Origin of the sequence: Streptomyces sp. NPDC052109 (assembly GCF_040680195.1) — a bacterium.
Classification (GTDB): Bacteria; Actinomycetota; Actinomycetes; order Streptomycetales; family Streptomycetaceae; genus Streptomyces.
In genome coordinates, this window is sequence record NZ_JBFAWF010000003.1 from 188,892 (window position 1) to 302,219 (window position 113,328).

At 73.4% G+C, this 113,328-nt stretch carries 93 protein-coding genes and 6 pseudogenes (1 of these 99 cut by a window edge); 47 read left to right on the top strand and 52 right to left on the bottom strand.

The window, feature by feature from the left end; all coding sequences use genetic code 11:
* Positions 1-431 precede the first annotated feature (431 nt).
* A pseudogene (locus AB0L59_RS09570) lies at positions 432-1,535 on the top strand (GTP-binding protein); the annotation flags it as partial.
* 82 nt (positions 1,536-1,617) lie between these two features.
* Complete coding sequence (locus AB0L59_RS09575; RefSeq protein ID WP_365581230.1) at positions 1,618-3,489, top strand: cellulase family glycosylhydrolase; 1,872 nt, start codon at positions 1,618-1,620, stop codon at positions 3,487-3,489.
* A 74-nt stretch (positions 3,490-3,563) separates the two neighbouring features.
* Here the strand turns inward: AB0L59_RS09575 and AB0L59_RS09580 are convergent, their stop codons facing one another.
* The gene (locus AB0L59_RS09580) at positions 3,564-4,817 is read right to left on the bottom strand and encodes a YncE family protein (RefSeq protein WP_365581232.1); all 1,254 of its coding nucleotides are present in this window, start codon (positions 4,815-4,817) and stop codon (positions 3,564-3,566) included.
* 150 nt (positions 4,818-4,967) lie between these two features.
* Between AB0L59_RS09580 and AB0L59_RS09585 the strand changes: the two genes are divergently transcribed.
* Positions 4,968-5,630, top strand: coding sequence for a TetR/AcrR family transcriptional regulator (locus tag AB0L59_RS09585; RefSeq protein WP_365581234.1), 663 nt, complete (start codon positions 4,968-4,970; stop codon positions 5,628-5,630).
* 151 nt (positions 5,631-5,781) lie between these two features.
* Positions 5,782-6,807 (top strand): alcohol dehydrogenase, encoded by a 1,026-nt coding sequence (locus tag AB0L59_RS09590; RefSeq protein ID WP_365581236.1) that lies wholly within the window; start codon positions 5,782-5,784, stop codon positions 6,805-6,807.
* Between the two features lie 29 nt (positions 6,808-6,836).
* On the opposite strand, the gene AB0L59_RS09595 is transcribed toward AB0L59_RS09590, so the two are convergent.
* The 3 genes and pseudogenes from AB0L59_RS09595 to AB0L59_RS09605 all read right to left on the bottom strand — a co-directional run bounded on the left by AB0L59_RS09595 (position 6,837) and on the right by AB0L59_RS09605 (position 9,127).
* Positions 6,837-8,066, bottom strand: a complete 1,230-nt coding sequence (locus tag AB0L59_RS09595; RefSeq protein WP_365581613.1) for a glycosyltransferase — start codon at positions 8,064-8,066, stop codon at positions 6,837-6,839.
* 77 nt (positions 8,067-8,143) lie between these two features.
* Positions 8,144-8,706, bottom strand: a pseudogene (locus AB0L59_RS09600) (bifunctional 5,10-methylenetetrahydrofolate dehydrogenase/5,10-methenyltetrahydrofolate cyclohydrolase); the annotation flags it as partial.
* A 55-nt stretch (positions 8,707-8,761) separates the two neighbouring features.
* A complete protein-coding gene (locus AB0L59_RS09605) occupies positions 8,762-9,127 on the bottom strand; it encodes a nuclear transport factor 2 family protein (protein ID WP_365581237.1) in 366 nt (121 codons plus the stop codon).
* Between the two features lie 175 nt (positions 9,128-9,302).
* Between AB0L59_RS09605 and AB0L59_RS09610 the strand changes: the two genes are divergently transcribed.
* On the top strand, positions 9,303-9,608 hold the full coding sequence (locus AB0L59_RS09610) for a hypothetical protein (RefSeq protein WP_365581239.1): 306 nt from the start codon (positions 9,303-9,305) through the stop codon (positions 9,606-9,608).
* A 90-nt stretch (positions 9,609-9,698) separates the two neighbouring features.
* Here AB0L59_RS09610 and AB0L59_RS09615 read toward each other — a convergent pair whose 3' ends face one another.
* Positions 9,699-10,490: an acyltransferase domain-containing protein gene (locus AB0L59_RS09615; RefSeq protein WP_365581241.1), complete on the bottom strand. Its 792-nt coding sequence runs from the start codon at positions 10,488-10,490 to the stop codon at positions 9,699-9,701.
* A gap of 279 nt (positions 10,491-10,769) precedes the next feature.
* On the opposite strand from AB0L59_RS09615, the gene AB0L59_RS09620 reads away from it, so the two are divergent.
* From AB0L59_RS09620 to AB0L59_RS09635, 4 genes are all read left to right on the top strand, one after another.
* The gene (locus tag AB0L59_RS09620) at positions 10,770-11,858 is read left to right on the top strand and encodes an S-(hydroxymethyl)mycothiol dehydrogenase (protein WP_365581243.1); all 1,089 of its coding nucleotides are present in this window, start codon (positions 10,770-10,772) and stop codon (positions 11,856-11,858) included.
* The gene (locus AB0L59_RS09625; RefSeq protein ID WP_365581244.1) at positions 11,858-12,487 is read left to right on the top strand and encodes an MBL fold metallo-hydrolase; all 630 of its coding nucleotides are present in this window, start codon (positions 11,858-11,860) and stop codon (positions 12,485-12,487) included. Before AB0L59_RS09620 ends, AB0L59_RS09625 begins: the two co-directional genes overlap by 1 nt.
* A gap of 86 nt (positions 12,488-12,573) precedes the next feature.
* Positions 12,574-13,488, top strand: coding sequence for an SDR family oxidoreductase (locus AB0L59_RS09630; RefSeq protein WP_365581245.1), 915 nt, complete (start codon positions 12,574-12,576; stop codon positions 13,486-13,488).
* Between the two features lie 31 nt (positions 13,489-13,519).
* On the top strand, positions 13,520-14,308 hold the full coding sequence (locus tag AB0L59_RS09635) for an SDR family NAD(P)-dependent oxidoreductase (protein WP_365581247.1): 789 nt from the start codon (positions 13,520-13,522) through the stop codon (positions 14,306-14,308).
* A gap of 4 nt (positions 14,309-14,312) precedes the next feature.
* Here the strand turns inward: AB0L59_RS09635 and AB0L59_RS09640 are convergent, their stop codons facing one another.
* Positions 14,313-15,701: a pyridoxal-dependent decarboxylase gene (locus tag AB0L59_RS09640; protein WP_365581249.1), complete on the bottom strand. Its 1,389-nt coding sequence runs from the start codon at positions 15,699-15,701 to the stop codon at positions 14,313-14,315.
* Between the two features lie 155 nt (positions 15,702-15,856).
* Here AB0L59_RS09640 and AB0L59_RS09645 point away from each other — a divergent pair.
* Positions 15,857-16,177, top strand: a pseudogene (locus AB0L59_RS09645) (hypothetical protein); the annotation flags it as partial.
* 113 nt (positions 16,178-16,290) lie between these two features.
* Entirely contained in the window at positions 16,291-16,986 is a 696-nt protein-coding gene (locus AB0L59_RS09650; RefSeq protein WP_365581250.1) for a L,D-transpeptidase family protein, read from the top strand.
* 18 nt (positions 16,987-17,004) lie between these two features.
* Here AB0L59_RS09650 and AB0L59_RS09655 read toward each other — a convergent pair whose 3' ends face one another.
* Positions 17,005-18,207, bottom strand: a complete 1,203-nt coding sequence (locus AB0L59_RS09655; RefSeq protein WP_365581251.1) for a Gfo/Idh/MocA family oxidoreductase — start codon at positions 18,205-18,207, stop codon at positions 17,005-17,007.
* A gap of 127 nt (positions 18,208-18,334) precedes the next feature.
* On the opposite strand from AB0L59_RS09655, the gene AB0L59_RS09660 reads away from it, so the two are divergent.
* The gene (locus tag AB0L59_RS09660; RefSeq protein ID WP_365581253.1) at positions 18,335-19,483 is read left to right on the top strand and encodes an ROK family transcriptional regulator; all 1,149 of its coding nucleotides are present in this window, start codon (positions 18,335-18,337) and stop codon (positions 19,481-19,483) included.
* Between the two features lie 99 nt (positions 19,484-19,582).
* Positions 19,583-19,768, top strand: a complete 186-nt coding sequence (locus AB0L59_RS09665; protein ID WP_365581255.1) for a hypothetical protein — start codon at positions 19,583-19,585, stop codon at positions 19,766-19,768.
* A gap of 103 nt (positions 19,769-19,871) precedes the next feature.
* On the opposite strand, the gene AB0L59_RS09670 is transcribed toward AB0L59_RS09665, so the two are convergent.
* Positions 19,872-21,257, bottom strand: coding sequence for a S1 family peptidase (locus tag AB0L59_RS09670; protein ID WP_365581256.1), 1,386 nt, complete (start codon positions 21,255-21,257; stop codon positions 19,872-19,874).
* Positions 21,258-21,436: 179 nt separating this feature from the next.
* A complete protein-coding gene (locus AB0L59_RS09675; RefSeq protein WP_365581258.1) occupies positions 21,437-22,267 on the bottom strand; it encodes an SAM-dependent methyltransferase in 831 nt (276 codons plus the stop codon).
* Positions 22,268-22,415: 148 nt separating this feature from the next.
* On the opposite strand from AB0L59_RS09675, the gene AB0L59_RS09680 reads away from it, so the two are divergent.
* The gene (locus tag AB0L59_RS09680) at positions 22,416-23,594 is read left to right on the top strand and encodes an aminotransferase class I/II-fold pyridoxal phosphate-dependent enzyme (protein WP_365581259.1); all 1,179 of its coding nucleotides are present in this window, start codon (positions 22,416-22,418) and stop codon (positions 23,592-23,594) included.
* 43 nt (positions 23,595-23,637) lie between these two features.
* On the top strand, positions 23,638-24,024 hold the full coding sequence (locus AB0L59_RS09685) for a PPOX class F420-dependent oxidoreductase (RefSeq protein WP_365581260.1): 387 nt from the start codon (positions 23,638-23,640) through the stop codon (positions 24,022-24,024).
* A 21-nt stretch (positions 24,025-24,045) separates the two neighbouring features.
* Here the strand turns inward: AB0L59_RS09685 and AB0L59_RS09690 are convergent, their stop codons facing one another.
* The 4 genes and pseudogenes from AB0L59_RS09690 to AB0L59_RS09705 all read right to left on the bottom strand — a co-directional run.
* A complete protein-coding gene (locus AB0L59_RS09690) occupies positions 24,046-26,808 on the bottom strand; it encodes a hypothetical protein (RefSeq protein ID WP_365581262.1) in 2,763 nt (920 codons plus the stop codon).
* Between the two features lie 752 nt (positions 26,809-27,560).
* The gene (locus AB0L59_RS09695) at positions 27,561-27,980 is read right to left on the bottom strand and encodes a zinc ribbon domain-containing protein (RefSeq protein ID WP_365581263.1); all 420 of its coding nucleotides are present in this window, start codon (positions 27,978-27,980) and stop codon (positions 27,561-27,563) included.
* 160 nt (positions 27,981-28,140) lie between these two features.
* Positions 28,141-28,887, bottom strand: a complete 747-nt coding sequence (locus AB0L59_RS09700) for a TetR family transcriptional regulator (protein WP_365581265.1) — start codon at positions 28,885-28,887, stop codon at positions 28,141-28,143.
* Between the two features lie 192 nt (positions 28,888-29,079).
* Positions 29,080-29,259 (bottom strand): annotated as a pseudogene (locus AB0L59_RS09705) (glutamine synthetase); the annotation flags it as partial.
* Here AB0L59_RS09705 and AB0L59_RS09710 point away from each other — a divergent pair.
* A pseudogene (locus tag AB0L59_RS09710) lies at positions 29,254-29,647 on the top strand (gamma-glutamyl-gamma-aminobutyrate hydrolase family protein); the annotation flags it as partial. The pseudogenes AB0L59_RS09705 and AB0L59_RS09710 sit on opposite strands and share 6 nt — an antisense overlap.
* A gap of 7 nt (positions 29,648-29,654) precedes the next feature.
* On the opposite strand, the pseudogene AB0L59_RS09715 reads toward AB0L59_RS09710, so the two are convergent.
* Positions 29,655-30,223: pseudogene (locus tag AB0L59_RS09715) on the bottom strand (MarR family transcriptional regulator).
* A 216-nt stretch (positions 30,224-30,439) separates the two neighbouring features.
* Between AB0L59_RS09715 and AB0L59_RS09720 the strand changes: the two are divergent.
* Positions 30,440-31,288 carry a hypothetical protein gene (locus tag AB0L59_RS09720; RefSeq protein ID WP_365581266.1) on the top strand — a complete coding sequence of 283 codons (849 nt, stop codon included), beginning with the start codon at positions 30,440-30,442 and terminating at the stop codon, positions 31,286-31,288.
* Here AB0L59_RS09720 and AB0L59_RS09725 read toward each other — a convergent pair.
* Positions 31,269-33,686 (bottom strand): polysaccharide lyase 8 family protein, encoded by a 2,418-nt coding sequence (locus tag AB0L59_RS09725; protein ID WP_365581267.1) that lies wholly within the window; start codon positions 33,684-33,686, stop codon positions 31,269-31,271. The genes AB0L59_RS09720 and AB0L59_RS09725 overlap by 20 nt on opposite strands.
* A 192-nt stretch (positions 33,687-33,878) precedes the next feature.
* Between AB0L59_RS09725 and AB0L59_RS09730 the strand changes: the two genes are divergently transcribed.
* Both AB0L59_RS09730 and AB0L59_RS09735 read left to right on the top strand, forming a co-directional pair.
* Positions 33,879-34,538, top strand: a complete 660-nt coding sequence (locus AB0L59_RS09730; protein WP_365581269.1) for a peptidoglycan-binding domain-containing protein — start codon at positions 33,879-33,881, stop codon at positions 34,536-34,538.
* A 147-nt stretch (positions 34,539-34,685) separates the two neighbouring features.
* Complete coding sequence (locus AB0L59_RS09735; RefSeq protein WP_365581614.1) at positions 34,686-35,159, top strand: flavin reductase family protein; 474 nt, start codon at positions 34,686-34,688, stop codon at positions 35,157-35,159.
* 240 nt (positions 35,160-35,399) lie between these two features.
* Here AB0L59_RS09735 and AB0L59_RS09740 read toward each other — a convergent pair whose 3' ends face one another.
* From AB0L59_RS09740 to AB0L59_RS09760, 5 genes are all read right to left on the bottom strand, one after another.
* Positions 35,400-37,802, bottom strand: coding sequence for a SpoIIE family protein phosphatase (locus AB0L59_RS09740; RefSeq protein WP_365581270.1), 2,403 nt, complete (start codon positions 37,800-37,802; stop codon positions 35,400-35,402).
* A 172-nt stretch (positions 37,803-37,974) separates the two neighbouring features.
* Positions 37,975-38,355 carry a hypothetical protein gene (locus AB0L59_RS09745; RefSeq protein ID WP_365581271.1) on the bottom strand — a complete coding sequence of 127 codons (381 nt, stop codon included), beginning with the start codon at positions 38,353-38,355 and terminating at the stop codon, positions 37,975-37,977.
* 442 nt (positions 38,356-38,797) lie between these two features.
* Positions 38,798-39,715, bottom strand: coding sequence for a MurR/RpiR family transcriptional regulator (locus AB0L59_RS09750; RefSeq protein WP_362125635.1), 918 nt, complete (start codon positions 39,713-39,715; stop codon positions 38,798-38,800).
* A gap of 78 nt (positions 39,716-39,793) precedes the next feature.
* Positions 39,794-41,815 carry a phospholipid carrier-dependent glycosyltransferase gene (locus AB0L59_RS09755; protein WP_365581273.1) on the bottom strand — a complete coding sequence of 674 codons (2,022 nt, stop codon included), beginning with the start codon at positions 41,813-41,815 and terminating at the stop codon, positions 39,794-39,796.
* A gap of 92 nt (positions 41,816-41,907) precedes the next feature.
* On the bottom strand, positions 41,908-42,237 hold the full coding sequence (locus AB0L59_RS09760) for a hypothetical protein (RefSeq protein WP_365581274.1): 330 nt from the start codon (positions 42,235-42,237) through the stop codon (positions 41,908-41,910).
* 478 nt (positions 42,238-42,715) lie between these two features.
* On the opposite strand from AB0L59_RS09760, the gene AB0L59_RS09765 reads away from it, so the two are divergent.
* Positions 42,716-44,545 carry a hypothetical protein gene (locus AB0L59_RS09765; protein WP_365581275.1) on the top strand — a complete coding sequence of 610 codons (1,830 nt, stop codon included), beginning with the start codon at positions 42,716-42,718 and terminating at the stop codon, positions 44,543-44,545.
* 6 nt (positions 44,546-44,551) lie between these two features.
* Here AB0L59_RS09765 and AB0L59_RS09770 read toward each other — a convergent pair whose 3' ends face one another.
* On the bottom strand, positions 44,552-45,214 hold the full coding sequence (locus AB0L59_RS09770; protein ID WP_365581277.1) for a nucleoside/nucleotide kinase family protein: 663 nt from the start codon (positions 45,212-45,214) through the stop codon (positions 44,552-44,554).
* An 84-nt stretch (positions 45,215-45,298) separates the two neighbouring features.
* Between AB0L59_RS09770 and AB0L59_RS09775 the strand changes: the two genes are divergently transcribed.
* Entirely contained in the window at positions 45,299-46,039 is a 741-nt protein-coding gene (locus tag AB0L59_RS09775; protein ID WP_365581279.1) for a beta-phosphoglucomutase family hydrolase, read from the top strand.
* On the top strand, positions 46,036-48,390 hold the full coding sequence (locus AB0L59_RS09780) for a glycosyl hydrolase family 65 protein (protein ID WP_365581280.1): 2,355 nt from the start codon (positions 46,036-46,038) through the stop codon (positions 48,388-48,390). Before AB0L59_RS09775 ends, AB0L59_RS09780 begins: the two co-directional genes overlap by 4 nt.
* Positions 48,391-48,507: 117 nt before the next feature.
* On the opposite strand, the gene AB0L59_RS09785 is transcribed toward AB0L59_RS09780, so the two are convergent.
* Together AB0L59_RS09785 and AB0L59_RS09790 are read right to left on the bottom strand one after the other, a co-directional pair.
* Positions 48,508-49,401 (bottom strand): M48 family metalloprotease, encoded by an 894-nt coding sequence (locus tag AB0L59_RS09785; RefSeq protein ID WP_365581282.1) that lies wholly within the window; start codon positions 49,399-49,401, stop codon positions 48,508-48,510.
* Positions 49,398-49,781, bottom strand: a complete 384-nt coding sequence (locus tag AB0L59_RS09790) for a BlaI/MecI/CopY family transcriptional regulator (RefSeq protein WP_365581284.1) — start codon at positions 49,779-49,781, stop codon at positions 49,398-49,400. The genes AB0L59_RS09785 and AB0L59_RS09790 overlap by 4 nt, the downstream gene beginning before the upstream one ends.
* 167 nt (positions 49,782-49,948) lie before the next feature.
* Here AB0L59_RS09790 and AB0L59_RS09795 point away from each other — a divergent pair, with 167 nt between their 5' ends.
* From AB0L59_RS09795 to prcB, 3 genes are all read left to right on the top strand, one after another.
* Positions 49,949-51,433, top strand: coding sequence for a hypothetical protein (locus AB0L59_RS09795; RefSeq protein ID WP_365581616.1), 1,485 nt, complete (start codon positions 49,949-49,951; stop codon positions 51,431-51,433).
* On the top strand, positions 51,430-52,377 hold the full coding sequence (locus AB0L59_RS09800; protein ID WP_365581285.1) for a lysylphosphatidylglycerol synthase domain-containing protein: 948 nt from the start codon (positions 51,430-51,432) through the stop codon (positions 52,375-52,377). The genes AB0L59_RS09795 and AB0L59_RS09800 overlap by 4 nt, the downstream gene beginning before the upstream one ends.
* A gap of 74 nt (positions 52,378-52,451) precedes the next feature.
* Positions 52,452-53,306 carry a proteasome subunit beta gene (gene prcB / locus AB0L59_RS09805; RefSeq protein WP_365581286.1) on the top strand — a complete coding sequence of 285 codons (855 nt, stop codon included), beginning with the start codon at positions 52,452-52,454 and terminating at the stop codon, positions 53,304-53,306.
* A 211-nt stretch (positions 53,307-53,517) separates the two neighbouring features.
* Here prcB and AB0L59_RS09810 read toward each other — a convergent pair whose 3' ends face one another.
* The 5 genes from AB0L59_RS09810 to AB0L59_RS09830 all read right to left on the bottom strand — a co-directional run bounded on the left by AB0L59_RS09810 (position 53,518) and on the right by AB0L59_RS09830 (position 57,634).
* A complete protein-coding gene (locus AB0L59_RS09810) occupies positions 53,518-54,861 on the bottom strand; it encodes a HAMP domain-containing sensor histidine kinase (RefSeq protein WP_365581618.1) in 1,344 nt (447 codons plus the stop codon).
* Between the two features lie 131 nt (positions 54,862-54,992).
* On the bottom strand, positions 54,993-55,658 hold the full coding sequence (locus AB0L59_RS09815) for a response regulator transcription factor (RefSeq protein ID WP_365581287.1): 666 nt from the start codon (positions 55,656-55,658) through the stop codon (positions 54,993-54,995).
* The gene (locus AB0L59_RS09820) at positions 55,612-56,367 is read right to left on the bottom strand and encodes a phosphatase PAP2 family protein (protein WP_365581289.1); all 756 of its coding nucleotides are present in this window, start codon (positions 56,365-56,367) and stop codon (positions 55,612-55,614) included. Before AB0L59_RS09820 ends, AB0L59_RS09815 begins: the two co-directional genes overlap by 47 nt.
* The gene (locus tag AB0L59_RS09825; protein ID WP_365581291.1) at positions 56,364-56,975 is read right to left on the bottom strand and encodes a phosphatase PAP2 family protein; all 612 of its coding nucleotides are present in this window, start codon (positions 56,973-56,975) and stop codon (positions 56,364-56,366) included. Before AB0L59_RS09825 ends, AB0L59_RS09820 begins: the two co-directional genes overlap by 4 nt.
* Positions 56,972-57,634 (bottom strand): DedA family protein, encoded by a 663-nt coding sequence (locus AB0L59_RS09830; RefSeq protein ID WP_365581292.1) that lies wholly within the window; start codon positions 57,632-57,634, stop codon positions 56,972-56,974. Before AB0L59_RS09830 ends, AB0L59_RS09825 begins: the two co-directional genes overlap by 4 nt.
* A 212-nt stretch (positions 57,635-57,846) precedes the next feature.
* Between AB0L59_RS09830 and efeU the strand changes: the two genes are divergently transcribed.
* The 4 genes from efeU to AB0L59_RS09850 all read left to right on the top strand — a co-directional run bounded on the left by efeU (position 57,847) and on the right by AB0L59_RS09850 (position 63,059).
* Positions 57,847-59,877, top strand: coding sequence for an iron uptake transporter permease EfeU (gene efeU / locus AB0L59_RS09835; RefSeq protein WP_365581294.1), 2,031 nt, complete (start codon positions 57,847-57,849; stop codon positions 59,875-59,877).
* 38 nt (positions 59,878-59,915) lie between these two features.
* Positions 59,916-61,187, top strand: coding sequence for an iron uptake transporter deferrochelatase/peroxidase subunit (efeB, locus tag AB0L59_RS09840; RefSeq protein WP_365581295.1), 1,272 nt, complete (start codon positions 59,916-59,918; stop codon positions 61,185-61,187).
* A gap of 168 nt (positions 61,188-61,355) precedes the next feature.
* The gene (locus AB0L59_RS09845; protein WP_365581297.1) at positions 61,356-62,513 is read left to right on the top strand and encodes a HoxN/HupN/NixA family nickel/cobalt transporter; all 1,158 of its coding nucleotides are present in this window, start codon (positions 61,356-61,358) and stop codon (positions 62,511-62,513) included.
* 69 nt (positions 62,514-62,582) lie between these two features.
* Positions 62,583-63,059: a DUF5709 domain-containing protein gene (locus AB0L59_RS09850; RefSeq protein WP_365581298.1), complete on the top strand. Its 477-nt coding sequence runs from the start codon at positions 62,583-62,585 to the stop codon at positions 63,057-63,059.
* A gap of 110 nt (positions 63,060-63,169) precedes the next feature.
* Here AB0L59_RS09850 and sthA read toward each other — a convergent pair whose 3' ends face one another.
* Together sthA and AB0L59_RS09860 are read right to left on the bottom strand one after the other, a co-directional pair.
* A complete protein-coding gene (gene sthA, locus AB0L59_RS09855; RefSeq protein ID WP_365581300.1) occupies positions 63,170-64,576 on the bottom strand; it encodes a Si-specific NAD(P)(+) transhydrogenase in 1,407 nt (468 codons plus the stop codon).
* Positions 64,577-65,035: 459 nt separating this feature from the next.
* Positions 65,036-65,242: a hypothetical protein gene (locus tag AB0L59_RS09860; protein ID WP_365581301.1), complete on the bottom strand. Its 207-nt coding sequence runs from the start codon at positions 65,240-65,242 to the stop codon at positions 65,036-65,038.
* Positions 65,243-65,394: 152 nt separating this feature from the next.
* Between AB0L59_RS09860 and AB0L59_RS09865 the strand changes: the two genes are divergently transcribed.
* Positions 65,395-67,242 (top strand): glycoside hydrolase family 15 protein, encoded by a 1,848-nt coding sequence (locus tag AB0L59_RS09865; RefSeq protein WP_365581303.1) that lies wholly within the window; start codon positions 65,395-65,397, stop codon positions 67,240-67,242.
* A 91-nt stretch (positions 67,243-67,333) separates the two neighbouring features.
* Positions 67,334-67,567 carry a hypothetical protein gene (locus AB0L59_RS09870; RefSeq protein WP_362125572.1) on the top strand — a complete coding sequence of 78 codons (234 nt, stop codon included), beginning with the start codon at positions 67,334-67,336 and terminating at the stop codon, positions 67,565-67,567.
* Between the two features lie 195 nt (positions 67,568-67,762).
* On the opposite strand, the gene AB0L59_RS09875 is transcribed toward AB0L59_RS09870, so the two are convergent.
* The 6 genes from AB0L59_RS09875 to AB0L59_RS09900 all read right to left on the bottom strand — a co-directional run bounded on the left by AB0L59_RS09875 (position 67,763) and on the right by AB0L59_RS09900 (position 78,012).
* Positions 67,763-70,438 carry a SpoIIE family protein phosphatase gene (locus AB0L59_RS09875; RefSeq protein ID WP_365581620.1) on the bottom strand — a complete coding sequence of 892 codons (2,676 nt, stop codon included), beginning with the start codon at positions 70,436-70,438 and terminating at the stop codon, positions 67,763-67,765.
* Positions 70,439-70,635: 197 nt separating this feature from the next.
* Entirely contained in the window at positions 70,636-73,149 is a 2,514-nt protein-coding gene (locus AB0L59_RS09880; RefSeq protein ID WP_365581306.1) for a SpoIIE family protein phosphatase, read from the bottom strand.
* A 410-nt stretch (positions 73,150-73,559) separates the two neighbouring features.
* Entirely contained in the window at positions 73,560-74,273 is a 714-nt protein-coding gene (locus AB0L59_RS09885; RefSeq protein WP_365581307.1) for a 2-phosphosulfolactate phosphatase, read from the bottom strand.
* Positions 74,274-74,302: 29 nt separating this feature from the next.
* Positions 74,303-74,587 carry a DUF1232 domain-containing protein gene (locus AB0L59_RS09890; RefSeq protein ID WP_365581309.1) on the bottom strand — a complete coding sequence of 95 codons (285 nt, stop codon included), beginning with the start codon at positions 74,585-74,587 and terminating at the stop codon, positions 74,303-74,305.
* Positions 74,588-74,617: 30 nt separating this feature from the next.
* Positions 74,618-75,853 (bottom strand): hypothetical protein, encoded by a 1,236-nt coding sequence (locus tag AB0L59_RS09895; protein ID WP_365581311.1) that lies wholly within the window; start codon positions 75,851-75,853, stop codon positions 74,618-74,620.
* A gap of 794 nt (positions 75,854-76,647) precedes the next feature.
* Positions 76,648-78,012 carry an FAD-dependent oxidoreductase gene (locus AB0L59_RS09900; protein ID WP_365581313.1) on the bottom strand — a complete coding sequence of 455 codons (1,365 nt, stop codon included), beginning with the start codon at positions 78,010-78,012 and terminating at the stop codon, positions 76,648-76,650.
* 202 nt (positions 78,013-78,214) lie between these two features.
* Here AB0L59_RS09900 and AB0L59_RS09905 point away from each other — a divergent pair, with 202 nt between their 5' ends.
* Positions 78,215-79,339 carry an NAD-dependent epimerase/dehydratase family protein gene (locus AB0L59_RS09905; RefSeq protein WP_365581315.1) on the top strand — a complete coding sequence of 375 codons (1,125 nt, stop codon included), beginning with the start codon at positions 78,215-78,217 and terminating at the stop codon, positions 79,337-79,339.
* On the opposite strand, the gene AB0L59_RS09910 is transcribed toward AB0L59_RS09905, so the two are convergent.
* Positions 79,291-81,171, bottom strand: coding sequence for an NlpC/P60 family protein (locus AB0L59_RS09910; RefSeq protein WP_365581316.1), 1,881 nt, complete (start codon positions 81,169-81,171; stop codon positions 79,291-79,293). The genes AB0L59_RS09905 and AB0L59_RS09910 overlap by 49 nt on opposite strands.
* 362 nt (positions 81,172-81,533) lie before the next feature.
* Here AB0L59_RS09910 and AB0L59_RS09915 point away from each other — a divergent pair, with 362 nt between their 5' ends.
* On the top strand, positions 81,534-83,510 hold the full coding sequence (locus AB0L59_RS09915) for a DUF1996 domain-containing protein (protein WP_365581622.1): 1,977 nt from the start codon (positions 81,534-81,536) through the stop codon (positions 83,508-83,510).
* A gap of 126 nt (positions 83,511-83,636) precedes the next feature.
* Here AB0L59_RS09915 and AB0L59_RS09920 read toward each other — a convergent pair whose 3' ends face one another.
* Together AB0L59_RS09920 and AB0L59_RS09925 are read right to left on the bottom strand one after the other, a co-directional pair.
* Positions 83,637-84,335 (bottom strand): lipoprotein, encoded by a 699-nt coding sequence (locus AB0L59_RS09920; protein ID WP_365581318.1) that lies wholly within the window; start codon positions 84,333-84,335, stop codon positions 83,637-83,639.
* A gap of 84 nt (positions 84,336-84,419) precedes the next feature.
* Complete coding sequence (locus tag AB0L59_RS09925; RefSeq protein ID WP_365581320.1) at positions 84,420-85,364, bottom strand: GNAT family N-acetyltransferase; 945 nt, start codon at positions 85,362-85,364, stop codon at positions 84,420-84,422.
* A gap of 104 nt (positions 85,365-85,468) precedes the next feature.
* Here AB0L59_RS09925 and AB0L59_RS09930 point away from each other — a divergent pair, with 104 nt between their 5' ends.
* The 3 genes from AB0L59_RS09930 (at position 85,469) to AB0L59_RS09940 (ending at position 88,783) form a co-directional block, all read left to right on the top strand.
* Entirely contained in the window at positions 85,469-85,927 is a 459-nt protein-coding gene (locus AB0L59_RS09930) for an NAD(P)H-dependent oxidoreductase (protein ID WP_365581321.1), read from the top strand.
* Positions 85,928-86,321: 394 nt separating this feature from the next.
* Positions 86,322-88,490, top strand: coding sequence for an acetoacetate decarboxylase family protein (locus AB0L59_RS09935; RefSeq protein WP_365581323.1), 2,169 nt, complete (start codon positions 86,322-86,324; stop codon positions 88,488-88,490).
* A 29-nt stretch (positions 88,491-88,519) separates the two neighbouring features.
* On the top strand, positions 88,520-88,783 hold the full coding sequence (locus AB0L59_RS09940; protein ID WP_365581324.1) for a hypothetical protein: 264 nt from the start codon (positions 88,520-88,522) through the stop codon (positions 88,781-88,783).
* Positions 88,784-89,506: 723 nt separating this feature from the next.
* Here AB0L59_RS09940 and AB0L59_RS09945 read toward each other — a convergent pair.
* The 3 genes from AB0L59_RS09945 to AB0L59_RS09955 form a co-directional block, all read right to left on the bottom strand.
* On the bottom strand, positions 89,507-90,304 hold the full coding sequence (locus tag AB0L59_RS09945) for an SAM-dependent methyltransferase (RefSeq protein WP_365581326.1): 798 nt from the start codon (positions 90,302-90,304) through the stop codon (positions 89,507-89,509).
* A 40-nt stretch (positions 90,305-90,344) separates the two neighbouring features.
* Positions 90,345-90,995 (bottom strand): GNAT family N-acetyltransferase, encoded by a 651-nt coding sequence (locus tag AB0L59_RS09950; protein WP_365581327.1) that lies wholly within the window; start codon positions 90,993-90,995, stop codon positions 90,345-90,347.
* 446 nt (positions 90,996-91,441) lie between these two features.
* Positions 91,442-92,026: an ATP-binding protein gene (locus tag AB0L59_RS09955; protein WP_365581329.1), complete on the bottom strand. Its 585-nt coding sequence runs from the start codon at positions 92,024-92,026 to the stop codon at positions 91,442-91,444.
* Between the two features lie 789 nt (positions 92,027-92,815).
* Here AB0L59_RS09955 and AB0L59_RS09960 point away from each other — a divergent pair.
* From AB0L59_RS09960 to AB0L59_RS09975, 4 genes are all read left to right on the top strand, one after another.
* Entirely contained in the window at positions 92,816-93,691 is an 876-nt protein-coding gene (locus tag AB0L59_RS09960; RefSeq protein WP_365581331.1) for a helix-turn-helix transcriptional regulator, read from the top strand.
* A 53-nt stretch (positions 93,692-93,744) separates the two neighbouring features.
* Complete coding sequence (locus AB0L59_RS09965) at positions 93,745-94,560, top strand: SAM-dependent methyltransferase (RefSeq protein WP_365581332.1); 816 nt, start codon at positions 93,745-93,747, stop codon at positions 94,558-94,560.
* 122 nt (positions 94,561-94,682) lie between these two features.
* Entirely contained in the window at positions 94,683-95,171 is a 489-nt protein-coding gene (locus AB0L59_RS09970; RefSeq protein WP_365581334.1) for an SRPBCC domain-containing protein, read from the top strand.
* A gap of 178 nt (positions 95,172-95,349) precedes the next feature.
* Positions 95,350-95,850 (top strand): hypothetical protein, encoded by a 501-nt coding sequence (locus AB0L59_RS09975; protein WP_365581336.1) that lies wholly within the window; start codon positions 95,350-95,352, stop codon positions 95,848-95,850.
* Positions 95,851-96,003: 153 nt separating this feature from the next.
* Here AB0L59_RS09975 and AB0L59_RS09980 read toward each other — a convergent pair whose 3' ends face one another.
* Positions 96,004-97,155 (bottom strand): PP2C family protein-serine/threonine phosphatase, encoded by a 1,152-nt coding sequence (locus AB0L59_RS09980; RefSeq protein ID WP_365581337.1) that lies wholly within the window; start codon positions 97,153-97,155, stop codon positions 96,004-96,006.
* Between the two features lie 247 nt (positions 97,156-97,402).
* Here AB0L59_RS09980 and AB0L59_RS09985 point away from each other — a divergent pair, with 247 nt between their 5' ends.
* The 4 genes from AB0L59_RS09985 to AB0L59_RS10000 all read left to right on the top strand — a co-directional run bounded on the left by AB0L59_RS09985 (position 97,403) and on the right by AB0L59_RS10000 (position 99,578).
* Positions 97,403-98,089, top strand: coding sequence for a hypothetical protein (locus AB0L59_RS09985; RefSeq protein ID WP_365581339.1), 687 nt, complete (start codon positions 97,403-97,405; stop codon positions 98,087-98,089).
* On the top strand, positions 98,086-98,358 hold the full coding sequence (locus AB0L59_RS09990; RefSeq protein ID WP_365581341.1) for a BON domain-containing protein: 273 nt from the start codon (positions 98,086-98,088) through the stop codon (positions 98,356-98,358). Before AB0L59_RS09985 ends, AB0L59_RS09990 begins: the two co-directional genes overlap by 4 nt.
* A complete protein-coding gene (locus AB0L59_RS09995) occupies positions 98,355-99,098 on the top strand; it encodes a metallophosphoesterase (RefSeq protein WP_365581343.1) in 744 nt (247 codons plus the stop codon). Before AB0L59_RS09990 ends, AB0L59_RS09995 begins: the two co-directional genes overlap by 4 nt.
* A gap of 123 nt (positions 99,099-99,221) precedes the next feature.
* Positions 99,222-99,578, top strand: coding sequence for a DUF6343 family protein (locus tag AB0L59_RS10000; protein WP_365581344.1), 357 nt, complete (start codon positions 99,222-99,224; stop codon positions 99,576-99,578).
* 4 nt (positions 99,579-99,582) lie between these two features.
* Here the strand turns inward: AB0L59_RS10000 and AB0L59_RS10005 are convergent, their stop codons facing one another.
* The 5 genes from AB0L59_RS10005 to fae all read right to left on the bottom strand — a co-directional run bounded on the left by AB0L59_RS10005 (position 99,583) and on the right by fae (position 104,981).
* A complete protein-coding gene (locus AB0L59_RS10005) occupies positions 99,583-100,779 on the bottom strand; it encodes an iron-containing alcohol dehydrogenase (RefSeq protein ID WP_365581345.1) in 1,197 nt (398 codons plus the stop codon).
* Between the two features lie 32 nt (positions 100,780-100,811).
* Positions 100,812-101,747 (bottom strand): NAD(P)-dependent oxidoreductase, encoded by a 936-nt coding sequence (locus AB0L59_RS10010; RefSeq protein ID WP_365581347.1) that lies wholly within the window; start codon positions 101,745-101,747, stop codon positions 100,812-100,814.
* Between the two features lie 62 nt (positions 101,748-101,809).
* The gene (locus AB0L59_RS10015) at positions 101,810-103,330 is read right to left on the bottom strand and encodes an aldehyde dehydrogenase (RefSeq protein ID WP_365581349.1); all 1,521 of its coding nucleotides are present in this window, start codon (positions 103,328-103,330) and stop codon (positions 101,810-101,812) included.
* Positions 103,327-104,439 (bottom strand): mandelate racemase/muconate lactonizing enzyme family protein, encoded by a 1,113-nt coding sequence (locus tag AB0L59_RS10020; RefSeq protein WP_365581350.1) that lies wholly within the window; start codon positions 104,437-104,439, stop codon positions 103,327-103,329. The genes AB0L59_RS10015 and AB0L59_RS10020 overlap by 4 nt, the downstream gene beginning before the upstream one ends.
* The gene (fae, locus tag AB0L59_RS10025; protein WP_365581351.1) at positions 104,436-104,981 is read right to left on the bottom strand and encodes a formaldehyde-activating enzyme; all 546 of its coding nucleotides are present in this window, start codon (positions 104,979-104,981) and stop codon (positions 104,436-104,438) included. The genes AB0L59_RS10020 and fae overlap by 4 nt, the downstream gene beginning before the upstream one ends.
* A gap of 237 nt (positions 104,982-105,218) precedes the next feature.
* On the opposite strand from fae, the gene AB0L59_RS10030 reads away from it, so the two are divergent.
* The 3 genes from AB0L59_RS10030 (at position 105,219) to AB0L59_RS10040 (ending at position 109,032) form a co-directional block, all read left to right on the top strand.
* Positions 105,219-106,004, top strand: coding sequence for an IclR family transcriptional regulator (locus AB0L59_RS10030; protein ID WP_365581352.1), 786 nt, complete (start codon positions 105,219-105,221; stop codon positions 106,002-106,004).
* Positions 106,005-106,133: 129 nt separating this feature from the next.
* Positions 106,134-107,612 (top strand): NAD-dependent succinate-semialdehyde dehydrogenase, encoded by a 1,479-nt coding sequence (locus AB0L59_RS10035; protein WP_365581354.1) that lies wholly within the window; start codon positions 106,134-106,136, stop codon positions 107,610-107,612.
* A 49-nt stretch (positions 107,613-107,661) separates the two neighbouring features.
* Complete coding sequence (locus tag AB0L59_RS10040) at positions 107,662-109,032, top strand: MFS transporter (protein WP_365581356.1); 1,371 nt, start codon at positions 107,662-107,664, stop codon at positions 109,030-109,032.
* 282 nt (positions 109,033-109,314) lie between these two features.
* Here the strand turns inward: AB0L59_RS10040 and AB0L59_RS10045 are convergent, their stop codons facing one another.
* From AB0L59_RS10045 to AB0L59_RS10060, 4 genes are all read right to left on the bottom strand, one after another.
* Entirely contained in the window at positions 109,315-110,304 is a 990-nt protein-coding gene (locus tag AB0L59_RS10045; RefSeq protein ID WP_365581358.1) for an aldo/keto reductase, read from the bottom strand.
* 191 nt (positions 110,305-110,495) lie between these two features.
* Entirely contained in the window at positions 110,496-111,722 is a 1,227-nt protein-coding gene (locus AB0L59_RS10050) for a cytochrome P450 (RefSeq protein WP_365581360.1), read from the bottom strand.
* Between the two features lie 127 nt (positions 111,723-111,849).
* The gene (locus AB0L59_RS10055) at positions 111,850-113,061 is read right to left on the bottom strand and encodes a cytochrome P450 (protein WP_365581362.1); all 1,212 of its coding nucleotides are present in this window, start codon (positions 113,059-113,061) and stop codon (positions 111,850-111,852) included.
* Positions 113,058-113,328 carry the 3' portion of an ATP/GTP-binding protein gene (locus AB0L59_RS10060; protein WP_365581624.1) on the bottom strand. 323 nt of this gene lie beyond the right edge of the window, so only the last 271 of its 594 coding nucleotides appear in the window; the start codon falls outside the window, past its right edge; it ends in the stop codon at positions 113,058-113,060. Before AB0L59_RS10060 ends, AB0L59_RS10055 begins: the two co-directional genes overlap by 4 nt.

The window sequence follows — 113,328 nt, forward strand, 5'->3', positions numbered from 1 at the left end:
GCGGTCGGGCCGTCGGCGGCTGTTGGGAGGGTCTTGGCGTGGCCGGTTCGCCGGCGTCCGGTGCCGGTCGTACGGAGGAGCGGGGCGTTGGCGGCCGGGTGGAGGGCGGTGGCCTGGGCGGTCGCGTGGGGGTGCGGGGCGGGGGTGGTCGTGGGGGCGGTCGGGCCGTCGGCGGCTGTTGGGAGGGTCTTGGCGTGGCCGGTTCGCCGGCGTCCGGTGCCGGTCGTACGGAGGAGCGGGGCGTTGGCGGCCCGGTGGAGGGGGATGTCATCGGCGGTCGTACCGAGGAGCGGGGTGCCGGCGGCCCGGTGGAGGGCGACGGCCCCGGCGGTCGTGTGGGGGTGCGTGGGGCCGGTCGGGTGGGCGGCGCCCGTTCGTGGGGAATCGGCGTCGACCGCCCGTCGGCGGCCCGGGATGACCGGCGGCGGGCCGAGGGGCGCGTCACCGGGCTCAGCGTGTTCGAGAACGGCACGGACGTACGGCGCGACAGTGCCGGTGCCGGGCGGATCGTCAAGGTGTGGGGACTCGGTGGCGTCCGCATCGGCGACGCGCTCGGTCGGCCGGGCGCGGCCCACGGGCACCACTTCGCGCCGCCCACCCTGGAGACGGTCGTCGTGCCCGGTCCCGCCGCCGACCGGCGCTCGCTGCACCTCGCGCTCACCCAGCTCGCCGAACAGGACCCGCTCATCGGAGTCCGGCACGACGAACTGCGCGGCGAGACCTCCGTGTCCCTCTACGGCGAGGTGCAGAAGGAGGTGATCCAGGCGACCCTCGCCGGCGAGTACGGCCTCGACGTCACCTTTCGTGAGACGACGACCCTGTGCATCGAACGGCCGGTAGGCACCGGGCTCGCCGTGGAGTTCAACAAGAAGGACCCCAATCCGTTCCTGGCCACCGTCGGCCTGCGCGTCGAGCCCGCACCGCCCGGCGCGGGTGTGGCGTTCCGGCTGGAGGTGGAGCTCGGCTCCATGCCGTACGCCTTCTTCAAGGCCGTCGAGGACACCGTCCGCGAGACGCTCGGCCAGGGACTGCACGGCTGGCGGATCCCCGACTGCACGGTCACCATGACCCACTCCGGCTACTCGCCCCGGCAGAGCCACGCCCACCAGGGTTTCGACAAGAGCATGTCCAGCACCGGGTACGACTTCCGGGGCCTGACCCCGCTGGTGCTGACCGAGGCGCTGCGCAGGGCGGGCACCCGGGTGCACGAGCCGATGCACCGCTTCCGGCTCGAGGCTCCGGCGGACACGCTCGGCGGACTGCTTCCGGCGCTGGCCCGGCTGGGCGCCGTACCGGAGACCACCGGCGCGCTCGGCGCGGCCTGTGCGCTGGAGGGCACGGTGCCGGCCGCGCGGGTGCACGAGCTGGAGCAGCGGCTGCCCGGACTCACCCGGGGCGAGGGGGAGCTGGAGACCGCCTTCGACCACTACGCGCCGGTCACCCGCGGCACGGTCCCGGAGCGGCCGCGCACCGACCACAACCCGCTCAACCGGAAGGAGTACCTGCTCAACGTGATGCGCCGGGTGGGGGATTGAAACGACGAACTGACTGATAGTCAACTTACTGGGGAGTCAGAAGGTATTGACGCCGTCCGGGCCGGCCCGGACTGTGGTGGGCATGCCGAATGTCCGGGTGCGTCTGCTGGTTGTTCTGGTCCTCCTCAGTGGATTCCTGGCGGTCGCGGGCCTCCCGCCCGCGACCGCCGCGACCCCCGCGCTCCCCGCCGATTCCCTCTGGTTCGACGGCACCCCGCTCACCGTGCGGGACGGCCGGTTCACCGACGGCCAGGGGCGCGAGATCGTCCTGCGCGGCTACAACGTCTCGGGCGAGGCGAAGCTGGAGGAGCATGGCGGCCCGCCCTTCGCCTCGGTCGCCGACGCCGAGAAGTCGGCGAGCGCGCTGCGAGCCCTCGGTGGCGGGAACACGGTCCGCTTCCTGCTCTCCTGGGCGCACGCCGAACCCGTGCGCGGCCGGGTGGACACCGGGTATCTGGCCGCCGTCACCGAGCAGATGCGCGCCTTCCTGGACGAGGGCATCCGCGTCTTCCCGGACTTCCACCAGGACCTGTACTCCCGCTACCTGTTCGACAGCGGCAGCTGGTACACGGGCGACGGCGCCCCCGAGTGGGCCGTCGACGCGGGCGGTTATCCCGCCGAGTCGTGTGGCATCTGTCTCTTCTGGGGCCAGAACATCACCCAGAACACGGCCGTGCGGCAGGCGCAGTACGACTTCTGGCACAACGCCCACGGCCTCCAGGACGCCTTCCTCACCACCGCCCAGTCCACCATGGCCTATCTCCAACAGCACTTGAGCGGGGCCGAGTTCGCGGGCATCGCGGGCTTCGACCCGTACAACGAGCCCTACGCGGGCAGTTACGACTCCGGGCAGACCTCCCGCACCTGGGAGAGCGGCCTGCTCTGGCCGTTCTACGAGAGGTTCCGCGCCCGGATGGATGCCGCCGGCTGGCAGGACAAGCCCGCCTTCGTGGAGCCCAACCTCTTCTGGAACGCCAACATCTCCACCCAGAAGCAGGAGGGCGGCCTGCTGGACGCGGGCACACTCGGCCCCGGATACGTCTTCACCACCCACTTCTACGACCAGAAGGCCATCTCCGGCATCCTGATGTGGGGCAAGGCCGCCGACGGCCAGTACGCCTCCGACTTCGGCGCCGTACGGGACCGCGCCGCTGCGGCCGGCACCGCGGCCGTGGTCAGCGAGTTCGGCCACCCGCTGTCCGGCACGGTGTCGGACAAGGCGCCGACCGTCCTGAAGGCCATGTACCAGGCGCTCGACTCCCGTGTGCCGGGGGCCGGTTGGTGGACGAACCCGGCTGCCTCCGGGCCGGTGCTCTCCGGCACCCAGTGGCAGTGGGACCTCTACAGCGGCCGGCACCACGAACTCATGAACGGCAATCCCGACAAGGTGCTCACCTCCGGCGACGCCTGGAACGGCGAGGACCTCTCCGCCGTACGGCTGGACGACTCCGAGAACGTCACCCTGCGCCAGGACGCGCGCCTGCTGGACCGCCTCTACCCGAGCGCCACGGCCGGCACGCCCCTCGCCTTCACCTATGAGGACCGCTCCCGCGACGGCTCGACGACCCTCACCTGGAACCCGGTGCCGAGCACCCTGCCGAACGTGGCCAAGGTCGTCGGCTCCGGCCGGTACGGGCTGCTGGTGTGGCGCTCCGGCGACGGCACCGCACCCACCGAACTGCACCTGCCGGCGACCTTCCCCACCGCGTCCACCACCGTCGTCTCCGACCTGGGCACGGCCTGCGCCCCGCCCGCCTACACCGGCGCCGCCACCCCGGTCGCCGTCGCCCCCGAGCCGGGCGGCACCGGAAGCCGCCGGCTGCTGCTCAGCGACACCGACTCCGGGGCCCTGCACTTCGCCCTGGTGACCGACGGGGGGGCCACGGCACCCTCGGCCGACCTGCTGACCGCGGCCAGGTCCGAGCTGGCCGCGTGGGCGGCGGCGCACTTCTGAACCATCGGGGCAGGTCTGGCAGGAGCCGTACGGCTTCCGGGAGGAGTGGGGTCACCCCGGAGGCCGTACGGCGCTCAACTCCCCGTCGGACCGGTCCAGTCGGCCTGCACGTGCCCCAGCCGGACACGCTGCGGATGGTCGCCGACCGGCACCGACAGCACCTTCTGGCCGGTGGCGAAGTCGATGGCCGTGACCTGGTCGGCGCCGGCCTCGGAGATGACGCAGTCCTTGCCGTCGCCGCTCACGGTCGCCCAGTACGGGGTCGACGCGGTGATCAGCGGACCCACGTCGAAGGAGGCCCGGTCTACCACGGTCGCGTAGTTGTCCATCGTCCCGGCGACGCACAGCTTGGTGCCCTCGGGGTTCATCGAGATGCCGTGGTGGCGCGAGTCGAGCAGCCACGTGGTGCGGTCGGGATTGGTCGCCGGGTTCTCCGGCAGCGTCTTCACCCGGGTGATCCTGTCGGTGGCCACGTCGTACTCCAGGAAGCCGTTGAAGAACGACACCTGGAAGTACAGCTTGGACCAGTCCGGCGTGAAGGCGGCGGGCCGGACCGCGTCGGAGAAGTCCTTCAGGCCGATCGCGTCCAGCCGCTGCCGCATGTCGATGGTCCTGACCTGCTTGAACGTGGTCGCGTCGACGATCGTGATGTGACGGTCGCCCTTGGTCCAGTCCCAGGCCGGGTCGTCCAGGGACGTCGTGACCTCGCCGATGGACATGTTCCAGATGTACGTGCCGCCGTTGGTGAAGAAGTTCTCGTGCGGCTTGTCGCCGGTGTCGAACTCGCCGAGTTCCCTGCCGGTGTCGATGTCCAGTACCTGGACCTTGTTCGCGGTGGACGCCGAGACCGCGACCCGGGTGCCGTCGGGCGAGACCGCCATGTGGTCGGCACGGTAACCCGCCACCGGGAAGCGCCAGTTGACTTTGTCCGTGGCCAGGTCGATGGAGACGACGTCGGCGAAGCTCGGTCGCGAGACGACCACGGACTTCCCGTCGGGCGTGGAGTACATGTCGTCCACGTACTGGTCGTGTCCCTCGCCGACCTCGTTGCGGATGGATGTGTAGTAGATCCACTTGATCGGGTCGGCGTTGATCTCCGCCAGCCGCTGCGCCTTGTCGGGGATCACGTTGATCCGGCCGATCTTCGCGAAGTCGCCGGAGGACCTGATGACGTCGGCGGTGCCGTCCCAGTTGTTGCCGACGAACATCACCTCCCGCAGGCCGTCGGCGGTGCCGTTCGCGGCGGAGGCGGCGGTCGCCGGTCCGGCGACGGTCAGGGCGAGGGCGGCGGCCACGGAGCAAAGGTGCCTGGTTCTGGAGGCAGGCATGACTGCTCTCTTTCCTCGGGGAGCGTGCGGGGAATCTGAACACGGGCGCATTCACAGTGAACTTACTGAAAAGTAAGGAGCGAACGGCCTTCGCGACAAGATGTGTGCACGACAAGATTGGGTGAGCGGGAGGCGGACGGAGGGGGACATGTGACGGGCAGGATCAAGGCGCCGACGGGCCGCTACCGCGGCCGTTCCGCCGAGGAACGGCAGGCCGAGCGGCGCCGGCGCTTCCTGGACGCGGCCCTGGAGCTGTTCGGCGGCGCGCCCGGCTACCGGGGGACGACGGTGGCCGCGCTGAGCCAGGCCGCCGGCCTGTCCACCCGTCAGTTCTACGAGGAGTTCCGCACCCTGGAGGACGTCCTCGCCGCGCTGCACCTCGAGGTCAACGGCTGGGCCGAACAGGCGGTGCTGGACGCCCTCGCCACGGCGGACGGGCTGCCGCTGGCCGAGCGGGCCGCCGTGCTCTTCCGGGCCTACGCCCGCGACGTCACCTGCGACCCGCGCCGCATCCGCATCACCTTCGTGGAGATCGTCGGCGTCAGCCCGCGCCTGGAGGAGCAGCGGCTGGCCCGCCGGGCCCGCTGGATCGACCTCATCCGCGCCGAGGCGGACGCGGCGGCGGCGCGCGGGGAGGCGGCGCCCCGTGACTACCGCCTCGCGGCGGCGGCCTTCATCGGCAGCGTCAACGGCCTCCTGCACGACTGGAGCGCCGGCTGGGTGGACGCCACGCTGGACGAGCTGGTGGACGAGCTGGTCCGGCTGCTGCTGGGCATGCTCCGGCCGGAGGACTGGCGGCCCCGGACCAGGTGACTCGGGCGGCTGTCCGGCGTGTCTCGCCAGGTCGGCGGGCTCCGATGCGGCTCGGCGCGCGGGATCGGCCCGGAGCTGGTCTGCTGGTGCGGGGGCGTCGTACCCGTGCTCCGGATGAAGGACACACCGCCGGACAGCAGGAGAGAGTGTGATGAGTACCTATCGAGTCGCGCAGGTGACGACCGCGGGCGGCCCGTTCGAGCTGGCCGAACGGCAGGTGCCCGAGCCGGGCCGCGGGCAGGTGCGGATCGCCGTGGAGGCGTGCGGGATCTGCCACAGCGACGCGCTCTTCGTGAACGCCGAGCTGCCGGGCGTGGCTCTCCCCGTGGTCCCCGGGCACGAGATCGCCGGGCGCATCGAGGAACTGGGCGAAGGCACTCAGGACCGTGGCTGGCAGGTCGGCGACCGGGTCGCGGTCGGCTGGTTCGGCGGCAGCTGCGGGCACTGCGGGCCGTGCCGGCAGGGCGACTTCATCGTCTGCCGGAATCTGCAGGTGCCCGGATGGGCGTACGACGGAGGCTTCGGCGAGAAGGTGATCGCGCCCGTAGACGCCCTGGCCCGGATTCCCGAAGCGCTGGCGGCGAGCGACGCGGGCCCCATGGCCTGTGCGGGAGTGACCGTCTTCAACGGGCTGCGGCGCAGCTCCGCCAAGGCCGGCGACCGGGTGGCGGTGCTCGGCCTCGGCGGCCTGGGGCACCTCGCCGTGCAGTACGCGGCCGCGCTGGGTTTCGAGACCGTGGGGATCGCCCGGGGCGCGGAGAAGGCGGACTTCGCCAAGCGGCTGGGCGCCCACCACTACGTCGACAGCACCTCCGGCACCCCGGTCGCCGAGGCCCTGCAGTCCCTCGGCGGTGTGAACGTCGTGCTGGCCACCGCCGGGAACTCCGAGGCCATCGCGGCCACCGTGGACGGCCTGGCGCCCCGCGGCGAGCTGGTGGTCATCGGAGCGGACAGCGAGCCGATGGGCATCGTCCCGGCCCAGCTGCTGATGACCGGCCGGATCGTGCGCGGCCATCCCTCCGGCACGTCGCAGGACGTGGAGGACACCATGGCCTTCAGCGCCCTGCACGGCATCCGCCCCATGACCGAGACCGTGCCGCTGGACGGCGCGGCCGAGGCCTACCAGAAGATGCTCTCCGGCAAGGCCCGCTTCCGGATGGTGCTCACCAACGGCTGACCGCGGGCACCGGTGGACCGGCCGGGCGCTCAGCCGCCCAGCCGGTCGAGCGCCGCCAGGACCGGGGCGGCGCCGTCCTCCTCGCGGACACGGGCGCCCAGGGCGTGCGCCCGCCTTCGGTACTCCGGCTCACGGGTGGCCCGTACCAGGGCCGAGGCCAGCGCGTCCACGGTCAGGCCGCGCAGCGGCACGACGGCCGGGGCGACGCCCAGCGCCACCAGCCGGGCGGACCAGAACCCCGCGTCGAACTGCACCGGTACCGGCACGGCCGGCACCCCGGCGCGCAGCCCGGCCGCCGTCGTCCCCGCGCCCGCGTGGTGGACCACCGCGGCCATCCGCGGGAAGAGCAGCGCGTGCGGCAGGTCGCCGATGGTCAGCATGTCGTCGCCGGCGGCCGCGAGCCCGCCCCAGCCACGCTGGATCACCCCGCGCAGCCCGGCCCGCCGCAGCGCCGCGACCACCTGTGCGCTGAGCCGCCCGGCGTCCGGCACGGTGGCGCTGCCCAGCCCGACGAAGACCGGCGCAGGACCGGCCTCCAGGAACCGCCGTACCGGGTCCGGGAGTTGGCTCTCGGTGTAGTACGGCCACCAGTAGCCGCTCACCGTCAGCCCGGCCCGCCAGTCCCGGGGGCGGGGCACCACCAGGGGGCTGAAGCCGTGGTGCACCGGCCAGTGCCGCCGCTCGCGGGCCCGCCGTGCGGCACCGGCCCGCACCGGGGGCAGTCCGAGCCGGGCACGCACCCCGGGTACGGTGGCCGCGAAGACGTGCTCCACGGCGAGGCTCACCCCGTGCCCGGCGAGCCGGTTGGCCGTCCCGCCCCAGAGGCCGCCGCCGAGCACGGCGGGCGCGAACTCCCGTGTGGGGGCGAGGGGTTGCAGATAGACGCCCATGCTCGGCGCCCGTAGCCCCTCGGCGATCGTGTGCCCGAGCGGGGCCAGCGAGGCGGACAGCAGCAGGACCTCGGCGTCGCGGGCGGCCGTGAGCAGATCCTCGGTCATCCGCCCGACCAGCCGCCGCGCCAGATCCACCACCCGCAGCAGTTTCCCGGCGCCGCTCGCACTGCGGTGCAGGCCCCGGCCGCGCGGGGACTCCAGTTCCGCCCGGGGATCCACCGGCAGCGCGTGGAACCGTACGCCGGAGCCCGCCACCAGCGACTCGAAGCGGGCGTGGGTGACCAGGGTGACCTGGTGTCCGGCCCGGGCGAGCCGATACCCCAGCCCGGTGTAGGGGGCCACATCGCCCCGGGATCCCGCCGTCATGACCGCGATGCGCACGACGGCCAGTATGGCCGAACCGCGCCTCGCACGGGCCCGACGACCCGGCCGTGGCGACCGGTTCACACCCGGCGCGGCAGTGGCCGGCCGGCGGCCTCCACGGTCTGCTCCGGCAGGGGGCGATCGTCATGGGTCCGACGCCGCCCGGCACCGGCGTGACCAGCGAGGCGCGCTCCACGGCGGAGTCGAAGTCGACGTCGCCGAGGTTCCCCGGGGCGTAGGCCGCGTCGAACACGGCCGCGCCGGGCTTGACGTCCTGCCCGCCGATCAGCCGAGGCCGGCCCACGGCGGCGACCACGGTGTCCGCCTCCTGCACGGCTGACGACAGGTCCCGGGTGAGCGAGTGGCAGTACGTCACGGTGGCGTCCCGGGCCGGGAGCAGCGCGCCCACCGGCTTTCCGAGGATCGCGCTGCGGCCCACGACCACGGCTCGCTGCCCGGCGGGGTCGGCGTCGTACGCGTCCAGCGGCCGCGGGATGCCGTGCACGGCCGGATCGGCCGACAATGACCGCGGCACGCCCACGAGTTCGTCCGTGGTCGCGGTGGTCGGCAGGGGCACGTGCGGGGACTCGATGCCGTCCCTGCGGCAGCGGTTCCGCTTCATGCGCACGCAGGTCACGGGCGCCCGCGGCGCTCCTTCCGGCGCCTGCCGCACCGGCCCGCGCCTAGGCCCTGTCGGCCTAGTCGTCCCAGGCCTGGATGATCAACTGGTCGGCTATTTTGCCGTCACGCAACGTGACCATCGACTCGGCGAGCACCCGGGTGCCGTCCCCGTACTGGCAGAACTCGCTGAACGCGGCGTGATCGCCCTGCACGACGCACCGGTCCAGCTTGTGTGTCATGTCGCGGCTGTAGACGTCGTCCAGCAACTCGGCGATCTGCCCCCTGCCGCGCAGGACGGTGGGGTGGCTGGGCTGGTTGTCGCGGTCGACGATACGGATCTCCGCGTCGTCGGCGTAGAGCGACAGAAGGGTGTTCCCGGTCGTCCCTTCTATGCCCCGACGCAGTGTGTCGACGTCGAAGGCGGAACCTGTCGCGGTGCCCATGGGTGACCTCCTTCGGGCGCCCGTGGCCCGGCGGGGCGCGGATCGCACGGACTCCTACCCTTCGAGACTCCTCCGGCCCGGCGGTCACGGCAAGCGCACGCGGCCGGCTCCGCCTCACGGGTGAGGAAGGGCCGCCGCCCGTGTCCCGACGGGGCCCGGCACCGTTGCTGAGGGCATGATCTCAACACGACGTATCGTCGCGGCTCTCGGCCTCGCCGCCGGGGTCACCGGCCTTGTCGCACCGGTGGCGAACGCGGCAGCCACGAGCGCACCGCACACCGGGCAGGTCAACCCCATGGCCGTGCTCGACTCGCTCACCGTCAGCGACATCCCCGCCAAGCACCGGGCGGAGGTGCCGCGGGTCTCGAAGCAGATGCGCGCGCTGAACAAGGTGGGCGAGCTGAAACGGCTGAACGAGCTGCACCAGGTCACCGACCCCGTGGCCCCCGTGACGGGGCTGCTGCCGGCCGTCCAGTCCTGAGCCACCGGCGGCGCGCCGTTCCGGCCCGAGAGGCCCGGACGCCGGGGCGGTCGGCGACGTACACACCAGGGCCGTCCTGCGGGGCGGCCCTCACTGCTGTGCCGCCCCGGAGCCGGAGCCCGGCCCCGACCGCAGCAGCGGCCAGTCTCGGGACAGTGCGAAGGCCGCGGCCGTACCGCCCGGCAGGCAGGCCGGCAGACAGTCCGGGAGCATGCGGGTGAGCCGGTCGCCCGGGCCCAGTTCCAGCCAGGTGCGGACGCCGTCGCGGTGGAGCACGCCGACGGTCTCCGCGAAGCGCAGCGGCGCACGCCGTACCCAGAACTCCGGCTCTGCGGTCTCGGCGCCCACCGGGCGGGCGGTGACGTCCGAGACGAGGGGGAGGCGCGGTTCCCGCGGGTGGAGCGTGGCCAGGGTGCGGCCGTAGGCGTCGAGGACGCCGCCCGGGTGCGGGCAGTGCGGTGCCGTCTCCGCCGGGCCGCTCAGCAGCCGGGACAGGGTACCGACCGCATGGCAGGCGTCCGCCAGGGAGAAGACGCCCGCGACGTACGCTGCGGCCATCCGCCCGGCCGCCTGCCCGAACACCACGTCCGGCCGGACGCCCCAGCTGCTCAGCAACCGGTACTGGGCCACCTGGAGCGCGAAGACCGCCGGCCCTGCGAACGGCTCCCGGTCCAGCAGTGCGGCCGTACGCGAGCCGTCGTCCGCGAACATCACGCATTTCAAAGGGAGTTCCAGATAGGGATCCAGGCGCGCGCAGATGTCGTCCAGCGCGTCGGCGAACGCCGGGAATGCTTCCAGGAGTTCGCGTCCTGTGCCCGCGCGCGGCACGGCGCCGGCCGAGAAAAGAAATGCGGTGCGTCCATTGCGGCCGTCGAGAGACATGCCCCCCATTGAGGCACGCCCGGTCCTGCGCACACACCAGGCAAACTCCCGCACCCTGCAAAAAGATTGCCATCATGGAATGACGTTATTCGTTCACATTCTTACCGGACGGCGGAGTATTTCTTACGAAGGGGCGCGGTCGTTCTCGTCGGGGTGCGTCGGCGTGGCGTATTTTCCGCCGCGGCCGGAAAGATCCACGCCGACCGCCGTGGTCCGCCCCGCTACCCCTCGGTCGCGCGTAGTGTCGGCGGGGAAGGCTATCGAGGAAGGGGCCAGACCATGGCGCAGGAAGTGCGCGGCGTGATCGCACCGGGGAAGGACGAGCCCGTACGGGTCGAGACGATCGTGGTGCCGGATCCCGGGCCCGGCGAAGCCGTGGTGCGCGTCCAGGCCTGCGGCGTCTGCCACACCGACCTGCACTACAAGCAGGGCGGCATCTCGGACGACTTCCCCTTCCTGCTCGGTCACGAGGCCGCCGGTGTGGTGGAGGCGGTCGGCGAGGGCGTGACCGACGTGGCACCGGGCGACTTCGTCGTCCTCAACTGGCGCGCGGTGTGCGGCGCCTGCCGGGCCTGTCTGCGCGGCCGGCCCTGGTACTGCTTCGACACGCACAACGCCCGGCAGCGGATGACGCTCGCCGACACGGGGCAGGAGCTGTCCCCGGCCCTGGGCATCGGGGCGTTCGCCGAGAAGACGCTCGTCGCCGCCGGCCAGTGCACCAAGGTCGACCCGGCCGTCTCCCCGGCGGTCGCCGGCCTGCTGGGCTGCGGGGTGATGGCCGGGATCGGAGCCGCCATCAACACCGGTGGCGTCGGCCGGGGCGACTCCGTCGCGGTCATCGGGTGCGGCGGCGTCGGTGACGCGGCCGTCGCCGGCTCGTACCTCGCCGGCGCGGCGAAGATCATCGCCGTGGACATCGACGACCGCAAGCTGGACAAGGCCCGCACCCTGGGCGCCACCCACACCGTCAACTCCAAGGAGACCGACCCGGTCGCGGCGGTCCGCGAGCTGACCGGCGGCTTCGGCGCCGACGTCGTCATCGACGCCGTCGGCCGCCCAGAGACCTACCGGCAGGCCTTCTACGCCCGCGACCTCGCCGGCACCGTCGTCCTCGTCGGCGTCCCCACCCCCGAGATGAAGCTCGAACTGCCCCTGCTGGACGTCTTCGGCCGTGGCGGCGCCCTGAAGTCCAGCTGGTACGGCGACTGCCTGCCCTCCCGTGACTTCCCCATGCTCATCGACCTGCATCTGCAGGGCCGGCTGCCGCTCGACGCGTTCGTCACCGAGACCATCCAGCTGGACGAGGTGGAGAAGGCGTTCGAGCGGATGCACCAGGGTGACGTGCTGCGCTCGGTGGTGGTGTTCTGATGACCGTACGCATCGAACGCCTCGTCACCTCCGGGCAGTTCACCCTCGACGGCGGCACCTGGGACGTCGAGAACAACGTGTGGATCGTCGGCGACGAACGGGAGGTGATCGTCATCGACGCCGCCCACGACGCCGAGGCCATCGCCCGTGCCGTCGACGACCGGCGCCTGATCGCCATCGTGTGCACCCACGCCCACAACGACCACGTGAACGCCGCGCCGGCACTCGCCGACCTCACCGGCGCCACCGTCTGGCTGCACCCCGACGACCTGCCGCTGTGGAAGATGACCCACCCAGGCCGCGACCCCGACCGGCATCTGCTGGACGGCCAGGTCATCGAGGCGGCCGGCGCCGACCTGACCGTGCTGCACACCCCCGGCCACGCCCCCGGCGCGGTCTGCCTGCACGACCCCGCGCTGGGTGTCGTCTTCACCGGGGACACCCTCTTCCAGGGGGGCCCGGGCGCCACCGGACGCACCTACTCCCACTTCCCGACGATCATCGACTCCATCCGCGACAAGCTCCTCACCCTCCCGCCGGAGACCAAGGTCCTCACCGGCCACGGCGACTCCACCACCATCGGCGCCGAGGCACCCCACCTGGAGGAGTGGATCAGGCGCGGACACTGAGACCGCGCCGCAACACCGACAGAGGATGTCCGGCTTTCCCGTGACAGTGGACGGCGACAGCTGTCACCGCACACGGGAGGCCGGACATGTCAGGACCGCTGCAGGAGAAGGTGGCGCTGGTCGCGGGCGCGACCCGGGGCGCCGGACGCGGCATCGCCGTGGAACTCGGCGCGGCGGGCGCCACCGTCTACGTCACCGGGCGCAGCACACGCGGGCACCGCTCCGAGTACGACCGCCCGGAGACCGTCGAGGACACCGCCGACCTCGTCACCGCCGCCGGCGGGCGCGGCATCGCCGTACCGGTCGACCATCTGGACCGGACCGCCGTACGAGCCCTCGTGGAACGCGTCGACGGCGAACAGGGGCGCCTGGACGTCCTCGTCAACGACATCTGGGGCGGCGAGAAACTCTTTCAGTGGGACACGCCGGTCTGGGAGCACGACCTGGCCGCCGGGCTCAGACTCCTCCGGCTCGCCGTCGAGACACACGCGATCACCAGCCACTTCGCGCTTCCGCTCCTGCTGCGCCGGCCCGGCGGCCTGGTCGTCGAGATGACCGACGGCACCACCGAGTACAACCGTGACACCTACCGCGTGAACCTCTTCTACGACCTCGCCAAGGCCTCCGTGCTGCGCATGGCCTTCGCCCTCGGCCACGAACTGGGCCCGCGCGGGGCCACGGCCGTCGCCCTGACCCCGGGCCGGCTGCGCTCGGAACTGATGCTCGACGCGTACGGTGTCCGCGAGGACAACTGGCGCGACGCCCTCGTCCGCGAACCGCACTGCGCCATCTCCGAGACCCCTCGGTTCGCCGGTCGCGCCGTCGCCGCCCTGGCAGCCGACCCCGACGTGGCCCGCTTCAACGCGCAGTCGCTCTCCAGCGGTCGACTCGCCCGGGAGTACGGCTTCACCGACCTGGACGGCAGCCGGCCCGACGCCTGGCGTTACCTGGTCGAGGTGCAGGACGCGGGCAAGCCGGCCGACGTCACCGGATACCGGTGAAAGAACGCCCGCGGCGCCGTACGGTCACCGCATGACCGATCACACCCGCTTCGCAGGACACGGAGTTCTCGTCACGGGCGCGGCCCGCGGCATCGGCGCCGCCGTCGCCCGGAGGCTCGCCGAGGAGGGCGGGCAGGTCCTGGTCACCGACCAGGACCTGCCCGAAGCCGAGCGGACCGCCACCGCCCTGCGCCAACAGGGGCTCAGCGCCCGGGCGTTGGCGTGTGACATCGCGGACCGCGCCTGCGTGGAGGCGGCCGTGGCCCACGCCGTCGACACCTTCGGCTCCCTCGACGTGCTGGTCAACTGCGCCGCCCACTGCACCCCGGACGTGCCGCTCTTCGAGGACGACCCCGACGACGTGTGGGCGCTCGACCTCGACGTCACCCTCACCGGCGCCTACCGCTGCTGCCGTGCCGCCCTGCCCCACCTCGCCGCCTGCGGACGCGGGGCGATCGTCAGCATCGGCTCCGTCAACGGCCTGCAGGACTTCGGCAACCACGCCTACAGCGCCGCCAAGGCCGGCCTCGGTTCGCTGACCCGCACCCTCGCCGGGCACGCGGCGGCCCGGGGTGTGCGGGTGAACCTCGTGGTGCCGGGCACGGTGCGCACCTCGGCCTGGACGGGGCGCGAGGACGAACTCGACGCGATCCGCCCGCTGTACCCGCTCGGCCGGGTCGGCGAGCCCGAGGACATCGCCGCGGCGGTCGCCTTCCTCGCCTCCCGCGACGCGGCCTGGGTCACCGGCACCACCCTGGTGGTCGACGGCGGACTGACCGCGGTGAACACCGGCTTCCACGCGGCGGTACGGCAGCCCTGAGCCGTCAGCCGGAGGCAGCCGCCAGCGCGTCCAGCACCCGCCGGGTGTCGTCTCCGGTGGTGCGCCAGTTGCTGAACGCGGCCCGCAGCCCGGGCAGCCCGCCGTACACCGTCGGCGTCACATAGGCCTCCCCGGATTCGGCGACGGCCCGGGCCAGCGCCTCGACCCGCTTTTGTGTGGGGTCCTCGGCGAGCGTGAAGCAGACGACGTTGAGCCGCACCGGCGCGAGCAGGCGCAGGCCCGGCAGCGCGTCGATGCCCGCGCCGAGCCGGCGGGCCAGGGCCACGTTCCGTTCGACGATCTCCCGGTGCCCGGCACGCCCGTAGGCCACCAGCGAGAACCACGCCGGCAGCGCGCGCAGCCGCCGGGAGTTCTCCGGGGTCAGATGCAGGAAGTCGGGCTCGCCGGCCGGCAGGCCCAGATAGGGGGAGGCGTTGTGGAACACCCTCACCTGGAGGTCGCGGCGCCGGGTGAACTGCACGGCCGCGTCATAGGGCACGTTGAGCCACTTGTGCAGGTCCACGCAGACCGAGTCGGCCGCGTCGAGACCGTCGACCAGCGTGGCGTACTCGGGACAGAGCGCGGCGAAACCGCCGAACGCGGCATCGACGTGCAGCCAGAAGTCGTACCTCGCCTTCAGCGCGGCGATGGCCCGCAGATCGTCGAAGTCGACGGTGTCGACGGTGCCCGCGTTCGCCACGACGATCGCCGGCCGGCCCGCCAGCCGGACCAGCTCCGCCTCCAGCGCCGTCACGTCCACGGCCTCGCGGTTGCCGGACAGCAGCGGCACCCGCCGCAGCCGGTCCCGGCCGATGCCCAGCACCGACATCGCCTTCGGCACACTGGAGTGCGGGCTGCCGGACAGCACGTCGACCGGGCCCAGCGCGGCGGCACCCGCGCCGGAGACGTCCACCCCCAGCTGTTCGCCGAGCCACTCGCGGCCGATCGCCAGGCCGACGGTGTTGGAGACGGTCGCGCCCGTCACGAACGCCCCGCTGTGCGCCTTGCCCAGCCCGAACAACTCACGCAGCCACGCGAGTGTCTCCCGCTCCAGCTCCTGCCCCCAGGAACCGCCCGCCCCGGACAGGTTCTGGTCGAACGCGGACGTCAGCCAGTCCCCGGCGACCGACGCGGGGGTCGCGCCACCGGTGACGAAGCCCAGATAGCGGGGCCCGGCGGAACCGGAGAACCCCGGCGCCCACCGCTCGGCGAACCGCATGAGAGCGGCTTCACCGCCCAGCCCGTCCTCCGGGAGCGGGGCGAGCACGGGCGCCCGTCCGGACGCGGCGACCGGCCGCTCGGCCAGCCCGGCCGCGTTGTCGGCGGCGAAGTCACGGGCGGTCTGGAGGAGTTCGGGGAGCCGGGAGAGGTCGGCGGCGAGGGTGGGGTGCATGTGCGCCAGCGTAGGCAGGCGGCAGAGCCGTACGCCCGGTCCAATTCGGAGGTACTGGACCTGGCGGACCGGAGCCGGTCGGACCGACCGGACTACGGCTCCCCGGCGGCGCGGGGAACCGCTCGGGCAACCCGCCGTGGACCCGCAGCCGGAAGCCCCCGGTCGGCGGCCTCGCCGCCGCCCTCGGTCATGACGTCGTACACGGCCTCGACGTCACCGTCGCCCTGGGTCTGGACCGCCGGGTGCCCGGTGACCGGCTGCGGATCCCGCTCGACGCCGTCGATCCGCGCGCCTTCCGCGTCTTCGGCACCGACCTCACCGGCGTACGGCTGTGCGCGGACGATCTCGACTGGTCCTTCGGCTCGGGCGCGCCCCTGTACGGCCGGGGCCAGGACCTGCCGCTGGTCGCCTACGGCCGCAGGCTTCCCGCAGGCCGGCTGCGCGGCGCCGAAGTTCACCGTTTCGTCACAGCCTGACCGGAACCACAACCCCCGCACCCCGGCACAGGTCTAGTAGTCCGAGATCGCGGGAATCGCGCAGGGGAGCGCCCGGGGCAGGCCCTGGGCGACAAGGGGAGAAGAGGTTGCACATGGGGGACATACGCAGACGCGGCGTCGTCGCGCTGGGCGTCACGGGACTGGTCGCGCCGCTCACGCTCGCCCTCACCGCGGCACCGGCTCAGGCCGCGAGCTGCACCACGCAGGCCGGGCCGTATCAGAAGCAGGTGGAGAAGTTCCTCGGCCGGCCGGTGGACGGCAAGCAGTCCGCCGCCGACTGCAAGGCCATCAAGGCCTTCCAGGACAAGCACGGGATCACCCCGGACATCGGCTACGCCGGATCCGTCACCTGGGGCGTGATGGACCTGATGAACAAGCAGAAGGCCGTCGGGAACAACCCGAACAAGGACGGCAAGTGCCCGGTGAACAAGGGCCGCATCGCCTGCGTGAACCTCACGCTCCAGCTGAGCTGGATCCAGGACGGCAAGAAGCTCGTGCACGGGCCGGTCCCCGTGCGCACCGGCCGCAAGGGCTACGCCACACGCACCGGCCTGAAGAAGATCTACTGGCGGGACATGGACCACGTCTCGACCGTCTACAACGTGCCGATGCCCTACAGCCAGTTCTTCGACGGCGGCCAGGCCTTCCACTCGGTCAACCTGAGCATGTGGAACCCGCCGGGCTCGCACGGCTGCGTCAACATGACCACCAAGGACGCCAAGGCGTACTGGTCGCTGCTGAAGACGGGCGACGACGTCTTCGTCTACGGCCGCAAGCCGGGCACCTGAGCCGTCGCCCCCGGGCCGTCACGCCTCCGGTGCGTCCCCGAAGTCGGGGACAGCGAGCCGGACGCCGCCCTGCCGAGCCGACTCGTGCGCGATGATGCCCGGCAGGGTGTAGCGGGCGGCCACCCATGCGTTCACCGAGGGCAGCGAACGGGTGTTGACGGCGGTGACGAAGTCGTCCACGAGGAAGTGGTGGCTGCCCTCATGGCCGTTGTGCAGCCGGTCGAACTCCCTCGGCAGCCCGGACCGGTCGTGCACCGGCGCCGACCCCGAGGTGAAGGCGGCCCGCAGCTCCGGCGCGACGTGTGCCAGGGAGGGGTCGTCGGGGGCCGGCGTCGGCTTGGGCTCCAGCAGCTCGCTGATGTCCTTCACCCCGTTCTTGTCCTGCCACAGGGCCACCGTCGCCAGCTGCTCCATGCTGGCCTCGGTACCGAAGAACCGGAACCGGGACTCGCGGATGTGCGAGGGATAGCCGACCCGCCGGAACTCGTTTGTACGGAACGATCCGCCGCCCGCCACTTCGAACAGGGCGGTCGCGTTGGACACGTCGTTGTCGAACCGGCTGACCGAACGATCGAAGACGCCGTCGCCGCGATCGTCCCGCACACCGATCGCCGACACGCTCACCGCGTGGGTCCGCCAGGCCCCGAGCACGCCGCCCACCGAGTGCGTCGGGTACAGCAGCGGCGGATAGCTGGCGGTCGCCTTCCAGTTCTCGCCGCCGCTGTACCGGTAGGCCTCGTAGAAGCCGAGGTCCATGTCGTGGACGTAGTCGCCCTCGGCGTAGAAGAGCCGGCCGAAGGCGCCCCGCGCGACCTGGTTGCGGGCGTGCACGGTCGCCGGGTTGTACTGGCTGGTCTCGCCCATCATGTACGTCAGTCCGGTGGTCCGGACCGCGTCGATGATCGCGGATATCTCGTCGGTGGTGATCGCCATGGGCACGGCGGAGTAAACGTGCCTGCCCGCGGCCAGGCCCTGCAGGACCAGCGGCCCGTGCGTCCAGCGCTGGGTGAAGATCGCGACCGCGTCGACCGCCGCCGACTCCAGCATGGCCTCGTAGGACGGGAAGGTTCCGGCGAGGCCCTGTGCGGCGGCGAGCCGCTCGGCTCGCTCGGGCAGCAGATCGGTGACGAAGACGTCACGGACGCCGGGATGGGCCTGGAACAGCGTGGCGAACTGACCGGAGAACTGGCCGGCGCCGACGATGCCGAGAGAGAAAGTCATGCCGGTTACTTTTGATGCGGAAGAATCGGGCCGTCAAGAGGTGGGGGGTGCCTTCTCCCGGCCCGCCTTTCGCGCGGTAGGTTGAGCTGGTTACTTCTGATGCGGAAGAAAGCGAGGAATCGTCCCTATGACCAGCTGGCTGCCGCTGAGCCCCGCCGAGCGCTCCGTGGCGATCGAGGTGCTCGTGAACGGGCCGCTGTCCCGCACCGAGCTGGCCCGGCGCCTCGGACTCTCCCAGGGCAGCCTCACCCGGCTGACCAAGCCGCTCGTCGAGTCCGGTCTGCTGGCCGAGGTCCCCGAGACGGCCGGCGCGGCACAGGCGCGCCAGGGCCGGCCGTCACAGCCGCTCGGCGTCGTGGCCGACACGCGCTCCTTCCTCGGGTTCAAGATCACCGGCGACATGGTCTACGGCGTCGTCACCACACTGCGCAGCGAGGTCACCGGCCGGCTCGACCGGCCGCTCGCCACCAGTGATCCGGACACCGTCGCCGCGACTGTCGCCGAGATGGCCGCCGAGCTGGCCGACGGCCATCCGGCCCCGGCGGGCATCGGCATCGGCGTGGGCGGCCTGGTGTGCGAGCGGGCGGTGGTCGCCGAATCCCCCTTCCTCGGCTGGCGGGACGTGCCGCTCGCCGCGCTGGTCCAGGAGCGCGCCGGGCTGCCGGTCGTCGTGGAGAACGACGTGGCCGCCCTGGTCGAGGCGGAGACCTGGTTCGGGGCGGGCCGGGGGCTCGACCGGTTCGCCGTGCTGACCATCGGCGCCGGCATCGGCTACGGGCTGGTGCTCGGCGGCCGCCGTGTGCCGTTCGCCGAGGACGGCCGCGGCCTCGGCCGGCACTGGATCATCGACCCGCACGGCCCGCTCACCCCCACCGGAGAACGCGGCAGTGCCGTGGCGTTGCTCACCATCCCGAGCATCGAATACCAGATCCGCGCCGCCACCGGCCGCGACACCGGTTACGAGGAGATCCTCTCCGGTGCCGCCGCGGGCGAGCCCATGGCCGCCCGGGTCGTCGGCGAGGCCGCCCGCGCCCTTGGCGTCCTGGTCGCACAGATCGCCAACTTCGCGATGCCGCAGAAGATCCTCCTCGCCGGAGAGGGCGTCGGCCTGATGGATGTGGCCGGGAACACGGTCCATGAGACCGTCCGTGCCCACCGGCATCCGCATGCCGACCCGGTCGCCCTGGAGACGAAGATCTCCGACTTCCACGACTGGGCGCGTGGCGCCGCCGTGCTGGCGATCCAGGTGCTCGTACTCGGTGAGGGCCCGGTGTGAACTCCCGCCTTGCGCTTGACACATCGACGTGATGAGTACCACGTCCGGAATGCCCGTATCACGTGCACTTGCTCACAGCGCCTTCACGCCGATCGGCATATGCTTCACAGCATGTCCACCACTGTTGAAGCCGCCTCCGAGCGATCGGCCGCGGAGGTCAACGAGGAGATCAGGGCCCTGTGGCGCCGGTCGGGCGGGACACTGACCACCGAGCAGCGCGCGGAGTACCAGCGCCTCGTGATGGAGTGGGCCGCCGCGACGCCGCCGTCGCAGCGGGCGGCCTGACCGACCTCGCGCGGACCGCGCCGTATCGCCTCCGTACCGTCCAGGGCACCCGTGAGCCGCGGGTGCCCTTCTTGCCGTAGGGGCCGGGGCGCCGCTCTCCTCGTCAGCCCCAGGTCGCCGAGTAGTACCGCTGATAGGCCTTGCGGTCCTGTTCCGCCCGTATGTAGCGGGTCGCGACGAGCGCGATCAGGCTGCCCGCGATGACCAGCAGTCCGGGACCGATGTTCCGGGTGTCCGTCAGCCGGGCCAGCAGCGTCTGTCCCTGGGCCCCGGTCACCGGTGCCGAGGAACCCGGCGAGGCCGCGCTGGGTGTCACCGCGCCCTGTGCGGTCGAGGTGGACGGCGCGGGGGAGGGCGAGGCGCTCCCGGCGGCCGATCCGGCGTTCTGCGCCGACACGATGAGCTTGACGTTCAGCGCCGCCAGCGCCCGGGTCACCGGCTGGAAGAACGTCGTCCCGCCCGCCGTGCAGTCGCCGCTGCCGCCCGAGGTCACACCGAGCGCGATCCCGTCGGAGAACAGCGGACCGCCGCTGTCGCCCGGCTCGGCGCACACATCGGTCTGGATCAGCCCGGTGACCGTCCCCTCGGGGTAGTTCACGGTCGCGTTCAGCGCCGTGACGGTGCCGTCGTGCAGGCCGCTGGTGCTGCCGCTGCGGAACACCCGCTGACCCACCGCAGCATCGGCGACCCCGGTGATCCGCACCCCGTTGCCGCCACCGATCGCCACGACATCGGCGCCGTCGCCGGCCTTGCCGGAGGCGTACTGTACCAGCGAGAAGTCGTTGCCGGGGAAGGTGCTGCTCACCGTCCGGCCGAGCTGCTGGTCGCCCTGGTTGTCGGCGAACCAGGTGGATCCCGCGGGACCGCAGTGACCGGCCGTGAGAATGAAGTCGCTCTGCCCGTTGGTCACATTGAACCCGGCCGAGCAGCGGCCGCCCGTCGACAGGATGGGCTGGGCACCGTTCAGCCGCGTGGTGAACGTGCCCTTGGCGCGCTCCATCCGTACGAAGCCGCCGATCCGCGCGGCCACCCGGCTCATCCTGGACCAGTCACCGGCGGACACCGTGCTGTCCGCGCTCACCACGACCCGGTTGGTCCGGTAGTCCACCGCCCACGCGGTGCCCGCCACGCGCGGCGCCGAACGCAGCGCGGCCGTGGCCGACTTGAGCTCGTCCATGCTGTGCGGCACGAGTTTCGCCTGGGCTCCCGCGCGCCGTACCTCCCGCGCCGCAGCCTGGTCGGTGACCGCCACCACCGGCCGCCCGTCGGCGCCGATCCAGTCGCCCGCCGTCCGTGCCGTGCCGAGCCGCGCCACCAGCCGGGAACCGGTGCCCCCGGCGCCGGTCGCGGAGGCGAGCGTCCTGGTGGCGGCCGGCGGCGTCTCGCTCGCCATGGCCGCCTGGGCGACCATCGCGCCGCCCAGGAGGAGTCCGCCGACCGCCGCCAGGCGTGTCACCCGCCTGACGATCCGTCGTCGTGCGTGCCGCATGCAGGGCTCCCGAAGCCGAACCGAACACGCGCCGCCCGGACCGGCGGCGGCGCGAGGCCCTCGGGTCGTCGAGGGCCCGCATCTCCATACGCAGCCCACGGCCGCCGCGTTCAGCGACAGCGCCGATCCCCGCCGGGCGGGGGCCGACCCACCCCTTGCGGGATCCCTGCCGGCGCGGCTCAGACCTTGCGGGCCACCCCGCCGAACATCGCGACCTCCTCCGGCTCGGCCCCGTGATCGTGCTCCGGGCGCCAGCGCGAGCAGGACACGACCCCGGGCTCCAGCAACTCGAGGCCGTCGAAGAAGCGGGCCACGTCCGCGGGGGTGCGCTGGGTCAGCTTCGGCGTGCCGTGCTCGTTCCAGAACTTCACCGCCTCGTCCACGTCCGGCATAGCCGGGTGCGTGACGGTGTGCGACAGCACCAGGTGGCTTCCCGCGGGCAGCCGGTCGGTCAGGCGCCGGACGAGGGCGTACGGGTCCTCGCCGTCGTCGACGAAGATGACCACGCCGAGCAGCATCAGCGCCACCGGCTCGCTGAAGTCCAGCGTCTTCGCGGCGTGTTCGAGGATCGCGTCGACATTGCGCAGATCCTCGTCCAGATAGTCGGTACGGCCCTCGGGCGTGCTCGTCAGCAGGGCACGCGCGTGCGCCAGGACCAGCGGGTCGTTGTCCACGTACACGATCCGCGACTCGGGCGCGACGCGCTGGGCGACCTCGTGCGTGTTGTCGGCGGTGGGCAGCCCGGTGCCGATGTCCAGGAACTGCCGGATGCCCACCTCGCCGACCAGGTGGCGCACCGCACGCCCGAGGAACAGCCGGTCGGCGCGCGCGTACTCCCCGATGCCCGGGTGCAGTTGGCGTATCTGATCGCCGGCCGCGCGGTCGACCTCGTAGTTGTCCTTGCCGCCGAGCCAGTAGTTCCAGATCCGGGCGGTGTGCGGCTGGCTGGTGTTGATGCGGGCACGCAGCGACACGGCCACGTCGTCGGTGGCTGCCGGGTTGTCGGTCACGTGGGTCAGCTCCTGGATACGGGTGAATGCCTGATGAGGGTGATACACCGTTCAAGACGCAATCTAGACGCCCGAGTTGATCTCCGCCCCCTACCCAGGGCGTTCCGGCCGCCGCCGTTCCCCCCGGCGGCCTCCTATCGTGAGCCGCATGACCAGCACCCCGCACACCGCTTCCGGCGCCCCCGACCCGCTGCGCGCCCTCGGCCTGGAGCAGCTGCGCCGTCGTACGAGCATGAAATGGCGCACCTACCCCGAGGACGTTCTGCCGCTGTGGGTGGCCGAGATGGACGTGGCCCTCGCCGCACCCGTGGTCCGCGCCGTGACCGACGCGCTCGCCCTCGGCGACACCGGGTACCCGGCCGGCACCGCCTACGCCGAGGCGCTGGCCGCGTTCGCCGCCGCCCGCTGGAGCTGGGACGGGATCGCCGTCGAGCGCACCGCGATCGTTCCGGACGTGATGCTCGGGGTGGTCGAGATGCTCAAACTGGTCACAGGGCACGGCGATCCGGTGATCGTCAACCCGCCCGTGTACCCGCCGTTCTTCCAGTTCGTCACGCACATGGACCGCCGGGTCGTGGAAGCCCCGCTCGGTGCCGGCCACCGCATCGACCTGACCACCCTGGAGGAGGCGTTCCGCGAGGCGACCGCCGGCCACGGCCGCGCCGCCTATCTGCTGTGCAGCCCGCACAACCCCACCGGAACGGTCCACACCGCCGGCGAACTGGCCGCCGTCGCCGCGCTGGCCGAGCGCCACGGCGTCCGGGTCGTCGCCGACGAGATCCACGCCCCGCTCGTCGCCCCCGGCGTCACCTTCACGCCGTATCTGAGCGTGCCCGGTGCCGAGAGCGGCCTGTCGCTGATGTCGGCCTCCAAGGGCTGGAACCTGGCCGGAATCAAGGCCGCCCTCGCCCTCGCCGGACCCAGGGCCGCCGACGACCTCGACCGGCTGCCCGAGGAGGTCGGTCACGGCCCCAGCCACGTCGGCGTGATCGCCCACACCGCCGCCCTGCGCGAGACGACCGGCTGGCTGGACGCCCTGCTGGCCGGGCTGGAGGAGAACCGGAGCCTGCTCGCCGCCCTGCTGGCCGACCACCTGCCCGCCATCCGGCTGCACCCCGCCGAGGCCACGTATCTGGCCTGGCTCGACTGCCGCGCCCTCGGCCTCGGCGACGACCCCGCGCAGGTCTTCCTCGACCGCGGCCGGGTCGCCCTCAGCTCGGGCCTGCCGTTCGGCACCGGCGGCGCGGGGCACGTACGGCTGAACCTGGCGACCTCGCCGGAGATCCTCACCGAGGGCGTACGGCGCATGGCGGCGGCCCTGGGGTGACCGGGCAGGGCCTTCGGGCGGCCGGGCTCCTACACTGCCGGGCATGGACGACACGCAGCTGGACCGGTACGGCTCCGGCAAGTACCTGCTGGTCACCAGCTACCGCAAGAACGGCGCCCCGGTCGCCACCCCGGTGTGGGTGGTCCGCGACGGTGACACCCTCGGTGTCTGGACGGCCGCCGACAGCTTCAAGGTCAAGCGGATCCGGCGCCGCGCCGACGTTCTCGTCGGCCCCTGCGACCTGCGCGGCAACCCCACCGGTGAGCAGGTGACGGCCACCGCGGAGATCGCCGACGCGGCCACCACCGCCCGCTACCGGGAGCTCATCGCCCGCAAGTACGGCGTCGTCGGCCGCCTGACCCTGCTGGGCAGCCGGCTGCGACGGGGACTGGACGGCACGGTCGGGATCCGGGTGACCCTCGCCGAGTGAGGGCCACCCCTGACGGCCGTGCTACGACGCGTCCAGGACGGAACCGGACAGCACCTGTCCGTCCGGGAGCGGCTCGCCGGTGTGCATGTCGATCTGCCGGAACCGCACCGACTCAACCGGCTCCGCCACCCCGTCCTTCACCGTGGGCAGCGTGATGTCCGCACTCGTCCGCCCGGGCGGGACGTCGGTCCACAGGGAGAGGCCGCCGACCTTGGACAAGGGCCGCTCCGGATCGGGCTCGGCCCCGGCGGTGTCCCGCAGCCAGCCAGCCGGGACGTCCTTCGTGGACAGCTCGGGCGCGGGGGCCGGCACCACGGTGAACATCTCGGTCATGCCGACGTCGGCCGCCTCCGACAGGGACACCCGCCAGGTGAGCGACTGCCCCTCGGTGACCCGGCCGGCCACGGGCGTGACCGTCACCGTCGGCGCCGGATCGTCGTCGTGGACGGTGATCCCGCCCCGGTAGGAGCCGACGACCACACCGTGGACGGCCTTGACGAGGACGTCGTACGACACGTCCGCGCCGTACCGGGTGTTGCCCTTCACCTCGACCGGTACGTCGATGCCGTGACCGCCGGGGGCCACGGTCACCAGCCGGTCCGTCGCCTTCCCGGTGGCCGGGTCGAGGACGTAGATCCGTGCCTGTCCGCCGCCACGGCCGCTCACCCGGACCGGAACGTGGTAGGTGCGCACACCGGAGTCGCCCTCGTCCACGGTGGTGCGGCCGACGTCCACACGGGGCAGCGCGGCCGCTCGCGCCGCGGGCGTGCCGGGCCGCCAGCCCCATGCGTCCATCAGCCAGGCCTGCCCGGACGCCGAACGAGGCGTCAGCTCCATGGACTTGACCGAGCCGAGCGCGAGCCCGGCCCGAGCGGCCGCCGTCAGCGGCACCCGGAATTCGCGCGCCCAGTACGACGCGGTCCTCTCGCTGCCCGGCAGCCCGTCGGCACGGATGCGGCCCAGCTTCGCCGTCCGGCCGGAGGTGTCGGTGAGGGACACGTCCAGCTGGGTGCCGCGGGAGTTCGGCGGCACGAACAGTCGCAGTGCCAGTGCCCTGGCGCCGGTCAGCGACACGGGCCGCCGGACGCTCACACGTGCCGGACCACCGGCGCGCGCCCAGCGCAGCGCGATCGCGTGCCGGCCGGTCTCCCGGTCGGTCTCCCACTGCGCGAAGTGCGGCGAGGCCCCTTTCGCGCCCTGGCCCAGACAGGTCCGCGCGGGAGTGGGGTCCACCGCGTCGCACAGCCGGGCGCCGGTCACGGACACCCCGCCGTCCGGCAGGAACCCGGCACCCCGGCGGGCGCCCACCGCGTGGCTGAGGACCCGCGCCGGGTCCGCCGACGGCGCCCGCTTCCCGGAACCGTCCAGCAGCGGCCGCACCCGGTCGTCCCCGGCCAGGAACAGCCGTGCGGCGGCAGCGATGTACGTCGAACCGGCCCGGTGCTGCTGGTCGGCGGTGATCCGGGTCGCCGCGTGCCGGCCGCACACCGGGTCCGGGTGCCCCGGATCGTCGGAGAAGTCGTCCTCGGCGGGTGCCGCGGACTGGCCCGGGGTCCACTCGGAGTTGAAGAAGTTGTGGTCGGCGCCGATGACGTACACGGCACTGTGCAGCGCACTGCCCCCGCCGACCTCGCGGGTGCCGTCGACGTACACCTCGCCCTGCAGGTCGGAGACGTCACCGTCGCAGCCGGGCAGGATCGTCACCGAGGGCACGTCGGGCACCGGGTTCTGGCCGAAGACGGTCGGGCCGATGAGGACCATGCCCCGGATGGTCCAGCGGACCGGGCCGTGGTAGCCGTCCTGGTCGGCGGGCGCCGGATAGAGGCTGTCCAGGGCCGCCCGGTTGACGCCCTCACCACCCCGCGAGTGTCCGACGAGCAGCACGCGGGACAGGTCGGCGCGGGGGGACCGGCGTACGACGGACGGCGCGGTCTCGGGACGCGCCGCCCAGTCGGCCCAGTGGGCCAGGTGCAGCCGTACCAGCGAGGAGCGGGCCTGGGCGCCGCCGTCCTCGGCCGCGGAGTCCTGGCCGTTGATGCCGTTGGCGGAGACCGATACGGTCACATAGCCCTGCGAGGCCAGCAGCCGCTGGTCGCGCAGATAGCCGCGGTGGCTCGGCACGGGTTTCGCGCCGGCCTTGCAGGGCCAGTCGCCGCTGATGTCCCGCCCCTGGTAGCAGGTGTAGTGGCGGCCGTGCAGGAACAGCGCGAGGGGACGCCGGCCGGACGCGCCGACCGGGGCTACGACCACCCCGCGCATCTCCACCGGCGCCGCAAGGCCGGGCAGCCGGACCGAATTCAGGCTGTACTCGCCCGTCGTGGTGCGGTACGGACCGGGCTTGCCCGGATCGACCGCGTTCGCGGGCAGCGGGGCCGGCGGCCGGGCCGCCGAGGTGGCGCCGGTGGTGGTCCGCTCGTCCAACCGCCGCCCAGCGGACCACACGTGCAGTCCCCGCAGCTCCCCGGCCCGGTGCCCGTGCAGCGGCAGGCTGAAGGTACGTCCGTCCGTGCCCGGCCGCGGCACTCCCAGCAGGCGCCCACCGGACCGGAATTCGACCCGCGCGTCCCCCATCGGCACGGTCCGGTCCGACCGCCAGACCAGCTGCGGCGCCGACGGTCCCCCGGCGATCCGCCAGCCCGGCGGCAGCGTCCCGCCCTCCGAGGCAGCCCACTCGGCCACCCCGGGCGGTGATTCACCCTGTGTGACTGCTGCCGCTCCTGGGGATGCCCCCGCCACCGCGAGCAACGCGGCGGCGGTCACCCCTATGCGCCGGGCACGAACCACCGTTCCTCCTCCAGCCCCAGACCTCGGGCGTCCTGGCCGTCCCGGGCGCCCCTCGCCCCCGGAGGACGGAAGGCGGAGTCTGTGGGTTGCCTGTGAAGAAGAGGTGATCGTTCACAGGGCCGGATCAGACCGACGGCGGCCCGCGTCCGCGGAGTTGTGCGTCGGGCGTCCCGGTGGCGGTCCCGGTCGCGGCCGGCCGTCCGATCGCCGGGGCCGGTGTCGCGCCGGAGTGCGCGACCGCCACGTACCCCGGGCCGTCGGCCGGCAGCGGAGTGAGCAGCGGACCGCCGGTGGGCATCGGCCGCCCGGCGGCACGCGAGCCCACGGCCCGGCACGCGTCCGCTCCGGCGAAGGAGGCTCACTGGTGGGCGAGTGCCGCTTGCTGGGGCCGTGCCGCGGGGACCACCTCGCGCACCTCTAAGTCCGGCCCGGCGACGATGCCGCGGACAGGTCGGGCGGTGCGGCCGGCCGGACCGGCCGGGCCGGTGAGCCGGCACCGGGACCGGGGGTGCCCAGCGGTGCGGTCAGCGCGGTGACCCCCGTGCCGGCGGCCAGGAGGATGGGGAACGCCGGAAGGAAGCCGGCCGAGCAGCCCACACCCGTGGCCCGGTGCCGGGCGAGCCGCTGCGACACGCGAGGGTACGGCGACCGCTGGCCCAGAGCGTGGTCGGCGAGGTGCCGGCCGTGTACGTCCTGTGGCTGCCCGGCGTCAGGCACCGCGCCGGCTGGTCCCGCCGCCCCGCCACGGTCCGTCAGGTCCAGGCGCTGCGGTACGACTCGTCCAGCAGCTGGAAGACCGGCTCCCCCCGCACCGGGTCCTGGGCGGTGGACAGCCGGACGCGGTCGCCGCTGTGGATGCCCACCGGCGGGCCCATGACCCGGCCCCGTACGACGAACCCCTCGGCCATCTCGATCAGCGAGACATTGCGCGCCGCGGGCGTGTTGCGGTGCACCACGGTGGAGTGACGGACCGTCCCGACGCCCTCGCTGCGCTCGGCGCGCAGCTCGCTGCCCTGGCACACCGGACACAGCAGCCGGTGGTACATCGCGGTGCCGCACCAGGTGCAGCGCTGGAAGTGGATGGCGTCCCTGGAAGCCGCGGCAACGGGGTCGAGAACACCCGCCGCGGAACCGGCCGCCGGATGCGAGGCGATTGCTGAGTGGTGGTGCACGCTGGTCAACTCCCTGCGCTCGGCCGGAATCCCGCGTGTCCGGCGCGCACCGGACACACGAGTGCGCGGCGGCCGTGCCACCGTGCACGCCGACAGAGTATGGCACTCAGTGTCACTCGTAAAGGCACTGCGTACCCCCAACATGCGGGGCCGGGGTACGTCAGGCGCGACCGAGCACCGTCTCCAGCTCCTGCACCACCCGCCACAACGGCGCGTCCCGGCGGGAGACCAGCACCACCACGTCGTCCGGACGGTCCGCCGGCTCGCCGGCCGGCACCGGACCGATCCGGACCGGCGACGCGACCGGCTCGGCGGCGCGCCCGAACGTCTTCTGCACATACCCGAGCGCGTGGTCCACGGCCGCGCCCGCGTCGCCCCGGCCGTCCGAACGCAGCCAGGAGCGCAGGGCGTTGTTGTGCGCCGCGACGACCGCCGCCGCGACGACGTCGGCCCGCAGAGTCCCGTCGGGCCGGCCCGCGAACCGCCCGCGCAGATACTCGGCGAGCGCGCGCTCGTAGCGCCACACCACCGACAGCTCGTACGCCCGCAGGCCCGGCACCTGCTTGGTGAGGCGGTAGCGCTGCACCGAGAACGTCGGGTTCTCCGCATACATCCCCAGCACCAGCCGCGCCCCCTCGCACACCCGGCGCACCGGTTCCTGGCCCTCGTCGCTCGCGGCCAGGAAGGCGGTCATGTCGGCCAGACAGCGCTCGTGGTCGGGGAAGACCACATCCTCCTTGGACGGGAAATAGCGGAAGAACGAACGCCGGCCGACCCCGGCCAGGGCCACGATGTCGTCCACGGTGGTCTGCTCGTACCCGCGTTCCAGGAAGAGCTGGAAGGCCGCCGCGACGAGGGCCTCCCGCATCGGCGGCTTCGCGGCCGGCGCCGCGCTGCTGGAGCTCATGGAGGGGAAAGTAGCACCCGGACGAACAGCCTGACACTCAGTGCAGTACGAGTGCACCCGTGGGGGAACTGAGTGCTGTGCGGTGACTGGTCGAACGCCGGAGCGATCGAATGAAATGGAAGCGACCGATGCGGTTGCGGGCGCGGAGCAAGCGACCGGCGATCACCGTTCCAGGGGGAGCCCCCGTGCGTCCGGGGCCGGATCGCACAGGTAGTACTCCGGCTCCGGCCCGACGACCGGCCGCAGCTGCTCCCGGCAGCGCTCCAGGACCGTGCGCAGCAGGTCGCGGGGCGACTCGGGCGCCGGTGACCCGGTGGCCGGATCCACGACCTCCGCGAGACAGGAGGCGACACCCGGCTCCCACGGGAGGGCGGTCTGCCCCTGCTGGCCGTGTGCCGCGGCATGCAGGTCGTCGACGTGGTCCTCGGCGGCACCCTGGAGCAGGACATGGGCGGCCCCGAGCTCGAACACCGCCATCGCGTGCACCCGGTGCGGATCCGGCCCGGCAGCCGGCTCGCACAGGCCGCCGGCGCCGAGAAGGCGGACGTCTCCTGCTACCACCACGAGCGCGTGGAGCGCCGGGGGGCACGGGCTGACCGTCATGGCCACCGCCGACGGCACCGTGGAAGGCCGCGAACTGCCCAGCGCCAAGGGCTTGTTCACCGCCGTGCAGTGGCACCCCGAGGACACCGCGCACGAAGGCCCGGCCCAGCAGGGCCTGTTCGACGCCCTTGTGTGCGCCGCGAACTCCCGGCTCTGACGAGCGGTCAGCTCCTGGTGCGCCGTCCACTGCGCCGCGGCGCCGGCTCGGCGCCGCCGAGCAGTTCCCGGCGGCGCTCCTCGCCGTGCTTCTCCACCTGGAGGACGACCCGCCGCAGCCCCTCAGCGAGGCTGCGGCACTCGGCGTCGCTGAGGCCCGCGGTGACGAACGCCTCCTCCTCGTTGAACTCCGGGAACACCCGCCGCATCGGGTCCTCGCCCTTGTCGGTGAGGCTCACGAGCACCAGGCGGCATTCGTCCGGGTGCCCGGCCCGGCGCAGCAGCCCGCGCGACTCCGGGGTGCGCGCTACGCCGGTGAGCGTGCCCTTGGAGATGCCGGCCTCCTCGGCGACATGGCGGGTCTCCGACTCGCCCCACACCCACACCACCCACAGCACGACGAACGCCGTCCAGGGTCCGGGCCGCGCAGCACCGAGTTCTCCAGGTGCTGCCGCACCGCCGAGGCGGCCCGGTAGATGTCGGCCACGGCGGCCATCTGCTCCCGGCGGACCGGGACGCCGCCGAGCTTGGCGGAGGCTAGCCGTTCGGCTTCGGTGATGGCTCGCTGGCCGGGCACGGGCACTCCTCGGGTCGCTGAGCGGGACACCCGCGGCCGGACCCGGCCGTGGAAGTCGTTCGGGCTCGAATGGCACGGAGAGCCGGGCCGGGGAGGGGAGAGCCTCTGCCCCGACGTAACCTTTCTGCACCCACTGCCGACACGGCACCCGAGGCCGGCGGAATCCGCCCCCGGTCCGGAAGCCGAAGCGGCCGCACCCGCCCGAGGAGACCCCCCATGCCCGTCGCCCGCCCCCGTCTGCTCTACGTCACCGACCTGGCGTACGAGGCCCGCGGGCGCCGCTATGGCGACGAGGACGTCTTCCTCACCTCCCGGCTCCGCGCCCGCTTCGACCTGGCCCTGTGCCATCCGCTGGACGCCGCGGCGCTGATGGACGGCTTCGACGCCGTGGTCGTCCGCAACAGCGGGCCCGTGCTCGGCTACCGGCGTGAGTACGACGCCTTCCGGGCCGCGGCGCTCGCCGGCGGCGTCCGCGTCTACAACCCGCTCACCGGCAAGGCGGACATGGCGGGCAAGCAGTACCTGCTCGACCTGAGCGCCGCGGGCTTCCCCGTGATCCCGACGGTCGGCCGCGCCGGGGAGCTGCACCTGCTGCCCGCCGCCGAGCGGTACGTGGTCAAGCCCATGCTCGGCGCCGACTCGCTCGGCCTCAGGATCGTGCCGGCCGGCCAGGTCGCCGCGCTCGCCACCGGCGACGTCCTGATACAGCCCTGCGTCGACTTCGTCCACGAGGTGTCCTTCTACTTCGTCGACGACGACTTCCAGTACGCCCTCCACGCCCCCGACCCGGAGCGCCGCTGGGAGCTGAGGCCCTACACGGCCACCGCCGCCGACCTGGAGTTCGCCCGGCGGTTCATCGACTGGAACGACCTCGGTCACGGCATCCAGCGTGTGGACGCCTGCCGTACCCGCGACGGCGGCCTGCTGCTGGTCGAGCTGGAGGACCTGAACCCCTACCTGTCCCTGGAGGCCCTGCCGGAGGAGGCCAGGGACGCCTTCGTCACCGCGTTCACGGCCTCCCTGAGCCGCTTCGTGCAGGGCGCGCTCAGCCCAGCCCGACCGTGACCCGCTGGGTGGCCCCGGCCGTGCCGGTGAGGTCGCCGAAGGCCAGCGTCAGCGCGGAACCGGTGGCGGCCGAGCCGAGCGTGGCCGGCGCGGACGTGACCGCGGTGACCGCCCGCCGCCAGGTCACGGTGAGGCTCGTGCGCATGCCCGTCGGATCGCTCACCGCGATCACAGCGGTGCCGTCCTCCTCCTCGCCGATCATCACGCAGCACGGATCGCTGGCGGTGAGCGTTCCGACCGTCCCGCCGCACCAGAAGTTCACTCCGGTGAAGCCGATCGAGCGCACGGCAACACCCTGCCGGCTGTCGGTGTTGGCGAGCACCGTCAGCCAGTTCGCGTCCGCCGCCCGGGCCCGCGTCAGGGCGGCGGTGGCACCCGGCAGCAGCAGGTAGGCGTACGACGCGTTCGCCGGGTCGGTGCCGTGATCGACGTACATCGTGAGGTACCTGCGGGTCACCGTGGCCGTCGAACCGCCCCTGTTGATCGCGCTCCATCTGCCGTCGCGGGCCTCGCGCAGGGCGCGCACCGTCGCCCCGCCGGGGAAGACATAGCCGCCGTGCCCGCCGATGTGCGCCCACTTCGCCGCGGTGAGCGTCGCCGACCAGGGAGAGGTGGCGGGCTCGGCCGTGCCGTCGACGGTGAAGGGGGCGCCGCCGGTGGGGCCGAGGTTGCGGTTCTCCACCGTCGTCTCCACGGCCGTGCCGTCGGTGCAGGTGATGCCCGCGCCGAGGCAGACGACGGTGTCGTCCAGGAAGAACCACGACTTCTTCGCCACGAGCGTCGACTGCAGGCCCCTGAGGTACTGCCCGACGGCCGCCCGCCGTCCGTCCGTCGCGCCGCCCACCCAGTTCACGTCCGGCTTCGAGGCGCCCCAGTCCCCGCCGGCCGCGTCCGCCAGCACCTTGCGCGAGACGGTCGTACCCGGCAGCCGGTAGGGGTCGACGGTGGGCCAGAAGGCGTCGCTGTACTGGCCGTTGGCGAACGTGTCGCCCCACCAGTAGAGCATCCCGGACCCGGTGTGCCAGCCGCGCAGGTTCTCACCGTTGCCGGTCTCGTAGTAGGTGATCCGGTCGTCGGCCATGCTCAGCGCGGCCGCCCAGCCGGGTCCGCGGTGTGTGGCCCGTGCCATGGACGGAAACAGGCGGTGCCCGGCCGGCTCGGTGACCGCCGTCACCGAGCCGTCGTCCTGAACTCCCTTGAGCCGGGCCAGATGCGGCAGGCTCAGCACCGGGTCGGCGAGCGGCGGGCTGTAGTGGTCGCGCTGCATCCAGCCCTTCACCAGAGCACGCCAGCGGGCGCTCTCCGCCGTGCTCGCGCCCTGCCCGAGCAGCACGATCGAGGCCAGGATCGGGTGGCCGCGCAGGTGGTCGTCCTGCTGGATCTGCTGGGGGTCGGCCGCCGAGAGCCCACGGCTGATCGCCCGGCCCGCGACGCCGTCCATCACCAGGCCGTTGTGGAGGAACGGCGCCCAGGCGTGCTCCACCGCGTCGAACACGATCTGCCGGTTCGGGTCCGTGACCTCCCAGCTGGACCCCGCAAGCAGCGCGAAGAGCAGGCCCAGCCCGCCGAGCAGGACCGAGCCGTACGAGCCGGTGTACGGCACCGTGGTGTGCTGGATGAACGAACCGTCGGCGTACAGGCCGTCGCCCGAGGTGACGTACGGGAACACGGGGGAGAGCGCGTCGCGGGCGAGTGCGACCTTGGCCGCGCTCGCCCCGACGACACCGCGCAGCGCCAGCACCCGGCACAGATCGACCCGGTTCGCGCCCGTGCTCGTCCCGCTGTAGCCCGCCACCGCCGAGTCCGGCACGAAGTGGTCGACGGCGGCGAGGTAGCCGGCGGTCCGTGCGGCCGACAGCGCGTCGTACATCAGCACGCACACGTCCAGCAGCGCCTGCGGGGCGCCGATCTGCCAGCTGTACCAGTTGCCGTACCGGGCCTGGTTCGCGTTGTAGACGTCGTCGTGGAGGTGGTCCAGGCCCGTGAGGACGGCGTCCCGCAGGCCCACGTCACCGGTCAGACCGGTGTCCGGCTGGGAGTAGGCCTGCGCCAGTGTGCTCAGCCGGGTGTAACTGGTGTTCATGTTGCCCGAGTAGCCGTACGACTCCTGGTCGGTGCCCGGATCCGGGTCGGCGTAGACCAGGTCGGGCCACAGAGAGCCGGCGGCCGGGGCCATCGTGGCCCGGTACCGGCTCGCCGTCGTGCCCAGGTCGGCGAGCCGGCTCTTGAACGGTTCGGCGGCGGGGTCGAAGCCCTCGCCGAGGGTCAGGGTGCGCCACCTCGCCCGGAGCGTCGCGAACTCGTCCGACGCGGCGAGCGCCCGCGGGCCCAGACCCAGGGTGGCAGCGGTTCCCGAACAGGCGGCCAGAAAACCACGGCGGGACCAAGGAGTCGTCATGACGGCGCTTTCTAGCACGCGCTTTCTCAAACGCTCAACGGGTCGTGCGGAGTTGAGCGCTTCGATCGTTCGGTGGGGTGAACCGGCGAACGCGACGACTGGGCCGAGAGGCTGAACGCGGTCGCCGCCCCGGCCGTATCTCAGCACGGGGAGCTCGCGAGACCCGTCCGTAGGGGACGGAAGGAGAGCCAGGTGCCGACACCGCCCGATCCCGAACGGCCGCACCCCGGACCGGTTTTGGAACCCGTCCGGGTGCTGCGGCTCCGCCGTTTCGACGCGCTCGCGGAGCTGATGCGCGAGATGGAGACCGTCCCGGCCCCCACACCGCCCAGGGACGAGGCGGAGACCCAGGAACTGCCGCCCGTGCCGTCGCCGCGCACCCCGTCCAGCGCCGGCGCCCCCGCCTCCGCCTCGCGCCGGGCGGCCGTCGCCGGGGCCGTGGCCGCCGCCGCTCTCCTCGGCTTCGGCTGCGCCCTGCTGCTCCCCGGCCGTCAGCAGGCCGCGGCGTCCCCGCCTGCGCACCGGCAGGCGAGCACCGCACCGCCCGCCACCACCACGGCACCCACCCCCACCGCGTCCTCCGCGCCCACCGCCACCACCGACCCCGACGGCCCGGGCACCCTCCGTCAGGGCGACACCGGCCCCGAGGTCACCGAACTGCAGGAACGCCTGCTGCGCGTCCCGGACGTCTACCGCGACGGCTCGACCAGCGGCACCTACGACGCCACCCTGACCGCCGCGGTGGCCCGGTTCCAGCTCTGGTACGGCGTCACCGGCGACGAGACCGGTGTCTACGGCGACGACACGCGCCGCGCGCTGGAGTCGCGGACCGACCTGGGCGACGATTCATGAACGCCACGCGGGGAACAGCGGGAAACGGGCCCTGACCGGGCCCGGACCTCTGAGCCGAGGCAGATCCGCAGCGGCGGACGGGAGCGTGGTGCCATGACGGAAGGGGACGGTGCGGTGAACGAGGCGGGCGCCGGCCCGGAGGGTGGCATGGACGGCTTCTTCGACCGGCTGAACCCCGACATGTGCGTGGTGACGGCCGTGGCCGACGGCGAGCGGGCGGGGTGTCTGGTCGGCTTCTCCTCGCAGTGCTCCGTGCGGCCGCCCCGGTACGCCGTGTGGCTGTCCAAGGTCAACCGCACCTACCGCGTCGCCCGCGCCGCCCAGCACCTCGCCGTCCACCTGCTCACCCGCGACCAGCGGGACGTCGCGGAACTCTTCGGCGGACGGACCGGCGACGAGATCGACAAGTTCGCGCGCCTGGACTGGACGGAGGAGTACGGCGGCACGGTGGTCCTGCGGGACGCGGCGGCCTGGTTCGTCGGCACCATCCTCCATCGCACCGACGGCGGCGACCACGTCGGCTTCGTCCTCGAACCGGTGCGCTGGGCCGAGGGGCAGGGCGGACCACTGCTACGGCTGTCCGACGCGGCCGGCATCGAGGCCGGCCACCCCCTGGAGTGAACGGATTCCGACGCCGGGTCCCGTCCTCGCCAAGGTCATTGCGCGAGCGGTGACCCGGCCCCATCATGGTCAGCCCGCGGCCGACCACCGCGAGCTCCCCCGTACCACGACCGAAAGCCAGCCCGATGACCGGCTCCCGCATCCCCGGCCTGCTCGTGCCCGCCGTCCTCCTGCTGGCCCTGATCGCCGGCGTGTGCTGGTACTGGCGCCACCGGAACGACGACTGATCGCGGGGAGGCGTTACGCGTCCAGGTCCGCCGCCCCCTCCAGCGGCATCCTGATGTCCAGCACGCACACGTCGTCCCGCCGCTCGTCCGCGAGCATCGTGGCGAGCAGTGCCTCCAGCGAGCCGGCCTCGCCGCGCCCGTGCGTGTGTACGGCTTCGGCGAGCCGGTTCAGGCCCGCGTCGAGGCTCTCGCCGGGGCGCTCGACCAGGCCGTCGGTGTACAGCAGAAGCCGGTCGCCGGGTTCCAGGTGGAGCTCCGCCGACTCGTAGACGGGGGCCGCGCTCGCCCCCAGCAGCATGCCGTCGGGCCGGTCGAGCCAGTGCACCTCGTCGTCGCGGACGAGCAGCGGGGGCAGATGCCCGGCCTGGGCCCAGGTCAGGACGTGCTGGTCGGGTTGGTAGCGGGCGAGCACCATGGTGGCGGTGGTCTGGCTGTCACGGGAGTGCAGCAGCAGGTAGTTGAGCCGGGCCAGTGCCCCGGTCAGCGAGGAGCCGGTGCTGACCATGCCCTTCGCGGTGAACCTGAGCTGGGCCATCGTGGCCACCGCGTCGACGCCGTGGCCCGCCACGTCACCGACCACGAACAGCGCGTCGTCGTCGGGCAGTTCGATGGCGCTGAACCAGTCGCCACCCACATGGATGCCGGACTGGGCGGGCAGGTAGGCGACCTCGACGCGCAGCCCGGCCAGCCGCACCGGCTTGCTCGGCAGCGGCAGCAGGGCGTGCTGGAGCCGGGCGGCCAGGGCCCGTTCTGCCTGCAGGATCCCGCGCTGGAGCAGCATCGCCCGCTCGCTCTCCACCAGCGCCAGTTCCGCACTGCGCTGCGGGGTGAGGTCCTGGACGAAGCCGTGCACCTCCATCGTGGTGCCGTCCTGCGCCGTGACGGCCTCCGCGACCAGCCGCAGATGCCGGACACCGCCCGCCGCCGGAATGCGGAACGGCATGTCGCACGGCCGGGCGTGGCGGACCAGGTTGCGGATCGCGCGGCTGAGCGACCCCGCGTCCTCCGGCACCGCCAGGTCCGGCAGCCGGTCCAGATCGAGCGGCCGCTCCGCGCTCTCCCGGCCGAGCACGGCGTACGTCTGCTCGGACCAGGAGATCTCCTGGGTGTGCAGGTTCCAGTTGGCCCAGCCGAGGTTGCCGAGCCGCTGCACGTCGGCCAGCCGCTGCTCCTGGCGTTCCGCGGGATCGTGCCGCAGCCAGGTGACCAGCAGGCCCTCGCCCAGCGGGGCGGCCCGCACCGAGTAGGTCGCGCTCACGGGCACCTCGCCGGCCGGCTCCTGGTAGACGAACGGCTCGCTCTGGAACGGCATCCCCGTCTCCATGGCCTGGAGATACCCCAGCCACAGCGGCTCGCCCGCGACTGCCGGATAGCTCTCCAGGACCCGGCGGCCGACCATCTCCCGGCCGGTGCGGCCGAACACGTCGACCGCCTCCGAGGTGGCGGCGTCGATGCGGTAGTCCGCCACCTCGCCGGAGGCGGCGCGCAGCGGAGTCAGCAGGATCGCCGCACCCGGCAGCGCGTCGAACACCGACTGCACGGTCCGGGTGACACCCTCGCCGGCGCGTTCCTGGGAGGAGTCGAGGGCCCGCAGCCGTCCCGCGCACAGCCGGGACACGGCCCGCAGCAGCTCCCGCTCGCGCGGCTCGAACGCCCCGCTCCGCCTGCGCAGCACGCCGAGGGTGACACCCGCGGCACCTCCGGGCGGCACGGGCAGCCAGGCCCGGCTGGGCCAGCGCTCGGGTGGATTGCCGATCAGCAGATACCGTTCGCGGTCCGCGGCGGGGTCCTCCAGCCACCGCGGCTCGCCGGACCGCAGGACCTCGAGCGCGACCACTCCGGTCACGGGGGGCACATGACGCCACTGCGCGGCGAGGGTCTGGTCGACACCGGCGTGCCCGATCAGTTCGAGTCCGCCCTCGGGCAGCCGCTGGAACAGCATCACGGCGTCGGCGTCCGTCTCGGGTGCGATGTGGTCCAGCAGACACCGGGCCAGCTCGTGCGGTGTGCCGACCCGGACCAGGTCCCGGCCGATGGCCCCGAGCGCCTTCGCGAGGTCCGCCGTGCTGGGGGGCACGACCGGCGGGGCCACGGCGGCCGGCGGTGCGGGCGGGGCGGGCGAGGTGCCGGGCGGCTGATCCTGCGGCGGCGGCGGCAGGGCGCCCAGGGTGAGCCAGCACTGTTCGAGGAGCGTGCGGTTGCCGTCCTCGGCGCGCTGCAGCAGCTCCCCGTGCGCGGCTTCGGGCGTACAGCCCGTGACGGCCATCAGCACGCCTTTGGCCCGCTCCATGACCGCCGAGGTCGCGGCCAGGTCCCGCAGTCGTTCCAGCTCCGCGCGCTGCCGAGCCACGACCCTGGCCAGCGCCGTCGGATCGGCGCCGGCGGGGTACACCGGCTGCGCAGGCTCACTCGTCACGGGTCGAGCATGTCACAAAGGGGCCCGTACGATCACTCGTCTGCCGGATAAGCCTTCATACGAACTGCGCAGAGGCTTCGTACGACCGCCCGGCGTCACCCACGAGCCCCCCACACGAAAGGAGGGCGCACGCAACCGTGCCGTTGACGGCGCAGCGGGGGCGGCCGGGTGATCAGCGGCCCGCGCCGCGTCCGGCCAGAGCCTCGCTGACCGCGCGGACACTGCGGGCGATGTGCTGCAGCTGCAGGAGCTCGGCGGCGTACAGCTTGATCGTGTGCTCGATGACCGACTCGGGCAGGCCGAGCATCGGCAGCTCGGCGCGCGCGGTCTGCAGCGCCGTCCGGGCCACCCGTATCTCCTGCTGGACCTGCAGCTGGGCGTGCCGGGCGAGGAGGACGGGATGGCGGATGAGGGCCGGATAGCTGGCGTAGCGCGCCGGGATCAGCTCGCGCAGCCACTTGGCCGCCGAGCGCTCCCAGTCGTGACTGCCCGGCGTCTTGACCTGGCAGGGCCAGTCCGGGCTGATGCGGGTGCTGGTCAGGGGCATGATCATCGCTCCGGTGGGCGGCGTCGTGAGGGTGGTCGACGGGGTGCGGGGCGGCCCCGGCCTAGGGGATGGCCGGGGCCGCCACGGGCGCGTCGCGCAGACGACGCGCCCCGGTACACCCCGGGCGCCGACGTGGGTAGGGGACGGCGGCTGGGGGTGTCCGTGCGGGGCCCCGGGCGTCGGAGACCGGCGTTGCGCGGAGACTTGCGTACGCATGGGCGGTCCGTCGGCTTTCTGGGGCGGTGTGCGAACGGTGAGTCCGCGGGTGCGGAACGTGCCCGGAGTGGGGCGGGCGCGATCCGTGAGCAGTATTTATATATGCCGTCCGCTTTGCAAGACGTATGAAAACATTCATGCGTGATTTGTCGTGGATGGTCCCCGTCCATGGCAGGGGAGACCGCAGGATCTTCACCGTGCAGCGGCCGCGGGGCGCACCCCAGGGCCGGATTCAGTCCTTCATGAAGAACTGGTGCTGGTCGGAGAGCTGCTCGTACTTCTCCAGCCGGGCCTGGGTGCGCTCCGGATCGGCGTCGGTCATGGCCTGCAGCAGCGCGGCGGCCATCACGCCCGGCGCGGCGTAGGAGTCGAACACCAGCCGGGATCCGGTGCCGGTGGCGAACGTGACGTCGGCCTCGTCGGCCACCGGCCCGAGCGCCAGGTCGGTCACCAGGGCGACCTTCAGACCGGCGCCCCGCGCCACCCGGACGGCCTGGAGCGTCTCCTGGGAGTGCCGGGGCATGGCGAAGGCGAGCACCCAGGTGCCGCCGGCCTCCCGGCACTGCAGCAGCGCGTCGTAGGCCACGCTGCCGCCCCGGGTGACCAGTCGCACGTCCGGGTGGATCCGGCGGGCGGCGTAGCCGAAGTACTCGGCCAGCGACTCCGAGATGCGCAGACCCAGCACGGTCAGCGGAGTGGAACGGGACAGCTCGCGGCCGATCCGGATGATCTCGTCGGGGTTGGCGAAGTCGCGCCGCAGGTTCTCCAGGTTCTCGATCTCGGCGTCGACGGCCGCCTGGAGTTCGTTGGCCCGGTTCTCCTCGCCCGGACCCCCGGCCAGGGTGCTCAGGGCGATCGACTGGAGTCTCTCGCGCAGCGCGGGATAGCCGCTGAAGCCGACGGCGGCGGCGAAGCGGGTGACCGAGGGCTGGCTGACCCCGACCCGGTCGGCGAGCTCGGTGATGGACAGGAACGCGGCCTCGGTGATGTGCTCGATGAGGTACTGGGCGATGCGCCGCTGTCCCGGTGACAGACGGGGGCCGTCGAAGAGTTCCCTCAGCCGGGAGGTCGGGGCGGCCTCCGCCGCGGGCACGGTCTTGCCGGACGTGATCGCCGATGCCTGTGCGCGTGCCTGCTGCGGCGAGGGCACCGGTCCGCCTCCTTTGTCTGCCACAAGCACTCAACATAGCTCACCCCCCGTCAGGAACACGGGGTTGAGCAGGAGGTTTCAGCGCCGGTAGAGGCTGATGGAATGGCCCACGTCACCGGCCGGCCGGCTGCTGCCGATCAGCTCGGCGAGCCGTCCGCGCGCCTTCGCGACCGCGGAGTCCGACACCACCAGCAGCCCGTGCACCCGCTCCGCCGGCACCGTGCGCGGATCGGTGGCGCGGATGCCGTAGGACGACGGCACACCGCTGCCCTTGTACACCAGCCACACGCGCTCGCCCGGATACCGCTGCCGGAGCCGGTCGGCGAGCCGGCCCAGGTCCTGTCCCCAGTCCACGTTGGAGTCGTGCAGCAGCCGGTGGGTCTGCGCGGGCCCGCCGAAGGCCTCGTTGGAGTACGGCAGGTAGTAGGGGAACGTCCGCAGCGAGCTCACGGCCGTGCACAGCACCAGGGCGGCCGTCGCGGCGGCCGTCCACGGCCTGCCGGGCCGGGGCACGCAGGCCGCCGCCACCGCGAGGAACATCGGCACGAACAGCGCGTACCTGGTGCCGAAGTCCCGCGAGCCCGTCATGGCCGCCGCGAGCAGCACCGCGGGCGGCAGCAGCACATACGGCGCCGCGGGCCGCGTCCGCCGCACCGCGGCCACCGCCACGGCACCGGCCGCGCCCAGCGCCAGCAGCCCGAGCGGCGTCTTCACCAGCAGGGCGGCCGGCAGGTAGTACCAGAGGGAGCCGGTGTACAGGTGCCCGAACAGATACCCCTGCCACGGCTGGTCCTCCAGCCCGAACTGCACCCGCATGCCAGCCCGGTAGGCCTCGGGCACCGGCAGCAGGTCCACCAGCCGGCCGCGCAGCCCGTGCAGCGCCGGAACCGGTTCGGCCGGGGAGAACCGCAGCCGGGGATCGACCGCGAGATACGTGGCCCAGACGACGGCGATCGCCACCAGCGCCACGACGACCGCACCGGCGACCGCCGAGAGCACCCGCCGCCACCGGACCGTGCTCAGGTGCGGCCCGTCGGCCGCCGGCACGTCCGGGAACGAGCCCGTGCCGGTGTCCGGCGGGGCGGAGGGCGGCATCCGACGGCCCCGGTCCACGAGGCTGCCGGGCCCGTCGGACGGAGGCGGTTCCCCGGCCGCGGCCATGCCGGTGTCCGGCCCGGCGCCCCGGGGTGTCGTGCGGTCCGGGCCCGTGCTGCTCGGCCGCCCAGGGGGCCGGGCCAGGTCCCGGTCCGGACGCACGCCGGTGTGCGGCACGCCGCTCGGGGGCGCATGGCCGGGCCCGCTCGTGTTCTGGTCCGGTCCGTCCGCCGGCGGTACCCGGTGTCGCCGGCCCACGGTGAGGACGGACACCGCGGCCAGCGCCATCAGCACCGGAACCGCAGGCAGCGCGCTCATCTTGGTCGCCACCGCCGTCCCGAGAGCCGCCCCGGCGAGCGGCAGATACACCCTGGGCCGCCGCCGCGCCCGCCACACCAGCCAGGCCGACGTCAGCACGAACCCGGCTGCCGGCACGTCCAGCGTGGCCAGCGAACCGTGGGCGATCAGATCGGGCGAGAAGGCGTACAGCGCGAGCGCGACCAGACCGCCCGCCGTGCCCGTCAGTTCACGGGCGAACGCGAAGGCGACCACGCCGAACAGCAAGGTCAGCGCGACCACCGGCAGTCGCGCCCACAGCATCACACGCCAGGGGTCGTTGCCCGACTCGTACAGCAGATGCCGGCCCACGTCGCCTTGGGTGCCGGTGTACGACGGGTCGTAGTGCGGGCCGGCCACCGCCACACCGGCCGCGATCAGCAGCTTGCCGAGCGGCGGGTGTTCGGGGTTGTAGCGGATCCGGTGCTCGTGCAGATAGTCGGTGGCCGTCGCGACGTACACCGGCTCGTCGATGGTCGGGGTCTGCTGGACGGCCGTGGTGACCATCGCCGTGGCCATCTGGGCGAGCAGTAGCACGGCCAGCAGCGGCACCAGCCACCGCCGGTGGCGGCGGCGCAGCCAGGCGTACGGGCGGCCCGGGACCGGCCGTTGCGTCGCCCCGGCGGCGGCCTCACGCGTGAGGACCAGGTGCTGTTCGCGCGTCATCATCCGCCCCGCGGTGGCACCGGCCGAGGGGCGGCGGGAACGGTCGTGGGCCGGATCATGGCCCTACTGTCGCACCGCTCCCGCCGCCTCGCGGGTCACCGCTTCACGAGTCGTACCGACAGACCTTCCGCCGTGTACACGGATACGGCCCCCAGCCGGTCGGGGTTCACCTCGATCCGGCTGAACCGGCCGCGCAGCCAGGCCGCGCCGACGACCGGCAGGGTGCTGCCCCCGGCCGGCGGCCGCTCGGTGTGGAGCCGCAGCCACAGCACCGCCGAGCCGCCCGGCACCGCCGGGCGAGCGGCCGGGAGCGGCGCCGTGCGGCCGGCGCGCGGGGTGGCCCCGAGCATGCCCGCGTCCAGCGCGAACGCGCCGCGCACCCCGCGGCCTCCCGGCGTCCGCAGCGTGCCGCCCACAACCCGCACGTCGCCGTCTCCGGGGGCGTCCTCGGAGCCGGCGAGCAGCCTGCCCTCGGCCAGGACCGTCCCGCCCGGGAACCGGTCGCGGCCGGACAGGGGGCGCCGCGTCCGGCGTGACGAGCTCCACGTGGTCCGAAGGCGAACGCGGGCATGCGGCGCACGGAATGGCCCCGGGTCTCACAGGAACGAACGCGCCCGGCGCCACCGCCCCGTCGACCGGCAGCGCGCGCGGCGGCCGGGACGGAGGCGGCCGGAGCGCCCCGGTCCGGGCTGCGGTGCGCACCTCGCGGAGTCTCGGCGGGCGAGGGACGCGTACCGTCTCCCTCGGCCGCACCCCCTTCCCGGGCAGGACGGGCGGGTCCCGCTCCGGCGCGATGTTCGCCGTGCCGACACGCGCCCTCGTCCCGGCGCTCATCTGTCTCCTCGTTTCGGGGGAGAGACTGGCCGAAGGCCTGGCGACCACCGGAACGAAGGGCTGGCCAGCATGCATCTGCCCTACCAGCGCGGCCCGTTGCACCATCTGCCGGACACCCCCGAGGCGTACGACACCGTCCTCGCCGACGTCACGGAGCAGGCCCTCGCCCGCATCACCCCCGAGGGCAACCTCGAACACCCCGACGCGCACGACGACATCGGCGACACCTCCCTCGGCATGACCTCCCTGCTCGCCCTCGCCTGGCAGCGCGGCAAGGACCCCCGGCTCCCGGAGGCGGTCCGCCGCAGCCTCGCCTTCCACCTGCGCGAGCGCGTCCACACCGAGGACAACCCCGGCTACCCGAACCTCAGGGCCGTCGACTCCGGTCTGCCGCACGCCCGTTACGTGCTCCGGGCGGGCGCCCACCCCATCGGCGACTGGCCCAGCACGGTCTGGGCGCTGCTCCAGGCGCTCAACGTCCTGGACGCGGCCGACGGCCTCCTGGACGACGAACAGCGCGCGGAACTCGGGGAGCTGGCACACGGCTACTGGCGGTGGCTCACCGAGGCCACCTTCTTCAACCCGCAGCAGGCCGGGAACCAGGCCATCGGCTGTGTGGTCGGCGGTCTCATGCTGGCCCGCCGTCTCCCCGCTGAACGGGGTGGAGCGGTCCGGGCCCGAGCGCTGAGCCTGTACGCCGAGGAGATCCGTGCCCACCGCGTGCGTGACCGGGGCGCCCTGCTGGCGCCCGAGCACGGCGGTGCCTACGACAACAACTACGGCCCGATCTCCCTGTCGTTCCTGGCCCAGGCCCACCGGGTCAGCGGCGAGGAGACCTTCGCCGAGGACGGCGACACCCTCGCCCGATACATCGACGCGCGCCTGACGTCCGGCGGCTACGACCAGGGCGGCCCCCGCTACAGCGAACAGCACTCCGGCTTCGAGTCCGTCCTCGGGCTGCGGTACTTCAGCGCCCGCATCGGTTCCGACCTCGGCCGCTACCGGGGCGACACCCGCTGGGCCCGGTACGCGGCCCGGCGGGACGGCCGGATCGACGGGCACTTCGCCTTCATGCTGGTCTGGCAGATCCAGGACACCACCCGTTGGCACCGCACCCCGTCGGCCGTCCCCGTCCGCCACCACCTGCGCCTCGGCTCGGTCTCGGTGGCCTTCGACAGCCGGATGACCCCCTCCCTCGTCGAGGCGGCCGGCACCTACTACCTGCCCGCTGCCGTGCGCCGTCAGCACGGCTTCGGCCCGGTCACGGACGGCTTCCTGCTGTGCCGCCCCATGGGCGAGGTCCGGGTGGCGGACGCGCGCGCGAACGGGCTCGCGGCGAAGCTGGTGACCAAGCCGGTCGTCGGCCCCGACCACGTCCTGCGTCATGTGCGCTCGCTGTATGTCACCGACGGCACGAGCCTGTGGGTGACGGTCGCCGTGGAGCGGCTCGACGGGGCGCCGTACCTGCTGTCCGGGCTGCCGTACGCCGCCGACGACGGCGACCGGGTGCGCCGCACCGCCGAGGGCGACGTCGCCTCGGCGGGCGGCCTGCGCCTCACGCACCCCACGGACGCCGGGCCCGACCACTTCGACGCGCGCGGCGAACTCACCCAGGAGCAGGCCGCGTTCGCGCTCGCCGCCGACCCGCGCGGCTACGGCGACCCCGACGCGGGCTGGCGCCACCTGGTCTCCTCCACCGCCCTGGAGGCCGATCCGGCGCCCGGCGCACCCGAGGGGCTGCACGTGTTCGCCGTGCGGTACGGGCCGACAGGGGCGTTCACGCCGGTGTTCGAGGAGGGCGCGGACGGGCTCACCGTGGGCACGGAGGCGTTCACGGCGGTCATCGGCGCGGTGGCGGGCGACAGCCACGGGGAACCGTCCCTCCTCCTCCACCGCTGAACGTCGTCAGCGTTCCGGGAGCACCGGCGCCGGCAGCGCGCCGGCCGGCACCACCAGGTCCGCCCGCTCCCGTGTGGCCGCCACCAGGTCGGCGTTGCGCTGGTCCGTGCCCAGCACCCAGGCCACGGCCGCCGCGTGGTCCTTGCCGAACTCCTCGTGCCGGGCGACCAGCCGACGGATCCGCTCGTCCTCGTCGATCTCGCAGAACCACACTTCGTCCAGGCACGACCGCACCCGCGCCCACGACCCCTCCGTCAGCAGCAGGTAGTTGCCCTCGGTCAGCACCAGCCGGGTGGGCGGCGGCACCGGGATCGCGCCCGCGATCGGCTGCTCCAGCACCCGCTCGAACCCGGGCGCGTACACCACCTCGTCGGTCTCCTCGCGCAACCGCCGCAGCAGTGCCGCGTACCCCGCCGCGTCGAAGGTGTCCGGCGCACCCTTGCGGTTCCGGCGGCCGAGGCGGTCCAGCTCGACGTCGGCGAGGTGGAAGCCGTCCATGGGCACGTGCGCGGCCCAGGGCGGCCCGTCGGCGTTCAGGGCGCGCACCAGGTGCTCGGCGAGCGTGGTCTTGCCCGCCCCGGGAACGCCCGTGATCCCGAGCACGGCACGCCGGCCGTCCCGGACGAGGTCACGGGCCCGAGCGAGGAGGTCGTCGAAGGTCAGCGGCACACACAGAGTGTGTCACCAGGAGTTCGTGGAATGTGTGGCGCGTACCACTCACTGGACGGCGCCCCATGGGGAACAGTGCTGGGTATGACTCAGCTCGGTCTTCCGGACGGAATCCAGGCCTGTCTCTTCGACCTCGACGGGGTCGTCACCAAGACGGCCGTCGTGCACGCGGCCGCCTGGAAGGAGACGTTCGACGCGTTCCTGCGGGACTACGCGGGGGAACAGGGCCGGCCGTTCGACGCGGTCGCCGACTACGACGAGTACGTCGACGGCCGCCCCCGCGCCGACGGGGTCCGCGCCTTCCTCGACTCGCGCGGCATCCACCTGCCCGAGGGCACTCCCGAGGACCCCCCGCAGGCCCCCACCGTGCACGGCCTCGGCAACCGCAAGAACGTCCTGCTGCTGGAGAAGATCCGCAGCGGCGGCGTGGAGGCCTACGAGGGCACCCTGCGCTATCTGGAGGCGGTCAGGGCCGCGGGGCTCCGCACGGCGATCGTGTCGTCCAGCGCCAACTGCAGGGACGTGCTGCGCTCCGTCGGCGCCGAGCACCTCTTCGACGTACGGATCGACGGGGTCGTCGCCGCCGAACGGCACCTGCCGGGCAAACCGCACCCGGACACCTTCCTCGCCGCCGCCCACGACCTGGGCGTCGAGCCGGCGCACGCCGCCGTGTACGAGGACGCGCTGGCCGGCATGGACGCGGGCCGCTCGGGCGGCTTCGGCTATGTCGTCGGTGTGGACCGGGTGGGCCAGACCGACGCGCTGTACGCGCATGGCGCGACCATTGTGGTGAAGGATCTCGCCGAGCTGGGAGGCACGCAGTGATCACCGACCGGTCGTACAGCGTGGAGCCGTGGACGGTGCGGGAGACCGCCCTGGACCTCGACGTGCTCGCGCAGAGCGAGTCGGTGTTCGCGCTGTCCAACGGGCACGTCGGCTGGCGCGGCAACCTCGACGAGGGCGAACCGCACGGGCTGCCCGGCAGCTACCTCAACGGCGTGCACGAGGTGCATCCGCTGCCGTACGCGGAGGCGGGCTACGGCTACCCGGAATCGGGCCAGACGGTCATCAACGTCACCAACGGCAAGATCCTGCGGCTGCTGGTGGACGACGAGCCGTTCGACCTGCGCTACGGCCGGCTCGTCACCCACGAGCGGGTCCTGGACCTGCGCCGCGGGGTGCTGGAGCGGACCTGCGAGTGGATCTCCCCGGCGGGCACCACGGTCCGGGTCCGCTCGACCCGGCTGGTGTCGCTGACCCAGCGCGCGGTGGCCGCCGTCGCGTACGAGGTGGAGGCCGTCGGCAACCGCAGCCGGGTGGTGATCCAGTCCGAGCTGGTCGCCAACGAGTCCCTGCCCGAGTCGAACGGCGACCCCCGCGCGGCCATGGCGCTGCAGTCCCCGCTGGAGCAGGAGGACCACTTCGCCTCCGGCAGCCGGCTGCGGCTGGTGCACCGCACCCGGCGCAGCGGCCTGAGGGTGGCGGTGGCCGCCGACCACGTGGTCAGCGGCCCGGAGCGCACCAGCACGCGCAGCGAGAGCGGCAGCGACGTGGCCCGGCTGACGGTCACCTCGGTGCTGGAGCCGGGGCAGACCCTGCGCGTGGAGAAGCTGGTCGCCCACGGCTGGTCCGGCACCCGCTCGCTGCCCGCGATGGCCGACCAGGTCGACGCCGCGCTCGCCGCCGCCGCCCACGACGGCTGGGAGGGCCTGCTGGCGGACCAGCGGGCCTGCCTGGACGACTTCTGGGCCCGCGCCGACGTCGAGGTGGAGGGCGACGGGGAGGTCCAGCAGGCGGTCCGCTTCGCCCTGTTCCACGTCCTGCAGGCCGGCGCCCGCGCCGAGCAGCGCGCCATCCCGGCCAAGGGCCTGACCGGCTCCGGCTACGACGGGCACGCCTTCTGGGACACCGAGATGTTCGTGCTGCCCGTGCTCACCCACACCGCGCCCGCGGCCGTCGCCGAGGCCCTGCGCTGGCGGCACAACACCCTGGACGAGGCCCGCGAGCGCGCGGCCCAGCTCGGGCTCGGCGGGGCCGCGTTCCCCTGGCGGACCATCGCCGGGCCGGAGGGCTCCGCGTACTGGCCGGCCGGCACCGCCGCGTTCCATGTCAACGCCGGCATAGCCGACGCCGTGCTCCGGTACGTCGAGGCCACCGGCGACACCGCCTTCGAGCGCGAGGTCGGCGTGGAGCTGCTGGTGGAGACCGCCCGGCTGTGGCGCTCGCTGGGCCACCACGACGCGCACGGCGTCTTCCACATCGACGGTGTCACCGGCCCCGACGAGTACAGCGCGGTGGCCGACGACAACCTGTACACCAACCTCATGGCCCGGCAGAACCTGTTCGCCGCCGCGGACGCCACCGAACGCCATCCGCGCGAGGCGGCCCGGCTCGGCGTGGACGAGGAGGAGGCGGCGGTCTGGCGGGACGCCGCCGAGGCCATGTACATCCCCTACAACGACGAACTGCGCGTCCACGAACAACACGCCGGGTTCACCCGCTACCAGCGCTGGGACTTCGCCGGCACCCGCGCCGACCAGTACCCCCTTTTGCTGCACTTCCCCTACTTCGACCTCTACCGCAAACAGGTCGTCAAACAGGCCGACCTGGTGCTGGCCATGTACACCTGCGGCGACTTCTTCGACACGCGGTACGACGACGAGCAGATCGCCCGGAACTTCGCCTACTACGAGCCGCTGACCGTCCGGGACTCCTCCCTGTCGGCCTGCTGCCAGGCCGTCATCGCCGCCCAGGCGGGCCACCTGGACCTCGCCTACGCCTACACCACCGAGGCGGCGCTGATGGACCTCCAGGACCTGGAGCACAACACCCGCGACGGGCTGCACATCGCCTCGCTGGCCGGTACCTGGATGTCGCTGGTGGCGGGCTTCGGCGGGATGCGCCGGGACGACGAGCGCCTGCGGTTCGCGCCGCGCCTGCCCGAGCGGCTGAGCCGCCTCGCCTTCAACGTCGAGTTCCGCGGCCGGCGGCTGCGCGTGGACATCGGTGCGGACAAGGCCACGTACGTGCTCCTGGACGGCCCGCCGCTGACCCTGCGCCACCACGGCGAGCAGCTCACCGTGAGCACGGACGAGCCGGCGGTGCGGGCGGTGCCACCGGCCGGCCCCCGGCCGACGCCGGAGCAGCCGCCGCACCGGGCACCGAACGGCGGCTGACGGGCGCATCCGCGAGTGCCGGGTGTGCCGCCGGGCGTCCGCGGCGCCGTCGTGGCCGGTCGCGCCCACGCGGCGGAGCCGCATGTCGAGAGGGCCCCGCGCCCCCTGGGGACGCTGTCAGTTCAGGACGCCCGACAGTTGCCGCAGCAGGTCGCCCGTCGCGTCGGCGGCGAGCAGTGCGGAGAGGGTGCCCAGCAGGAGGACGGCCGCAGCGGCGGGCCACAGTCGCGGGGGCGGGCTCGTCTGCAGGGCCGCGATCCGCCGGGTGACGGACCGGTCGGTGAAGTGCAGGGCGCAGGCGGCGCGGGCCCGGCCGGTGGTGAGCGCGGCCCGCGCCAGCGCCCGGGCGGTGGTCCGCCGGTCGCCGACCGAGGCCGCCGCCTGCTCGTCGGCCCACCGCTCCACCAGGAAGCCGACGGCCGTACGCACCGGGCCGAGCAGCGGGTCGGCCGCCGCGGCGAGCGTCGCCGCCGTGACCAGCGGCCCGTGCCGGTGGGCGAGATGGGCGCGCTCGTGCGCGAGGAGCACCCGCCGCTCGGCGGGCCCCAGGGCGCCCAGCATCGCCGAGGTGACCAGGATCCGGCCCGGTCGCCCCGGGATGGCGAACGCCTGCGGCACGTCGGAGGCGGCGACGATCAGCTCGGTGTCCGCCGGTTGCCCCGCGCACAGCCGGCGCAGGGCCCGCCGGGTGGACCGCTCGGCGCGCACCGCCCGGTAGACCCGCAGGGCGATCGCCGCCAGCGCCAGGCAGGCGGCGAGCCCGATCACCTCCGGCACCGGATCCGCCACCGGATGCCCGTCCTCCCGGGCCTCGCGGACCACCGGCGGCGCGTCCCCGAGCAGTGCCGTGGCCAGCAGGACCAGTGACCAGGCCGTGGCCGTGGCGGTCAGCACGGCCGCCGAGGTGAGCACGCGCGCGGCGAGCGCCGGCGCGACCCGGCGGGCGATCACCGGGCCCACCGCCGACAGCAGCAGCGACAGGATCAGCGGGCTGTACACGTCGAACCTCATGCGCCGTCTCCGGCCAGGAGCTCGCGCAGTGCCCGCTCCTCCTCGGGGCTGAGGCCGGTCACGAACTGCTGGAGCGCGGCGATCGGGTCCGGGCCCCGGTCCAGGGCCTCGTGCATCGCCTCGGCGGTCAGCTCGGCCGCGTTCTTCGCCGGACGGTAGGCGCCGCGCCGCCCGTCGGCGTCCCGCAGCACCAGCCCCTTGTCGTACAGGCGTTTGAGGATCGTGTGCACCGTGTTGTAGGCCAGTGCGCCGTCGATCTCGGCCTGGATCTCCGCCGGGGTCAGCGGCCGTTCGGTGGCCCAGAGCGTGGCCAGCACCTCGCTCTCCAGCTCACCGGCGCTGCGCCGCTCCACCCTGCCGCGGGACCTTGTGCCAGCCATGCCCCAACCTTACAGCGCGTAGTGCCTTCGGCCGGATGGCCCCGTCCGCCCGTTCCGGAGCGTGAATTCGGGGTAGTTTGGCGGTGTTTCCCCCGACTCCCGTCGTCGACCCTACAGACTGTAGGGTGGCAAGGGTCCCGGCACATTCCGGGGGCAGAGGGGTGATGATGGCCGGCAGCGCGTACGCCACACTCGCCGGAATCCGGCGCTCGCGCTCCCGGCGCACGCCCGGCGGCACCCGCCCGCTCCCTGCCCTCTTCCCGCTCGTGGCCGTCGCGGCCGCCTTCACCCTCGCCCAACTCCTCCTCGTCGGCCCCGGCATGGGCCTCGGCTGGGACGAGACGGTGTACGTCAGCCAGGTCAGCGCGCACGCTCCCGCCGCGTTCTTCAGCGCACCCCGCGCCCGCGGTGTCTCCCTGCTCGTCGCGCCCGTCGCCTCCTGGTCGTCCTCCACGGCACTGCTGCGCATCCACCTCGCGATCCTGTCCGGCCTCGCCCTGTTCCTGGCCCTGCGCACCTGGCGCGGCCTGTTCCCGGTCCGTGTCCTCGCCGTCGCCGGCGCCCTCTTCGCCTCCCTGTGGGTGACCCTGTTCTACGGCCCGCAGGCCATGCCCAACTACTGGGTCGCCGTGGGCGCCCTGTCCACCGTCGCCTGCTTCCTGCGCGCCCGCGCCGGGCAAGGGCGCTCCGTGTGGTGGGGCCTGGCGGGGAGCGCCGCGCTCATGGCGCTGATGCGGCCCACGGACGCCGTCTGGACCGTACTGCCGCTCCTCGCCCTCGGCCTCGCCCGCCGCCGCCGGCCGGCCGTCGGGGTGCTGCTCGCGGGGCTCGCGGCCGGCGCCGCCGAGTGGGTGATCGAGGCGTACGCCGGGTTCGGCGGCCCGGTGCGCCGCCTGGCCGAAGGCTCCGCGATCCAGGGCGGCCTCGGCTGGCACATCGCCGTGCTCGACCAACTCCGCAGTCTCGGCGGCCGCGCCCTGTGCCGGCCCTGCACCGGCGCGCCCCCCGACCCGGTGGTCACCGTCTGGTGGTTCGTGCTGCCCGTGCTCGCCGTGCTCGGGCTCGCCGTCGCCGTCCGCGCCCGGCGTACGACGGTCACACTGCTGCCGCTCGCCTGCGCGGCGACCGCCGCGTTCCCCTACCTGTTCCTGATCGGCTACGCGGCCCCGCGGTTCCTGCTGCCGGCCTACGCGCTGCTCGCCCTCCCGGTCGCCGAGGCGCTGGTGTACCTGGTGACCGCGCCGCGCCGGTCCTGGCGCCCCGTCGTCGTGCCACTCGTCTGCCTCGGGCTCGCCGGCCACCTCGCCGTGCAACTCGCCGTCCTGGTGCACACGGTGGACGGCGCCACCGCGCAGCGCCGCGGATGGTCCCGCACGGCCGCCGTTTTGCACCGCGTCGGGGTCCGCCCGCCCTGTCTGCTCACCGGAGGCGACGCCATCCCGATCGCGTTCTACGCCGGCTGCGCCTCGGCCGCGACCACCGGGCACAACGCCGGCACCACCGAGTCCGACATCACCCGCACCGCCCGGCGGATCCCGGTCGCCGTGCTGGTGTCCGCCGGTTCCCGGCCACCCGGATACGCCCGCGACTGGCCGGCCGAGCCCATCGACGGCGGGCGGCTCCACTACACCGTTCCGGGGAGCGGTCGATGACCTCACCGGCGGAACTCGCCCCCTCCCTCGGCCGGCGCCACGTCTACTGGCACGCCGGAGTCCTGCTCGCCGTCCTGCTCGGCGGGCTCTTCCTGGCCCACCGGCACTGGCTCGCGCTCGAGAGGGGTGCCGGGCGGCTGGCCGGTGCCGATCAGGGCTGGCTGCTGGTCGGCGCCACGGCGGCGCTCGGCACCTGGGCGGCCTCGGCGCTCGCCCAGCAGGGCGCGGTCGTACGACGGCTGCCCGGATCCCGGCTGGTGGCCGCCCAGTTCGCCGCCTCCGCCGCCAACCACCTGCTGCCCGCCGGGCTCGGCGCGGGCGCGGTGAACCTCAGGTTCCTGATGCGCTGCGGGCTGCCCGCCGGCCGCTCGGCCAGTGCCCTCGCCGTCAAGGCCACCGCCGGGGCCACGGTCCGCATGGCGCTGATCGCGCTGCTCGCCCCGGCCTGCCCGGGTCTGCTGCGGCTGCCGCGCCTCACCCCGACGGCCGTCGCCGTCGCCCTGGGCGGCCTCGTCCTGCTCGCGGCCCTGCCGGCGACGCCCTGGTGGGCGCGCTGCCGCCGGGCCCTGTCGGCCGTCCTCGCCGACCTGCGCGCCCTGCACCTCTGCCCCGCCCGGGCGGTGGCCCTGTGGGGCGGCTCCCTCGCCTTCGCCGCGCTGCACTCCCTCGTCCTCATCGCCGTCACCCAGGCGATCGAACTGCCGCTGCCCCCGCTCCAGGTGGCCCTGCTGTACCTCGCCGCCAGCAGCGCGGCCGCCCTGCTGCCCACCCCGGGCGGCCTCGGGTCGCTGGACGCGGCACTCGCCCTCGCCCTCACCGTCGCCGGCGCCCCCGGCGCGGCCGCCGCCTCCGCCGTGCTCGGCTACCGGCTGCTGACCGTGTGGCTGCCCCTGCTGCCGGGCCTGCTGGTGCTCGGGGTGCTGGTGCGGCGCAAAGCCCTGTGAGGGGCCGGGAGTTTCCCGGGCGCCCGCCGCTGGTAGGAGTCGGGTGGCGCATGCCGCACCGGAGGGGGAGAGCCATGTCGGGGAACGACACAGCGGGACTGCCGAGCGAGGCGTTCTTCACGCCGGGGACGTCGTCCTTCGCCGAGTTCCTTGCGGCGCACCGCCCCGGGCTGCTGCCCACCACGCCCGTGCTGCCCGGCGGCGTACGAACCGCGCCGGACCGCTTCCCGCACGGCACCACCGTGCTCGCCCTCGTCCACCGCGACGGCGTCCTGATCGCCGGCGACCGCCGGGCCACCATGGGCAACCTGATCGCCCAGCGCGACCTGGAAAAGGTGCACCCCGCCGACGACTTCACGGCCGTCGCCTTCGCCGGCACCGTCGGCCTCGCCGTCGACATGGTGCGGCTCTTCCAGGTCGAGCTGACGCACTTCGAGAAGGTCGAGGGCACACCGATGACCCTGGCCGGCAAGGCGACCCGGCTCGCGACCATGATCCGGCAGAACCTCGCCCAGGCCATGCAGGGCCTCGCCGTCGTCCCGCTGCTCGCCGGGTACGACACCACCGCGCCCGGGGGCGGACGCGGCCGCATCTTCGGCTTCGACGCGGCCGGGGGTCTGTACGAGAAGCACGACTTCTACGCCGAGGGCTCCGGTTCCCCCTACGCCCGGGGCGCCCTGAAGAAGCTGTACCGGCCCGGCCTCACCCGGCGCGAGGCCGCCCTCGCCGCGCTCCAGGCGCTGTACGACGCGGCGGACGACGACTCGGCCACCGGCGGCCCCGACCTGAACCGCCGTATCTTTCCCGTCCTCTGCGTCATCACCGAGGACGGCTTCGAGCGGCTGCCTGAGACGGAGACCGAGGAACTCAGCCGCGAGATGGTCGAGCGGCGCACCGCCCGTCCGGACGGCCCGCACGCCGCGCCCTGACCCCGCGCCGGGTGCTCGGGACGCGTCACCGTCCACTTCTGGGTGGTCAAGGTCCAGTGCAGGACGGTCGCGAGGCCGCGGCCGCTCCGCTGAGCGAGAAGGCCGGCCCGGGCCTGACCTCGGAGTCATCCTCGGCCCGGTGGTCTTCCCGATCGCGGCCCGCCCGGACGTCACCGAGGAGCGGCCGGCCGAACCGGCCTTCCGAGGGCGGTCATCCGGCCGGCAGGGTGACCATGAACCGCGCGCCGGGTCCGTGCCCGGGGTCGTGGGACACATCGCCGCCGGCGGTGCGGGCCAGGCGCCGTGCGAGCGGCAGCCCGAGGCCCGCCCCGCCGTGCCCGTCGCTTGGCTCGGCCCGCCTGCCGGGCTCGAAGAGCTGGTCCTGGAAGGCTCCGGGCACGCCCGGTCCGTCGTCCGTGACCTCGACCCGCACGCCGCCGGCCGTCCGGCACGCGGCGAGTGTGACCGTCGTCCTGGCGTAGCGCACCGCGTTGGCCAGCAACGGGCTGACGATCCGTTCGAGGAGCGCCGGCTGGACTCCGGCCGTGAGTGGCCCGGGACCGCCCCCGACGACGATCCGCACCGCGTCCGGGGTGTCCATGGAAGCGGACAGGCGCCCGAGTACCACCGGCACGTCGGCGGTGCCGGGCGCCGTCGGCACACCGGCGCGGGCCTCGTCCAGCAGGGTGTCGCAGATGGCGCGCATCGACTGCGCGGCCTCGGCCATGACCTCGTGGGAGGCCAGGGTCTCGGCGTCGGAGCGGGGACGGGAGCCCCACCAGTCCAGTTCGGCCATGATCCGGCTCAGCGGGGTGCGTAGTTCGTGCGACAGCTCGCCGGTCAGCTGCCGCTCATGCCGCAGCACCGCCCGGATCCGGTCCAGCAGGGAGTCCAACGAGTCGCCCAGCGCCGCCAGTTCGGCCGGCCGGCCGCGGCCCGCGAAGCGCTCCTCGGAGCCCACGGCACTCCACTGGGTCGCCTGGTCCGTCATCGTGCGCACCGGCCGCAGCGCCCGGCCCACCGCCAGCCGGGTCAGCGCATAGGTGCAGGCGAGCATCACGGCGTCCAGCGCGAACGAGCCCAGCAGCAGCGTTTCGGCCGAACTCCGGTACGGCTCGAGGTCCAGCGCCGTGACCACGGTGGCCCGCGCCGCCGCACCGGGCACCGGCCGCGCGCACAGCCGTATCGCGTCGGGCCCGTGCACCGTGGCACAGCCGCGCCGGCCGCGAGCGGCCAGGGCCTCGGCGGCCCGGGTGAGCGTGCCGGCACCGGACGGCGGCCGTTCCAGCAGCCTGCCGCGGGTGTAGATCCACGCGTTGGTGTCCAGGAGCCGGTCGCCGGAGGTCTCCAGCACCCGCAGACGGCCGTGACGTGTGTCGACCGTCGTCGCGACGGCGGCCGCGCGGGTGCGCAGCTCGTCGTCCGCCTCCCGCTGGAGACGGTGGCGGACCACGGTGTTGAACGCGACGGTGAGGATCACCATCAGCAGCGCGGCGGTGGTCAGCGCGACGAGGGACAGCCGGCCGCGCAGGGTGCGGGGTGCGAGCCGGGCCAGGAACGATCGCGTACGGGCGAGCCACGGCCCCTCGGCGCCGGCCGACGGTCGCGGGAGGGTGCGAGACGGGCGCAAGCGGTCCAGAAGCCGTCGGGCCGCGGGCGGAGCCGATCGCGTGCGGCGGAGAAGGGTCATGTCAGGCGGTGCCCGATCCCGCGGGCGGTGGCGATGGTCCGCTCGCTGCCCGCGGTGCGCAGCTTGCGACGCAGCCGGGTCAGGTACTGGTCCAGGGTGTTGTCGCTGACCTGCGCCCCCTCCGGCCAGCCAGCGCGCAGCAGATCGCGGCGGCGCACCAGCTCCCCGCCGGCCGCGGTGAGCGCCGCCAGCAGCCGGAACTCCGTCGGGGTGAGGTCGACGCGCCTGCCCTGCACGGTGGCGCTGTGCCGGACGGCGTCCAGCACCAGCCCGCCCGCGGCGGCGGACGCGGCCGGCGGCGCCGCCCGGCGCAGGGCGGCGCGCAGCCGGGCGGCCAGCTCGGCGAGGTGGAACGGCTTGGGCAGATAGTCGTCACCGCCCGCCGAGAAGCCCGACAGCCGGTCCGTGATGCCCTGCCGCGCGGTCAGGAAGACGACCGGGGCGAGGAAGCCGTTGGCGCGCATGGCCTGGCAGACGTCCCGGCCGTCGGCGTCGGGCAGGCCGACGTCCAGTACGACGGCGGACACGTCCGGCCTCGCCAGCCGCAGCGCGGTGGCGCCGTTCCCGGCGCAGACCGTGTCGAAGTCCTCGTCGTGCAGACCGCGGCGCAGCACGTCACGCAGGGCGTGATCGTCCTCGACGATGAGGATCCTGGGACGCATGTCTCTCCACCGGCCCGCCGGCCGAATCGCTGGGATGGGACGTGCCCGGCTCGGGGGCACGGGGGACGTGTCGCTCGGGCAGCCACCGGGCCGCCGCGCTGACGGAGGCACCGAGCCAGCCGGCGGCGAACAGCCAGCCGCCGATCACATCGGTGAACCAGTGCACGCCCAGGAAGACGCGCGTCATCCCGACCCCCGCCCCCCACAGGACCACCACTGCGCACAGCGCGGTCCGGCCCCGTGGGCCACGCAGGCACAGGGCCAGCACGAGCAGCCCCGCCGTCAGCGCGGCCGTGGTGGTGTGGCCGGAGGGGAACGACCAGCCCGAGGCGTGCGTCTGCCAGTCGTGCTGCGGCGGCCGGGTCCTGCGGACCAGGTCCATGACGCCGTAGCGCACGGCCTGGCCCGCGCCCAGGCAGAGGACGCCGAGCGGCACGGTCACCATGCGCTGCCGTGCGGTGCGCCCCGCGATCACCCCGGCCAGGACCGCCAGCACGTACGGGACGACGCCCGTCCCTGTCGCGGTCAGCGCGCGCGCCGCCGCCACCGCCACCGGCGTCCGGTGCCCGACCGACCAGGACAGCAGGCCCTGGTCCAGGTACAGGGGGCCGCCCTGATCGCTGATCACCACCGCGGCCAGCACCGCGAACGCCAGCCAGGCGCCCAGCGCCACGGTGCCCGCCGGCTCCGCGCTGTTCGCGGGTTTCATCCGGCTCCCGCCGCCAGCAGCGGGCGCAGCCACGTCTCCGCGAGCCGCCCGGCCAGGCCCGTCGGCCACCGCCGCAGGATCTTCATCGCGATGAAGGCGGCCGACCCGCCGAGCGCCGCACCCGCGACGACGTCGTGCGGATAGTGCACCCCGACCCATACCCGGGAGGCCGCCATGGCGAGCGCGCACACGGACGCGACGACGCCCAGTCGCCGGGAGACGAAGAACAGGGCGACGGCCGCGGCGCAGGCGACCGCGGTGTGGTTGCTCGGGAAGGACCAGTCGCCCCGCGCGGGACACGCCTCCAGCGTGCGGAAGACCAGGTGCCGGCACGGCCGGTCCTCCGCCACCAGCGGCTTCACGGCGCTGTTCACGGCGAACGCCACGACCACCGCCACCGGCACGGTCAGCGCCGTCATCGCCGCGACCGCTCCGTTCCGGCGGGCCCGCCACCAGCCCACGACCATGAGCAGCGCGAACACGGCCAGTCCGTAGGCCGACCACACGGCGATGGCGTCGTCCAGCCAGCCGGGGGAGCGGTGGGCAAGGTCCACCACGTCCGTGTAGAGCGGCCCGTCGACCGACGAGCCCGACAGGCCGAGCATCATCCGCGGGCCTCCTTGGCGGCCCTGCGGGAGCGCAGCACCTCGGCGGCGAGCGGGAGCAGGGAGACGAGGACGATGAGCGCGATCACCGGCAGCAGGTACTTGTCGACGTTCGGGATCGAGGAGCCGAGCGCGTACCCGGCGAGGGTGAGCCCGAGGCTCCACACGAGCCCGCCCACCACCTGCCAGAGGGTGAAGGTCCGGGCGGGGACGCCGAGCGCGCCCGCCATCGGGTTCAGCACCGTGCGCACCACCGGGACGAAGCGGGCCAGCACGATCGCCTTCGCGTGGCCGTACCGCTCCAGCAGTTCCTCGGCGCGTTGTGCGCCCTCGCGCAGCTTCGCCGAGCGGGTACGGGCCAGCAGCGCGCCGCCCGCCTTCCGGCCGAGCAGGAATCCGCACTGCGAGCCGGCCAGGGCGCCGACGGCCGCCGCGACGAGGAGCGGCCCGAGTGACAGGTGGATCCCGCGGTCGGACGCGCCCGTGCACAGCAGCCCCGCCGTGAACAGCAGGGAGTCCCCGGGCAGGAAGAACCCGATCAGCAGGCCCGTCTCGGCGAAGAGCACCACGCCCACGCCGAGCACGCCGAACGCGGCGAGCAGGGAGTGGGCGTCGAGCACGTTGACCGCGAGCTGCGACGCCAGGTGGGGGGAGGCGGCCATCGCCGTACGCCCTTTCCATCGACTTCCTCGACAAGATCCGACTACACATTTGTAGACGGTCTACCGACCTGTAGACGAACGGAGAGGGGCGAACGTTCCCGGCCTTTACCCTCCCATTGCCGCTTTATGACCGACTGACCACATGGCCATGGTCATGATGGTCCGCGAAGGTAAGGTATGCCTTCGCTAAGTAAGTGGGAGGGCCGCAGGTCATGTGGGACGACGCGTTTCCGAGTTTCCTGATCGGACTGAGGGAGGGACTCGAAGCCGGACTCATCGTCTCCATCCTGGTCGCCACCCTGGTCCGGGCCGAGGCGCGCTCGCGGCTGCCCCAGGTCTGGACCGGCGTGCTCGCCGCCGTCGCCGTGGCGATGAGCTTCGGCGCGGTGCTCACCTTCACCGCCGCGTCCATGCCGCAGACCGCCCAGGAGGCCTTCGGCGGCACCCTCAGTGTGATCGCCGTCGCGTTCGTCACCGCCATGGTGTTCTGGATGCGCCGCTCGGCCCGCAACCTCTCCGGCGAGCTGAAGCAGAAGGTGACCGGCGCCCTCGCCATGGGCTCCGGTGTGCTGGTCCTGACCTCCTTCCTCGCGGTCGGCCGTGAGGGCCTGGAGACCGCCCTGTTCCTGTGGACCACCGCCCAGGCGGCGGGCGAGTCGGCCGGACCGCTGACCGGCGCCGGGATCGGCCTGGTCCTCGCGGCCCTCCTGTGCTGGGGCCTGTACCGCCGGGTCCTGAAGATCAACCTGACCAAGTTCTTCACCGCCACCGGCGCCGTCCTGATCGTCATCGCGGCCGGTGTCCTCGGCTACGGGCTGCGCGACCTCCAGGAGGGCGGAGTGCTGCCCGGCAGGACCGCCTACGCGATCGACCTCGCGAGCAGCGTCGACGCGGGCTCCTGGTACAGCACCCTGATCCAGGGGGTCTTCAACCTCACCCCGACCATGACCTGGCTCCAGGTGGTGGCCTACGCCGGCTACCTGGCGGTCGTGATGACCCTGTTCGTGCGCGGCGTGCGGGCCACGGGCCCGAAACCCGCCGCGGAGCGCCCCGCGCGCGAGCCGAAGGCCGGCCGGCCCGAGCGGCGCCGACCGGTCTGGGTGGTGCCCGCCGCCGTGGTCGCCGTACCCGCCGTGATCGCCGGACTCGTCGTGGCCCTCTCCCGGCCCAAGCCCGCCGACGGCCAGACCGTCGCCGTCTCCGAGACCGAGTGCGGCAAGGGCTTCACCGCGCCCAAGCCCGGCCGGCAGACCTTCCAGATGCAGAACACCGGCAACAAGGCCTCCGAGGTGTACCTCATCGACCCGTCGACCAGCGCGGTCTACGGCGAGATCGAGGGCCTCGCCCCCGGCACCACCCGTGACCTCGTCGCCACCGTCGCCGGCGGCACCTACGCCTGGCGCTGCGTCCCCACCGGCGGCAAGGCCGTCACCTCCAAGGCGGTGCGGGTCAGCGGCGGCGGTGCGGCCAAGCCCGTCGTCCCCGTCTCCGCACAGGACCTCGCCGCGCCCCTGAGGCAGTACAAGGCGTACGTCGAGCAGGGGCTGGACACCCTCGTCGGCCAGACCCGCACGCTCGAGGGCGACATCGAGCACGGCCACCTCGACAAGGCCCGCACGGACTGGCTCACCGCCCACCGCACCTACGCCTCGCTCGGCGCCGCCTACGGCACCTTCGAGGACTACGACAAGAAGATCGACGGCCGGGCCGACGGACTGCCGCACGGCGAGCAGGACAAGGACTTCACCGGCTTCCTCCGCGTCGAGTACGGCCTGTGGCACGGCCAGTCCGCCAAGGACCTGACCGCCCCCGCCCGGCAGCTCGCCACCGACGCCGCGGGCCTGCGGGGAGCCTTCCCGGCGCAGGACTTCGACCCCGGCGACCTGCCGCTGCGCGCCCACGAGATCCTGGAGAACACCCTCCAGTTCGAGCTGACCGGCGACACCGACGAGGGCAGCGGCACGAACCTGGCGACCGCCGACGCCAACCTCGCCGGCACCCGCGAGCTGCTCACCGTCCTCAAGCCGCTGCTCGGCACCCGCGCGCCCGAGCTGCTCCCGACGGTCGACGCGGACATCGCCCGCCTGCAGAAGCTCCTGGACGCCGCCCACCACGGCACCGCTTGGACCCCCGTCGACAAGCTCGCCGCAGCCGACAAGCAGCGCCTGGACGGCGCCACCGGGCAGCTGCTGGAGGACCTCGCCCCGATCCCGGACCTGCTCGAGATCCGGAAGTCCGCCTGATGACCACCGCGCACCCGCACCCCGAAGGGAACCCACCGATGCTGACCGCCGACACGCCGACCTGCCCCGTCGGCCCCGCCCGCCGCTCCTTCGTGCGGACCGCGCTGGGTGCCGGTGCCGCCGGAGCGGTCCTGGCCGGCGGCGGCTTCGCCCTCGGCGAGAGCGGCGGCACCGCGCAGGCCCAGCCGGCGAACGCCGACGGCGCCGCGAGGGTCCCCTTCCACGGCGCCCACCAGGCCGGCATCGTCACCCCGGCACCGGCCGCCGCCACCTTCGTCTCCCTGGACGTCATCGCCGACGACCGCAAGGGCCTGACCGACCTGCTGAAGACCGTCACCGAGCGGGCCCGCTTCCTCACCTCCGGCGGCACCCCCGTCGACCTCGGCGTCGGCGCGCCGCCCTCCGACAACGGCATCCTGGGCCCCGAGGTCCCCTCGGACGGCCTCACCGTCACCGTCGGCGTGGGCGCCTCCCTCTTCGACGACCGCTACGGCCTCGCCAAGGCCAGGCCGGCCAGGCTGACCCCGATGCGGACCTTCCCCAACGACAACCTGAACGCGGCCGAGTGCCACGGCGACCTGTCACTGCAGATCTGCGCCCAGAGCCAGGACACCGTGCTGCACGCGCTGCGCGACATAGCCCGGCACACCCGCGGCGCGATGCAGATCAAGTGGCGCATCGACGGCTTCCAGAACGCCCCGCGTCCCAGCGGCGCCCAGCGCAACCTGCTCGGCTTCAAGGACGGCATCGCCAACCCGGACGTCACCTCCGCGCGCGAGACAGGCAAGCTGATCTGGGTCGGCGACGGCCAGGGCGAGCCGGCCTGGACCGCGGGCGGCAGCTACCAGGTGATCCGGATCATCCGGATGCTGGTGGAGTTCTGGGACCGCGTCTCCCTCACCGAGCAGGAGAAGATGTTCGGCCGCCGCAAGGACACCGGCGCGCCCCTCGACGGCGCCAAGGAGACCGACATCCCCCACTACGCCAAGGACCCGCACGGCACCGCGATCCCGCTCGACGCCCACATCCGCCTGGCCAACCCGCGCACGGCCTCGACCGACAGCTCCCGCATCCTGCGCCGCGGCTACAACTACGACCGCGGCGTGGACAGCGTCGGCAACCTCGACATGGGCCTGGTGTTCTGCTGCTACAACCAGGACGTCCAGCGCCAGTTCGAGGCGGTCCAGACCCGGCTGATCGACGAGCCCCTGGTGGACTACATCTCCCCGACGGGCGGCGGCTACTTCTTCGCCCTGCCCGGCGTCCGGGACGCCAGGGACTGGCTGGGCCGGGGCATGCTCTCCGCCTGACGGCACCCGGCCGACCCGGGCCACCGCGGCAGGTCTTTCCCTTCTCATGGGAAAGGCCTGCCGCTGCCTTTACCGACCCACTACTGCACACGTATTGCAGGTACGATTTGATGGCACAAGGCTGTGCTGTGCAGCCGTACCCCGCACGACCGAAGGACGACCCTGCCGATGACGGCCGCCCCTGGTTCCGCACCGTCCCTCCCCGCCCGGGCCGACGCCAAGCGCTCGGCCTGGCGCCGGATACGAGGCTCCATGACCCGACAGGAGTGGACCAGGGTCGGTGGCATGGCCGCCTTCGTGCTTGCGCTGCACGTCATCGGCTGGGGAACGCTGGTCGGCATCATCGCGCCGCAGCACTTCAGTGTCGGCAAGGAGTCGTTCGGCATCGGCATCGGCGTGACGGCGTACACACTCGGCATGCGGCACGCCTTCGACGCGGACCACATCGCGGCGATCGACAACACCACCCGCAAGCTGATGGGTGAGGGGCAGCGGCCGCTGTCGGTCGGCTTCTGGTTCTCCCTCGGCCACTCAAGCATCGTCTTCGGTCTCTCCCTGCTGCTCTCGCTCGGCATGAAGACCCTGGCCGGTCCGGTCCGCGACGACAACTCGCACCTGCACCAGGTCACCGGCCTCATCGGTACGACGGTCTCCGGCACGTTCCTCTACCTCATCGCCGGCATCAACCTCGTCATCCTGGCGGGTATCTGGAAGGTCTTCCGGCAGATGCGCTCCGGCGCCTACGACGAGGCCGCCCTGGAGACGCAGCTGAACAACCGCGGCTTCATGAACCGCCTGCTCGGCCGGGTCACCGGCTCCATCAGCAAGCCGTGGCAGATGTACCCGCTGGGTCTGCTGTTCGGTCTCGGCTTCGACACCGCGACGGAGATCGCCCTGCTGGTCCTCGCCGGCTCCGGCGCCGCCTCCGGCCTGCCCTGGTACGCCATCCTGTGCCTGCCGGTGCTCTTCGCCGCCGGCATGTCGCTGCTGGACACCATCGACGGCTCGTTCATGAACTTCGCCTACGAGTGGGCGTTCTCCAAGCCGGTCCGCAAGGTCTACTACAACCTCACCATCACCGGCCTGTCCGTGGCCGTCGCCCTGATCATCGGCACGGTGGAACTCCTCGGCCTCCTCGCCGACAAGCTCGACCTGCACGGCGGCTTCTGGGACTGGGTCTCCGGCCTCGACCTCAACACCGTCGGCTTCGTCATCGTCGGCCTCTTCTTCGCCACCTGGGCCGTCGCCCTGGTGGTGTGGAAGGCGGGCCGCATCGAGGAGAAGTGGACGCAGGGCCTGGCCCCGGCGGAGCAGTCGGGATCCTGACCGGGGGTTAGCCGCCCGCTTCCGGGAAACGCGGACCAGGACCGCCCGCGAGCCCAGAGGGAGGCGACCATGAGCGACCCGCAGTCCGAGCAGACCCCGATGGCGGACGACGCCTACCAGCCCACCGGAAGCAACGAGGAGCAGGAGGACGCCGGTCCCCTGGACCTCCAGGACGCGGTCGACGAGCGCACCTACGACGACATCCTCGACGAGGGCTACTCCCCGCCCGAACGCCCCCTGGGTGTCGGCAAACACGGCGTCACCGCCGCCGAACAGCGCGAGGGGGAGACCCTGGACGAACGGCTCGTCCAGGAAGTCCCCGACGCGCAGCCGACGGCCGGCGACGAGATCGGCGACCTGCCGGGCGGTGAGGGCGAGCCGGTGGACCCTGAGGCGGGCGGGTCCCGGGCCGGCCGCCTGGTCGCCCCCGACGAGGGCGCCCACCCCGACACGGTCAAGGAGGAGGTCGCAAGGGACGTCGGCATCGACGGGGGAGCGGCGGCCGCGGAAGAGGCCGCGGTCCACGTGGTGGAGGAAGACGCCTGAGCTCTCGAGCCGAGGGCCCTGGTCCCACCTGAGGGGGCGTGGGGCGCGGGGAATTGCGCGAGCAACCGCCGACGACCCGCACCCGGTGTCGACGAGCACCCGACACGGCGCTAATCCAGCCGGTCGATCTGGCGAAGGCGATTCGTCGCGTCCAGCGCAGCGACCTTGTAGGACTCGGCCAGCGTCGGGTAGTTGAACACCGCGTTGACCAGGTAGTCCACCGTCCCCCCGCACCCCATCACGGACTGCCCGATGTGGATCAACTCCGTCGCGCCCGAGCCGAAGCAGTGCACCCCGAGCAGCGTCCGGTCCCGGCTCGAGACGAGCAGCTTCAACATGCCGTGCGAGTCCCCGATGATCTGCCCGCGGGCCAGCTCCCGGTAGCGGGCCACGCCCACCTCGAACGGCACCCGGTCCTCGGTCAGCTGGTCCTCGGTCCGGCCGACGAAGCTGATCTCCGGGATGGTGTAGATACCGATGGGCTGCAGCTGGTGCATCCGCCCGACCGGCTCCCCGCACGCGTGGTACGCGGCGGCGCGTCCCTGCTCCATCGAGGTCGCCGCGAGTGCCGGGAAGCCGATGACGTCACCGACCGCGTAGATGTGCGGCACCTCGGTGCGGTAGTTCTCGTCCACCTTGATCCGGCCCCGCGCGTCCGCCGCCAGGCCGGCTCTGCCCAGGTCGAGTTCGTCGGTGAGACCCTGCCGGCCGGCCGAGTACATCACCGTGTCCGCGGGGATCTTCTTGCCGCTCTCCAGCACGGTGAGCGTGCCCCGGGGATGGCGTTCGACGGCGGCGACGGTCTCGCCGAACCGGAAGGTGACGGCCAGGTCCCGCAGGTGGTACTTGAGCGACTCCACGATCTCCACGTCGCACAGGTCCAGCATCCCGGGGCGCCTCTCCACCACGGTCACCTTGCTGCCCAGCGCGGCGAACATGGAGGCGTACTCCATGCCGATCACGCCGGCCCCCACGATCACCATGGACCGCGGCACCCGCTCCAGCGAGAGCACGTTGTCCGAGTCCATGATCGTCCGCCCGTCGAACTCGACCGTGTCCGGGCGGGCCGGCCGGGTGCCGGTGGCGATGACGATGTGCCCCGCGCTCAGACGCCGTTCCCGTCCGGAGAGCTCGGACAGCGCCACGGTGTGCGGATCGGCGAAGCGGGCCGTACCGGAGTACACGGTCACGTGGTTGCGGGCGAGCTGGCTGCGGACGACGTCCACCTCGCGGCCGACCACGTGCTGGGTGCGCGCGGTCAGGTCGGCGACGGTGATCTCGTCCTTCAGCCGGTAGCTCTGCCCGTACAGGTCGCGCTGGGTGAGACCCGTCAGGTACAGCACGGCCTCGCGCAGGGTCTTGGAAGGGATGGTTCCGGTATGCAGGGAGACCCCGCCGAGCATGTCGGGGCGGTCGACGACGGCGACCCGGCGGCCCAGCTTGGCCGCGGCGATGGCGGCCTTCTGACCGCCGGGTCCGGATCCGATGACGAGCATGTCGAAGTCGAAGTCGGGCACCCTCGGGAGTCTGTCAGTCCTCCGGCCCGCTCCGGAAGGGATCGCCGAGGCGAAATCCCCCGAACCGCACGGGAATTGCGGCCCCCGCCCGCTCTCCTCGGCCACCCGCAAGCACGGCATGCCCCTCGCCGCGCGCCCCGAGGGTGCCGCCGGGTTTCCCGGGGTGGTGCGGCCGGGACCGGTGAGGCACTCGACGCCGCCCCGGAGGGGAACCGATGGGGTTGGCCCGCGGCGCTGGGCGAGCACGCGGTGGGCGAGCGGGTGAGCGACGCCGACGGACATGTGCAGCCGCTGGAGCTGTGCTGGAACCGGGGCGGGTACGGCAACGACGCGGTGCGTTGGGTGCCGGTCGTTCACGCCCCGCGGCGGAGCTGCACCTCACACCCGGGCCCGCGCCCCTTCAGGCCGGCCCGCCCCACCCCCGTTGGCGACTGGAGTCCCCTGCTTCCCCGGACCGCCCTACGGCAGCAGCCTCTCGATGGCTGTCGGGCCCTCCTTCTCCATCTTGCGGCGTGCCCAGTCGAGGTTCTGCGGGGTGACGTCCCTGCCCGCCGCCATCACCAGGTCCTCCGGGGTGACATCCCTGGAGGGAGCCGAGTGGAGCAGGGCGTCCGGGGTGCAGTGGTCGTCGGACGACCGGGATTCGTCGGGTGTGGTTTTCGACATGATGCCTCCTCCTCGGTCCGGATGACCGCATCCGTGCCGGTGCCGCCGAACGGGGCACACTCTCACCATTCCCCGCAGCGCCTTCCCACGCCACCGGAGGGCACTCGCTCCTAAGCTGGAAATATCTCGCACCGCTCACCGGGAGGCCGCCGATGGCCGAGACCCCGTTTCCCGAGGACATCCGCTCGAGCTCCAGCCCCCGCTATCTGCCGATCGCGGAGCACGGACTCATCGGAGACCTGCGCAGTGTCGCCCTGGTGGGCACGAACGGCACCATCGACTGGTACTGCTGTCCGTCCTTCGACGCCCCCAGCGTCTTCGCGGCCATCCTCGACTCCGAGCGCGGCGGCTGCTTCGAGCTGGCCGCCGCCGTACGCGCGCGTACCAAGCAGTTCTACTTCCCCGACACCAACGTACTGATCACCCGGTTCTTCACCGAGGACGGCGTCGGCGAGGTGCAGGACTTCATGCCCGTCACCTCGGACGGCGTGGGCGAGGCCGGCCGGCACCGGCTGATCCGCCGCGTGGTGTGCGTCCGCGGCACCGTCCCGTTCCGGGTGCTGGTGGCCCCGCGCTTCGGCTACGGCGCCGTGCCGCACACCCTGCGCACCGTCGACGGCGTCGTCGTCTTCGACTCCGCCGAGCAGTGCCTGGCGCTGACGTCCACGGTCGACCTGGAGTGCGACGCCCGGGACGCGCGCGCCGACTTCAAGCTCGGGGAGGGCGAGACCGCCGTGTTCGCCCTCGACCAGCTCTGCGGCGCGGTGGCACCCCGCGGCTGCGCTCGTGCCGAGGCCGAGCACGAGTTCAACGCCACGGTCACCTACTGGCGGCGCTGGCTGCACCAGTCGCGCTACCGGGGCCGCTGGCGCGAGATGGTGCACCGCTCCGCGCTCACCCTGAAACTGCTCACCTACGCCCCCACCGGCGCCATCGTCGCCGCCCCCACCACCAGCCTGCCCGAGCAGCTCGGCGGCGAGCGCAACTGGGACTACCGCTATGTGTGGGTGCGCGACGCCGCCTTCGCCGTCTACGCGCTGCTGCGGCTCGGTTTCCCCGGCGAGGCCGATGCCTTCATGCGCTTCCTCACCACCCATGTCAGCCCCTGCGACCCCGCCGAAGGCGGCGCGCCGCTGCAGATCATGTACGGCATCGACGGCCGCACCGAGCTGCCCGAACGAGTGCTGCCGCACCTGGAGGGCCACCAGGGCTCCGCCCCGGTCCGCGTCGGCAACGCCGCCGCGGGGCAGCTCCAGCTGGACATCTACGGCGCCCTGATCGACTCGATCTACCTGTACGACAAGTGGGCCCAGCCGATCTCCAGCGGTCAGTGGGACGATGTGTGCCAGCTGGTCGACTGGGTGTGCGACCACTGGGACCAGCCCGACGAGGGTGTGTGGGAGACCCGCGGCGGCCGCCGGAACTTCACCTACTCACGGCTGATGTGCTGGGTCGCCATCGAGCGGGCCATCCGGCTCGCCCGCCGGCGCGGGCTGCCCGCCGACCTGCTCCGCTGGAGCCAGGCCCGCGACACGATCTACCGGTGGATCATGGACCGCGGCTGGTCCGAACGGCGTGGCGCCTTCGTGCAGTACGAGGGTGGCGACGTCCTGGACGCCTCGCTGCTGATGATGCCGCTCGGCAAGTTCGTCGCCCCCACCGACCCCAAGTGGCTGTCCACCCTGGACGCCCTCACCGAGGACCTGGTCTCCGACTCGCTCGTCTACCGCTACGACCCGCAGTCCAGCCCCGACGGGCTGCGCGGCGACGAGGGCACCTTCTCCATCTGCTCGTTCTGGTACGTCGAGGCTCTGGTGCGGGCCGGCCGGCTCGACGAGGCCCGGCTGGCCTTCGAGAAGATGCTCACCTACGCCAACCACCTCGGCCTGTACGCGGAGGAGATCGGCCGCACCGGCGAGCAACAGGGCAACTTCCCGCAGGCGTTCACCCATCTCGCCCTGATCAGCGCCGCCTTCAACCTCGACCGCGCCCTCGGCTGACCGAGAGGGCTGTGTGTGCGCAGGCCGCACGGGTACCCGGGAGTCTCCGCAAGGAGAACGACGCAGGGTCGACAGAAGGAGGAGACCCCGTATGACCAGCACCAGCGAGACCGGTGGCGTCACCGGGACGCGCGACAAGAACTACGACCTGATCTGGTACGTCGAGGCGTGCCTGGACAACGCCCTGCGCCTGGAGACGTACATCCAGGACGCCGAACGCGACCACGACAACGCGCTCGTGGACCTCTTCCACAAGGCCCAGGCCGACAGCCGCAAGGGCGCGGAGATGGGGAAGCAGCTGCTGCGCGAGCGGCTGAGCGCCTGACCGCCTCCTCCGCTCGGGCGAACCGGTGAACCGGGACAGGCCCGGCGGACCGCGGTCGCGGCCGGTCGGCATGCAGCCAGGTGCCCTGAACGGCACCGGCGAGCTTGGCGAACGCCGCGCCGGGGTCCGCCGGGCCTTCGCCGTGTCTCGTCGTGCCCGGGAGCGGCGACCGGCCGCCGCGGCGGACCAGGTGCGTCACAGGAACCCGGGGACTTCCAGGTCTTGAGGAGCTCGGGGGACTCCTGCCGACGGCAGTGGCTGCTCCGCCCAGATGACCTTGCCCTGGGGGGTGTAGCGGGTGCCCCAGCGCTCGGCGAGCTGCGCCACCAGGAACAGGCCCCGGCCGCCCTCGTCGGTGGTCGCCGCGTACCGCAGATGCGGCGAGGTCGTGCTGCTGTCCGAGACCTCGCAGATCAGCGTGCGGTCGCGCAGCAACCGTACGCCGATCGGGCCGCGGCCGTGCCGGATGGCGTTGGTGACGAGCTCGCTCAGGATCAGCTCCGTCGTGAACGTCAGCTCGTCGAGGTCCCACTCGGCGAGGCGCCGGGTCACGGCGGAACGCACCTCCGACACCGCCGCCGGGTCGGTCGGCACCTGCCACTCGGCGACCCGGCCGGGGCCCAGCACCCTCGTGCGGGCGACGATCAGCGCGACGTCGTCGTTGGGCCGGGCCGGCAGCCGGTCCAGGACCGCGCGGCAGGTCTCTTCCGGCGAGGCGTCCGGGGTGCCGCGCAGGGCGTCGCGCAGCAGGTCGAGACCGACGTCGATGTCCCGCTCGCGGTCCTCCACCAGCCCGTCGGTGTAGAGCACCAGCCGGCTGCCCTCAGCCAGCTCCAGCTCGGCCGTCTCGAACGGCAGCCCGCCGAGCCCCAGCGGCGGTCCCGCGGGCACCTCCGGGAACTCGACCCGGCCGTCGGGGTGCACCAGCGCGGGCGGCGGATGGCCGGCCCGGGCCATGGCGCACCGCCGCTGGACCGGGTCGTACACCGCGTACAGGCAGGTCGCGCCGGTGATCGCCGCGGAGCCGTCCGCGGCGGTCTCGTCCTGGTCGAGCCGGCTCACCAGCTCGTCCAGCAGGCCGAGGAGTTCGTCCGGCGGCAGGTCGAGCGCGGAGAAGTTGTGCACCGCCGTGCGCAGCCGGCCCATGGTGGCCGCCGCGTGCAGCCCGTGCCCCACGACGTCGCCCACCACCAGTGCCACCCGGGCACCGGACAGCGGCAGGACGTCGAACCAGTCGCCGCCCACCCCCGACTGCGCCGGCAGATAGCGGTAGGCGATCTCCAGGGCGCCCTGCTCGGGCAGCGAGCGCGGCAGCAGACTGCGCTGCAGGGTGACCGCCATACTGTGCTCGCGCGTGTACCGGCGGGCGTTGTCGATGGACACCGCCGCCCGGGCGACCAGCTCGTCGGCGAGGGCCAGCTCCTCGTCGTCGAAGGGCTGCGGCTTCTCCGAACGCCAGAAGTTCGCCACACCCAGCACCAGGCTGCCCGCCCTCAGCGGCACGGTGATCAGCGAGTGGACGCCGTACGCCAGGACCTGACCGGTGCGCTCCGGGTTCTGCGCGCGCCAGCCGGGCGCCTCGCGCAGCCGGGGCACGAGCACCGACTGCCCGGTGGTCAGGCTGCGTGCCTGCGGCGAGGTGGCCACCCACCGGATCCGCTCGCCGACCGGGTACAGCGGGGCGTCCTTGCGGATGCCGGCGGAAGCCGCGCGGCGCAGCGCGGTCCCCGGCTTCGGCTCCTCGCCGTGCAGCACCGCGTCGAACAGGTCCACGGTCGTGAAGTCCGCGAACCGGGGTACCGCCAGCTGGGCCAGCTCCTCCGCGGTACGGCCCACGTCCAGGCTGGTGCCGATGCCCACCCCGGCGTCGTACAGCATGTTCAGCCGCTCGCGCGCCACCTCCGCACGGCCGGACAGCGCGCGCAGCTCGGTGGAGTCGCGCAGCGTGGTGACACTGCCGGCCGGGCCGCCGCGCACATCGGTGGGGCGCTGGTTGATAGCCAGCAGCCGGTCCTTGACCAGGTGCACCTCGTCCGTCGCCACCCGGCCCGAGGCGAGCAGCGTCGCCGTCTCGTCGTCCAGGCCCAGCTCCAGCACGCTGCGCCGCTCGGCGTCATCGGGCAGGTCCAGCAGCCGGTGCGCCTCGTCGTTGGCGAGCAGCAGCCGGCCGTCGTCGCCGACGATCAGCACACCCTCCCGCACCGCGTGCAGCACCGCGTCGTGGTGCTCGTACATCCGGGTCATCTCGTACGGTCCCAGGCCGTGCGTCTGGCGCAGCAGCCGTCTGCCGACCAGGGCCGTGCCGCCGAGGGCCAGCGCGAGCGCCGCCGCTGCCGCCGCGAGGAGCAGCGGCAGCGTCTGGTCGGCGGCCCCGCCCACGTGAGCCGTGGTGATCCCGGCCGACACCAGACCCACCACCTTGCCCGCGGAGTCCTTCACCGGCACCACGACCTGCACCAGCGGGCCGATCGTGCCCTTGACGTGCTCGGTGACCGTACCTCCGGCCACCGCCGGGCCGATCGTGCCGACGAACTTCTTGCCGATGCGAGCGGGGTTGGGGTGTGTGTAGCGGATGCCGTCGGTGTTCATCACCACGACGAAGTCCACGCCGGTCGCCTTGCGGACGGCCTCCGCACGGGGCTGCAGCACGGCGGTGGGATCCGGGCCGCGCAGCGCCGCGGCCGTGCCGGGCGCGTGCGCGAAGGTCTCGGCGACGGCGAGGGAGCGGTTCTGTGCCTCGCGGTCGCTGTCGTGCCGCACCTGGAGCACCTCCGCCACCACCGCGGAGACGACCAGCAGCAGCACGATCACCACTTGGAGCAGGAACACCTGACCGGCGACGCTGCGTCCGGTCAACGCCGACCGCAGCATCCCGGGCCGGCCGCCGTTCCCGCCCGAGGCGTGCGGCCGCGGGCCCTGCGCTGGGCGCGGGTGCCCGGAGGGACGGGTCGGCCGTGTGGCAGGCCGGCCGGGCAGTCGCACCATGTGCCCATGTCTACACTGCCCGGCCCCGTCCGGCGAGACCGTCCGCGGCGGTGGCGGCCGCCGATCGGAGTGGCGTGGCCCGGTCACCGGCGGGACACGGGGGTCGAGCGACGCGCGGCGAGCAGCAGCGCCACGTCGTCGGGGCGGTCGGCGGCATGCCGGGCGGCGGCCGTGAGCCGGTCGGCGACCCCGCCCAGCGACCGGCCGCCCCGGCCCACGGCGGCGGCCCCGGCCCGGGCGAGCGCCAGCCGCAGCGCCGTGATGCCGTCGTCGATGTCGGTGCCCGGCCGCTCCACCAGCCCGTCGGTGTACAGGGCGAGGATCGCGTCCGGCTCCAGCAGCAGCTCTGCCACGGGGTACCGGGCGTGCGGATCCACCCCGAGGACGACGCCGCCGGGGACGTCGAGCAGCCGGGTCTGCCCGCCGGGGGAGCGCAGGAGCGGCGGCGGATGCCCCGCCCGGGCGATCCGGGCCAGGCCGGTCGCGGGGTCCAGCCGCAGGTAGCAGCAGCTGGCGAACTGGCCGGGGTCGAGGTCGATCAGCAGATGGTTGGTGCCGCACAGCACCTCGTCGGGCGGCCGGTCGCCCAGCGCGAACGCGCGCACCGCACTGCGCAGCTGCCCCATGGTGGCCGCCGCCTGCACCCCGTGCCCCTGCACATCACCGATCACGAGCGCGAGCCCGTCCCCCGCCTCGACCACGTCGTACCAGTCACCGCCGACGTCCATGCCCTGCGTGCCCGGCAGATACCGGCCGGCCGTCTCCACCAGCGGATGCGCGGACAGCCGGTGGGGCAGCAGCGCCTGCTGCAGCCCACGGGCGAGGGCGGCCTCGCTGTCGTAGCGCTGCGCCCGCTCCATGGCGTGCGCGATCAGTCCCGCGAGCGCGGTGAGGACCGCGGACTCCTCGGTGCTGAAGCGGCGCGAGCCCTCGAATCCGAGGATGCACGAGCCGACCGGCCGGCCGGAGGCGATCAGCGGCAGGAAGGCGCGGGCACCCTCGTAGGCGTCCAGCGGAATGCCGGGGTAGGAGGCCGCCAGCTGCTGCATGGACTCGAAGAACAGCGGCCGGCCCGTGGTCAGGCACTCCACGCCCGGCAGCCGGGCGTCCAGTCCGATGCCCTCGAACCGGGCGAGGAACCCCTGCGGGAACCCGGTTTCCCAGGCGAGATACAGATGCCGCTCCTGGAGCAGATAGATGGCGAGGCGCCGGCCGCCGAACGCGGGCAGCAGTTCCTGCATGACCACCGCCGACACCTGCCGGGCGGTCACCGCGTCGGTCAGGGCGATCGCGAGGGCGATCGGCCGGTACAGCGGAGCCATGGACTGGCCGGCCGCCACCGCGTCCTCCGGAACGTGCTCCTCGAGGAGCGACTCGACCGGCGTGTCCATCCGGCTGGCCGGGACGAGCGTGCAGGTCAGCAGGTCCTCGCCGGGATGCACCGACATGGCGAGCCAGTCTCCCCCGTCGGACTCGGCGTGCCCGTCGGCCGGCCGCCGCACATGGAAGTGCACCGGATCCGGGGCCAGCAGCGCGCCGCGCAGATGGTCGTCGTACGGCGGACCGGCCAGCCACGGCATCGCCTCCCACAGCGGCCGCCCGACCAGCCAGTCCCGCTCCCGGCCGACCAGCCGGGCCGCGGCCTCGTTGGCGTACACGATCAGCCCCAGCCGGTCCAGGCAGAACACGCCCTGGGGCAGCAGGTCGGCCGCGCCGTCCGCGGAGGTGGTGGGACCCACGCCGAACAGCACCCCGCCGACCCGCTCCGCGCCCTCGTGCCCGGCGTCCGGCCACAGGTCCAGCAGCAGCGGAGTGCCGTCCCGCGCGCGCAGACCGAGCGGTGCCGCCGGCGGCTTCCCGGCGGCCGTGTCGCGCAGCGCGGTCAGGATCCGCTCGGCGTCGTCGGGGGCCAGGGCGTCCGCGAGCGCCGTGTCCGTCTCCTCGAAGTCGGCGGGGCTCAGTCCGAGCAGGGCGCACAACCGGTCGTCCGAGCGCACCGCGCAGCTCACGGGATCCCAGCGGAACCGCGCCATCGCCGCTTGTGTGGGCCGGCGCGCGGGCGGGCGTACGCCCAGCGGCTCGCCGTCCCAGGCGACCGCGCCGGCGTCGCCGTCGGCCAGTCCGACCAGCTCGGCGCCGAGCCCTTCGGCCAGCCGGGCGAGCAGTTCCCGGTCCAGCAGGAGCTCGTCCAGGGTGTCCGACACCGCCGGGCGCAGCACGGTGAGCACGCCCAGCGGCTCGCTCCCGCCCGGGACCGGCACGTGCACCGACCCGAACGGGAAGGGCAGGCCCGCCGCGAACTGCGGATACCGGCGCACCGTCTCGGCGGCGTTCGCCAGCACCACCTGTACGCCGAGACGGTAGGCGTCGGCGACGGGGAAGGGCCGCGCGACGTGCAGCCGCCACCAGGGCCGGAACAGCGGAGCGGGCAGCCCCGCGAGCACCGCCAGGCGCAGCAGGCCCGGGGTGCCGGACCGCAGATACACACCGGCCACCCGGCCGCCGGCCGCCCCGAGCGCGCCGGTCGAGGTGTCGGCCAGCAGCGTGGCCAGCCGGGCCCGCGTACGGACCGCCTGCTCACCACCGCTCCTGGCCATCGCCCTTACCTCGTCCCGTGCGCCTCAGGGTGGATGACACAGCAAGAATGCGCCAGGAGGGCGGTGCGACGCACCTGGGCGGGGTGAGAAAACTGTGAGCGAGGCGCGGCGCGGGAGTCGGAGGGTGCTGTTCCGCGGCACCGCCGCCCTTCTCCCGCCGGTGCCCGTCCCGGCGTGGCGGGTCCCTCGACCGCTTCCTGGGTGGGCGGGTGGTACGGCGGCCGTGCGCGGGCGAACGGACGCGGTCACCTCTGAGGTGGCCGATCCCGCCGCGCGCGAGTCCGATCTCGCCCGCCGATGAGCCGCCATACGGGGCCCGCCCCGGCACCCGGTGGCCGCCCGCGTGGTGCAGGCGGTGCCGCCGGACACCCTTGTCGCCGGCGGCGCCCGCCGGGAGGGCGCGCGCAGAGTCACCCGGCCGGGCGGACCGCTTCCGCACGGTGCGGCCGCGCGCCCCCGGCGTCCACGGGACGCAGCACCAGATGGCCGTCCTCCCGGGCGGCCGCCATGGCGAACGGGAAGCTGTCCGCCTCCAGGCACATCGCCACATCCCCGGGATGCACAGCGGCCCAGCCGCGCCGCACGCCGTCGGCGAGCCGCGCGGCGGCGTCGGAGCGCCGGGCCCGCTCGAGGCACGGCCCCGGATCGGCCTCGGCCGTGCGGACGCGGTCGGCGATGTACTCGGCGCAGGCGAGATCCTCCGCCGCCCCGCCGCCGTCCCCGGTGACGACGAAGGTCACCGTCTTTGGCCGGGCCCGACGCAGCACCTCGGCCGTCGCGCCGGCGACGACGAAGCTCGCGCACAGCAGCAGCCCGGCGTCCGCCACGGACGGCGCCCCGGCCGTCCCGGCGGTGGTCTCCTGCACGACCGTGCGGCCCCGTACGTCCAGCGAAAGCAGCCGGGCGGGCGAGTTGGCCAGGTCGAAGCCGGGCACCGGCGCGCCGTCCTGGAAGGCGAGCCAGCCCGGGTGACGGGCCTTCAGGTCCAGAGCCTCCTGCTGTGTCGCGGCGAAGACGATCCGTTCGGCACCGCGCCGGAACGCCCAGGCGGCCGCGCGCATGACGTCGACGACCACGTCCGGAGCGGCCGGTGTACCGGAGGTGCCGGTGAACCCGGTCCGCATCGCTCCATGATGAGGCCCGTGGCGGCCGTTCAGCGCTCTGCGGGACCCGGCGGCAGCGGCCGGGCGGCGCGCAGGCTGCGCAGCGCGAGCAGCAGCACGGCGATGTCGTCCAGGTAGACGGGGTCGGGCAGCAGGTCGGTGGGCAGGATCAGATAGGCGACCGCGCCCCAGAACACCCAGCGCGGGCCGGCCGGCAGGCCGGCCCGCAGCAACGTGCGCCGCACGCGCACCAGCCGTACCAGGAGCCCGAGGGCGACGGCGAGGAGCGCGGCCGCGACGACGGCGCCGATCGCCAGCAGAGTGGTGGAATCCATCCGGGCTCCTTCCGTGCTCCGACGGGACCGCTAGGACGGCCGGTCCGCGCCGTCGGCGGCCTGTGCACCACCGTTCTCCGCTGCGGACTCCTGGGACGCCGACGGGTCCGGTGAGTGGCCGGCCGAGGTCTCGGCCGGGTCCTGCGGGGCGGGCGCCGGCTGTCGCCGGCCCTTGGCCGTGAGCTTCAGCCGTTCGAACGTCCGGGTCAGCTGCTGCAGCGTACCCGGCGGCCGGGACGCGGGCCGCTGCTGCGGCAGGGCGGGCGCGGGGACGTCGCGGTAGGCGGCGAGGGCTTCCATGGCCTGCTCGGCGGCCTGCTTGTAGAGGTCCCGGGACTTGGTCATCGCCTCCAGCGCCTCGGCGTACACGGCCACCAGCCGCCGTTCCCGCTCCAGCTCCTCCTGGAGGGTCATCAGGGTCCAGTTCTCGCGCAGGTCGGTCAGCGCCTCCTCGATCCCGAGCGGCAGCGGCCGGGGCAGGGCGACGAAATGCCGCAGGGCGGCGACGAGTTCGGCAGGCTCGGTACCGTCCAGGAAGACACTGCGCACGCTGTGGTCCCGGCCGTCGTAACTCTCCGGAGCGGGGTCCGGAGGGAGCAGCACCGCACCGCCGCGCGGCACCTCGACGCCCAGGGCCTTCAGCGCCCAGTTGACCGCCCGGAACTGCTGCGGCGCGGCGCGGTGCTCCACCACGCGGTGCCTGAGACCCGGCGGCAGCAGCCGGGCCAGCGGCAGCCTGCCCTGCTCGTCCGGGGTCATCGCCTCGTGCACGACGACGTTGACGCACCACGATTCGCGCGCCGCGTCCCGCAGCCTGCGCCGCATCTCCTTGTCGTCCGCGGGCAGCGCGTTGACCTGCCGGAAGCGCAGCCCGGCGACCGTGGCGTGGTGGTCCCAGGAGCCGTCCTCGCCGCTGCCGCCCTCGGGCCAGAACAGCGCCGCGGGTGACGGCCATGTCTCGTCCCAGGGGCGCTCGGCCTCCGCGACGAGCTGCCACTCCCGCCCCTGCGGCCGGCCCTCGCGCGCCAGGAGGGTGAGCCGGGCCCGCACGGTGACCGTGCCACCGGTCCGCCAGCGTGCCTCGAAGACCCGCCGGTCCGCGTCCTCGGGGACGGGGGGTTCGGCGAAGTCGTCGATGTCCCCGTTGTCCTTGTGCCGGCGCAGGGTGCGCCGGACGACCTCCTCGGGGGCCGGACCGGTGTGGCGGCCGCGGGCCGCCCAGAGGGTCTGCGGAACGGCGGCGCGGTCGGTGGCGGAGTTCGACATGAGCCAATCTGCTGATGGGGGCGGGTGCGCCTCCCAGTATCACCGCTCGGCCGGCCGGCACGTCGTCCGGGGCCGGGACGCGGCGCGTCGCGGCTGCCACGCGCCCCCGCGCACGGGACGCGCGCTGTACACCCGGGGCGCGTGGGGCACGCGTCGGGAGGCCGTCGTTCACACGTGTACGCGCCCTCCTGCGGTACCCACAATGGTCCGGCGAACGGGGTCCGTCCGTCCATCCGCTCAGGGGCGGACCCCGTTCACCGGCACCCGCGCGGGGACCCTTCTCAGCTCGCCTGGCCGCCGGCCCTCGTGCTGTGCGCGGCCCAGCACCGCGACGCGCCCCCGGCCCGGCTCCCCGCCGGCACCCCGGGCCTGCTCCTCATCGCGGCCTGTGTGCTGACGGGCGAGGTCCTCTCCCCGCGGCTCGGGCCGCCCGGGGCCGCCCCCGTACACCGGTGGCGGCCTCGCCCAGGGCGCAGCGCTCGCCGTCCTGACGGTGGCCCTGACGGTGTACGGCGGCCGCGAGCTCGCGGTACGCCGAGCCGCTCAGTGACGGCGACCGGCCTTCGCCTGCGGCAGTCCGCAGTCCCTGGAGGTGCCCCATCCGCCGCCGGAGAGCGGCAAGTCGCCACCCGTCGTCCTGCCGGGCGGTCGGGGACGGGTCTGTGCGGCCGTGCGTCCGTCCGCTGCCGCCGGTGCCACTGCGCGAGCCGATCGCGGGGGCTCCGCCACGGTGCGAACGCAGCGGGGGCCGGCGCCTCGGCGCCGGCCCCCCTGAGCCCTCCGGGATCGCGGACCTACGCCCCGCTCTCCCGCAGCATGTCCTCGCGCTCGACGATCTTCACGCGCTCGCGGCCCTGCGGCTCGCCCAGGGCCCGCTCGGCGCCGTCCAGCCTGTACCAGCCCTCCCAGGTGGTGAACCGGACCTCGCGCTCGGCGAGGAAGGCGTCCACGGCCTCCGGCTCGGGTGCGGACGGCGTGTGCAGCCGGCCGTTCGCGTAGTCGTCCAGCAGGTTGGCGACGGTCTCGTTGGCGTCGCCCTTGGTGTGGCCGATCAGGCCGACGGGACCGCGCCGGATCCAGCCGGTGACGTACGTGGACTGCAGGGGTGTGCCGCCCTCCTCGACGACCCGGCCACCCTCGTCCGGGATCGTGCCCGAGTCGACGTCCCAGGGCAGCTTGGGAAGCTTCTCGGAGAGATATCCGACCGCGCGGTAGACCGCCGTGACGTCCCAGTCCTTGAACTCGCCGGTGCCCTTGACGTTGCCGGTGCCGTCGAGGGCGGTGCGCTCGGTGCGCAGGCCGACGACCCTGCCGTCCTCGCCGAGGATCTCCGCGGGCGACTCGAAGAAGTGCAGGAAGAGCTTGTGCGGCCGGTCGCCGACATCGCGGATCGCCCAGTTCTCCAGGGTCTTGGCGACCATGTCGGCCTGCTTGTTGCCGCGCCGGGTCTCGATCGAGCCCTCGTCGTAGTCGATGTCCTCGGGGTCGACGATGACCTCGATGTTGGGGGAGTGGTCCAGCTCGCGCAGCTCCATCGGGCTGAACTTCGCCTGGGCGGGGCCGCGGCGGCCGAAGACGTGGATCTCCACGGCCTTGTTGGCCTTCAGGCCGTCGTAGACGTTCGGCGGGATCTCGGTCGGCAGCAGCTCGTCCGCGGTCTTGGCGAGGATACGGGCCACGTCGAGCGCGACGTTGCCGACGCCGAGCACGGCGACCTTCTCGGCCTCGAGCGGCCAGGTGCGGGGTACGTCCGGGTGGCCGTCGTACCAGGAGACGAAGTCGGCGGCGCCGTAGGAGCCGTCCAGGTCGATGCCGGGTACGGGCAGTGCGCGGTCGGCCGTCGCGCCGGTGGAGAAGACCACCGCGTCGTAGAAGGCGCGCAGGTCGTCCAGGCTGATGTCGTTCGGGTAGTCGACGTTGCCGAACAACCGGATCTGCGGCTTGTCGAGCACCTGGTGCAGAGCGGTGATGATGCCCTTGATGCGCGGATGGTCGGGGGCGACGCCGTACCGGATCAGGCCGAACGGGGCGGGCATCCGCTCGAAGAGGTCGATGGACACGCCGGGGCCGGCGGCCACCTCGGACTTGAGCAGGGCGTCGGCGGCGTAGATCCCGGCGGGGCCGGCTCCGACGATGGCTACCCGCAGGGGGCGCGGCATGATCAGGTTCCCTTCGCGTCTGAATGGGCGACTCGATCGGGAAGCCTAAACTAAGGCAGACCTAAGTTGGTACGCGGGTCCGGTCTATGACCTCATAAGGTGATCTTATGACTTCCCCAGTGGCCTCTTATGGTCGGGGGTGTTCCCCTGGAGCGGCCGGTGCCCCACCCTGTCCTTGCACGGGAGGGCAGGGGAGGCGGGCGTGGCGGGACGCACGGGGACGACGGTCGCGGTGACGGGCGGCAGCGGCTTCGTCGGCAGCCATCTCGTACGACGCCTGCTGGAGCGCGGCTACCGGGTCCACGCCACTGTACGGAACCGGGCCGACGTACCGAAGGTCCGGCCGCTGTGGGAGTTGCAGGAGGCGTTCCCCGGTCAACTGGAGCTCGTCGAGGCCGACCTGCTGGAGGACCGCGCCTTCGACGAGGCGTTCCGCGGCTGCGCGGCCGTCTTCCATGTGGCGTCGCCGTTCCTGATGCCGGAGCGGATCAAGGACGGCCGACGCGACGTCGTCGACCCGGCCCTGCTGGGGACGCGTCATGTGCTGGCGGCGATCGAGCGGACCCCCGAGGTCCGGACCCTCGTGTTCACCTCGACCGTGGGCGCGATCTTCGGCGACTACGCCGATGTCCTCGCCATGGAGGGACAGGTGCTGTCCGAGCGGTACTTCAACACCACCAGCACCGTCGAGAACAACCCCTACCACTACGCCAAGACCCTGGCTGAACGTGCCGCGTGGGAGGCCGAGGGGGCGCAGGACCGCTGGCGCATGGTGGCGGTCAACCCCGGGCTGATCCTGGGGCCTTCGTTCACGCCCGCGTCCGACTCCGGCAGTCTCTTCCTGCTGGACGAGCTGTTCAAGGGTTACTTCTGCTACGGCGCCCCGGACTTCAGCTTCACCACTGCGGACGTCCGGGACGTGGCCGACGCGCACATCGCCGCCGCCGAGAACCCTGCGGCGACGGGGCGTTACATCGTGGCCGCCGAGACCATGACGTCGTTCCACGACATGGCCCGCATCGTTCTTGCCCATCACCCCCGCGACCTCCGGCTGCCGCGCACCGGGCTCCCGCACTGGCCGGTACGCATCCTGGGCCCCTCCTTCGGCCTCACCCAGGACTACATCCGCAAGCAACTCGGCATCCGATTCCGCGTCGACAACAGCCGCAGCATCCACGAACTGGGCCTCACCTACCGCCCGTTGGAAGAAACGTTGCTGGACCACTACGAGAGCCGGCGGGCCCACCGGGGCCGGCACCGACCCCGGTCCACGGGCCGTCAGGCGGGCCGCACGATCCGGTGGATCGCCGACTCCCCGGCGCCGTAGATCGACTCCTCGCGTATCGACGACCCCGGGCCCGGCGCGTGCACCATCATGCCGTCGCCGACATACAGGCCCACATGCCGGTCGTCGTCGAAGAAGAGGACCAGATCGCCGGGTTCGATCCCGGCGAGGGTGCACGCCGCACCGGCCAGCGCCTGCTGGTGCGCGGCCCGCGGCAGGGTGACCCCGGCGGCCCGCCAGGCGGCCTGGGTGAGGCTGGAGCAGTCGTAGGAGTCCGGCCCGGTCGCGCCCCAGACGCAGGGCTTGCCGATCTGAGCCCGGGCGAACGCGATGGCCCTGGCGGCCCGCACGGCCTGTGACGACTCGGGAACGAGGCCGAGGGGACCGGCGTCGGCCGCGGAGAGGGGGGCGGGAGCGGAGACGGGGGCCGTGGCGGGGGCGGTGGTGGCGGTCCAGCCGTCCACGGTGGGCCTCGCGGCCGCCGCCGCGCCGGGAGCCGCAGACGGCTGCTGCCACTGACCCGTCGCGAAGTCCGAGGCCGGCCGCACGGGAGCGGGCGGCGGCATCGGGAGGGGTGTGGAGGTGGACGGTGCCGCCGGAACGGTCGCGGGCGGCGCAGGCATGAGGGACGGGGGTGCTGCGACCGAAGCGGTCGGGGTGGGCGGTGGCGCGGGGACGGTCGCGGGCGGCGCGGGCGTGACGGCCCAGGGCGACCCCGCAGGCGCGGCGGACGCTGTCGGCATCGTCGTGACGGAACCGGGTCCGACGGCCGTCATCGGCATCGGTGGCGTGCTCGTCACGGCAGCCGGTGGTACGGCCAGGGCGGGCATGGGCGGCGCGGCCGCAACGGCGGCCTGCGGTACGGCGGAAGGGGGCGCGGGGGGTGCGGTCGTGACGAGAGCCGGCGGTTCGGCGGGAGCGGGCTCGGGGGGTGCGGTCCTAACGGCGGCCGGCGGTGCCGCCGTGGTGGGTGCGGACGGAAAGGGCGTGGCCGGGACGGCCAGTCGGGCGGCGTAACGGGAGACCACGTCGCTCGCGGCGGCGAGCTTGCGCTGGTTGTTCGCCTTGGAGGTGCCGGGGGACGGGCGGTCCGGCGCTGTGGTGCCGGGAAGGAGCCTCGGCACCTGGACCGCCGCACCCTGGGGGACGGACGGCGCGGCCAGCGGGAGGAGGGCCGTCTCGGCGGGGCCGAGGCCGGCCGCTTCCACCGGGCCGAGGCCGGCAGGTTCCACCGGAGTGAGGCCGGCCGGTTCCACCGGAGTGAGGCCGGCCGGGGCCTCCCGGTGGAGGGCGGCCGGGGTGGGCGGCATCAGCTGCGGTGCATTCACATCGGGGAACTGCTGGGTGGCGGGCGGGAGTTCGGGGCGGCGCGGGCCCGGCAACACCGCGCGTCCGCTCTCGCGCGCGGCCAGGGCAAGACTCGCCGGATCCGTCGGCCGGCCGGCCGCCAGCTCGGCCACCACGCGGTCGACGGCCCGCTCCAGGGCCTCGGACCGTCGAGCGGAGGGGCCCGCCCCCAGGGCGTCCGGTGTGCCGCCCGGCAGATCCCCGCCCCTGCGGCCCCAGGGGCGCCCCGTCGGTGCCGCTCGATCGGGGCGCCGGTCGGCGGGCAGTGCCGCGGGCACGGTCGGGCCGAGCCTGGCGCGTGCGCCGTCGAACCACGTCCGGGCGACCTCGTCGAGCGCGGAATCCGGTCGCCGGCCCGGCCGCTTGGCCAGCGGGACGCCCCGCGAGCGCGACACCGACGCCATGGCCCGGGTCGCGTTGTAGTTGCCCGTCGCGTTCTCGGCCTGGTCGTAGAGGGAGTCGATCCGCTGCCGGACCTCGTCCCGCTGCGGAACCTCGTCGCGGCTCTCCGGCGCCATGGAAGACATGCTCCTTCCTTGCCCCACAGGGCAGTTGGGCCGTTTCGTCCGGGCTTCGTCGAACGCCGGGCGGCCTCGCGTCAACCTAGCCAACGTGTGTACCTCGTGTGAAGGTTGAGGCGTGGAATGTCCGATACGTAAGTGTGATGTTCGCGGCGACGTTCGAAGGGGAAGAGATGACAGCCGCGTATTCCTGTGAGGTGCCGGTGAATTCGCGATTCCGTTGAACACGGGGGTGCCGTCCTCCGTATGGGGCCGGGGAGCTCCATGCCCCGACCGGCGCACACACCACACAGGGGACGACCTTGGCACGCAACAAGCGCAGACGCCCGACCCGCGTACGACGCGCGACCCTCGCAGCGGTCGCCCTGATGCTGGGCGGAGGTGGTCTCGTCGCGGCGAACGTCTATGCCTCGGCGAGCGAGGGCTGGGGCGGTGGATCCGGCACGAACGGAACCGGGCACGTCCTGTCCGCGGACATGGCCACCATCGACTGCCCCGACGTCGGCAGCCGCCTGACCACCGTACCGGCCGCGGCCCGCCCCGACGTGGACCGCGAACTCGCCCTGCTCGACCGGCAGACGGCGGACGCGTACCGGCAGCTCCAGCAGTCGGGGCAGGCAACCGGCCGGGACGCCGGGTCCGTCGACGACACGGTCATGAACCCGCTGAAGGAGCAGCGGTCCGAGGCGATCGGGCGGATCGCCGACGCCATCGACCGGGCGGGGGAGCGTCCACAGGGCCTGGACACCCTGGCCGCCTGCACCCTGCGCCCCGGCGGTGACGGCGCGAGCGGCGGCGCCCCGGCCACGGCCACCCCCGCCGGTGGTGCCCAGCAGGGCGGCGCCGGTCAGGGCGGCAACGGGCCCGTCGTCTCCGACTACGCGGACATCACCACCGTGCAGCCCGATGCGCCGAACCCGCCCGTGCAGGCCGACGCCGCGCGCGGCAGCTTCACCTCCGACTGCGGTGTCAACGCGAACGGCCTGCGCAACTCCGACAACGTCATCGTCGCCCCCGGCGTCTCCAACGGCGCCCACCACTTCCACGACTACGTCGGCAACCAGGGCAACAACGCCTTCGCGAGCGACGACGACCTCGCGAAGGCCGGGACGAGCTGTGTCGACCAGGGCGACAAGTCCACGTACTACTGGCCGGTGCTGCGTCTGCAGAACGGCACCCAGGAGCGGGACGCCGGGTCCCCGGGCGGCGGGACGGAGGGCAACGCGGGCCAGATCGTCACGCCCAAGCAGGTCACGCTGACGTTCGTCGGCAACCCGCGCGGCAAGGTCACCGCCATGCCACGGTTCCTGCGCATCATCACCGGCGACGCCAAGGCCTTCGTCAACGGGCCGGGCAACGCCAACGCGTCCTGGAGCTGCACCGGTTACGAGGACCGGCAGCTCAAGGACAAGTACCCGCTGTGCCCGGCGGGCAGTGACGTGGTGCGCACCTTCAAGTTCCAGAGCTGCTGGGACGGCCGTAATATCGACAGCGCCAACCACCGCACCCACGTGGCCTTCACCGCCCCCGACGGCTCGTGCCCGGCCGGCTTCCGCGCCATTCCGCAGCTGGTGCAGCGGATCGTCTACGACGTCAAGGCGCCGAGCGTTGCGGACGGCGGCCGGACGGTCCCGCTCTTCGCGGTCGACTCCTTTCCTGAGCAACTGCACAAACCCGTCACCGACCACGGCGACTTCATCAACGTCTTCGACGAGGACCTGATGCGCCAGATGGTCGACTGCATCAACTCCGGCCACACCTGCGGCCCCGGCGGCGACGGCTCCGGTACGACGGCGGCGCCCACGGCGAGTTCGGGCTCCGGTGCGACGACGCCCCCCACGGCCGGCTCCGGCTCGACTGCGACCGCGGCGCCCACGGCCGGCTCAGGCTCCGCTACGACGGCCGCCCCGAGCGACGCGGTCACGGAGCAGCCCGGCGGCACCGCCACCGGTACCTCCGCACCGGCACCCTCGGTTTCCCACGCCGGGGAGACCCCGCGGACCGACGCGACGATCGCGCCGGGCCGCACCACCCGGCAGGACGACGCCACCCCGAAGGACCACGCCACCAAGCGGGGCGAGCCCACCGCACCGGCACCGTCCGAGCCCACGTCCGCACCGGCGTCCGCACCCGCGTCCGCCCGGCCCACGACCACCCCGTCCGTGTCCGCCCCCCAGACCACCTCCGCCGGTTACGTCCCGCCGTCCGGCGCACAGTCACCACCGCAGGGCACCCAGGGCGCACTGGCGGAGACCGGGGCGCACCTGTGGCCCGCCGCCCTGGGCACGCTGCTCGCCCTGTCGGGACTGATCATGCTGCTCAGGGCCAGGCGTCTCCGTTACTGACGGCCGCCGCCCACGACGGCCGACCGTCTTTCCAGGGGGCCCGCCTCGCCGAGCCGGCCGGCCCCCTCCTGGTCGCAGGCGGCCCGGAGCTGGGCCGGGGCGTGAGCGGCCTGCGGCGGGGGGGGCTCAGGTCAACTCGATCGTCCGCTTGGCGAGTTCGTACGCGGGTCGCATGGCCTCGTGCTCCTCGGTGTCCATGCCGCCGAGGTGCAGGACGACCGGACCGTCGGGCGTGCTGACCGCCAGGGCGGTCTCCTTCCTGGTCTCGTCCAAAAGCTTGCTGGTGTAGAGGTACTCCACCTCCACGCCGGTCAGGCCGCCGCCGGTGCGGACGGAGTGGTACGTCTCCTCGCTGACGCTGTCCTCCGCGGCGACGAACTCCCGCAGCACACTGCCCGCGTCGGCACTCGTCCCGGTGCCGGTCCACACCCGCAGGAAGCCGATGTGGCCCGCCGGTTTGGCGTCGATCTCGCAGGCGGCGGTGACCGGCCCCTGGCGCAGGAAGGAGTCGGCCGGCGTCCCGGTCAGGTCTCCGCCGGAGTCCTTCGGGGACTTCGACGACTCCGCCGCTGCGTCGATCGCCTCGGCCTTCCAGTGCTCGGCGATGTCGAAACGGACGGGCAACGCACAGTCGGAACCGGCCGCCCCGACCGAACCGCCGTTCGCCGCCGCCCTTGCCCTGGCCTCCTTGCTCCCGGCGGTCGCAGACGCGCCGGAGGCGTTCTTCCCCCCGTCGTGCGCCGGCTTCGCGCACCCGCCGAGCACCGCCGCGAGAGCCACCGCCACGACCGCGCCGCCCCACCCGGACCCCACCCCGACCTGCACTTACTGCTCCCCTCCTGTTCAGGGGCGCCACTGTAACCGAGGGCACCGACGGCGACGAACGCCATCCGACCTGCGGTCCCTCGGTCAGCCGGTGACCAGTGCCTTGCCGTGGACCGTGGAGCTGTGCCGGACCGTCATGCCCAGGCGCTCGTACAGCGGGAGCGCGCCGGTGGCGGAGTGCGTCCACAGCGTGCAGGCGGGTCTGCCGAGGTGATGGAAGGCGCGGAACGCCTCCCGCAGCAGCGTGCCGGCGATGCCCTGGCCGCGGTGGTCGCGGCGCACCGCGACCCGCTCGACGTAGCCCTCGTCGTGTCCCGGTACGTCCAGCGACAGCACGGCCCCGACCACCTGGTCGCCCGCGAAGGCCAGCGGGGACGCGGCGGGCAGGAACGTGCCGCGTCCGACGGTGTGCCGGGCCCATTCCGGGTAGCTCTTGCGCCGCGGCTGCCACTCGTCGAAGGCGTCCTCGGTGAGCCGGTACACCGCCTGTTCGTCACCGTGCCGGAACGGCCGTACGGTGATGCCCGCCGGCGGGCCCGGCACCCTCGGTGCGTGCGGCAGCGCGATCTCCAGCAGCCACTCGGTGACCAGCCGGGAGTACCCGCCCGCCCGCAGGAGCGCGGCCGCGGCGCGATCGGCGTCCGGGACCGTCTGCGCGAGCCGGTCGCCGCCCAGGTGCCGGGCCCGGGTCTCGGTCCAGCCGAGCAGTGCCCCGCCGAGTCCCCGCCCCCGGTGCGCGGGGTGCACATGAACCCTGGCCCGCGAACCCTTCACCCAGCCGTACCCGGCCGGCCCGCCGGCGCCGTCGCACACGAGCAGCGCGCCGGACTCCGGCCCCGGGCCGGGCCGGGTGAGCTCGGCAGCGAGCCGGTCGGGGGCGGTCTCGGGGCGGCCGAACAGGTCGCGTTCGCAGGCGGCGACCAGGCCGTGGATCGCGTCCACGTCGGCGGTGGTCGCCGCGCGGCACCGGTAGCCCACCGGCAGCCACTGCGGGCGAGGATCGGCCATGAGTGCGTCCGCGCTGGTCACGGCTGCCCCTCCCGTCTCTCCCGTGCTCAGCCTCCTACCCCGCCGGGCCGCCTGCCACGCCCGCCGTTTGCGAGGCGCCGCGGGCGCACGGCAGGGTGCGGGGTGTGCCTACCTTGCTGATCGTCCATCACACCCCCTCGCCCAACTGCCAGGCGCTGTTCGAGGCCGTCGTCTCCGGCGCCACGACACCGGAGATCGAAGGCGTCCGCGTCGTCCGGCGGGCTGCCCTGTCCGCGACCGTCTCCGACGTCCTGGAAGCCGACGGCTATCTGCTCGGCACACCCGCGAACCTCGGCTACATGTCCGGCGCCCTGAAGCACTTCTTCGACCAGATCTACTACCCCTGCCTGGACGAGACCCGGGGCCGCCCGTTCGGTTACTACGTCCACGGCGGCAGTGACGTCACCGGCGCCGTCCGCGCCATCGAGACCGTGACCACCGGCCTCGGCTGGCGCCGCGCGGCCGACGCGGTGACCGTCACCGGCGAGCCCGGCAAGGCCGACGCCGAGGCGTGCTGGGAGCTCGGGGCGACGGTCGCGGCGGGGCTGATGCCCGGCGCGTGAGGGCCGGTCGAGCGCCGGGGCCCGCAGGCGGCCACCGGAGCGATCCCGCACCGCCCCGCGCCGACCGGACCTTGCTCGGCGGGGCCTCCCGCCATGCCGAGGGCGATCCGCAAGGGGTGACGCGCCGTGTACGGCAGACGGGTGAAGCGCCGGTGGGAACCGGCCGTGCGGCCCTCGGCGGACAGCGCGTACGTCCGGGGCGCCGAGGGCGGCGCCGTACCGGTGGGGGACCCGGCGGCGGCGGGCGGCACGGCCTCCGCGGACGTCCTCTACCTGGGCGGACGAAGGTGCGGACCCGAGGACCCTGGCCGACGATGGGACCGGGGCCGCGCCCTTCAGGCGCGGCTGAACCTTGTCATGTGTCGTCGTATGTCGTCGAGCGAGGGAGCGTCGGATGCGAGCGGACGGCCACGCACCCGGACGGTCCGCGCCGGACGGCCACGACGGCAGAGAACTGCTGCGCCGGTGCGCGCGGGACGTCGTGGACGTCGCCGAGGGCATCCGCGCGGTGTCCGAGCGCGCCGGCACCGCGCTGTTCGCGCCGCCCCTGACCGCGTCCGCGCGCCGCCGTCCCCGTACCGGCCTCGCCGCCCAGTGGGCGCTGCTGCGGGCCCTGACACGCAAACAGGGCCTCGGCGGCTCAGCGGGCACCGCGCCGAAGGGCCTGGGGTGTGTGCTCGGTGCGGCCGGTGAGGTGCTGGGCCGGGAGAGCCTGGCCGCGCTGGTCGCCGTCACCTCATTGCGCCTCGGGATCGCCGCCGTGCTGGTCGGTCATCCCGAGTTCGCACGCGACCCGGGCATGCGCCGGCTGATGGAGGCGGTCACAGCGAACCGCGAGCCGGACGCCGTACGGGCCCTGCGCGCGCTGTTCCGGGATCCGGGCGCCCAGCGCGCCCTGTCCGGGCTCGCCCCGCTGATGACGGAACTCCTCGCCGTCCGTGCCGTGTTGGACGACATCCCGAAGAACGCCGAGAGCGGCTGGGCGCTCGCGGCCGGGCGTGAGCCGTCCTCCGGCCCGCCGCACGGCGTCGGCGCCCCCCACCCGGCGGACACGGAGAGGGGAGAGGGTGCCGCCGAGCCGGTCGACCTCACCGACCAGGAGAAGCAGTTCATCGCGACGGAAGGGTCCTTCCTCGGATTCCTGCGCAACATCGACGTGCTGTCCACCAACGGGCGGATCCTGGTCCAGAACGTGCGCGGTCCCGACGGTGTCGTCCGCTTCGTCGTCCAGGCGCCCGGCCTGGCACCGGGCCGCCCCCGCAACGACTCCCCGCGGGACTTCGTCGGCGCCTGGCGCAACCTGTGCACGGCCGACTCCCTCCACACCCGCTCGGTGCTGCTCGCCCTGGCGGACTACGGCATCCCGCGCGGCGCCGATCTCGCGCTGATCGGGCACGGCGAGGGCGGGACCGCGATGATGAACCTCGCCCAGGACGAGGAGTTCTGCCGCACCTACCGGGTCACACACGTCGTCGCCGTCGGCTCGCCCGTCGGCGACAAGAAGCCCGCCGACCCGCGCACCTGGGTCGCCTGCATCACGAACCAGCACGACATCGTGCCCGGGCCCGCCGGCCGGGGCGCGGGCTCCGTGTTCGACCCGCACCCGCACTGGTACCAGGTCGACTACGCCGGGCCCACCCTCGAGTTCCCGCTGTGCCACATGCTCCGTGAGTACATCGAGCACCTGCGCACGGTCATCCCCGACGCCCGCGAGGACGTCGACGCGGCGCTCACGCCGTACCGCGGCCCGATCGTGCGCACGCGGGCCTACCAGCTCAAGGACCGCGCCCACCCGCCGGAGGGCCATCCCTTCCTCACCCTGCCGACCACCTCGGTCCCGACGACGGTCGGCCCGGTCGACGTGCCGGTGCGCTACTACGACTCCTCCGCCGCGCACCTCTGCTTCACCGTCTCCGCCGACGCGGCGCGCGGCCTGCTGCCGGACGTCACCTGGCTGACCCCGAGCAGGCTGGGCCGACGGGCGCTCGCCGTGCTGTCCCTCCACGAGCACCGCTGCAGCACGATCGGCCCGTACACCGAGATCGCGCTGTCCGTCCTGGTCGACGACCTGTGGCGGCCCCGCCGGTACGACGTCGCCGCGGACCTGCTGCGCCACGTCGACCTGCGCCGCACCGGCCGTTACGTCCTCTCCCTGGCCGTCACCAGCGAGGAGGCCCGTGTGGTCGCCCGGGAGATCTGGGGGCAGCCCGCGATGCGCACGACCGCCGAGGCCGACCTGACGGGCCGGAAGATCGACCTGCGCTCCCGGGACCTCGGGCTCACCGTCGAGGGCCGGCTCGGAGCGGGCATCCCCTGCCCGGAGGCCGACTGGGTCCTCTACGGCCGCCGGGCGGCGAGCACGGTACGCACCCTGGTCCGGGCCAACGGCAGGCCGCGGCTGCACCCCGGCACCGGTGTCCGGCTGCGGCTGGACACCCCGGCGGCCGAACCCCTCGCCGGACAGCTGCGCCGGCTCGGCCTCGACACCGCCCGGCCGCTGTTTGTTCTCACCTGCCCCCAGTTCATGCTCCACCGCAGCGCCGGCGCCGTCCTGCCGCGCTGACGTCCCCAGCCCGTCGAGTGGGAGCCGCCATGGTGACCGAGTCCCCCCGAGCGACCACGGCCTCGGCCGAGGAACTCCGCGCGCACGTCCGCACCTTGCGGGCCGACGCCGACCTCATGGACGGCTACGCCCGGCGGTTGCTCGCCACCGCGGCCACGCTGAGCGGCTGCCCCGCAGCCCCCGAGTGGAGCCGCCCCACGCTGGAGCGGCAGGCCGCCGCGTGCACGGCGGCGGCGGACCGACTGCGCACGGCCGCCCGGGCGTTGGACACCCACGTGCTGAACGGGGACTGATCCCGCACGGGTGGGCCCTTGAGCCGCGCCGGCCAGGTCCCCGACCGTGTCTCGCCCGTGGCCCGGCCGCGCAGCGTCCCGGACATGGCCGCCGCCGAGGCCGTCCTCGACCTCGGCGCGCGGGCCCCGACACGGGCGTCAGCACCGCCTGTGCCTCCGGCACCAGCGCGATCGGCCCGGTGCGGGACCTGGCCGCCGTCCGGCTCCTGCGACGTGGTGCTGGCACGGCGGCAGCCCCGAGGCCGCTTCCCGCCGGTCGACCGGGACCGGGACGGCTTCGTGCTGGGCGAGGGGGCGGTCGTCCTCGTGCTGGAGGCCACCACCGACGCCCACGCCCGGGGCGCACTCCCCGAGGCCCTGCTCGCCGGGCTTCGGCGCCTCCCGCGACGCCCACCATGTCACCGCCCGCACCCGGCGGGTGACGGCGCCGCCCGCTCCCGGTGCGCCGCCCTCGCCGCGCGGGCCTGGCGTCCGAGGACGTCGACCACGTCAACGCGCACCTCCGCATGCCTCGGCCGGGTCCACGACGGCCGCCGGCCGGACCGGTGTCGCCTCGGCGACCGCAGCCGGAACGCCGCAGGGCCGGGGAGGTCGGGGACGGCGGCCAGGTGGCCGAATCCGCGGGGCTGGAGCGTCGGTTCCCCGGCTGTGGGCGGGACATCGGCCGAGGGCGCCCCCTGCTCCGGGTGTCCGGCACGGCCGGGCGTGCCCGGCAGGGCATGGTCAGGGCTTGCGGGCCACCCCGACGTACACCGGCTGCTCCCGCACGACCCGCATCCCCGGCTCGGGATGCCAGTTCGTGGCCGCCACGACACCCGGGCCGCACAGCTCCAGGCCGTCGAAGAACCGGGTCACCTCGGCGTGCGAGCGCGCCCGGACCTGTGTGCCGCCGGAGCGGTAGACGGCCGTGATCCGCTCCCAGACCTCCGGGTCGAACTCGGCGCTGACGTGGGAGAGCGTCAGGTAGCTGCCGGGCGGGAGGGGGTCCAGCAGTGTCCGCACGATCCCGTAGGGGTCCTGCTCGTCGGAGACGAACGGCAGCAGCGCTATCAGTGACAGAGCCACGGGCCGATCGAGGTCCAGGTGGTCGCGTGCGTACGCCACGATCCGTTCCGGCTCGCGGACGTCGGCGTGCAGATAGGCGGTACGGCCCTCGGGCGTGCCGTGCAGCAGGGCCTCGGCGTGCCGCAGCACGATCGGGTCGTTGTCCGCGTACACCACCTGGGCGCTCGGGGTGACCGCCTGGACGACCTGGTGCAGGTTCGGTTCGGTGGGGATCCCGGTGCCCACGTCCAGGAACTGGTCGACGCCCCTGCGGGCGACGAAACGGGCGGCCCGGTGCATGAACTCGCGGTTGGCCCAGGCGGTGTCCTTGACGCCGGGGAAGAGCTCCAGCACCTTGCCCGCGGCCTCGGCGTCGACGGTGTAGTGGTCCTTGCCGTCCAGGAACCAGTCGTACATCCGCGCTGAGTGCGGCTTGCCGGTGTCGATCCGTTCCGGGCTGAATCCGGTGTCTGTCACGTCGGCTCTCCGTGAGGGGTGGGGGGTGATCGGGTGGTCGTCAGCGGCAGCGGGAGGCGGTTGCGCTGTCGTGGCGGTGCCATACGGCCTCGACCACACGGCCGTCGGGCAGGCTGCGCCGGGGCGGCCCCTCGTCCGGCAGGAAGCCGGCGCCGGCCAGCGCCCGCCGGCTCGCGGTGTTGCCGGGCTCCGCGCCCGCCCGGACCGTGCTCAGTCCGGCATGGGTGTGCGCGAGCGCCGCGCCGGCCCGGAAGAGCTCCGCGCCCAGGCCCTGGCCCCGGCAGGCCGGCGCCAGCCAGCCGCCCATCTCGCCCGTGCGCTGCTCCAGTTCGAGGGCGCCGGCATAGCCGAGCCCGGCCCTGCGCACACAGACCAGCAGCAGCGGGTCGTCCGGACCGGGCACATACGGCTGGGCCAGCTTCCGGGGCAACCGGCGGCCGTCGTCACCGGCCGGCCGCCAGGCGAGCAGGACCCCTCGGACGCCGGGGTCGGGCAGCACATGGTCCGCCTGGGTGCCGAGCCAGCGCTGCGCCTCGGCGTCGGCGCAGGCGGCGAGCGCCGCCGCCACGTCCAGCCGGGTCCGGGGTGTGAACAGCAACAGCCGTTCGGTGGCCAGGACATGCCGGCCGGCCGTGGGCTCGCACCGCCCGGGCACGGGCAGCCCGGGCGCGCTCCGCCTCCGGCGGATCACCGGCCAGACCATGCACACCCCCGACGGAACGGCCTGCGCGACGCCCACGGAACCCGTACGGACCCCGGGCGCCCTGACGGGTGCGGACGATCCGCACCGGCGGCGAATCTACCGGGATTCGGGGGTGGGCGGGGCGTGCCGTGGGGGCGGTTTTGGGACGTGGGCGAGGGATTCCTCCCGGTGGGCGCCGTGGGGCGCCGGTGACGTCAGCGGTGGCCGTGGTGGTGTGCGCCGCGATGGGGAGGGGCGCGGGCGGCGGCGAGGGGTGTGCCGGGCCGCTTGTGCGGGGTCAGCCGGTCTGCTCCTGCGGGCCGGGCTTGGGGCGGGTGCGGGTCCAGGACGGGTCGGCGGACGGGGTGGGGGAGGGGACGGTGTGGTGCATGGCGATCCTTCGCACTGGTGGGGGGATGGTCCGGGGCGGTGCGCCGGATCGGCGTGGCCCGCAATCAGGCCTGGCCGTACGGCAGCTCGGCCCAGACGACTCGGGCGGGGCGGCCGGATACCGGCGTCACACCCCATGCGCGGCTCAGCGCGTCGACCAGGAACAGCCCGCGCCCGTGCTGGTCCTCGGGGCCGGGGCGGCGCGCCGCAGGTAGCGCGGGGCCGCCGCCCCGGTCCTCGGCCTCGATCCGTATCCGGTCCGCCGTTCCGCGCAGCCGGCAGGTGATCCGCTCACCGGCCGTGTGCACGAAGGCGTTCGTGACGAGCTCGGACGTCACCAGGACCGCGTCGTCCCTGGTGCCTCGAGGCACGCCCCAGGAGGTCAGCAGGTCCTGTACGACCCGGCGGGCCGTGCCGGCGGCCTCCGGCCGGGCCGGCAGGTCGAAGGCGGCGGAACGGGGCAGCGGGTCCCCGGAGGCGAGCCGGTCGGGGCCGAGGGGCCCAGGGAGTCGGCCGAGGCGCTCGCCTCCGGGTGGTCTCAGTACGCCGGCGGGGTCCGGCGTGAGGTGCGGCTGCACCACGGGATCCGCCGAGGGACGGGGGCGGTCCGCCGGGTCCGGGGCCCGGTGCGGGGCATCGTCCGGGTCCACGCGCTCGCGCGCTCCGTCTGCCGTGTCCGCGCGCCGGTCCCGGCGTGCCGCGCGGTCCGGGACCTGGTGCGGCCGTTCCGTGCTGTCCGCGGTCGGGCGTGGCCGGTCCGCGCCGGTGGTCGGCCGCGGCCGTTCCGTGCCGATGGTCGGCCGCGGCCGTTCCGTGCTGCTCGTTCTCGGACGTGGTCGACCGGTGGGCAGGTCGGCGTCGGCCGGATCCCGACCCGGCCGACTGGGAGTGGAGGGCGCCCGGTGGGGCCGGGGCGCGTCGTCCGGGAACGGGCGTGCCCGGTCGGTGTCGGCGGGAGCCGCGTGCGGAGGCTGGACGGTGTCCGGAGTCCGGTCCGGGCCGTGTGTGGAGCGGTGCCTGCGGGGCGTGCCGGGCAGGCCGAACGGGCCCGGTGGCGGGGGTGGTTGGTCCGGGCTCCGGTCCTCGGGTGTCCGGTGGAGCGGTCGGGGGAGGGAGGGCGGAGCCATCGCCGTACGCCTTTCGTCCGGCCTCGTGCGGGGGGTGTCGGTGTCGGGCCGACCGCTCGCGGAGCAGACGACACACCGCCTCCCCTGAGGCCGTAGTGCGGCCCGGTCTCCCCCAACCGGCCGCGCCGCCTGCTCCTTGGTCGGCCGGAGCAGTGGGTCCACTGTCGCACCTGCCAACAACGCTCCGCAACCGGCAAGTTGAAATTTGCAAAGAGCTAGGTGCATGCTGCTTCGGCCAGAACGTGATCGAATGGGCCGGGGAAGTGATCGTGTGCGACGGTGTCCCCGGGTGACCGGTGAGGGGGTGTGCGTGTGACCGCGGAGACCGACTGGGGCGGTGCCCCCTCCGTCCTGCGCATGATCCTCGGCCGACAGCTGGAGGAGCTGCGGACCCGGGCCGGCCTCAGCTACGACGAGGCGGGCGCCGCCATCGGCGTCAGCCACTCCACGATCCGCCGCATGGAGGCCGCCAAGGTGGCCCGGCTGCGGCTCACGGACGCCGAGAAGCTGCTCCAGGTCTACGGCGTCATCGACCGCGACGAGATAGACACCTTCCTGCAGTCGGTGCGCGAGGCCAACAAGCGTGGCTGGTGGCACACCTACCGCGATGTGATGCCCGACTGGTTCGCCGCCTATCTCAGCCTGGAACAGGCCGCCTTGCAGGTCCGGGCGTACGAGAACCAGTTCGTGCACGGCCTGTTGCAGACCGAGGACTACGCCCGGGCCCTGCTCGGTGCCGAGAACCCGCACGCCTCCGCCGAGGCCACCGAACGCCGGGTCGCGCTGCGCATGCGCCGCCAGGAGCTGCTGACCCGCGAGACGCCGCCGCGGCTGTGGGTGGTGATGGACGAGACGGTGCTGCGCTGGCCGGTCGGCGGGCCGCAGGTGATGCGGGCGCAGATCGACCACCTCGTCGAGGTCAACCGGCTGCCCCAGGTGACCCTGCAGCTCATGCCGTTCGCCAACGGCCCGCACCCGGCGCTGCGGGCCGGCGCCTACCACCTCTTCCGGTTCCGGGCCCGGGAACTGCCCGACATCGTCTACCTGAACGGCCTGGTCGGCGCCGTCTACCTCGACAAGGCCGACGACGTCGTGGTGTACCGGGAGGCACTGGACCGGCTCGGCGCCCAGGCCGCGCCCGCCAAGAAGACGGAGGCCCTGCTCGGCGCGATCCGCAAGGAGCTGTGACGCACCAGTTCGCACGCAAGCCCCCGACCCCGACCCGAATGGGAGACACGGCGTTGCCCGACAACGGATGGCCTGCCGACCGCATCGACACCGAGAACGCCCACTCCGCCCGCATCTACGACTACATCCTCGGCGGCAAGGACTACTACCCGGCCGACCAGGAGGCCGGCGACGCCATGGTCCGGGAGTGGCCCGCGCTCCCGGTTCACATGCGCGCCAACCGCGACTGGATGAACCGGGCCGTGCGCTGGCTCGCCGAGGAGGCGGGCATGCGCCAGTTCCTCGACATCGGCACCGGCATCCCGACCTCGCCCAACCTGCACGAGATAGCCCAGGCCGTGGCCCCCGAGTCCCGGGTCGTCTACGTCGACAACGACCCGATCGTGCTCACCCTCTCCCAGGGTCTGCTCGCCAGCGCGCCCGAGGGCCGTACCTCGTACATCGAGGCCGACTTCCGCGATCCGGCGGCCATCCTGGACGCCCCCGAGCTGCGCGAGACGCTGGACCTGGACCAGCCGGTCGCGCTGACGGTCATCGCCATCGTCCACTTCATGCTCGACGAGGACGACGCCGTGGGTGTCGTACGCCGCCTGCTGGAGCCGCTGCCGCCCGGCAGTCACCTGGCGATGACCATCGGCACGGCCGAGTTCGCGCCCGAGGAGGTGGGACGGGTGGCCCGCGAGTACGCGGCGCGCAACATGCCGATGCGGCTGCGCACCGGCGACGAGGCCCACGAGTTCTTCGAGGACCTTCAGCTGGTGGAGCCGGGCATCGTCCAGGTGCACAAGTGGCGTCCCGACGGCACCGGCGAGAAGGACATCCGAGACGAGGACGTCGCGATGTACGGCGCGGTCGCCCGCAAGCCCTGACACCCCACCGGCAATTCCCGGCAGACCAGGGGCCGGGGTCCGCACCCACCTCCCGGACCCCGGCCCCGACCCTTCTCCCAACGGGCAACGGACAGCCCCCCGGGGCCGGTAACGTAAGTGACGTGTACGCCACCCGAGTCTCCCGGCGCGTGGCCGCGCCCCCGCGCGCCGTCTACCGGGCCCTGACCGACGCCGACGCGATCGCGGCCTGGCGCGTCCCGGCCGGCATGACCGCCCGCGTCCACGCCTTCGACGCCCGGGAGGGCGGCACCTTCCGGGTCTCCCTCACCTACGACGACGCGTCCGCCACCGGCAAGTCGGGTGGGCACACCGACACTTACCAGGGACACTTCGCCAGGCTCGTGCCCGACGCCCTGGTGGTGGAGGTGTTCCGGTTCGAGACGGACCACGACGCCGTGCGTGGCACCATGACCATGACGACCACGCTCACCGCGGCCGACGGCGGCGGCACGGACGTGGAGATCCTGCACGAGGGCATCCCCGACGACATTCCCCGCGAGGACAACGAACTCGGCACCCGGATGGCCCTGGACAACCTCGCCCGGTACGTCGAGCGAACGGCCACCGGTCGGCCGCCCGAGGCGGAATGACCGAAAGGGCGCGGAAAGCCGTCCGGAATTCGCCACAACCTTCCGGCGGCCTCATGTTCCGGGAACCGAGTGGGAAAAAAGCCGGGAGAAGCGGAACCGGCGCAAGGGAAATGCGGTCTTAAGGTCCGTCGACGGCCGGGATCGGCCTGGTCGTCACGAAACCGGGGGAATGAGCCGTATGTCCGTCCGTAGCCGCAAGACCCTGATCACCGCCGTGGCCCTCACCGGTGGCCTCACCCTGGCCGCCGTGACGCCCGCCCTCGCGGGGACCACCACGAGCCACACCACTCCTGCGACCGCCGTGTTCTCGGCCCAGGGCGACCCGCGCAACGTCACCCAGCACGTGGCCGACTTCTACGGCGCCTACATCGACGCCGTCTGGGCCACCGACGACAAGTCGGCCGGCGACGCCGCCAAGGCGTTGCGCGCCTTCTACCTCTCCGCCGCCGCCCAGAGGAAAGTCGCCGCCTTCGAGAAGAGGGAGCACGCCGACGGCATCCTCTTCGCGCAGAACGTCCCCGTGAAGTGGAAGGTCGCCTACACCGGTTCCGGCGCCGGCCACGCCACCAGCCGGGTGACGCTCACCTGGGGCGACGGGCCGCACGCCGAGGTCAGCAGGATCGACGTGCAGTCCGACCTGAAGACCCTGAAGATCACCGACCTCAAGTCGGTCCGCTGACGGGGGCGTGCGGCCCCGCCCCGCCCCACTCGGGGCGGGGCTCACGCCTGCCGTGACACCCCTCTGGACAAGACCCGCAAGCACGGCCCCGGCGAAAGCAGAGCCTGGCTAGGCCCTGTCGTCGAACTCCCGCCAGCCCCGCGACGACAGAACCTAGCGGCGGTCGGCCGCGGACGTGCCGTGCCGGACGGTGGTGCGGCCCTGGTGCCGGCGCCGCTCGACGGGCGTGCGGTGCAGGGCGATGAGCGCGGCGTCGTCGCCCAGCCGGCCGCCGACATGGGTGAGCAGATCCCGCCGGATGTGGTGCATCAGCGCCTCCGGACTGTCCTCCGTCCACCGCGCGACCCGCTCCGCCAGCGGATAGAACCGGCCCTGCGCGTCCCGCGCCTCCACCACTCCGTCGGTGTAGAGCAGCAGCGTGTCACCGGGCTCGAAGGAGAAGACGTCCAGGGTGTGTTCGACACCCGTGTGCACCCCGAGCGGCGGCGACGGGTGCAGACTCGGAACCGTGACGGCACTGCCGGGGCTCAGCAGCAGCGGCGGCGGATGGCCGGAGCTGGTCATCCGGGTGATCGGATCGCGGTCCGGGATCTCCACCAGCAGGGCCGTGGCGAAGCGCTCGCCCGCCTCCTCCTCCGGCTCCAGGTCGGCCGCGTACCGGGTGACGCTCTGCTCCAGCGTGTCGACCAGCTCGGCCAGCGACCTGTGCCGGTGTGCGCTCTCCCGGAAGGCACTGAGCAGCAGCGCGGCCTCGCCGATCGCGGGCAGGCCCTTGCCCCGGACATCGCCGATCAGCACGCGTACCGCGCCGTCGCACAGAGTCGCCGCGTACAGGTCGCCGCCGATCTGCGCCTCGTCCTCGGCGGCCAGGTAGAGGGACGCGATCCGCAGGGGGCCGATCTGCTCGGGCAGCGGCCACATCAGCACGTGCTGTGCCGCCTCGGCGACCGTGCGGACCTGGGCCAGCTGGGCCTGCCGGCGCTCGCGCAGGGCGCTGTAGACGACCAGGGTCGCCGAGAGCACGGCGAGGGTGATGATCTGCACGACGTGGTTCGAGGTGCCGATCCCGCCGTGGGTGAAGCCGATCAGGATCTGCGCGGCCACTGCCAGCGCCCCGACGGCCGCGGTGGTCCGGGGCCCGGCGAAGGACGGGGTGATCGCCGGTGCGATCACAAGGGCCGGCCCGAGGTGGACGTTGGCCGGTGCATGGGTGTCCACCACGGTGATCACCACGATGAGCGCCACCGGGAGCAGCAGCAGAGCGTGTGTCGACTGCCACGGAATCGCCCTGAGCGGGGGTCTCATTCCTACAGCGTGCTCCCGGGCCGGACGCGACGCACGTCAGTGGGGTCGCGGGCCGGTGACGTGGCGATCGCCGAGGAAGTACGGGCAGGGACATCGGTGTGATGCCCGGCCCGGGTCGTGGCCTGCGCGGCCGGGGCGGCCCGCCGCCCGTGCGCCGTGTCGGTGCCCTCGCGTCGGGTACCCGTACGACCCCCGGCAGGCCGAACCGGCCGATCGGGGAGTGGGGGGTGCCGTGAACGGAGACGCCATGACGCACAACGAGGAGGACACCGCGCCCCTCCGGCGGCCGGAGGTCACCGGACTCCGCCTCGCCACGGACGGACCGGACCGGCCCGCCGCGCCCGCGCCGGGCCGGCCGGACCTGCCACAGGACCGCAGCCAGGCCATCCTGGAGGCCGCCAAGGAGATCGGCGCCCTGCTCAAGCGGGCCGGCCATCCCTTCGCGCTCGCCGGCAGTGTGGCCGTCTACGCCCACGGTGGCAGCCGCTACCTCCAGCACGACGCCGACTTCTGCGTACTGCGGGAGGACGCCGAGGCGGTGGCCGCCACCCTGCGCGAGGCCGGCCTCCCCGTACGCACCCCGCCCGAGGACTGGTTGCTGAAGACCACCTGTCAGGGGCAGAACGTCGACATCATCTTCGCCCTCGCGCACCAGCCCGTGACCAAGGAGATGCTCGAGCGCGCCCCTGTCCTGCCGGTGGACTCGGTGCTGATGCCGGTCCTTTCCGCGACCGACCTCATCCACAGCCTGATCAGCGCCTTCTCGGAGCACTACTGCGACTTCGGGGCCGTCCTGCCGGTGGCCCGAGCCGTCCGCGAGAAGGTGGACTGGGACGAGGTGCGGGCGGCGTGCGGCGATCAGCCCATGCCGGCCGCCTTCCTCTTCCTCCTCGAACGGCTGAACGTGATCGATGCCCGGGAGGGGCAGCCATGACCGACACCAGTCCGCCGCCGACGGCCGCCAACCTGGACTACCGCGTCGCCCACCTCGCCGAACGGCTGGCCGCCGGCCACCTCGGCGAACTCGGCGTACGGCTGGAGCTGCGTGGTGACGCCGTGCTGCTGACCGGCACCGTGCCGTCCGCGCAGTGCCGGGACGACATCTGCCACATGGCCCGCGAGGAACTGGCGGGGCACCCCGTCCACTGCGACATCCTGGTCGCCGGGACCTCGTCGCCCGACCACGGAGAGGATCTGACATGATCCGCATCGCGGCCGTCGGGGACATCCACATGGGCCCTGACAGCCAGGGCACGCTGCGTCCCTCCTTCGAGACGCTGCCCGAGTGCGCCGACGTCCTGCTCCTCGCCGGTGACCTCACCCGGCACGGCACGACGGAGGAGGCCGCCGTCGTCGCACGGGAGATCAAGGATCTGGGGACTCCGGTGGTCGCCGTACTCGGCAACCACGACCACCACGACGAGCGGCCCGAGGAGGTCGCCGCGATCCTGCGGGACGCTGGGGCCCATGTCCTGGAGGGCCAGTCCGCCGTGGTCGGCGCCGACGGCGTACGGATCGGGGTCGCCGGTACGAAGGGCTTCGGGGGCGGGTTCGTCGGACGCTGCGCCGGGGAGTTCGGCGAGCCGCTGATGAAGGAGTTCGTCCGCTACAGCCGCCGGTGCGCCGACGGCCTGCACACCGCACTGAAGGAGCTGGCCGACCAGAACTGCGACGTGCGGATCGCCCTGACCCACTTCTCGCCCGTGCCGGACACCCTGGCCGGGGAGCCGCCGGAGATCTATCCGTTCCTCGGCAGCTATCTCCTCGCGGAGGCGATCGACACCGGCGGCGCGGACCTCGCCGTGCACGGTCACGCCCACGCCGGTACCGAGCACGGCATGACCAGCGGCGGCATCCGCGTGCGGAACGTGGCCCAGCCGGTCATCGGGCAGGCGTTCCACGTCTACAACCTGCCGGGCGGTGGGGAGCGGGCGCCGCGGTGAGAGCCGGCCCGGCGTGCGGGCACGGAGGCCTGCGCCGATACCTCGGGCGCGGGCCGCGCGTGTCACCGTGCGCCGAGCACGGTCCCGGCCGCCGCTCGGCAGCGTCCAGCCGAAGGAGGCCTCATGCGTCACGAGCATCGCGGACATACGGCGGCACCCGGCCCCCGGTCGCGCTTCGGGTTCCTGGGTCACCGTCCACCGCACACCGGCAGCGAGCCCACCACCGCCCTCAGCGCCCTGCGGCTGCGGCAGCTGCTGTCCGCCCTCTTCCTGCCGCTGTTCGTGGCGGCGACCGCCGGGTTCGCGCTCTGGGCCGCAGGGCAGGGCCCCGGCGACAGCCCCGGCAGCGGCCCGCTGACCGCACTCGCGGTGGTGTGCGGCGTTCTCGCGCTGGCCGCGGCGCTGGATCTCGTGGTGGTGACGGGCCGTAGACGGCGGGAGCGGGCCGCGGGCACCTTCCCGCCCGGCTCCCACCGCTGAGCCCTCAGTACACCCGCGTCAGCAGCTCCAGGACCTCCCGCTCCTGCGGCAGCCGCGGCGCGTTCTTGGTCACCGCGTCCGCGACCGCGCCCGCCGCGACGGCCGGCAGCAGCGCCCGGTCGGCGCCCAGCTCGCGCAGGGGCCGCTTGATGTCCAGCGCCCCGGAGAGCTCCCGTACGGCGGTGACGGCCGCCCGCGCCCAGTCGCCGTCGACGGGCGCCCGCACACGCATCGCCCGCGCCGCCCGCTCGTACGCCTCCGCGGCCGCCGACGCGCTGAACTCCATGACCTCCTCCAGCACGGCGGCGAGGGCGACGCCGTGCGGGGTGCCGGTGTGGGCGGTGAGCGCATGGCCGATGCCGTGGACCAGGCCGAGCCCGGAGAGGGTCAGGGCCTGGCCCGCGAGGTGGGCGCCCATCATCAGCTCGGCGCGCGCGTCGAGGTCCGAGCCGTTCCGGTGGGCGGCCGGCAGCGCACGGCTGACCATGTCCACCGCCTGGGTGGCGTAGGCCACGGAGAAGGCGTTCGCGCCGCGCGAGGCCAGCGACTCGATGCCGTGGACGAGTGCGTCGATGCCGGTCGCGGCCGTCGCCGCCGGTGGCAGGCCGAGCGTCAGCTCCGGGTCGAGCAGCGCGGCACGCGGCTTCACGGACGGATGGCCGAGGTACACCTTGCGGCAGGCCGCCGTGTCCTCGATCACGCCGAAGCCGTTGGTCTCCGCGCCCGTCCCGGACGTCGTCGGTACGGCGATGAGCGGCAGCCCGTCGGCCGCCTCCCACAGGTGGTCGGCGTCGGCGGCGACCGCGTCCGGATTGCCCACCAGCAGGGAGATGCCCTTCGCCGCGTCCAGCACCGAGCCGCCGCCCAGCGCCACGACCGCCGCCGGACCGAAGGCGCGGGCCCGGGCGGCGCCCGCGTCGACGTTCCCGGTGGACGGGTTGGGCGCCACCTCGTCGTACACCGCGTACTCGATGCCCGCCACGTCGAGGATCTTCAGGACGCGCTCGGCGACACCGGCCGCGCGCAGGCCCCGGTCGGTGACGACGAAGGCGCGGTGCCGAGCGGTGTCCGCGATCAGTGCGGGCAGCAACTCGATCCGGCCGGGGCCGAACTCGACGCGGCAGACGGTGTCGAGGCTCAGGGGGGCGAGGCTGCCGGTGCGCACGGGGCTGCCGGCGTCCGGGGTGAGGCTGTCGGTCATGGGGTGCGGCTCCCTGGAAGAGGTCGGTGGCGTCAGACCGTGACGGTGGTGGCGTCGAGCGCGGCGGCCGGGGACGGCAGCCGGAACTCCCGCCCGGCCAGCGCCTCGTAGAGCCGCACCGGGCTCATCTCGCCCGCGAGAGCGCCGTGCTGGGCCTTGGAACGGCGGTAGATCTGCTCGACCAGCGCCGACAGTTCCGTGGAGACGCCCAGGTCGCGGCCGAGGTCGACGGCGAGCCCGAGGTCCTTGCAGGCCAGTGCCATCGCGAAGGAGTCGTCGTAGTCGCCGTCGGCGAGCACGCACATGATGTCGTTCTCCAGGAAGTTGGACGCCGCGGGAGAGGCGAGCAGGGAGTTGCGCAGCACGCCCAGATCGACGCCCGCCCTGACGCCCATGGCCAGCACCTCGCTGGTGGCGACCAGGTGGCTGAACCACAGCAGGTTGATCATCAGCTTGACGGTGTAACCGGCGCCCAGCGCGCCGACGTGGAGCACACGGTCGGGGTCGCCCATCGCCTCGAAGACCGGCAGCGCGATCCGGAAGTCGTCGTCGGCGCCGCCCACGAAGATCTGCAGCGTGCCCGCCTCGGCACCCCGCGCCATCCCGCTGACCGGGGCGTCGAGCCGGCGTACGCCCCGTGCGTCGAGCACCTCGGCCGCGACCCGTTCGGCGGCGGCCGGGGTGGACGTCGACATGTCGATCCACAGTGCGCCCGCGGGCAGCGCCTCGGCGGCCCCGCCGCGCAGCAGCACGGTCTCCACGACGCGCGGATCGGGCAGCATGGTGATCAGGAACTCGGCGTCCTGCGCGCAGTCGGCGGGGGTCTCCGCCCAGCGGGCGCCGAGCGCGAGATGCTCGGCGGCGGCCTCGGGGCGGGCGTCGTGCACGGTGACCAGATGTCCCGCGTGGATCAGATGCCGGGCCATGTGGCGTCCCATGTTGCCCAGGCCGATGAAACCGATCCTCATCAGTTGTCCTCGCTGCGTGTTCGGAAAGGGAAGAAGGAGTTCGCTGTTCAAGGGCTCGCCGTTCAGGCGAGGTCGATCCACGTCGTCTTGAGCGCCGTGTACGCGTCGAGCGCGTGCAGGGACTTGTCGCGGCCCGCGCCGGTCGCCTTGAAGCCGCCGAACGGGGTGATGACGTCGCTTGCGTCGAAGGTGTTGATCCACACGGTGCCGGCCCGCAGCCGTCGCGCGGTGCGGTGGGCCACGGTCACGTCCCTCGTCCACACGGAGGCGACGAGCCCGAAGTCGCTCTGGTTGGCGAGCCGTACGCCCTCGTCCACGTCACCGTCGTAGGACACGACGGCGAGCACCGGTCCGAAGATCTCCTCCTGTCCGACGACCGAGGTGTTCGCCACGCCGTCCAGCACCGTGGGCTCCACATAGCTGCCGCCGGTCTCGGTGAGGATCCGGTCGCCGCCGAGCAGTACGGTCGCCCCGTCCTGCCTGCCGCGTTCGATGTAACCAAGGATCTTGGCGAGTTGGGGCTCGTCCACGATCGGGCCCATCACCGTGGCCGGGTCGAGCGGGTCGCCGACACGGAAGGTGTCCACCGTGATCCGCCGTACGGCGTCCAGGAGCCGGTCCTTGACGGACGCGTGCACGACGACCCGCGACCCCGCGTTGCAGGTCTGCCCCGCGTTGTAGAAGATGCCCCAGGCCACGGCGGAGGCGGCGGCCTCGATGTCGGCGTCGGCCAGGACGAGCTGCGGTGACTTGCCGCCCGCCTCGACGGCGACCTGCTTGCCGTTGGACTCGCCCGCGTACACCTGGAAGAGCCGGGCGACCTCCGCCGAACCGGTGAAGGCGATCTTGTCGACGTCCCGGTGCCGGCCGAGCGCCTGCCCGGCGACCTCGCCCCGCCCGGGCACCACGTTGAACACACCGTCGGGCAGCCCCGCCTCGGTGGCGAGCGCGGCCAGTCGCAGCGCCGCGAGCGAGGTCTGCTCGGCCGGCTTCAGCACCACGCTGTTGCCGGTGGCGAGCGCCGGGCCCAGCTTCCAACTGGCGATCAGCAGCGCGTAGTTCCAGGGCACCACGGCGCCGATGACGCCGAGCGGCTCCCGGGTGATCAGCGCGAGCGCGTTCCCGGGCGTGGGGGCGACCTCGTCGTAGGTCTTGTCGACGGTCTCCGCGTACCAGGCGATCGTCTCCGCCGCCTTGGCGACGTCCACGCGCAACGACTCGGTGATCGGTTTGCCCATCTCCAGGGTGTCGAGCAGCGCCAGCTCCTCGGCGTTCGCCCGGATCAGCTCCGCCCAGCGCAGCAGGATCCGCTTGCGCTCCTTGGGTGCGAGGTCGCGCCAGCGGCCGTCCTCGAAGGCGGCCCGGGCCGACCGGACGGCCCGGTCGACATCCTCGGCGGCGGCGGCCTGCACCTCGGCCAGCACCTTGCCGTCACGCGGCGAGACGCTCGGGAAGGAGTCGCCGGAGGTGGCGTCCGTGAACGCGCCGTCGATGTAGGGACGGGTGTCGGGGACGAGTTTGTCGGCCGCCGCCCGCCACTCGTCGTACGACCGCTCGAGCAACTCCTCTATGCTGTACGTCACTTCACCCTCCAGCGGTCGATCGCTTCCTCGTCCAGCTCCACGCCGAGCCCCGGCCGGTCCGGCACTTCGAGACAGCCGTCGGCGTCCACCTGCACCGGCTCGGCGAGCATGAAGTCACGGCGTTCGGGGGTCCAGCCCGGCGGGTCGTAGGGGAACTCGAAGTACGGCCCCCCGCCGACACCCGCCGCGACGTGCAGGTTGGCGAGCACTCCGATGCCGTTGGTCCAGCTGTGCGGGGTGAACTGGCGGTGCTTCAGCTGGGCCAGCTCGGCGAGCGTGCGGGCGCGGTGCATGCCGATCGCGAGGACGACGTCCATCTGGTAGATGTCGAGCGCGTCCTGTTCCAGATAGCGCAGCAGCTCGGGGACGGAGTGGTGCATCTCGCCGGCCGCGATGCGCACGCCGGGGTTCTCGGCGCGCAGCCTCCTGAACCCGTCCAGGTCCGCGTACGGCAGCGGTTCCTCCACCCAGAACACGTCCAGCTCGGCGAGCCGGGCGACGATCTTGCGGGTCTTGGCGAGGTCGGAGGCGTTCGCTGTGTCGCCCGCCATCCGCCAGGACTGGTTGAGGTCGACCATGATCTCGAAGTCGTCGCCGAGTTCCTCGCGCACGGCCCGGACGGCCGCGATGCCGTCCTCGACCCGGTTGCGGTCGATGCGGATCTTCATCGCCCGGAACCCGGCCTCGCGCACCTTCAGCGCGGTCGCGACCCGCTCCTCGGGGGACTTCAGCTCGCCGCAGGAGGCGTACGCGGGCAGCTTCCTCGCCGCGTTGCCGAAGAGCTCGGACACCGGGCGGCCGTGCACCTTGCCGATGACGTCCCACAGCGCGGCCTCCAGCGGCCAGTAGGGGGCGCCGTGGAAGCTGGCCGTCTCGATGGCCTTCACGTGCCGGGTGATGTCGAGCGGATCCTCACCGACGAACAGGTGCTTGTAGGTCTCGAAGCCGTCCATGAGGTCACCGGAGCCGATGCCCGTGATCCCCTCGTCGGTGTGCACGCGCACGATCGTGGCGTCGAAGTGGCCCCGCGGCACCGGGTCCCAGGCCGCACGGAACGGCGGATCGAGCTCCAGGCGCAGTCGGTCGAGCGTGATGTCGGTGATCTTCACCGGGCGAGCACCTCCGCGGTGGGCGTGTAGAACGGGTTCGCCGGACCCTCCTTGGCCGCGTCCAGCACGTCGGCCACCGACGGCGAGCCGGTCACCGCGGCCCGCACGGCGCCGTACGCCGCCGCGCGCTGGTTGCGGAAGGAGGAGTCGAGGTCGTCGACGCCCGGGTTGACCCACACGGCCGCGATGATCAGCAGGTCCTCGGCCTCCGCGGCCGGGATCAGGTCCTCCGCGACCGCGTCCAGCACGCCCTGCGCCAGGCCCGCCTGCGCGCTGCCCCAGGTGGCGCGCTCGTGCACCTCGCCCGCGGCTGCGGCCTTGGTGACGAACAGGGTCGCCGGCTTGACCGGTACCGACGGCCGTACGACCGTCAGGAACGGCACATGGCCGGCGCTCGGCGTGGCCAGCGCGGTCGCCCAGGCCGTCTCGACCGGGCCGCCCTTGCGGCCGATCACGACGTTGGTGTGCGCGGCGTTCACGCCGTCGCCGACGAACGACTCGCCGATCAGCGCGGTGGCGGCGAAAGACTCCGGGGAAGGCATCGGAACTCCAGGACCTTCGGTGGCGGGGTTCGACGGGCGAACCAGGACGCGAGCGTGACCGGAGAAGAACGAACCTCCCATTCGGGGCAAGTTCCCTCCGGTCCGATGCGGCGAATCTAGGTCCGCCACCTGCCGTCGGCAAGGCGGGCCCGGGAATCGAAATGCCGGTTGCTCTCCGGACAACTCAACCCCTGACCTGGGGGTTCTCCACCGCTACCGCGCGCCTAGGATGGCGCCGTGACGGACACCCCCACCGCGCGCGGGCACGGTCTGCGACGGGACATCGATCTGCTGGAGGCCCTCGCCTCCGAGGAGGCGCAGCGCGCCGGAGGCCTCGGCGTGGTCCGTCTGGCCCAGCTCGTCGGCCGCGAGAAGACCCAGATCTCCCGCGCCCTGAAGGCCCTGGCCGCCGAGGGGATCGTCGAGCGCGACCCGGACACCCTGGAGTACCGCCTGGGCTGGCGGCTGTTCTCGCTGGTCGCCCGCACCTCCGAGAGCCGCCTGGTGCGGGTCGCCGAGCCGGTCATGCACGCCCTCTCGGCGGATCTGGAGGAGACCAGTCACCTGTGCGTCCTGCACGACCGCGAGGTGCTCACGCTGCTGTCGGTCTCCGGACACTCCTTCCGCGTCCACGGCTGGGAGGGCCGCGGGGTGCCCGCCTGGCAACTGTCCGCCGGCCGGGTCCTGCTCGCCGACGCCACCCCGGACGAGCTGTACGTCCGCTTCGGCACGGCGAGCGAGATGCCGGTGCCCGAGCTCTGGTCGCTGATCCAGGAGGCCCGACGGCGCGGCTACTCCCGCGTCAGCGAGGAGTTCGAGGCGGACCTGGTCGGCGTGTCCGCGCCGGTACGGGACTTCCGCGGCCGGGTCGTCGCCGCCCTGAACATCTCCGCCCCCAAGGCGCGCCTGGGCGAGCGGCTCGACGAGGCCGGGCGCATCACGGCCAGGGCGGCGGCCAGGGTGTCCTCGCTGCTCGGCTGGGAACCGCGCCCCGCGTCGCTGCCCCGGAAGACGCTTCTGTGATCGGCGAGTTGCCCTCACAGCAACCACCGTTGCGATCCGGCTGAGTGACCTTGTCGGTCGTATGACGCGCTCGTAAATTCACCGCGCATCGGACGGGTCCCCGTCCGGGACGGAGGAAAAGAGCAGCTCATGAACCTCGCCGGCATCGACACCCTCGCCAAGGCCCCGCTCGCCGACGGTGACGTGTTCCTCGGTGGCCGCTGGCTCCCGGCCGCCGACGGCCGGACGTATCCGGTCTACGACCCGGCCACCGGCGAACCGGTGCGCTGGGTGTCCGACGCCGGGGCCGAGGACGCCCGCGCGGCGCTCGCCACCGCCGAGCAGGCCGCGGCCGACTGGCGGGCCACCCCGCCCCGGCGCCGCTCGGAGATCCTGCACGACACCTTCCGGCTGATGCTGGAGCACCGCGACACGCTCGCCGACCTGATCGTCCTGGAGAACGGCAAGGCCCGCCGGGACGCGCTCGCCGAGGTCGGTTACGCGGCCGAGTTCTTCCGCTGGTTCGCCGAGGAGGCCGTGCGCATCGGCTCCTCCTTCGCCGACGCGCCCGGCGGCGGCTTCCGGCACGTCGTGCGCCGGCACCCGGTCGGTGTCACCGCGTTCGTCACCCCGTGGAACTTCCCGGCCGCCATGGCCACCCGCAAGATCGCCCCGGCCCTCGCGGCCGGCTGCCCCGTGCTGCTGAAGCCCGCGCCCGAGACCCCGCTCACCGCGCTCGCGGTCGCCGCCCTGCTCGCCCGGGCCGGGCTTCCCGACGGCCTGCTGAACGTGCTGCCCACCGACCGCGCCCCCGAGGTCGTCTCCGCCTGGCTCGGCGACGCACGGGTGCGCAAGTTCTCCTTCACCGGCTCCACCGCCACCGGCAAGCTGCTGCTGGAGCAGGCCGCCGCGCACGTCGTCAACGTGACCATGGAACTCGGGGGCAACGCGCCGTTCGTCGTGTGCGCGGACGCCGACGTCGACGCGGCCGTGCGCGGGGCGATGGACGCCAAGATGCGCGGGGGCGGCGAGGTCTGCATCGCCGCCAACCGGTTCTACGTCCACGAGAGCGTCGCCGCCGAGTTCACCGAGAAGTTCGGCGCCGCCATGGCCGCCGTACACGCCGGACCCGGCTCGCAGGAGGGCGTCACCCTCGGCCCGATGATCAATCGTGCCGCCGTCAACCGGATCCGCTCCCTCGTCGACGACGCGCTCGACCGCGGGGCGCGGATCGCCGCGCGGGGCACCGTCCCCGCGGGACCCGGCTTCTACCACCCCGCGACGGTCCTCGCCGACGTGCCCGACGACGCGCGCGTGTGCCACGAGGAGGTCTTCGGACCCGTCGCCCCGCTCACCACCTTCACCGACGAGGACGAGGTGGTGGCCCGGGCCAACGCCACCGTCCACGGCCTCGCCGCGTACGTCTACGCACGCGATGCCGGCCGCGGCCTGCGCCTGGCCGAGCGCCTGGAGGCCGGCATGGTCGGCCTCAACCGCGGCCTGCTGTCCGACCCGGCCGCGCCCTTCGGCGGCGTCAAGCAGTCCGGCCTCGGCCGGGAAGGCGGCCGCGAGGGCATCGAGGCGTTCCTCGAGGCGCAGTACATCGCCCTGGACTGGCCCACCGACTGACCCCTCCCCGTCCCCGCCGGATCCGCTCGACCCCAGACAAGGACCGCTCATGGCAACGACGCCTACGACTGAACACCAGTTCGACACACCCGGCGCGCCGCCGTCCCCGGAGCTCCTGCGGGAACGCCGCCGCCTGCACACCAAGCTGAAGCTCGCCACCCAGATCGGCGAGGGCATCGACGGCTACATCATCGGCGGCATCGGCATGGCGATGGGCGCCCTGACCACCGACCTGCATCTGTCCACGGTGATGGAGGGCCTGGTCGGCGCCTCCCCGCTGATCGGCATCTTCTTCGGCGGTCCCCTCTTCGGCCGTCTCGCCGACCGCTACGGCAGGCGGCCCGTCTTCCTGGTCGACATGCTGATCTTCCTGATCGGATCGGTCCTGCAGTTCTTCGTCACCGACGGTCTCCAGCTCTTCCTCATCCGCATGGTGATGGGCGTCGCCATCGGCGGCGAGTACGCCATCGGAGCCCCGCTGCTCTCCGAGTACGCCCCCCGGAAGGGCCGCGGCCGGCTGCTGGCCAGCCTGGAGATCAGCTGGTACGTCGGCTACGCGCTCGCGACCGTCGTCGGCGCCGTCTTCGCGGACGTCCACGGCGGCTGGCGCTGGACCCTGGCCAGCAGCGCGGTCATCGCCGTCGTCTGCGTGGCACTGCGCGGCGGAGTCCCGGAGTCGGCGCGCTGGCTGCTCAGCAAGGGCCGCCGCGAGGAGGCCGACGCCCTCATCCGCAAGTACGGCATCGAGATCGACGTCACCGCCGAACTCGACGAGCGAGCGCAGACCCAACGGCCGGGATTCCGGGCCCTGTTCAGCCGCCGGTACATCCGCGGCACGGTCTTCGCGAGCGTGTTCTGGGCCGCGCTGGTGCTGCCGTACTTCTCCATCGGCACCTTCTGGACCCAGGTCTTCGACGCCCTGAACATGGGCGACAACGCGGTCGCCGCGCTGCTCGTCTACTCCTTCACCGCCGTCGCCGGCGTCACCGCCGGATGTCTGGTCGTGGACCGGATCGGCCGGCGCAGGCTGCTGATCCCGCCGTTCTGGATCACCGCCGCCGCGCTCGCCCTGGTCGCGTTGTGGCCGACGTCCACACCCGTCATCGTCGGCGGCTTCCTGTTCTTCATCTTCCTCAACGCCGCATCCAGCGCGCTGACCGCCGTCTACCCGCTGGAGGTGTTCCCGACCTCGCTGCGCGCCACCGGCGTGGGCTTCGCCACCGCGATGAGCCGGGTCGGCGCCGCCATCGGCACCTTCCTGCTGCCGATGGGCCTGGACCGCTTCGGCGCCCGCTTCGTGCTCCTGGTGGGCGCGGCCGTCCTCGCCGTAGGAGCCCTGGTCTCCCAGTTCCTGGCCCCGGAGACCACGGACCTGGACCTGGCGACGGCAGCCCGCACGGCCCGCGAACCCGGGGCCTGACGTCTCGCCCGCAAGCAGCTCCTGCCACGGTCCGACCGGCTCCTCCGCCATACGGTGGAGCCGGTCCGGTCCACCGGCCGGTCCACCGGACCGCCTGCCGATCCTCTGCGAGGCCCTGCGCTGAGCCTGCGTGGACGGCGCTGAGCTTCCTCTCCGAGATCATGGGCAGGACGATCACGGGCGAGTGCCGGCCCGCCGGCTTCCCGACCCGGGCGGGCGGCACGCACGGCCCCGGCGTGTCCGCGGCCGCCGAACGGCGGCACCAGGCACCCCCTGAGGCGCTCAGCGATCGACGGTTCGCATCCCCGCCTCGTCGTACCGCTCGCCCGCCGCCTGCGGCAGCTCCGCGTCGATCCGGGCCAGGTCCTCCTTGGTCAGCTCGATGCCGACCGCGGCGGCGTTCTGCTCCAGGTAGGTGCGCCGCTTGGTGCCCGGGATCGGCACCAGGTCCTCGCCCTGGGCCAGCACCCAGGCGATGGCCAGCTGGGCGGGCGTCACGTCCTTCTCCGCGGCGATCTCCTTGACCTTGGCCGCCAGCCGCAGGTTGGCCTGGAGGTTGGCGTCGGTGAACCGCGGGTTGTTGCGCCGGAAGTCGTTCTCGTCCAGCTCGTCCGGCGAGGTGAAGCGGCCGGCGAGGAACCCACGCCCGAGAGGGGAGTACGGTACGAAGCCGATGCCCAGCTCACGGCAGACGGGCAGCACCTCGGCCTCCACGTCCCGCGTCCACAGCGAGTACTCGGTCTGCACGGCGGTGATGGGGTGCACGGCGTGCGCCCGCCGGATGGTCTCCGCGCTCGCCTCGCTCAGCCCGATGTGCCGCACCTTGCCCTCGGCGACCAGCTCGCCCAGCGCGCCGACCGTCTCCTCGATGGGCACGTTCGGGTCGACCCGGTGCTGGTAGTACAGGTCGACGCGGTCGGTGCCCAGCCGCTTCAGCGAGCCATGGATCGAGCTGCGCACGTGCTCGGCGGAGCCGTCCTGCCGGCCGACCGTGCTCATGTCGCCCGGTACGGCGTCGTCCATCCGGTAGTTGAACTTCGTCGCGATCACATATTCGTCGCGGTGCCCCCGGATCGCCTCGCCGACCAGCGACTCGTTGGTGAGCGGGCCGTACATCTGGGCGGTGTCGAGGAAGGTGATCCCCAGCTCGAGGGCGCGCCGGATGGTCGCGACGCCCTCGTCCTGGTCGGCGGAGCCGTAGAAGGCGGACATCCCCATGCATCCGAGGCCGATGGCCGATACCTGGAGGTCCCGCAGACTGCGCTTCTGCATGCGATGTCCCAGCCTTTCCTGAACACTCGATCGTCGTTCCGTACGGCACGGGGGCCTTCCTCCATCTAGCGACGGATCGGGGCACCCGGCATCCCGTGAGGCGGGCCGGGTCCGGGCCCCTGCGTGCCGGACGTCTGCGACGCTACGAGTTGGAGCGCTCTCGAAGTCAAGTAACGCCCCGCGCCGCCCGGCTAGGAATCCAGCCGCACCGGCAGCTCGAACAGGTCGTTCTGGGTGACCACCGGCTTGTTGCGCAGCTCCGTCGCCGGCACCGCGAGGTCCAGGCCCGGATGACGGGCGTACAGCGCGGGCAGCGCCACGCCCGCCTCCAGCCGGGACAGCGCGGCACCCGGGCAGACGTGCGGCCCGTGCCCGAAGGAGATGTGCCGGTTCTTCGACTCCCGCGTGATGTCGAACTCCGCGGCGCTCGGGCCGTGTGCCCGTTCGTCGCGGCCGATCGCGCCGTACGACACGATCAGCGCGTCCCCGGCCGGGATCACCTTCCCGCCCACCGGAACGTCCTCGGTCGCGAAGCGGATCAGGACGTGCGAGGTCGGGGTGGAGTACCGCAGCGTCTCCTCGATCACCGCGGACCAGTCCGCCTCACCGGAGAGCACCAGGGCGCGCTGCTCCGGATGGGTGGAGAGGTTCACCACGGCGTTGACGATCAGGGAGATCGTCGTCTCGTGGCCCGCCGCGACCATCAGCTGCAGGGTGGAGACGATCTCCTCGTCGATGAGGTGGTCGCCGTCCTCCGAGGCGAGGATCAGGGCGCTGGTCAGATCGTCGCCGGGCTCGGCCCGCTTGGCCGCCACCGTCTCGGCCATGATCCGCGCCAGCTCGGTCAGTGTGGCGACGACCTCCTCGGGCGGGGTCTGGGTGGAGAAGAACTTCTCGAACAGCACCTTCAGCCGGGGCAGCCGCGCCTCCTCGATGCCCATGAGATCGGCGATGACGTACATCGGCAGCGGATAGGCGAAGGCGGCCTTGAGGTCGACGACCTCTCCGCAGTCGGGCAGCGCGTCCAGCAGGTCCCCGGTGAGCTTCTCGATGCGCTCGCGCAGCCGCTCCACCCGGCGCGGAGTGAGGGCCTGCGCGACCAGGGTCCGCATCCTGCGGTGGTCGGCGCCGTCCACGGTGAGCATGGAGCGGCCGGGGTTGGCGAGCCCGATCAGCGGCCAGTCGGCGGGGATCTCGCCGCGCTGCCAGGCGCCCCACACGGTGATGTCCTTCACCAGGCGCGGGTCGGTGAGCAGCGCCTTGGCCTCGGCGTGGTGGGTGACGGCCCACACCGGGACACCGCCCGGCAGTTCCACGGCGGCGAGCGGGCCGGCCGCGCTCAGCGCCGCGCTCTCGGCGTCCAGGTCGGTGACGAAGGGGTCCAGGGCGATCCGCGGTGCTTCGGTACCGGTCGTCATCGTGACGTGCCTCCCAGGGCAGAGTCGGAGTACTGAGTACGGCGCAGGTCCGGGAACGACCCCGGACCTCCGGCAGAACGGCGTGCCGGCCGAGGTGACGCGAGTTCGGAGGGCGGGACGGGCCGGATCAGAGGACGGGTACGGGCGTGAACCGGACGGGCAGCCCGGTCAGTCCCCTGAGCCACGGAGAGGGCCGGCGGGTGAGGGACTCGGCGGGCACCGCCAGGTCGATGTCAGGCAGCCGGTCCAGCACGACCTCGATGCCGGTCCGCGCGATCAGCTCGGCGATCTCCTGCGCGGGGAAAGGGCAGCGGTGCTCACCGTGACCGAAGGAGAAGTGCGCGTTGTTGCCGCCGGTCAGGGCGGAGGCGTCGGTGCGCACCTGGGGATCGGAGTTGGCGCCCTGCAGCCCGAGCAGCAGCAGATCGCCGGCCCGGACGCGACGGCCGCCGAGGTGGGTGTCGCGGGCGGCCCAGCGGCCGGCCACGTTCTGGGTGGGCGTGTCCTCCCACAGCACCTCGTTCATCGCCTCGGCGACGCTGCGCCGGCCCCCGAACAGCGAGGCCGCGAACCGGTCGTCGGTGAGCATCAGCCGCAGCGAGTTGCCGATCCAGTCGGCGGTCGGCTGGTGCCCCGCCGCCATCATCACCATCAGGTCCTGGGTGATCTCCTCGTCGCTGAAGCCGCTGTCGTCGGCCAGCATCCGGGAGACCGCGTCGCCCGCCGGTTCCTTCCTCCGGTCCGCTGTCAACTGCGCCATGGAGAGGGCGAGATGGGACTGCCCGGCAAGGGCCCGCTCCCGGCCGTCGATCATGTCGTTCAGCGCGGTGACCAGGCCTGGACCCTCCTCGTCGGAGAAGCCGTAGAGCCACGCCAGGACCCGCACCGGCAAGAGCATCGCGTACTGGGCGACCAGGTCGGCCTCGCCCACCGTGCACAGTGCGTCGATCAGCTCGTCCGCGAACCGCTCGGCGTGCCGCCGCAGTTCGAACGGGTCCACCGCCTCCAGCGCGTCGCTGATCATCGCCGCGCGCTGCCGGTGCCGGTCGCCGACGGTGTAGAGGATCGAGGGCTGCCTGCGGCCGATCATCGGCAGCAGCGGCCAGTCCGCGGGGATGTTCTCCCACTGGTTCCACAGGTCCGAGTCCCGGCTGAACAGCACCGGATCGCCCGTCACCTGGTGCAGTTCGCGGTAGCCCAGCACCAGCCAGGCCGGGACGCCGCCGTCGAGCAGCACCGGTACGACGGCACCGTGGTCGCGCCGCATCTCCCGGTACAGACGGGCGGGTTCGGTCTGGAACCGGGGTCCGTCGAGCGGGACGGCGTCGGGCCTGGTCACACGAACTCCTCTCGGGGCAGGCCCGCCCGGGCGGACGGCTCGGCGTACCGGTTCTTCACGTGCTGCACCAGCGTGATCAGGGTCTGCTTGCCGGACTCACGAGAGCGGGCGTCGCAGTCGACCAGCGGCACATGGGGGTCCAGGTCGAGGGCCTCGCGGACGGCGTCGCCCGCGCGGACGGGGCCGCCGAAGTCGTTGCAGGCCACGATGAACGGCGTGCCGTGGTGCTCCAGCCGGTCGATGGCGTACCAGGAGTCGTCGATGCGG

What these genes read in the sequence shown, in the direction of transcription:
- AB0L59_RS09895 (WP_365581311.1), bottom strand. Translation starts at nt 75,853, where the DNA reads ATGTCGAACTCCGCCACCGACCGCGCCGCCGTTCCGCAGACCCTCTGG.
- AB0L59_RS09720 (WP_365581266.1), top strand. Translation starts at nt 30,440, where the DNA reads ATGCCCGTCGCCCGCCCCCGTCTGCTCTACGTCACCGACCTGGCGTAC.
- prcB (WP_365581286.1), top strand. Translation starts at nt 52,452, where the DNA reads ATGTCGGGGAACGACACAGCGGGACTGCCGAGCGAGGCGTTCTTCACG.
- AB0L59_RS09830 (WP_365581292.1), bottom strand. Translation starts at nt 57,634, where the DNA reads ATGGCCGCCTCCCCCCACCTGGCGTCGCAGCTCGCGGTCAACGTGCTC.
- AB0L59_RS09605 (WP_365581237.1), bottom strand. Translation starts at nt 9,127, where the DNA reads ATGGGCACCGCGACAGGTTCCGCCTTCGACGTCGACACACTGCGTCGG.
- AB0L59_RS09660 (WP_365581253.1), top strand. Translation starts at nt 18,335, where the DNA reads ATGACCAGCTGGCTGCCGCTGAGCCCCGCCGAGCGCTCCGTGGCGATC.
- AB0L59_RS09990 (WP_365581341.1), top strand. Translation starts at nt 98,086, where the DNA reads ATGACCGACACCAGTCCGCCGCCGACGGCCGCCAACCTGGACTACCGC.
- AB0L59_RS10005 (WP_365581345.1), bottom strand. Translation starts at nt 100,779, where the DNA reads ATGACCGACAGCCTCACCCCGGACGCCGGCAGCCCCGTGCGCACCGGC.
- AB0L59_RS09815 (WP_365581287.1), bottom strand. Translation starts at nt 55,658, where the DNA reads ATGCGTCCCAGGATCCTCATCGTCGAGGACGATCACGCCCTGCGTGAC.
- AB0L59_RS09820 (WP_365581289.1), bottom strand. Translation starts at nt 56,367, where the DNA reads ATGAAACCCGCGAACAGCGCGGAGCCGGCGGGCACCGTGGCGCTGGGC.
- efeU (WP_365581294.1), top strand. Translation starts at nt 57,847, where the DNA reads ATGTGGGACGACGCGTTTCCGAGTTTCCTGATCGGACTGAGGGAGGGA.
- AB0L59_RS09795 (WP_365581616.1), top strand. Translation starts at nt 49,949, where the DNA reads ATGGCCGGCAGCGCGTACGCCACACTCGCCGGAATCCGGCGCTCGCGC.
- AB0L59_RS09580 (WP_365581232.1), bottom strand. Translation starts at nt 4,817, where the DNA reads ATGCCTGCCTCCAGAACCAGGCACCTTTGCTCCGTGGCCGCCGCCCTC.
- AB0L59_RS09640 (WP_365581249.1), bottom strand. Translation starts at nt 15,701, where the DNA reads ATGCACCCCACCCTCGCCGCCGACCTCTCCCGGCTCCCCGAACTCCTC.
- AB0L59_RS09935 (WP_365581323.1), top strand. Translation starts at nt 86,322, where the DNA reads ATGCGAGCGGACGGCCACGCACCCGGACGGTCCGCGCCGGACGGCCAC.
- AB0L59_RS09980 (WP_365581337.1), bottom strand. Translation starts at nt 97,155, where the DNA reads ATGAGACCCCCGCTCAGGGCGATTCCGTGGCAGTCGACACACGCTCTG.
- AB0L59_RS09790 (WP_365581284.1), bottom strand. Translation starts at nt 49,781, where the DNA reads ATGGCTGGCACAAGGTCCCGCGGCAGGGTGGAGCGGCGCAGCGCCGGT.
- AB0L59_RS09665 (WP_365581255.1), top strand. Translation starts at nt 19,583, where the DNA reads ATGCTTCACAGCATGTCCACCACTGTTGAAGCCGCCTCCGAGCGATCG.
- AB0L59_RS09735 (WP_365581614.1), top strand. Translation starts at nt 34,686, where the DNA reads ATGGACGGCTTCTTCGACCGGCTGAACCCCGACATGTGCGTGGTGACG.
- AB0L59_RS10010 (WP_365581347.1), bottom strand. Translation starts at nt 101,747, where the DNA reads ATGAGGATCGGTTTCATCGGCCTGGGCAACATGGGACGCCACATGGCC.
- AB0L59_RS09940 (WP_365581324.1), top strand. Translation starts at nt 88,520, where the DNA reads ATGGTGACCGAGTCCCCCCGAGCGACCACGGCCTCGGCCGAGGAACTC.
- AB0L59_RS09700 (WP_365581265.1), bottom strand. Translation starts at nt 28,887, where the DNA reads ATGAGCTCCAGCAGCGCGGCGCCGGCCGCGAAGCCGCCGATGCGGGAG.
- AB0L59_RS10040 (WP_365581356.1), top strand. Translation starts at nt 107,662, where the DNA reads ATGGCAACGACGCCTACGACTGAACACCAGTTCGACACACCCGGCGCG.
- AB0L59_RS10035 (WP_365581354.1), top strand. Translation starts at nt 106,134, where the DNA reads ATGAACCTCGCCGGCATCGACACCCTCGCCAAGGCCCCGCTCGCCGAC.
- AB0L59_RS09975 (WP_365581336.1), top strand. Translation starts at nt 95,350, where the DNA reads ATGTCCGTCCGTAGCCGCAAGACCCTGATCACCGCCGTGGCCCTCACC.
- AB0L59_RS09880 (WP_365581306.1), bottom strand. Translation starts at nt 73,149, where the DNA reads ATGGCCAGGAGCGGTGGTGAGCAGGCGGTCCGTACGCGGGCCCGGCTG.
- AB0L59_RS09915 (WP_365581622.1), top strand. Translation starts at nt 81,534, where the DNA reads ATGCTGGGCGGAGGTGGTCTCGTCGCGGCGAACGTCTATGCCTCGGCG.
- AB0L59_RS09655 (WP_365581251.1), bottom strand. Translation starts at nt 18,207, where the DNA reads ATGACTTTCTCTCTCGGCATCGTCGGCGCCGGCCAGTTCTCCGGTCAG.
- AB0L59_RS09635 (WP_365581247.1), top strand. Translation starts at nt 13,520, where the DNA reads ATGACCGATCACACCCGCTTCGCAGGACACGGAGTTCTCGTCACGGGC.
- AB0L59_RS09625 (WP_365581244.1), top strand. Translation starts at nt 11,858, where the DNA reads ATGACCGTACGCATCGAACGCCTCGTCACCTCCGGGCAGTTCACCCTC.
- AB0L59_RS09610 (WP_365581239.1), top strand. Translation starts at nt 9,303, where the DNA reads ATGATCTCAACACGACGTATCGTCGCGGCTCTCGGCCTCGCCGCCGGG.
- AB0L59_RS10000 (WP_365581344.1), top strand. Translation starts at nt 99,222, where the DNA reads ATGCGTCACGAGCATCGCGGACATACGGCGGCACCCGGCCCCCGGTCG.
- AB0L59_RS09745 (WP_365581271.1), bottom strand. Translation starts at nt 38,355, where the DNA reads ATGATCATGCCCCTGACCAGCACCCGCATCAGCCCGGACTGGCCCTGC.
- AB0L59_RS09725 (WP_365581267.1), bottom strand. Translation starts at nt 33,686, where the DNA reads ATGACGACTCCTTGGTCCCGCCGTGGTTTTCTGGCCGCCTGTTCGGGA.
- AB0L59_RS09620 (WP_365581243.1), top strand. Translation starts at nt 10,770, where the DNA reads ATGGCGCAGGAAGTGCGCGGCGTGATCGCACCGGGGAAGGACGAGCCC.
- AB0L59_RS09755 (WP_365581273.1), bottom strand. Translation starts at nt 41,815, where the DNA reads ATGATGACGCGCGAACAGCACCTGGTCCTCACGCGTGAGGCCGCCGCC.
- AB0L59_RS09995 (WP_365581343.1), top strand. Translation starts at nt 98,355, where the DNA reads ATGATCCGCATCGCGGCCGTCGGGGACATCCACATGGGCCCTGACAGC.
- AB0L59_RS09845 (WP_365581297.1), top strand. Translation starts at nt 61,356, where the DNA reads ATGACGGCCGCCCCTGGTTCCGCACCGTCCCTCCCCGCCCGGGCCGAC.
- AB0L59_RS09800 (WP_365581285.1), top strand. Translation starts at nt 51,430, where the DNA reads ATGACCTCACCGGCGGAACTCGCCCCCTCCCTCGGCCGGCGCCACGTC.
- AB0L59_RS09785 (WP_365581282.1), bottom strand. Translation starts at nt 49,401, where the DNA reads ATGAGGTTCGACGTGTACAGCCCGCTGATCCTGTCGCTGCTGCTGTCG.
- AB0L59_RS09765 (WP_365581275.1), top strand. Translation starts at nt 42,716, where the DNA reads ATGCATCTGCCCTACCAGCGCGGCCCGTTGCACCATCTGCCGGACACC.
- AB0L59_RS09850 (WP_365581298.1), top strand. Translation starts at nt 62,583, where the DNA reads ATGAGCGACCCGCAGTCCGAGCAGACCCCGATGGCGGACGACGCCTAC.
- AB0L59_RS09910 (WP_365581316.1), bottom strand. Translation starts at nt 81,171, where the DNA reads ATGTCTTCCATGGCGCCGGAGAGCCGCGACGAGGTTCCGCAGCGGGAC.
- AB0L59_RS09900 (WP_365581313.1), bottom strand. Translation starts at nt 78,012, where the DNA reads ATGCCGCGCCCCCTGCGGGTAGCCATCGTCGGAGCCGGCCCCGCCGGG.
- AB0L59_RS09825 (WP_365581291.1), bottom strand. Translation starts at nt 56,975, where the DNA reads ATGATGCTCGGCCTGTCGGGCTCGTCGGTCGACGGGCCGCTCTACACG.
- AB0L59_RS09630 (WP_365581245.1), top strand. Translation starts at nt 12,574, where the DNA reads ATGTCAGGACCGCTGCAGGAGAAGGTGGCGCTGGTCGCGGGCGCGACC.
- AB0L59_RS09775 (WP_365581279.1), top strand. Translation starts at nt 45,299, where the DNA reads ATGACTCAGCTCGGTCTTCCGGACGGAATCCAGGCCTGTCTCTTCGAC.
- AB0L59_RS09885 (WP_365581307.1), bottom strand. Translation starts at nt 74,273, where the DNA reads ATGCGGACCGGGTTCACCGGCACCTCCGGTACACCGGCCGCTCCGGAC.
- AB0L59_RS09870 (WP_362125572.1), top strand. Translation starts at nt 67,334, where the DNA reads ATGACCAGCACCAGCGAGACCGGTGGCGTCACCGGGACGCGCGACAAG.
- AB0L59_RS09680 (WP_365581259.1), top strand. Translation starts at nt 22,416, where the DNA reads ATGACCAGCACCCCGCACACCGCTTCCGGCGCCCCCGACCCGCTGCGC.
- efeB (WP_365581295.1), top strand. Translation starts at nt 59,916, where the DNA reads ATGCTGACCGCCGACACGCCGACCTGCCCCGTCGGCCCCGCCCGCCGC.
- AB0L59_RS10045 (WP_365581358.1), bottom strand. Translation starts at nt 110,304, where the DNA reads ATGCAGAAGCGCAGTCTGCGGGACCTCCAGGTATCGGCCATCGGCCTC.
- AB0L59_RS09875 (WP_365581620.1), bottom strand. Translation starts at nt 70,438, where the DNA reads ATGCTGCGGTCGGCGTTGACCGGACGCAGCGTCGCCGGTCAGGTGTTC.
- AB0L59_RS09865 (WP_365581303.1), top strand. Translation starts at nt 65,395, where the DNA reads ATGGCCGAGACCCCGTTTCCCGAGGACATCCGCTCGAGCTCCAGCCCC.
- AB0L59_RS09985 (WP_365581339.1), top strand. Translation starts at nt 97,403, where the DNA reads ATGACGCACAACGAGGAGGACACCGCGCCCCTCCGGCGGCCGGAGGTC.
- AB0L59_RS09590 (WP_365581236.1), top strand. Translation starts at nt 5,782, where the DNA reads ATGAGTACCTATCGAGTCGCGCAGGTGACGACCGCGGGCGGCCCGTTC.
- AB0L59_RS09575 (WP_365581230.1), top strand. Translation starts at nt 1,618, where the DNA reads ATGCCGAATGTCCGGGTGCGTCTGCTGGTTGTTCTGGTCCTCCTCAGT.
- AB0L59_RS09615 (WP_365581241.1), bottom strand. Translation starts at nt 10,490, where the DNA reads ATGTCTCTCGACGGCCGCAATGGACGCACCGCATTTCTTTTCTCGGCC.
- AB0L59_RS10050 (WP_365581360.1), bottom strand. Translation starts at nt 111,722, where the DNA reads ATGACGACCGGTACCGAAGCACCGCGGATCGCCCTGGACCCCTTCGTC.
- AB0L59_RS09595 (WP_365581613.1), bottom strand. Translation starts at nt 8,066, where the DNA reads ATGACGGCGGGATCCCGGGGCGATGTGGCCCCCTACACCGGGCTGGGG.
- AB0L59_RS09890 (WP_365581309.1), bottom strand. Translation starts at nt 74,587, where the DNA reads ATGGATTCCACCACTCTGCTGGCGATCGGCGCCGTCGTCGCGGCCGCG.
- fae (WP_365581351.1), bottom strand. Translation starts at nt 104,981, where the DNA reads ATGCCTTCCCCGGAGTCTTTCGCCGCCACCGCGCTGATCGGCGAGTCG.
- AB0L59_RS09685 (WP_365581260.1), top strand. Translation starts at nt 23,638, where the DNA reads ATGGACGACACGCAGCTGGACCGGTACGGCTCCGGCAAGTACCTGCTG.
- AB0L59_RS09670 (WP_365581256.1), bottom strand. Translation starts at nt 21,257, where the DNA reads ATGCGGCACGCACGACGACGGATCGTCAGGCGGGTGACACGCCTGGCG.
- AB0L59_RS09860 (WP_365581301.1), bottom strand. Translation starts at nt 65,242, where the DNA reads ATGTCGAAAACCACACCCGACGAATCCCGGTCGTCCGACGACCACTGC.
- AB0L59_RS09650 (WP_365581250.1), top strand. Translation starts at nt 16,291, where the DNA reads ATGGGGGACATACGCAGACGCGGCGTCGTCGCGCTGGGCGTCACGGGA.